Here is a 113,060-nt window from a genome sequence, read left to right on the forward strand (position 1 = left end):
GCACGCTTTTCCGAGGTACGTACGGTGACAACGCAGGAAGGTTTCAAGGTGATCGAAGCACGCGGAGTACGCGCATGAAATTGGTCAAGCTGATCGCCAATCTCGGTTATGGCAGCCGCAAGGACGTGGCACTGATGTTCCGCGAAGGACGCATCACTGATCCGGATGGCGAGGTGTTGTACGCCGATGACAAGGTCCCGCACGAGCACATCCGCGTCGACGACGAGCCACTCGATCCGCCCACGGGGCTGATCCTGATGATGAACAAGCCGCTGGGCGCCACCTGCTCGCGTAAGGATCAGGGCCGCGTGGTGTATGACTTGCTGCCGCCACGTTATCGCGTGCGCGATCCGGCGCTTTCCACGGTAGGACGGCTGGACCGCGAGACCTCTGGGCTGCTGCTGTTCACCGACGATGGCGCGCTGCTGCACCGGATTATTTCGCCGAAGGCGCAGGTGGCCAAAGTGTATGAGGCCACGCTCGCGCAGGACCTGGGTGGCGACGAAGGCGAGCTGTTCGCCAGCGGCAGCATGATGCTGGAGTCGGAAAGGGAGCCGTTGGAGCCAGCGATGCTGGAGGTGTTATCTCCGCGCCATGCGCGCCTGACCCTGACCGAGGGACGCTATCACCAGGTACGCCGCATGTTTGCCGCCGTTGGCAACCACGTGGAAACGCTCGCGCGCATTTCCGTAGGCGGTCTCACCCTGGGTGATCTTCAGGAAGGCAAGTGGCGCGCCCTGGGCGAGGGCGACGTGGCGAATATTTTTGCGGGGCCGACATCGCCCCGCTGAACCCGACTCAGTCGGAAAGATACTCGCGGCGACGCGCCAATTCGTCCTCTCGGCGCGAATGGGCTCCCGGTTGCCAGGACACCAACTGAAAATGGCTGGAATCCTGGTCTTGCGTATTCACGGCATCCTGCGTGTCCCGGTGGGGGAGCATCCCTGCTACCAGCTGCATTCCGCGCTCAAAGGCGGAACGTGCAAGAAGCATGTGCATAGTTACTACTCCCGGCTACCCCTGAGCAGCCGTCGGATATCACTCTAACCATCTTCACCGGCTGTACACAAATGCCAATCGTCACTGAACGGAAGTACTTGCTTGTTGCGGTGCGACAGCAGTCGTTCACCAAGGTGAAGACGCGATATCACGTTCATATTTGCCGGCACGTCTTGCATCAAACGCACCATAACCAAACATCGAAGCAGTCGATTCACCTCGCAGGGACCAGGTCAGCACATGCATCATTTGCGCTTCGATAACGCATTCACTCGTGAACTTCCAGGCGACCCGGAAACAGGTGTGCGTCAGCGACAGGTGCTGGGAGCGCTGTACTCGCGCGTCGAGCCAACGCCCGTCGCGTCACCGCGTGTCGTTGCCTATTCGCGTGAGATGGCGCAGACGTTGGGGCTGAGTGAGTCTGATCTCACCAGCGCCGATTTCGCGGCCGTGTTCGGTGGCAATGCATTGTTGGAAGGCATGCAGCCTTACGCTGCGAACTATGGCGGCCATCAGTTCGGCGTCTGGGCCGATCAGCTTGGCGACGGGCGCGCGATCGCGCTGGGCGAAGTGCTGGATGCGCACGGCATGCGTTGGGAACTGCAATTGAAAGGCGCCGGCCGCACGCCGTATTCACGTGGTGCCGACGGACGCGCCGTATTGAGATCCTCCATCCGCGAGTTCCTCTGCAGCGAGGCAATGCATCACCTCGGCGTGCCGACCACACGGGCTCTGAGCCTGGTCGTCACCGGCGACGCTGTCGTGCGCGACATGTTCTACGACGGCCATCCGCAGGAGGAACCTGGCGCCATCGTCTGCCGCGTGGCGCCATCGTTTATCCGCTTCGGCAACTTCGAGCTGCCTGCAGCACGCGGTGATATCGAACTGCTACGGAAACTTGTGGACTTCACCATTCGCCGTGATTTCCCCGAACTTCAAGGCAGCGGCGAAGCGCTGTATGCCGAATGGTTTGGCCAGGTATGCGAGCGCACGGCGGTAATGATGGCGCACTGGATGCGCGTGGGCTTCGTGCACGGTGTGATGAACACCGACAACATGTCCATACTCGGGCTCACCATCGATTACGGTCCCTACGGATGGATCGACAACTTCGATCCGGAATGGACGCCCAATACGACGGACGCGGGACGTCGCCGCTATCGTTTTGGCCAACAGCCGAATGTGGCGTGGTGGAACCTGAGTCGCCTCGCCATGGCGCTGGCGCCGCTGTTCGACGGCGTCGAGGCGTTGCAGGCCGGACTGGATCGTTACGCCGCGACGTACGCCGCCGCCGATCGCGAGTCGATCGCCGCAAAGCTGGGTCTGGCCGAATGCCGCGATGATGACGTGGAGCTGATGCGCGCGCTTCATGTCCTACTGAGCGAAAGCGAAGTGGATATGACGCTGTTCTTCCGCGCACTCAGTGATATCGATAGGCAAGCGCCATCGCTCCTCCCGCTACGGGATGCGTTTTACGATGAGGCAAAACGAATCGATGCGGAGCCCGCGTTTCTCGCATGGCTGACGCGTTACGTTGCCCGCCTCGGCGAAGATCCGCTGACGCTCGAACAGCGTCGTGCGCGCATGCAAGCCGCCAATCCACGCTACGTGCTGCGCAATTACCTCGCGCAGGAAGCCATTGATCGCGCCACGGAAGGCGATTACGACGGCATTCGCGAATTGCTGGATGTCATGCGTCGCCCTTATGACGATCAACCGGGACGGGAGCGCTATGCGCAGAAGCGCCCGGACTGGGCGCGTCAGAAGGCGGGCTGCTCGATGTTGTCGTGCAGCTCCTAGCGGAGTGCGCTATCCAGAAACTGACGCAACTGCGATGCGTTGAGTGCACCCGCCTGTCGCGCGATTTCGCGCCCATGGCGTAGCACCAGCAGGGTGGGAATGCTGCGTATACCGAAGCGCGTAGCCAAGGCAGGCTGCGCGTCGGTGTCCACCTTCGCCATCCGCAGCCGCGGCTCCAGACTGCGTGCCGCCTCGGCAAAGACCGGGGCGAAGCCGCGACACGGACCGCACCATGTCGCCCAGAAGTCCACGACGACAGGAAGGTCGCCACGACCGGCCACTGCATCAAAGTTGGCCGCGGTCAGCTCAAGCGGTTTGCCCTCGAACAATGGCTGCTTGCAACGGCCGCAGGTGGGGTGCTCGCCAAGCCGCTCGTCCGGAACGCGATTGAGTGCGCTGCAATGAGGGCATGGGACACTGAGTACATTGGACACGATGATCTCCAGCATCGAAACTCACTGGCACTTCAGATGGTGTTGGCACCGCGTCGAAACAAGGTGTGCATGGATGGCCCATGATGAACGTACCTGGCGAACGAAGCGGGAAACGCACGCCGATGAACGCTTCGGCCCTTCGGTGTGCGGCGGCGCTGGTGGGTGCGTGTTGGACCCTGCCCAACACGTTGCTGGGGTTGCTTGCCGGAGCGGCTTGTATCCCCTTTGGAGCGCGTATGCAGTGGCGCCGGCGCGAGCTGGCGGTGTCGTTCCGTCGCATGCCATGGCCTGGCCCCGGAGGCGCACTGACGCTCGGCAACGTAATCCTTTACACCAGTGATGAGTTGGACACTCCATGCCTGACCTACGCCCACCGCGCGGGTCAGTGCCATGAGCCACCCATTTCGCTGGCCGACCATGAGCGGGCACATGTGTATCAGTACATGGTGCTCGGGCCGCTGTTTCTCCCTGTTTATCTGTTGGGTGGCGGCGTCAGTGTGCGCAATCCGTTCGAGCGTGCCGCGGATCGCTATGCGCAGAGCGGGCGCGGGTGGTGGCCTTAGATCAGCTCAGCGTCGATGAGCTGATGGGGTAGGCGATCAACATGTTCTCGCTGGCGCGGCGCACGTGCGCTTCAAGCAAGTCATGCATGGACGACACGCCGGTCATGGTTTGACCGCGTATCTGCCGCCGCACCATGACCTGGGAAAGGGCAGGGTGGCCATGCCTTACGCCATCTCGGCGAGCTGCCCCTGCACCTCGTTGATGGAGTGGCGAATGCGCTGGCTGAAGATGGAATCTTCATGATGGATCAGTACCAGCCGCTCCGTGGCGCGGGTCATGGCGACATAGAGCAGGCGTGCCTCGTCGACCTCGTCCTTGCCGGATTTGGGGAGCGAGCCCAGGCCCGGGATGATCACCAGCGGAAATTCCAGGCCCTTGCTGGAGTGCATGGTCACCAGTTTCACCGTGTCGTCGACCACGAACAGCGAGCTCTTGCCATTGCCCTCCGCGAGTCGGCTGGGTATCCCTGCGCGCTGCAAGGCTTCGTGCAGTTTCTCGCCCTCCCAGCCATTGCGGAAAATCACCGCCATGTCGGACAGGCGACGCCCGCCTGCATGCTCGTCACGCAGGCGCTGGATGATCGCGGGAAGCTGGTCCTCCATGTGTTCCACACGGATCAGCTCGGGCAACGCACCGCGACGCCCGGCGCTTTCGGGGGAGATCAGTGGGACGCCGTCGTCTTCGTCCGCGCGCTCCAGCAACAGTTCGTTGGCAAAACCGCGCGCCACCGAGAGGATCTCCAAGGTGTTGCGATAGTTGAGCTTAAGGATCGTCGTACGGCCCTGCGCCTGCACGCCCAGGCTCTTCCAGCTGAGCTTCTTGCGACTGGCCTGGCCGTAGATGTTCTGCGCATCGTCGTACAGCACCAGCAGCGAATTGGTGTTGGGGTCGATCATCTGCACGATCAGCTTGTACCAGTCCGGCTCGAAGTCGTGGCCTTCGTCGATCAGCACGGCGCCGTACTGGAAGCGCGGAATCTGTCCGCTGTCGACGCCCGCGATCACGGCAGGCGGCAGCTCCTCGGCGTAGTGCGGCCCGTCTGCCGGCAGCGGCACGTGGTAGGCCGTGAGCATGCTGCGGCACCACTTGTGGAAGTTGTAGACCTGCACCTTGTCGCTGAGGCCGCGCTCGCCCATCAGCTGGTCCAGCCGCGCAGCCAGGGTCTTGTTGTAGCAAAGCACCAGGATCGGCTTGGACAGGGCACGCGCCAGCTGCATCGCGCGGAAGCCTAGGATCATGGTCTTGCCCGAGCCGGCCACGCCGTGAATGATCCGGTGCTCGTCGCCCAGCGAGCGCGCCAGCAGTTCCTGTTGCGCATCCATCACCTTGACCAGGTCGGGAATCTCCAGCGTCTTCGCGCTGCTGCGCTCGCCAGGGGAAAACAGGCCGAACTGGCCCTCGCCCAGCTCCACGCGGATTTCCGGAAACAGATGCCAGCGCACGCGGTCGATCTGCGGCAAGGTCAGCGCGGTGGGAAACACCTGCGGGAACATCGCCCACAAGCGCTCCTGGAAGGCCTCGGGTTCCACCGATTCGTACATCTCGTCCTGGCAGATCACCAGATGGGCGGGTATCACCGTCTCGAGCTGGCCCGCTTCGAACTGCTTGCGACTGATATTGGCCAGCACCACGCCATAACCCCAGGGCATCAGCAGCTTGCCTTCGTAGGTATGGCCGGGCGGGTGGCGTAGCGCGGGATCGCGCTGTAGCACCTTGTAGATCTCGCTGGCGTAGTCGCGCGCCTGCATCAGCGGGTTGTGTTCCTTCACGCTGCTATTGCCGGTCAGCAGGGTGAACAGCGTGCGGTCGGCTTGCTGGATGGTGCCGGGTTTCCAATCCTTCACCTCCAACACCAACAGGCCACGGCGCGGATGGAACACGATGAAGTCGGGGCGGCGCTGCCTCGGGCCAACGGGGACGTCGTACCAGAGCAGGTAATCGTCTTCGAGCTTCTGCTCCAGCCGCTCCGAAAGACGTTTCTCGCCGCTGGTCATGTGCGACAGACAGCTGTTGCGGGTTGGAATAAGCGTCGCCAATGAGAGCCTTCCTGATGCCTTTGCGTGGCCTGCGCCAGGAGATCTTCCCCTCCACCTGACGTTCCGATCCGGGCGACGTTAGCCGATCGGCGTGGGGTGTCAATCCAGGCGCCGGCCGCAGGTACGGCGCGTGGGCCATGCCGCTCGGATTTTCGCCAAGACGCCGGCAGCCTGGGGGCGTAATTTATGCGGCGTCGAGTCCACTTCAGGAGCCTAGCGATGAAAAGCCAGACCAAGCCGTCCATTCACGAAGTCTTTCCTTATCTGCGCGTGCGCAACGCCCCCGCGGCGCTTGAGTACTACCAGCAGGTGTTCGCAGCTCGCCTGCGCTTGCGGCTTGACGAGCCGGGTACGGGGCGCATCGGCCACGCGGAGCTGGAGTTCGGGGCCCGCGTGGTGATGGTATCGGATGAATATCCAGAACAAGGCATCCTCGGCCCAGAAAGTGTCGGCGGCGCCAGCACGGCCATCCATCTTCACGTGGACGATGCCGACGCACTGCTGGCACGTGCGGTTGAGGCTGGCGGCACCTTGCTACGTCCCGCCACCGACATGTTCTATGGCGAGCGTAGCGGCACCATGCGTGATCCATTCGGACATGAATGGATGATCGGCCACAGCATCGAGGACGTCGGCCCGGAAGAAATGCAGCGCCGCTACGACGCGCTCATGGCAGGTAGTGAGGGCTAGTCCCAGCGTTGCAGCGCCCCAGCGGGCAAGTGAGCGCGTGTGCAGGCGTGGCTGGCGATGCCGTCGTGCAAGGCGAGGCGAAAAATGGGGGCCACCGACCAAAGCGCTCGCGCAGCGAGCCGCGCCTGCCCGCGCTGCAACGGCGATCGCTCCAGCAACGTCTCCGCCCAGGTCGGCAACAAGGCCGCGCCCGCCTGCAGGAAAACGTCGCGCGACAAGCCGGCGATAGGCACCGGCAGACGCACGCGTGACAACACGTCGAGCACTTCGCGCGAGCGCCCGTTGAATTGCAGTTCGGATCTAACCTGCCTGAAGTAGTGGTTAACCTGCGCCTCCGACGCCGGCACATCACGCGCGCCTAGCGCTTCGGCGACACGGCGCACTTCGTCGTAGTAGCGATCGGCGGCTCCGGCCGGCAACGTGATGTGGCTGTAGCGCCGATAGCCCTGCATGAAGCTGTAGGCCTCGGTTACGTGCACCCAGGTCAGCAGGTGGGGGTCATCGGCTGAGTATGGACGTCCGTCCTCAGCGACGCCGCGCACCTGCGCATGAATGGTTTTTACGCGCTCGATCAGGGCCATGGCTTGATCTCGCGGCGCGTACGTGGTGCCGCTGACGAAGGAGGTGGTGCGGCGCAGGCGTCCGATCAGATCCTCGCGGAAATTCGAGTGGTCCCAGACGCCGGCCAGCGCCAGTGGGTGCAGGGTCTGCAACATCAGCGCGGCGAGGCCACCGGCAAGCATGCCGGGAAAATCCGCGTGGACGCGCCAGGTGGCGCTGTCCGGGCCGAACAGGCCGGGGTCGCCTAGCGGATGGTCGTAATCGACGTGACCGCCACCGCCGCGGGGAAAAGCGCTCAGCACCCAGCGACGGATCGGTTCTCGGGCAGGCAGGGCCAGCAATGTCCAGGGCGAGGGCATGGTGCAAGTCTAGTTACAAATGCACCTTTTGCACGTCGCAAAAGGCTGTGTTATCTCTACCGCTCATGACCTCCACCTCCGCCCGCCAGTATTTTTGGTATTACGGCTATCCGATGCCGCTGGCGGCGGGTTGGTCACGATTGTCGTAACGACAAGACACCATTCCCGAACATGCCGCCAGCCCACCCCTGGCGGCTTTTTTTTGGGCCGCGAGTGGGACTCCCCAGGAGAGCACCGTGAACCAGCCCACCGACGATTTGCGCATCCGCGCCATCACCACGCTCAGTACGCCTGCCGAGGTTATGCACGATTGCCCGCTGACGGGCCGCGCCGCCAGCACCGTCGCCGCTTCCCGCCAGGCCCTGCATGACATTCTCGCCGGGAATGACGACCGCCTCGCCGTGGTGATCGGGCCATGTTCGATTCACGACACGGCCGCGGCGATCGAATATGCAAGGCGCCTCGCCGCACAGCGCGAGCGCTTCGCTGGCGAACTGGAAATCGTGATGCGCGTGTATTTCGAGAAGCCGCGCACCACGGTGGGCTGGAAGGGACTGATCAACGATCCGGACCTGGATGGCAGCTTCCACATTGACAAGGGCCTGCGGCTGGCGCGTGGCCTCCTGCGCGACATCAACGAACTTGGCGTGCCGGCGGGTTGCGAGTTCCTGGACATGATCACGCCCCAGTACATCGCCGACCTGGTGGCGTGGGGCGCGATTGGCGCGCGCACCACGGAAAGCCAGGTGCACCGCGAGCTGGCCTCGGGGCTTTCCTGCCCCGTGGGCTTCAAGAACGGCACCGATGGCAACGTGAAGATCGCCGTGGATGCGGTGCAGGCGGCGTCGCAGCCGCATCATTTCATGGCGGTCACCAAGGATGGCCAGACCGCCGTTGCCGCCACCACGGGCAATGAAGATTGCCACGTCATCCTGCGCGGCGGCAGCTCGCCCAATTACGACGCCGGCAGTGTCGATGCGGCGTGTGGCGCCATGACTCGTGCGGGCCTGGGCGGACGGGTGATGATCGATGCCAGCCATGCCAACAGCGGCAAGCGGCCGGAAAACCAGCCGGCGGTGGTGGCGGATATCGCGGAGCAGCTCGCGACGGGCGAGCAGCGCATCGTCGGCGTGATGGTGGAAAGCCACCTGCTCGGTGGGCGCCAGGAACTCGTGCCCGGTCAGCCGCTGCGCTACGGGCAGAGCATCACCGATGGTTGCATCGATTGGGAAACGTCGCTCAGCGTGCTTGAGCATCTGGCGCAAGGCGTGCGTGCGCGTCGCGCCACCGCCGCACCGCGAAAGGCCGCCGTACGCGCCTGACGCGCGGCTCAGCCCCAGCCTTCGTGCGATGTGTTTTCCGGATCAATGGTAAGCGTCAGTCGCGCGACTTGCGGCTCGCCGGTAGCGGCGGGCGTCAAGGTGGCGATCGACTGTTCGCCATGCTGCGTGGTGTAGACGCTGTCTTCCCGCAGCGTGGTTCGTGTGGTGCCGCGTCGCTGGTACGGCGCGTTTTCCATCGCGGCGATGCTGGCGTGCTCTTCGAAGAACAGCTGGCCGGTGTGCACCACGTGGCCACTGCGGTAACGCCCATCCGTCAGTTGACCGCCGACATGCAATTTCATATGGATGTGGTTGCAGCGCCCCATGTAATAGCCAGGGTAGATCGTCTGGAACGTCACCTCGCCGCGCGCATCGGCAACCTGCACGCCGCGTAGGAAGGTGAGTTCGTCGGTCGCCACGCTCTTGGGCGGATGACTGCCCATACCCATAGGACCACCGACGCCTGGTGGTGGCCCCGGCGGACGACCTGACGGCGGCGGGCCCATGCCTGGGCCTCCCGGTGCACCCTGACCGGCAAACCCGGAGTACTCACCTTGCGCATCGCAATGCCACACTTCCAGCGCCGTACCACTGAGCGGGCGACAGGTGCGGCTATCGACGATCTCAAAGCGCAGCGTCAGCGGCAAGCCGGGCTTGCCCTCGGTGATGTCCTGCCGAAATTGCGCGCGATCGAGGTAGTAGGGGCCCTCCGTCTGCTCCGCACTCAGTCGGCACGCCGGGCGGCCATCGGGCAGCGCGCGCACCATGCGCGACCAGGGCAGCACGGCGATACCGCCAAGGCAGAATTGCACGAACCGGCGTCGATTCAGGACAGTCATCAGCAAAGCGCTCGCGTGAAATACATGCCATGCGGGGCACATGGCAGCATCAAACAACGCGGCATCAGTCGGAAGGGATGACAAGGCGATACGTATCCCAGCCGCCTGCGGTTGTCCCGACTGGGACTTAGCTTTCCAGTTGTGCGTCGAGCGTGATCTTTGCCTTCAATACCTTGGATACGGGGCAGCCTTCCTTGGTGGCCTTGGCGATCTTGTCGAACGTGGCGGCGTCGATACCAGGCGCCTTGGTGCGATTCGTCAGGTCGACTGTGCTGATGGCAAACCCATCGCCATCCTTGTCCAGCGTAACCACCGCCTTGGTGTCGATGCGTGTCGCCGTGAAGCCCGCCTGTTCGAGGCCCGCAGCGAGCGCCATGGTGTAGCAACCCGCATGTGCCGCACCCAACAATTCCTCGGGGTTGGTGCCGGGGCCGTCTTCGAAACGCGAACGAAAGCCGTAAGGTGCGTCGCGCAGCACGCCGGTATCGGTCGACACCGTGCCTTTGCCATCCTTCAGGCCACCCGACCAGGCGGCGGAAGCGGTTCTTTTCATGATGATGTCCTCGATGTGGGTCGCAGATGTCGCGGGAAGTTTGCCGAAAGCGCCATGCATGAAACGCGAAAGCCGAAGCTCGACGCCTTCACGCTGGGTTCGCCACGGGATGCTTTATTCTTGCGCGCCCTTGTTCCATCGACGAAGCGTTTCATGTCCGCCGAGATCAATCACAACCCGCGAGAGCACCGCTTCGAGGTCAAGGTCGACGGGATTCCCTGCGTGCTCGATTACACGCTACTGGACGGCGTCATGACGATTACCCACACCATCGTGCCGTCGGCGGTCGGTGGTCGCGGAATCGCCTCGAATCTCGTGCGTAGCGCTTTGGACAAGGCGCGTGCAGAACACTGGAAGGTCAATCCGGCGTGTTCCTATTCGGAGATATGGATGGGGCGCCACCCTGAGTACGCGGATCTTCATGTCTGAAGTACGTGGTCGCCCAGCTCCCCCGTGTTCTGAGACTGGCCAGCACGGAACACCGTTGGAGCGTGCAGCTGCCGCGAAGCTGCCCAAACGGATCTAAGATGCGCCATGCCCGATGGCCGGGTCATGGAGGGATTGTCTTGGTGATGAGCCGTTCGACCGCAGCAGGGGCAGGCGCATGAGTGTCCCGACCGACAAGCAGAAAGTGAATCAAGTCTCGGGTCGGCAGTGGCGACTCTTGCGTGACCTTCGGGTGCGTCCACGCCTAGTTATCGCCGGCGTCATTTTTCTGACGATCGGACTGGTGTTGTGGCGCGGGTTCCACCTGCCGCCCTTCACCTCGCTGCTGCTCGGCTTCGATGTCGGTGCGCTGGTTTATCTGATCGCGCTGGCCGTGCTGTTCAACCAGTGCGAGACAACCGCCGAGATGCGACATCAGGCGAAGGCCCAGGACACGGGACGCTGGGGTGTGTTGTGGAGCGGTGTGGCGCTCACCTGCATCGTGGCGCTGGCGCTGACCACAGAATTGCATGCGGCCAGAGGCGGTGGCGTTGATGCATTGTTCATCGCCGCAGCCAGCATCGTGTTGTCATGGCTGTTCATGAATTCCATGTTCGCCATGCACTACGCTCATGGTTTCTATGGTGACTATGGCAAGAAGCACGAAGGGCTGGAGTTCCCAGGCACTCAACAGCCGGACTACTGGGATTTCGCCTATTTCGCCATCGTGATCGGCATGACGTTCCAGGTTTCCGACGTGCAGATCACCAGCCGCTACCTGCGTCGCGTGGCACTGCTACACAGCGTGATCGCGTTCTTCTTCAACGTGTTCATCATCGCGATGAGCGTGAATATCGCTGCCGGCCTGGCTGCCTAGTCCGTTCTCGCCCCGGCAGCGCCGGGGCGAAAAAGCTCAAGCCATTAGTCACGGAAGTTATCGAACTGCAACGGCAGCTCGACGTCGGCTTTGCGCAGAACGGCCATCGCCGACTGCAAGTCGTCGCGCTTCTTGCCGGTGATACGCAGCTTGTCGCCATTGATCTGCGCTTCGACCTTGAGCTTCGCTTCCTTCAGGCTCGCCACCAGCTTCTTGGCCACGGCCTGTTCGATACCCTGCTTGACCGTGATCTTCTGGCGGGCGCCGCCCAGGTTGGTGTCCGGGTCGGCGACGTCCAGCGCGCGGATATCGATCTTTCGCGAGGTCAGGCGACCGCGCAGGATGTCCAGCATCTGCTCCAGCTGGAATTCGCTGGGCGCGCTCTGGGTGATCACGAACTGGTCCAGCTCGAACTTCGCGTCCGTGCCCTTGAAGTCGAAACGGCTGGCCAGTTCGCGGTTGGCCTGGTCCAGGGCGTTGGTCAGCTCGTGCTTGTCGACTTCGGAAATCACGTCAAAGGAAGGCATGATGGCGGCTCGGTGAACAGTGAAGATCACGCAGTGTAAGCCATGTGGCCCTACCTGACGGATAATGCACGGCTGGTGCGAAAGGAGCGGGCGATGAGGGCGGTAACGGCGTGAAAGTGGATGTACTGATCATTGGCGCCGGTGCGGCCGGGCTGATGTGCGCGATAGCGGCCGGCCAGCGTGGGCGGCATGTGCTGGTGGTGGATCATGCCAACAAGGTGGGCAAGAAGATCCTGATGTCCGGCGGCGGGCGCTGCAATTTCACGAATCTCGGCGTCACCCCGGCCAGCTATCTTTCGGCCAATGCGCATTTCGCCAAGTCGGCGCTGGCGCGCTATACGCCCGCGGATTTCATCGCGCTGGTCGAGAAGCATCGCATCGCGTATCACGAGAAGGAACTGGGGCAGTTGTTTTGCGACGACTCGTCCAAGCAAATCGTGCGCATGTTGCTGGACGAATGCCAACAGGCCGGTGCTCGCATCGAAACGAGCTGCGGCGTCGAGCGGGTGCGACGGACCGGGGAAGGCTTCAGCGTGATCACGGCGCGCGGTGAGGTGCATGCGCAGTCCCTGGTCGTCGCCTCCGGTGGCTTGTCGATACCCAGCATGGGCGCCAGCGGATTTGGCTACGAACTCGCACGCCAGTTTGGCCACGTCGTGTTGCCGGTAAGGGCAGGTCTGGTGCCGCTGACCCTGAGCGGCAAGCATCAGGAGCGCTATCAGGATCTCGCCGGTGTGGCCTTGCCCGTGGTTGACGCACGCGTGGGCAAGCGGTCGTTCCGCGCCGGCATGCTGTTTACCCATCGCGGCATCAGCGGGCCGGCGATCCTGCAGATTTCGTCGTACTGGCAACCCGGCGACGACTTGCGTATCGACCTGCTGCCTGAGCAGGATGCCGGCGCGTGGCTGGCATCCCAACGTGCCGCGCGCCCCGCCGCTGAGCTGAAGAATGTGCTGGCCGATCTGTTGCCCCGACGTCTGGCGCAGCGGCTGTGCGAGCTGTGGTTCGAGAGTCGCCCCATGCGCCAGTACCGCGAGGCGGAGCTGGCGAACATCGGCGCCCAGCTGCACGACTGGCCGATGGTTGCCAGCGGCACGGAGGGCTATCGCACGGCGGAGGTCACCCTGGGTGGCGTCGATACCGACGGTCTTTCTTCGTCCACCATGCAATCGAAACTCGTGCCCGGATTGTTCTTTATTGGCGAAGTGGTGGATGTCACGGGCTGGCTGGGTGGCTACAACTTCCAGTGGGCGTGGGCCTCCGGGCAGGCGGCCGGTGAAGTCGCTTGAGCACCCGTTTCGCACGACTTGAACACCGCAAATGCTTCACTCCTTCGATGTGCTGAATGCAGGAGCTCCTCATGAAAGTCGGCTTTATCGGTCTTGGTGCCATGGGCAGTGCCATGGCCAGCAACCTCCTCAAGGCGGGTCACGAGGTGACGGTATGGAACCGCTCGCCGGGAGCCACCGAGCCGCTGGCGTCACTGGGTGCCAAGGTGGTCAAGAGTGCGGATCGCGCGGCGCAGGGCGAGGTGTTGTTCAGCATGTTGGCCAACGATCAGGCGGTGCGCGACGTGATGCTTGCCGGTGGCCTGCTCGATGGCATGGATCAGGGCACGGTGCACGTCAATCACGCCACCATTTCCGTCGCGCTGGCGAAGGAGCTGGCTGATGAGCACGCCGCGCGCGGAATCGATTATGTCGCTGCGCCCGTATTCGGTCGTCCCGATGTGGCCGCGGCAGGCAAGCTGAATATCCTGGCTGCCGGCAAGCCGACGGTGATTGAACGCGTGCGCCCCTTGCTGGAAGCGATGGGTAGCCGCATCTGGCCACTCGGCGACGCGCCCGAGCGCGCGAACGTGGCGAAGATCGCGGGGAATTTCATGCTCGGCGCAGCGATCGAGAGCATGGCCGAGGCGTCGGCGCTGACGCGCGCACACGGCGTCAGCGGGGCCGATTTCCTGGAAGTGATGACCAGCACGCTGTTCGCCGCGCCGGCCTATCAGGGCTATGCCAAGCTGATTGCCGCACAAAGCTATAAGCCGGCCGGGTTTGCGCTGCCACTGGGCTACAAGGACATCGGCCTGGCCTTGACTGCCGCCGACGCCATGCGCGTGCCGCTACCGTTGGCGGGATTGCTGCGCGACAGCCTGCTCGAAGCCCTTGCCGCCGGCGACGAGGACGTCGACTGGTCGATCATGGCGGAAGTAGCCGCACGGCGCGCGAACCTGGACGAGCGCAAGCTGTAGGAGCGCACCCTGTGCGCGATCACGGGGTTACGACTACGTAGGCTTTTCACTCGGGCCATCCCTGGCCCTCGCCCTGCGGGCAGCTTGCGCTGTGCAAACCGGCACTCCTGCCGGTTTGTCACTCGGGCCATCCCTGGCCCTTGCCCGGATATCGAACCGGCGCTAGCGCGCCTGACGTCGCCGGGTAAGCCAGCGATCCAGCTGATTGGCGAATGCCTGCTTGTCGCGTGGATGAAAGGCCGCCGGACCGCCGGTATCGACGCCTGCGCCGCGCAGTTCTTCCATGAAGTTGCGCATGCCCAGGCGCTGCGCGATGGTCTCGACGGTATACAGTTCGCCGCGCGGATGGATGGCCAGGCCACCCTTGTCGATCACCAGGGCTGCGAGCGGGATGTCCTGAGTCACTACCAGGTCATCCGCGCTGACGTTTTGCACGATTTCGTTATCGGCGACGTCCAGTCCGGCGGGCACCTGGATGGATCGAATGAAGCGCGAGGACGGCGTGCGCAGCCATTGGTTGGCGACCAGGGTGACGGGAATCTGCTCGCGCTCCGCGGCGCGAAACAGGATCTCCTTGATCGCCACCGGGCAGGCGTCTGCATCCACCCAGATTTGCGCGTTGGGGTTCAATCCTGGCCGTTCCAGTGCAGGGTGCCGTCGATGATGGTGTTGGTATGCCCACCAATCCACACCGTCTTGCCATCGATCCGCACCAGCAGGCGGGCGTCGTGGCCGATCTCGCGGCCCTGGCTGACCGTGTAACCGCGAGCCAGCGGGCCCGCGGGCTCGGCATGGGCGATATAGGCGGCGATCAGGCCGTTCGCTGCGCCGGAGGCGGGATCTTCCACCAGGCCAACACCAGCGGGAAAGGCGCGCACGACCAACTGGTAGTCCGGCTGCGAGCTGCGCGCGAACACGCACAAGCCCAGGCTGTCGGTGGCCTGCGCCAGCGCGCCGATGGCCGCGTGGTCGGGCTGCCAGCGCCGCAGACTGTCCTCGTCCGCGCATTCGGCCAACCACCAGTGGCGGCCGCCGGCCACATAGGCGGGCGGTAACTTGCCCAGGGCGATGCCGGCCAGTGCGCCCTGCAGCAGCGGGTGGGCATCGCGGCCGATCTTGTCGACGGTTGCGTGGGGCGATTTCAGCAGCAACTGGCGTGAATCGCCGCTCCCCTCGACCCGGATCGGCAGCACGCCGGCGCCGCATTCCTGCCACAGCACGCCGTCGACCGGGGTGGCCAGACCGCACAGCAGCACGGCGTGTGCGCTGCCGATGCTGGGGTGACCGGCAAACGGTATTTCCTTGTGCGGCGTGAAAATACGCACGCGGTAGCTGGCATCCGGCTGCGTGGGTGGCAGCAGGAAGGTGGTTTCCACCAGGTTGGTCCAGCGGGCGAAGGCTTGCATGCGGGCATCGCTCCAGCCGCTGGCGTCGGTAACGACGCCCAGATGGTTGCCGCCGCCGGGAGCGGCGGCAAAGACGTCCAGATGCAGGTAACGGATCGACATGGATGTGGTCTGCAGGCGTCGGGGGGAACGCGTGAAAGTCGCGAATCATAGTCCGGATTGCCCCAGCGCGCGCAGAATTTCGCCCCGGGCGGAGTCGACAAGCGCTCAGCGCGCCGCCAAGATGGTGGTCTTTGTCACCGCCCACCGGCCTTTCTGGAACACCGCATGATCACCCTGATCATCATTGGCATCACCTGCGTCGTCTCGTTCATGGCGTTCAACAACGCGCGCCTCATGAACGACCTGATCCTGTGGCCGCCCGCCATCACCCGCAATCGCGAGTACCACCGGCTGGTGACCTATGGGCTGATTCATGCCGACGGCAGCCATCTGTTGTTCAACATGATCACGCTGTTCTTCTTTGGCCGCGTGATGGAAGGCCTGTACACGGCGAGCCTGGGCACCCTGGGCTTCGCGCTGTTCTATATCGTGGCGCTGGTGGTTTCGATCCTGCCCACTTACCTGAAGAACCGCCGCAACCCCAACTACCGCAGCCTGGGCGCCTCGGGCGCGGTTTCGGCGGTGCTGTTTTCCTACATCCTGATCGCGCCATGGTCACGCATCGTGGTGCTGGTGCTGCCCATGCCGGCCATCATCTACGCGGTGCTGTACGTGGCGTATTCGGTCTACATGGACCGGCGTGGCGGCGGCAATGTCAATCACAGTGCCCATTTGTGGGGAGCGGCGATCGGTGTGATCTTCACCCTGCTGATTCGCCCCGACGTGTTGCCGCACTTCCTCGGACAGCTCGCGCAGCCGCGATTCTGAGGCGCTGGCGGGCATGCTTTGGCGCGGGTAAATATTCTTCGTTCAGGTCGTCTGCATTCAGTGGGCACTTAGCCATTGGGGTCTAGCGTAGAGCTACCCACTCCTGAGGCTTCGGTCATGAAACGCATGCTTGCCGGCATCGCCCTGGTGGCCGCCACCTTGGCGATTTCCGGCTGTTACTACGACCCGGGTTACAACTACGTTCGTCCTGGCGGCGCGTATGGCGGCGATGCCTACTACGGTTCCGCTGTGGTCTATAGCGGCGGCTACCCGGGTTATTACTACCCGGGTTACTACGGCTATTACGGTTGTTGCTACGGACCGGCGGTGTCTGTGGGCATTGGTGGCTGGTACGGCGGGGGCTACTACGGCCACGGCGGGTACTACGGCCGCGGCGGGTACTACGGTCACGGCGGGTACTACGGCCATGGCGGGTCCTACGGCCATGGCGGGTACGGTCACTACGGCGGCCACGGCGGGAGTGGCGGGCACGCTGGCCACGGCGGCAACGGCCACTGAACTCAGTGCACAATGGCGGCATGAGGTTGTTCACCTTGGTGCCGCTTGCCAGACCAATACTTGGGCCCATCGTCGTTCTGGCGGTGGGCTTTGTGCTTTCCGCCTGCAGCACGATGGGCTACTACGCCCATGTGGCGGGCGGGCAGGGCGCCTTGGTGATGCACCGGGAACCGGTCGCCAAGGTGCTGGATGACCCCGCCACCGATTCGGCCGTGAAGCGGCGGCTGGAGTTGTCGCAGCAAGCGCGGCGATTCGCCTCCGAGCATCTCGGATTGCCTGATAACCGCAGCTATACCAGCTACGTCAAGCTCGATCGGCCCTATGTGGTGTGGAACGTCTTCGCCACGCCGCGCTATTCCATTGCACCGGTTCAGCATTGCTTTTTGATTGCCGGTTGCGTGGCGTACCGGGGCTATTTCGAGCGTGACAAAGCCAAGGTCGAAGCGGCGCGGCTGGAGGCGCAGGGGAACGATGTCTACGTCAGTGGCGTCAGTGCGTATTCCACCCTGGGCTGGTTTGCCGACTCGATCCTCAGCAGCATGATGCGTTGGGACGACGACGAACTGGCCGGAACGATTTTCCACGAGCTTGCGCACCAACTGCTCTATGTGAAGGATGACAGCGCGTTCAACGAATCCTTCGCCACGTTCGTGCAGGAGGAGGGTTTGCGCGAATGGCGACGTTCACGCGGACTACCGCCCCAGGACGACCATGCCAAGGCGATGGACGACGGCTTCACGCGGCTCGTACTCGATCTGCGCGAGCGCCTGAAGACGCTTTATGCGAGCGGCATCGACGAACCCGCCCTTGCGGTCGGCAAGGCGGATGAGATCGAGGTCTTTCGCATCCGCTACGCGCAATGGCGTGAACGCGAGTGGCCGAACGAGCATAGCTACGACTCGTGGGTGGCGGCGCCGATCAACAACGCGCGATTACTGCCTTTCGGGCTCTATGACCGTTGGACGCCAGCGTTCGCCGTGATGTTCGCCCAGGCCGAGCAGCAGTGGCCGGCGTTCTATGCCAGCGTGCGCGAGCTTTCGCGGCTTGCGCCGGCTCAACGCGAAAAAGTGCTGCAGCAGTGGCTCGATGCGGCGGCACCGGATAAACCTACGGTCAAGGATGATGCCGGACGCATCGTGGGCGCGCGCTTCGATGGCGCGCCGAGTTCACGGTTTATGGTCTACTTTGCGGCCGGACATGTGATGCAAGTAGGCAAGCAGCGCATCCATATCGCTATCGGACAAGGCCTGCCGGTCAAAACCGGGCATGCGGGCCTGCGGCCATTGGCGCAGCGATTGCGGATCGCGGATATAGGCGCGTAGCAGATCCCCGCGCAGGTATTCGGTCGGGTTGTGCGGAATGTTGAGGTCTGGGCCCAGCCGCGCATCCCCCTGGCCATTGAGCGTATGGCAGGCGAAACAGGTGCGCTGGAAGACCGCAAAGCCGCGTTGCACGGTGTCATCCGGCTTCAGCGCAGCATCGGGGCGAATGGCCGGGAAGCGCTCCGCCACCGGCGCGAGCCGGCGGATGGTCGCCAACTGGTAGGGCCACTGCTCGGGGCCAATCTTCATCGACGACGGATCGGTCCACACCACGTAAAACGGCCCCGCATCGCCCTTGCCTTCGGCAAGTGCCGGCCACGGATGCGTCGGTTCTTCAATGGCCAGCCACGCTTCGGCGCCACGCGCGTTGCGAATCAGTGCGGCGGGGATCTCGGCGGCAAAACCATCGGTGGCTACGAAGAGCAGGGCATCCTGCGCCGAGACGCCTTCCAGCAAGGCCTTGAGCGGAACGGCGCGATAGCGCATGGGGCGCTTGAACGCCACGTCATCCGGAATGTTGATCGCGCGCGCATCATCGCGGGCGAGCAATTGCGCGGAGTCGTAAGTCCGTACGCCGTGGCCGAGATCGATCTTCAGCTCGGCCGCATGCAAGGGCAGGGATAGGCACAAGGCTAGCAGGCACAGCCGGCGCAACAGCGAGGTCATGGAATTTCCTGTCATAGGTGCCGCGAATGGTAGAACCTGCCGAAACGCATCACCGCGGGGCCTGGATAGGTCACCGTGGCGGCCGCATTTCGACATGGCTTTGAGCCGCGTTGGCATGAAAGAAGTGATTGTGTTCAATGATTTAATCTTTTCTTCGGGCGTGCACTACCGCCGCTTTGGGCGAGCTCCCAGCGTCGCCTTCGGCCGCAGCTTGCCAGAAGCTGAACGAAACCAGGGAGGCTCTTGAACTAGATCAGGAGCGACCACACTAATGAATCGTATCGCCGTGACGGCGACAAGAAGTGGTGCAGCAAGATCGTGCCACTGGGGGGTCGGTCCTTTTCCCCTCTTTGTTTTTGAGACCGGCCTGACAGAACCTCGGTAGTCCCTCCCCTGACTACCGAGGTTTTAATTTTTCTGGCAGCCACAACGCGCTCGCTTCCCAGGTACCTGGGCGGAGATAATCAAGCTTACCGCCGCGCCGCGCGCGCCGCCTTGCCGCTTGAGCGACTCATGATTGTCACCTCTCTGCTCGACACCGACCTGTACAAGTTCTCCATGATGCAGGTGGTACTGCACCACTACCCGGCGGCGCAGGTCGAGTACAAGTTCAAGTGCCGCAATCCCGGCGTGAACCTGGTGCCGTATATCGATGAGATTCGCGCCGAGCTCGACGCGCTGTGTTCGCTTCGCTTTACCACCGACGAGTTGGACTACCTGCGCAGCTGGCGCTTTATCAAGAGCGATTTCGTCGATTTCCTCGGACTGTTCCAGCTCAACTCGAAGTATGTCGAGATCCATCCCGTGACAGCTCGTCCCGGCGAGATTGAGATTCGCCTGCGTGGCCCGTGGCTGCACACGATCCTGTTTGAAGTGCCGCTGCTGGCCATCATCAACGAAGTGTATTTCCGCAACACCCAGCCAGGGCTCGATCTCGCCGAAGGCAGGCGCCGATTGCGCGAGAAGATTTCGCTGCTGCGCGACACCGAGGGCTATCAGGCCTGCCGAATCGCCGACTACGGTACGCGCCGTCGCTTCTCCCGTCTGTGGCACGAAGAAGTGGTCACGACGCTACGTGATGGACTTGGGCAGCAACTGGCGGGTACCAGTAACGTCTTTCTGGCCCGAAAGCTTGGCTTGACGCCATTGGGCACGCTGGCCCACGAATACCTGCAGGCGCATCAGGCGCTGGGACCGCGCTTGCGCGATTCGCAGATTGCGGCACTGGAGACCTGGGCCAAGGAATATCGCGGCGACCTGGGCATCGCGCTGTCGGACGTTTACGGTCTGAGCGCCTTCCTGCGCGATTTCGACATGTACTTCTGCAAACTTTTCGATGGCACGCGGCACGACTCCGGCGAGCCATTCGCCTGGGGCGAGCGCGTGCTGGCGCACTACCGTGCCAACCGCGTCGATCCCCGCAGCAAGGTGCTGGTGTTCAGCGACGGCCTGGATATCCCGAAGGTGATGGGCCTCTTTCACCACTTCAACGGACGCTGCCAGCTGGCGTTTGGCGTGGGCACGAATCTCACCAACGACGTGGGACCGGAGGCGTTGCAGATCGTCATCAAGATGATCCGCTGCAATGGCCAGCCGGTGGCGAAATTGAGTGATTCGCCCGGAAAGAACATGTGCGAGGACAGTGCCTACGTGGCCTATCTGCGGCAGGTGTTTGAGATTCCGGCGGAGCCGGAGATCGCCGTGGCCGGGTAGGGCGTGGCGCCCTCTCACCGCCGCACATGGACCTGATGGTCCAAATGTAGGAGCGCACCCTGTGCGCGACCATCCGGCAGGACTGCCGGTTTGCACAGCGCCAGCTGCCCGCAGGGCGAGAGCCAAGGATAGCCCGAGTGACAAATCGGCAGGACTGCCGGTTTGCACAGCGCCAGCTGCCCGGAGGGCGAGGGCCAAGGATGGCCCGAGTGAAAAGCCTACGGAGCGGTGACGCCGTGATCGCGCACAGGGTGCGCTTCTACAAGAAGCCGCGTGCCAGCGAAACTCCTGCACTCAAAATGCGGGCAACACCGCCCCCTGATACTTCTGCTCGATGAACGCCTTGACCTCTGGACTATTCAGCGCCTTCGCCAACTTCTGGATACGCGGATCGTCCTTGTTGTCCTGGCGGGTGACCAGGCCGTTTACATAGGGCGAATCCTTGTCCTCGATCAGCAGGGCATCCTTGATCGGATGCAGTCCGGCAGCCAGCGCATAGTTGGTATTGATCAGCGCGAGGTCGACCTCATCCAGCGTGCGCGGCAACATGGCGGCCTCCAATTCGCGGAACTTCAGCTGCTTGGGATTGGCGATGATGTCTTTCGGAGAGGACAGGACGTTACTGGGATCTTTCAGCGTGATCAGGCCGTGCTTGGCGATCAGTAACAGGGCGCGGCCGCCATTGCTGGGGTCGTTGGGCAAGCTGACCGTGGCGCCATCAGGCAGCTGATCGATGGACTTGAACTTGCGCGAATAAGCGCCCAACGGCTCGATGTGCACGCCCGTAACCATGACTAGGTCGGTACCCCGCTGGTGATTGAAGGCGTCGAGATAAGGTTTGCTTTGGAAGTAGTTGGCATCAACCGACTTTTCCAGCACCTGGACGTTGGGCTGCACGTAGTCGGCGAACACCTTGATCTCAAGCTCCACGCCTTCCTTTGCGAGGATGGGCTTGACCTGCTTGAGGATCTCGGCGTGCGGCACTGCCGTGGCGGCTACCACCAGTTTTTGCGTGCTGGCGTCACCACCGGGTTGGGACGACGAGCAGCCTGCCAGCAGGAGCAGGGCGGCAGCGACGACGATCAGCTTCTTCATGGTGAAATGCCTTGGTGCGGTGCACAAGAATAGCCGTCCATACCGCCGGATGCAAAGCCCGGCCGGCGCTCAGTTCCTGGTGTAATGCGCCACGATGCGGTCGCCCAGCATCTGCAGCAGCTGTACCAGCACGATGAGAAGGACCACGGTGACAAACATGTAGTCCGATTTGTAGCTCAAATAACCGTAGCGATAGGCCAGATCGCCGAGGCCGCCCGCGCCGATCGCGCCGCCCATGGCGGTATAGCCCACCAGGGCGATGGCGGTGACGGTGGTGCCGGCGAGCAGGCCGGCGCGCGCTTCCGGCAGCAGCACGTGACGCACGATCTGCCAGGTGCTGGCGCCCATTGCCTGGCTCGCCTCGATCACGCCCCGCTGCACTTCGCGCAGCGCCGTTTCCACCAGTCGCGCGAAGAACGGCGCGGCGCCGATCACCAGCGGCGGAATCGCACCGCGAATGCCGAGCTTGGTGCCCACCAGCACATAGGTAAGCGGCATCAGCACGATCATCAGGATGATGAACGGAATCGATCGCAGGATATTCACCACCAGCGAAAGCACCGCGTACAACGTGGGCATGGCGCGCAGCTGGCCCTTGCCGGTGAGATACAGCAGCACGCCCAGCGGCAGGCCGATGGCGACGGTGAGCAGCAGCGAACCGCCCAGCATCAGTAAAGTATCGATGCAGGCCTGGCCGAGCTCGCTCCAGTCGTCGATGTTGGGAAACAGCTTTTGCAGCAGCGGCAGGCTCACGATTTTTGCTCCGGCGACAACGGCTTGAGTTCCTCGATCTCGATGCCTGCCTGACGCAGGATGGCGAGCGCGTCGTCGACACGCGCACCCTGCATGGCCAGCGTGAGCTGGCCATAGGGCAGATCCTTGATGCGGTCGATGCGACCGGCGAGGATGTTGAAGTCCACGCCGGTTTCGCGCGCAACGCGACCCAAGGCGGGCGTCCAGGTGGTCTCGCCGCGGAACGACAGCCGCATCACGCGCCCCGTCACATGGGCGAACGGTGCTTGTTCGCCCGCCGCTTCTTCGGGCAGTGCTTCGTTGACGAAGCGTCGTGTCGTGGGGTGCTGTGGATGCAGGAAAACATCGACCACCGAGCCAGTCTCCACGATGGTGCCGGCGTCGAGCACGGCAACGCGATCGCAGACGCGGCGGACCACATCCATCTCGTGGGTGATCAGCACGATGGTGAGCTTGAGTTCGCGGTTGATTTCCGCAAGCAGGTCAAGCACCGACGCGGTGGTCTGCGGATCGAGCGCACTGGTCGCTTCATCGCACAGCAGGATCGACGGGCGGTTGGCCAGCGCTCGCGCAATACCGACGCGCTGCTTCTGTCCGCCGGAGAGTTGCGAAGGGCGCTTGTCGGCGTGCGCATTCAGGCCGACGCGGGCCAGCAGTTCATCCACCCGCTTGCGAATGGTCGCCGTATCGCTCTCGCCCGCAAGGCGCAACGGGAACGCCACGTTCTCCGCCACCGTCTGTGAGGCGAGCAGGTTGAAGTGCTGGAAGATCATGCCGATGCCTTGGCGCTTCTGGCGCAATTCGGCTTCGGCCAAGGTCGTCATCTCCGTGTCGCCGATGAGGATGCGACCACCGCTCGGGCGCTCCAGCAGGTTGATCAGACGTATAAGTGTCGATTTACCCGCGCCGGACTGGCCAATGATGCCAAACACCTCGCCGTCGGCAATCTCGAGGTTGAGGGGCTGCAAGGCAGGGACGTCCCTGCCGTCGACGCGGTAGGACTTGTGGACGGCCTGAAATCTGATCACGGGGTACCTTGGAATAAGTGCCGGCGCTGCCGGCCGGTGACAAGCATAAGACATGTGCCGGGTGGGTTCCCTCCCCGCGGTGATCACGGAACGTTATATCGATATCGCCGTGTTGACGACCGCGGGACTAGACTTGGGCTTCTTCCACCAGGATTGCCGACATGACCTCCGTCTACGACTTTTCCGCCCGCGACATCGATGGCAACGAGCGTTCGCTCGCCGAGTGGCGCGGCAAGACCATGTTGGTCGTCAACGTGGCCTCCAAGTGCGGGTTCACCCCGCAATACACGGGGCTGGAAGCGCTCTGGCAGGCCGACCGCGACAAGGGCCTGGTGGTGCTGGGCTTTCCCTGCGACCAGTTCGGCCATCAGGAGCCGGGCAACGAGGCGGAAATCCGCAACTTCTGCTCCACTAGCTACGACGTGAGCTTCCCCCTGTTTTCCAAGATCGAGGTGAACGGCGACGGCGCGCATCCGCTCTACAAGTGGTTGAAGAGCGAGGGCAAGGGCATCCTGGGCAGCGAATCGATCAAGTGGAACTTCACCAAGTTCCTGATCGATCGCGACGGGCAGGTGGTAAGGCGCTACGCGCCCACCGACACGCCGGAGAAGATTGGCAAAGACCTGCAGTCTCAGTTGGCCGGGTGAACCGCCACGCTGGGTGAAGCCACCGACTCTCCGCGGCTGCGCAGGCCGGCCAGCATCACGGCGATGGCATCGATATCGCGACTGGCGCTGGGCGCGCCGGAAGGCGGATCGTAATTGTTGAGCATGATGGCGAACGCCAGCCTTTCACCATCGGCCGCGGTCACGTAACCGGCCAGGCAATGCACGAAGCTCATGCTGCCGGTCTTGGCATGCACGTTATTCTCAGCGGGTGTATTGCGCATGCGCCATTGCAAGGTGCCGTCCACGCCCGCGATGGGTAGCGATTCCTTCAGGGTTGCCGCATACGGCTGACCTGCCAGAAAGGCCAGCAGGCGGGCCATGGCGTTTGGCGTGGCGAGGTTGCGCCGCGACAAGCCCGTGCCTTCCTCGATGAGGCTGGCCGACGGCGTGATGCCCACGCGCTCAAGCAACTCGCGCATGGCGCGAATGCCCCAACGCTCGGTGGTGATAAAACCAGTACTGCCCTCGGTCTGTTCGGCATAGGCCTGGGCGCGGACACCGGCAAGCAGCAGCAGGTTCTGCAGGTACAGGTTCTGCGAGCGCTTCAGGCCGCGCTGCAAAATCTCCCCGACGGATGGCGACAGGACTTCGGCCAGCGTGCGCGCCTGGGCCGTGCGGGCGGTATCCCGGCGCGGCCACTGCAGGGACGTCAGTTTTCCGTCGAGTTGAATGCCATGGCGAGCCATGGCTTGCAGCAGCAGATCACCTGCGTAATGGGCGGGATCGGGCACCGCAAGCTTGTAGCTCTGCGCGGGCGAACGCGCGGCGATGTTGCCGAAGGCGTAAAGCGTGCCATCGCCCGGGGCGCGGTAAAGATTGATGTCGTTGCGCGTGCGCGCCTCGCTGGTAGTGATCTCACTGATCACATGGGGCATGGCGTCGGCGGGATCGAAGCTGACGACGGCATGGCCGCCGGCGAATGCGGCTGGTGTCACGGTGACGTCGACCTGGTTTTCCCGCACGCTCAAGGCGGTTGCCGGTACGGCAAACCAGCTCTGCAGGTCGACAGCCTCCCAGCCGGACCCCATGACGGGACCAGCGAAGTAGGTGGCGTCCGCAATCAGGTCGCCATGGACATGGCGCAGCCCCTGCGCGGCCAGTTGGCTTGCCAGTTGATCGGGCCAATCGCTGGTCGACGTGTCCGAGCCGAGGGTGGGGTCGCCCATGCCGTAGAGGATCAGCGGGCCGTCCAGGCGACCGCTGCGGATCTCGCCGCTGGCCATTACGCGGGTCGGGATGCGGTAGGCCGGATCCAGCTCGCTCAGCGCGATCGCTGCGGTAAAGAGCTTCGCGGTCGAGGCCGGCTGGAACAGTTGGTCGGCGTGGTGCGTGTAGAGGGTGCGGCCGCTGTCGAGCGAAACCACCGAAATGCCCCAGTCGGCGCCCGCGAAGCGCGGCTGGCCGATGAGCTCATTGATCTGGGTCGCCAGCGACGGCGCCGGAGCCGGGGCGGATGGCGTGGAAGCCGCTTGTGGCGTGGCCGCCTGCGCCCCGATCGAGAGGTACAAGCCCATCAATCCGGCGCATAGAGCGGCGCCAGCACGGCGGCGAAATGGGCGTCGCGGCATGAGCATGGGGCCAGTATCGCCAATCGTCCGGGTCGCTGCCTAGCCGATGCCGCTGGATTCAGTCTGTTAATATTTGCAGTTCGTGCCGGGCCTGCCGGCGCCCCTTTCCCCATACGAGAACGTCATGCAGATCGCAGAGAACACGGTTGTTTCCTTCCACTACACGCTGACCGACGACCAGGGTCAGGTGCTCGACAGCTCGCAGGGTCGGGAGCCGCTGGTGTACCTGCAAGGTGTTGGCCAGATCGTGCCGGGCCTGGAAAAGGCGATGGAAGGCCGCCAGGTCGGCGACCAGTTCAAGGTGGACGTGGTGCCGGAAGAGGGTTACGGCGTGCGTCATGCTGAACTCGTGCAGGAAGTGCCGCGCGAGGCGTTCCAGGGCGTCGAGGACATCCAGGCGGGCATGCAGTTCCAGGGTCGTGGTCCGCAGGGCGTGATCAACGTCACCGTGACCAAGGTCGAGGACGACAAGGTGCACATCGACGGCAACCATCCGTTAGCCGGCCAGGCCCTGCATTTCGACGTGGAAGTGACCGACGTGCGCGCTGCCACCGAGGAAGAGCTGTCGCACGGCCACGTGCATGGCGAAGGCGGCCATCACCACTGAGGTCCTTGGGCGGCGCTGCCATCAACGCAGCGCCGTCCCCATCAGGACATTGAGTTAGTACCAGTCGAGCAGCGACAGCCCAACGCCAAGGTAAGTGGCGTTGTGGTTGTAGTCGATCATGCTCTCGCCGTAGCCCTTGAACAGTTCCATATAGCCGCGCAGGTTGCCGACAATGGGAAACGCCCAGGTGAACTGCGCCGCGCCGTGACTCTCGCTGCCGCCGCGCAATGAGTGACGCAACATCAGGCCAAACTCCTGGCCACGCCATTCGTGGACGATCTGCATGTCGCCGCGGCCCATGTAGTTGCTGATGTCCGGGTTGTCGTTGGTCCTGCTGTTCTCGGGAATGCGCCACCAGGGCCGCAGCATCACCGTCCAGTTCTCGCGCTCGAAACCCACATAGCCCATGACGCGGTTCCAGCTTCGCGACAGCGGATCGGACTGGCCGTTGGATTCGTGGTTCAGTGCGATGCCGAGCAGCCGGCCGTTCCATCCCGCCACCTGGTAGTTCGTGTTGAAGGCGAGGATGGCCTCGGGCTCGTAATTCGTTTCGCGGAAGGGTCGCGATGTCTCTGCGTTGTAAACCTGCCAGCGCGAGGATTGGGTATAGGCCACCCACAGGTCGCCCTGGTCGCCAAACACACCCTGCCACACCTTGGTCTTCAGGCTGAGCTGGAACTTGCTTTCGATATTGTCCACGTTCTGCGGTTTCTCGACCGTGTTCGCTGGATTGGGGCTGCTCGGCTGATTGTTCTGGTTGCTGCTGGCGAAAAACGGCATCACCGTGATCGGCTTGTAAGCACGGACATTGAACGTGCCCAACTTGCTCTCGGGGGACAGTTCCCAACGAGTGTCGAGCAACGAGACGGTCGTCGCCTCGGGCGAGGGCTGCGTTTCAGCATTCGCCTTGGCCTGCTCGTGACCGAACACGACGCCCTTGGGCGCGGAAGCCTCGCTCTTTTTCTTTGCGCCGGGCAGATATTCGCGGCCGGTGGCATGGTCGTAACAGGCCAGTCGCTGCGCATCGTTTTCAAGCGCAGTACACGCACGGATATCCATCGGATCGGGCGTCTGTGCGCGTGCGGCGACTGAAAAGCCTGAGGCAATGGCCAGGGCCGCAAGTGAGATCGATCGCTTCATCGGGGGCTCCATCCATGTCTGGCAAACGATCGGTGTGATCGCTGCCTCGTGCCAGCCGCATACCATCGCCGGCATGCATTGCATGTGACGACACGGACCATCAAGCAAGATGATCCGCGCCGGAAGCCTCCATCTTACTTATTTAGTGCTGAGCCAGCGCTCGTATTGGGCCTTCGTGATGTGACCGGTTTTGCCTTTGTCGACGAACGCGAAGTCATTGGCCAGCAGTGGGTAGGCCGCGGCCTGATCCGCGGTGATATAGCGCGAGCCACCGGAAAGCTCCTCGAAGCTGGGCGCCGGGCCAGCAGCGACCGGCGGGACCGTGGACTTCACCGTCAGCTGGCCTTGCGGGGTTTGCATCTGCGCGCTGCTGGTCACGGCACCAGGCGGCGAAGCTGGCATTGTTGCGGTGGGTGCGGGCGGCGGAGAAGACATCGGTGCTGGCTGATCCTGCGCCAGCGACGAGCCGGCCAACATCATCGCGCCGGTGGTAACCAATGCAAGAAGAGGTTTGCGGTATGTCATGTCGCTACTCCATGCCAGAATGCGTGGCTTGTGGATGGACGCGCGGTGAAAGCCATCATCTCGGTATTGCGCTTTGAAGGCTTCCGCGCTACGCCCAACGCTATCAAAAGCACTATAAACACCGCCCCAATATAGGCATCGCGATCACGTGAAGTCACCGTTACCGTTGTCGATCCCTTCATCCACGTCGGCTATTTCGCTGAGCTTGTCGCAGGCGCAGCGCCTTCATCTTGGCGCACAGGGACTACTGCATTCACCGCGTGCACGACCACGGCCCGTGGATGTGATTGCTGCCATCACACGCATGCGACTGCTACAGATCGACAGCATTCATGTGGTCGCGCGCAGTCCATACCTCGTGCTTCATGCGCGGCTTGGCGACTACGACCCGCAATGGCTCGACGATGCATTGGATGCGGGGCGGCTGGCCGAGAGCTGGGCGCACGAAGCCTGTTTCGTGCCGTCGGCCGATCTGCCGCTGCATCAGGCCTGGCGCATGCAGCGATCCACGCATTGGGCACACAAGCATGCTGCGCGCATGCACAGCGAACATCGGCAGGGCATGGATGGTCTGCTTGATCGCATTCGCGAGACGGGTGCCATGCGCGCGGCGGATTTCGAAAGCGAAAAGCGCGCTGCGGGCGGCTGGTGGTCGTGGAAGCCCGAAAAGCGTTGGCTGGAGGCACTGTTCGCCATGGGCGAGTTGATGGTGACGCGCCGGGAACGGTTCCAGCGCGTTTACGATTTGAGCGAGCGCGTCGAGGCCAAGCTCGATCCACCGATGGACCCAGATCGCCTGCAGCTGGACCACGACGCCTTGCGCCAGCATTTTATGCTCGACAGCGTGCGTGCCTTGGGTGTCGCCCAGGCGCGCTGGATCGCGGACTACTACCGTTTGAAACCGGCGGTTACGGATCGCGAACTCGCACCACTGGTGGCGAGTGGAGCCCTGCTCGCCGTGCAGGTGGCGGACTGGAAGGTTCCAGCCTACGTGCACCCCGAGCATGCGGATCTGCTGGCACAGGCCGCGCAAGGCAAGCTGCGCGGCACGCACACGGCCTTGCTGTCACCGTTCGATCCTGTGGTGTGGGACCGCCCGCGAGCGCAGGCATTGTTTGGTTTCGAATACACCATCGAATGCTATGTGCCCGGACCCAAGCGCATTTATGGCTATTACGTGCTGCCGATCCTGCATCGCGGCCGCCTGATCGGTCGCCTCGACGCCAAGGCGCATCGCCGTGATGGCGTGTTCGAGATCAAGGCCTTGTTCCTGGAGCCGGGGGTCGAGCCGACGCAGGGCCTGCTTCGCGATTTGGCCAAGGCCATCGCGGCCACGGCACGATGGCATGGCACGCCTACCGTTCGCCTAACGCGCAGTCGTCCCGCAAACGTGGCGACGGCCCTGCGCATGCTTCTGCGGGAGTCCTGAGCGACGCCGTCAGCGCGGGTTGCCGGCGGGAGCAGAAGCGGTAGGGCTGACTGACGTGCAAGATTTCCCATGCAGCATCTGGCTGAGCTGCCCAGCCATCGCCGTGCAGCGCGCCCCCAAGAGCGGGCGCACCTTCGGATCCTGCGAGTCCTGTAGCAGGCTGGCGCGCATGGTCTCGAAGCGATGTTCGATCTGATCGGGCGGAAACACCGCCGCGGCGCGATGGCAGACCACGTAGCTGGCCAGGTAATCGTCACAGGCGGCAATGCCTGTCTTGATCGTGCCCTGTGAGGCTGCGCTGGTGGCGGGCGTAGTCTCAGGAGCCGTGTTGGGGCGGGTTGGCGGCTTGCTGGCGCAGCCCGCCAGCGACAGGCCGGCGGCGAGAAAAGCGGAGAATGCGAGGCGGCAATGGCGGGGCGTCATGATGCTTCTCCTGCGCAGGCAGCAGCCGATCCTGGGCGCTTGGCGTGGCGGTTTGATGTATCGGATGGGCCACGGGGGATTAGGCCCGTCTGTTAAACTGCGATGAAATGCGAAGACGGCGTGAAAATCAAATAGGCCTTTATCCGACCCAATGGCATCCATTCAGGTTCGGAAAAATGCCTATTCGCGTTGTAGACAGTAAGCAGCTATGATGCGCTCACTGTGTTTGCCGGGGTCACCAGAGTTTTGTGACCCGATGCAGCGGATCTCGATCTAGCCTCATCGCCTCACCCCTAGGGTTTCCTAGCACACCAGTAAGCCGGCCAGCGCATGTTGCGCAGGCTGAGTCTTTCAATCCTACGGAGTGATTCAATATGTCTGATCGTCAGATCGGTACCGTCAAGTGGTTCAACGACGCCAAGGGTTTCGGCTTCATCAGCCGTGACAATGGCCCGGACGTTTTCGTGCATTTCCGCGCGATCCAGGGCAATGGCTTCAAGAGCCTGCAGGAAGGCCAGAAGGTTTCCTTCAAGGTTGTGCAGGGCCAGAAGGGTCTGCAGGCCGACGAAGTGATGGCCGCTTAATTTCGGCTAACACGCAAGAATAAAAAGCCAGGCAGAAATGCCTGGCTTTTTTTTATTTTTGAAATAAATGTCTTTGAAATGTGAAGTGATTAGGGTCATTCACTTGCATTAAAGAAATCCGTTATGCTTGGTTCACTGTGGTTGCTCGGTCACGTGCGTGCCCGGTGCGCGACTCGAGAGAGTCCACATCGCTTCACCCGATCCCTGCATGCCCAGTAAGCCGTCGGCCATCGGGGAGGCTGACTTGTCTCAGTATCGAGTCAGATCGGAGTGAGTCATGTCGGATCGTGAAGTTGGCACAGTCAAATGGTTCAACGACGCTAAAGGTTTCGGCTTCATCAGTCGCGAGAGCGGTCCTGATGTCTTCGTGCATTTCCGGGCTATTAGCGGTTCGGGTTTCCGTAGTCTGAAGGAAGGGCAGAAGGTGAGCTTCAAAGTGGTGCAGGGCCAGAAAGGCCTGCAGGCCGATGAAGTTGCCCCTGCCTGACGTGTCGCACAGATGGAAATGAAGGCCGGCGCAAGCCGGCCTTTTTCGTTTGCGGCCTTTTTCGCGACGCATGGATTGGTTAGCCTGCGACACTCCCTGGCCACAGCGTGACTTAAGGATGCTCTGATTAATTCTGCGCAGGCGTCACCGGCTCTGTCTGTTCGCAGACCACAGGGGTGACGGCGAAGGCAGACTGGACGTCTGTCGAGCCGTCGCACCGAAGGGATGCGGACAGACAGAGCCGGCCCCAACATATTGAATTGAAAGCGATGGGGTGATGTCCAGAAGGCCCCCAGGTGGCGCCGCGCGGCTTGGCAATACGGCCAGTCTTCCCGGCGCCGCGCAACACACCCTGCGGGCCTTCTGGACATCATGCCGCCTGCGCAGAATTAATCAGAGCATCCTTAATGTCCGTTCCATTATCGACACTGGCGTCGCCGGCCTATATCACCTTGCCCACCGTCGCCACGGACGGAGCGAAGGCGGCGGTGCTGCTGCAAATGCCTGCGGGCGAAGTTCGCCACGTGTTGTATTGGCTACCGGCACTCGGTGTGTCTGCCCGGCAGTATGTGCCACTGGCGCGAGCGCTCGCTGAGCGCGGTGTGGCCGTGGCCATTCACGAGTGGCGTGGCATCGGTTCGAGCGATCGCCGCGCGGCTCGCCAGCACGACTGGGGCTATCGGGAGCTGCTGCAGGATGACCTGCCAGCCGGCCTTGCCGCCGTGCGATGGCATGTGCCCCGGGCGCGGTACGCCATGGGCGGACACAGCCTCGGCGGCCAACTCGCCGCGCTGTATGCCAGCCTTCACCCGCATGAGATCGCCAGGCTGCTGATCGTGGCGAGCGGATCGCCTTATTGGAAGCAGTATCGCTACGGTGCTTTCCTACGCCTGGCCTATCTCGCCGTACCCTTGATGGCGCAGATGTTTGGGCGGTTTCCCGGGCGGCGGATTGGCTTTGGCGGTAATGAAGCCCGCCGTCTAATGGCCGACTGGGCGCGCAGCGGCCACACCGGTCGCTACGCGGCGCAGGGCATGACCGAGGATTTCGAACGGCGACTTGGCGAACTCGAGCTGCCCGTGCTGGCTTTGCGACTGCAGGACGACTGGCTTGCCCCCGAGGCATCGCTGGCCTGGCTGCTGGACAAGATGCGCCGTAGCCAGCGGGAACAGCGGGTGATGACGACGACTGATCTGGATGGCAGGCCCGCCGATCACTTCAGCTGGATGCAGGCGCCCGCGCCTGTGGCGTCCCGAGTGGCGGACTGGTTTGACAGGGTCTCTGCGGGGAAGGGGGACGCAGGCACTTGAAGCCCGTCCTCGGCGTCGACATGTGTAGCAGACATCCCCACAGGCAGGACCCATGACCCTCTACGCGCCTCTGACGCAGCGCAGCCTCGTATTGCGCAACCGACTGGTGATCGCCCCGATGTGCCAATACTCGGCCGTCGATGGCATGCCCGATCACTGGCATCTGGTTCATCTGGGCAGTCGCGCGGTCGGCGGTGCTGCCGTGGTGATCGCCGAGGCGACGGCGGTGTCCGCCGAAGGACGCATTTCCCCGGGCGATGTCGGCCTGTGGAACGAGCAGCAACTGGCCGCATGGCAGCCGATCACGCGCTTCCTGGCCGCGCAGGGCGCGATTCCCGGGGTGCAGCTGGCCCATGCGGGGCGCAAGGCGAGTGCCCAACGCCCCTGGCAGGGCGGCAGGGCGCTCACGGCCGACGAAGGCCCCTGGCAAACGGTTGCACCGTCCGCACTGGCGTTCGACCACGACTGGCACGTGCCGGCAGCACTGGACGAGCAGGGCATCGCCAAGGTCATTGCCGATTTTCGCGCGGCCACCAAGCGCGCCTTGGTCGCAGGTTTCAAGCTGATCGAGATCCACGGCGCGCACGGTTATCTGCTGCACCAGTTTCTTTCGCCACTAAGCAACCATCGCACGGATGGTTACGGCGGCAGTTTCGAAAATCGCACGCGGCTCGTGCGCGAAGTGATTGCGGCGGTGCGTGAAGAGTGGCCGCAGCAGCTGCCGCTGTGGTTGCGCATTTCGGCTACCGACTGGGCAGAGGGCGGCTGGGATATCGAGCAGAGCGTGCAACTGGCCAAGGCGGTAAAGTCGCTGGGCGTCGATCTGGTCGACGTGTCCAGCGGAGGCGTGATTCCCCATGTGAAGATCCCGGTGGCCCCGGGCTACCAGGTGCCGTTCGCCGCGCGCATTCGCCGCGAGGCCGACGTCGCCACGGGTGCGGTGGGGCTCATCACCGAATCGACACAGGCGGCCAGGATCATCGACGATGGCGCAGCCGATGTGGTGCTGATCGCACGCGAAAGCCTGCGTGATCCCTACTTCCCGCGGCGTGCGGCGCAAGAGTTGGGCATCACCATCGAAGCGCCGGAACAGTATCAGCGGGCCTGGTAAACCAGCGCCCTGGCAACCAAGGAGCCGGATCATGGAACAGCAACCGATGTTGATCGAAGGTCGTGTGCACGACCTGGGTGATGGCTTCAATGTGCGACGCCTGTTGCCGGTGTTGCAGGCGCGCCATGTCGGCCCGTTCGTGTTCTTCGATTACATGGGACCGGTGACGTTCCTGTCGGACAAGGGCATGGATGTGCGGCCGCATCCGCATATCGGGCTGGCGACAGTCACCTGGTTGTTCGAGGGCGTCATTCGCCATCGCGACAGCCTTGGCAGCATTGCGGATATCCGTCCCGGCGAAGTGAACTGGATGACCTCGGGTCGCGGCATCGTGCATTCCGAGCGGACCCCGCCCGAGGCGCGTGGCGGTGGGCAGCGCACGCATGGCATCCAGGTATGGGTAGCGCTGCCGCAGAAAGACGCCGAGGTGGAGCCGGCGTTCCATCACCATGCCGCAGAGGAGTTGCCGCGCCTCAACTTGCCGGGTGCCGAACTGGTCTTGATTGCGGGCACCGCCTACGGCCAGGCGTCGCCGGTGAAGGTGTTCGCACCGATGTTCTTCATCGAGGCGAAGCTCGAGGCGGGTGCCGAACTGTCGTGGCCTGAAGAGCATGTCGAGCGTGGCGTGTGCGTGGCGGAAGGGGACGTCGAGTGGGCTGGCCTGACCGTGCCCCCCATGCAGGCGGCCGTGCAGACCGGCCCGACCGCGCCGCCACTGCGCGCCCGCACCGCCAGCCGCGTCATGCTGTTCGGTGGCGCACCACTGGATGGCGAGCGTCACCTGTGGTGGAACTTCGTATCCAGCAGTCGCGAGCGCATCGAGCAGGCCAAGGCTGACTGGGTGGCGCAGCGCATGGGTACGGTGATCGGTGATGACAAGGAATACATTCCGCTGCCCGAGTGAGCATGTTGCAGGCCCGCATGCATCGGCGTGGGTGGCGGATTAACCTGAGGGCAGTTCACCAACGGTCACCCGCATGTCCGGCTATGCCAGCTTTCGCGAGTTCTATCCGTTTTATTTGAACGAGCACAGCGACCTTCGCTGTCGGCGCATGCATTTCGCCGGCAGCACGCTGGTGTTGCTGGTGATCGTCATCGCCTTGCTCACCCGCAACGCGGCGTGGCTATGGCTGGCGCCGGTTGCCGGCTACGGCTTTGCATGGATCGGGCACTACGTGTTCGAGAAGAACCGGCCCGCCACCTTTACCCATCCGCTCTACAGTCTGATGGGTGACTGGGTGATGTATTGGCAGATTCTGCGCGGCAAGGTGTCGATCTGACGCGTCCTCTGCCGCGGCTTAACGGTACTGCTGGTGGCAGGACTGACAGACCTCGTCGACGGGCTTGATCGCCGCCGCCAAGGCGGCGCAATCGGCCGGGCTGGCCTGCAGGGCGGCCCGGGTCTTGTCGTGCAGCTTGGCCGCCTCATCGAGGAAGGGCTGGTCAACGCCAGGGAACGCCTCGCTGATATCGGCCTGGGTTTCCAGCAGTCGAGTGAGATGCTGACGCGCTTGCACGGCATCGCAACGCTGAGCTCTTACGGCGGTGTGCAGCGCGCCCGCGTGATGTGCCATCACCGACATCACGGCATGGGGTAGCGGATTGCGTTCGTGCAGCGTGTTCATGAGGGACACCGTGCCGATGATCCCGATAACGAGTCCCAGCAAGATCGAGATGGCAACACGCATGCAGAGACTTCCGGTGGCGAATGCAAAGGGGCGGCAAGCATAACCTGTCGGTCACTTCGGTGGTCGCGCCGTGGGTGAGCTGCGGTCGCCGCCGACTACGGCTAAAATGCCCTATGTTCAATATCTTGGAAGATGTCCCGTGATGCATCCTGAAGGTGCGGCCGGTTCCGCCGCCGCGCGTCATCCGCCTGATGGTGCGCCCGTAGGTGAAGTTGCCTTTCCATACGAGCGCTTCGCGGGCGTAGAGCGGCTTTATGGTGTCGGTTCGGTCAAGCAGTTGGCGCAAAGCCATGTCTGCGTGATTGGTATCGGCGGCGTCGGCTCGTGGGCGGCGGAGGCCTTGGCACGCAGTGGCGTGGGTCACCTCACCCTGATCGATGCCGACGAAGTGTGCGTGTCCAATACCAACCGTCAGCTGCATGCGCTGGATGGCCAGTACGGCAAGTCCAAGGTCGGCGTGATCGAGCAGCGTCTGCGCGCCATCAATCCGGCGATCAAGATCGATGCGATCGAACGTTTCCTGACGCCGTCGACGCTGGATGAGTTGCTCGATCGCGGCTACGACATCGTGCTCGATGCCTGCGATGCTTTCCGCGTCAAGCTGGAAGCCATCGCCTGGTGCCGCCGCCGCAAGTTGGCGATGGTGTCGGTGGGTTCGGCCGGCGGCCGTACCGACCCGACGCAGATTCGCGTGCGCGACCTGTCGCGTACCGAACACGACGCGATGTTCAGCCTGATCCGCAAGAAGCTCCGCCAGGACTTCAACTTTCCACGCAACCCGGATCGCTATTTTGGCGTGTCGGCCGTGTACTCATTGCAGAACGTGCAATATCCGCAACCGGACGGCACCGTCTGCGGCACCCGGCCGCCTGGTGTCGCGGGCGCCGATGCGCTCAATCTTGCCTGCGGTGGCGGCTTGGGTGCGGCCACGCATGTCACCGGTGCGTTTGCGTTTGCGGCGGTGGCAAAAGTGATGGAAAAGTTGCTGGGGAACTGAGGCAGCGTGGCCCCTCACCCCCCGTTCGCCCCTTGGCAGGGGCGAACCTTTGCGGAATACGGCAAGCAGGCATCCATGCGGAGCCGCCCGTTCGGCATCCATGCCTCACCTGGTAATCACGGCGCGAGATGCGCTTCAACGCATCTCGCAAGCGCCGTGATTACCAACCCATATAGTGGCCACCATTGATGGCGAGGTTGGAGCCGGTGATCCAGCCGGCGTCCTCGCCGGTGAGGAAGCACACCGCATGTGCGATCTCTTCCGGCTTGCCGAGACGGCCCACCGGGATCTGCGCAATGATCTTCTCGCGCACTTCTTCCGGTACCGACATCACCATGTCGGTGCCCACGTAGCCGGGCGATACGGTGTTCACGGTGATACCGAACTTCGCGTTTTCCTGGGCCAGCGAAATCGTGAAACCGTGCATGCCGGCCTTGGCGGCCGCGTAGTTGGCCTGGCCGTACTGGCCCTTCTGGCCATTGATCGAGCTGATCTGCACGATGCGGCCCCACTTGTGGCTGCGCATACGCTCGATCACCGGACGGGTAACGTTGAAGCAGGCATTGAGGTTGGTGTTCACCACGTCCATCCACTGCGGATAGGTCATCTTATGAAAGGTGGTGTCACGCGTGATGCCGGCATTGTTGACGAGGATCTCCACCGGTCCCAGCGAGCTTTCGATGATGGTGGCCATCGCCTCGCAGGAATCGGGATTGCAGACGTCGGCGGGAACCAGCAATACCTCGATGCCTTCCTTCGCCATCATCGCCTTCCACGCGTCCGCCTTGGCCTGATCGCGATAGTTGGTGGCGACCCGATGCCCCTGTTTGGCGAGATAGCGAACGATTGCCGTACCGATACCGCCCGTGCCGCCAGTGACCAATGCCGTGCGCTGCGTCATGCCTTGTCTCCGATTGTGCCTGATGTCATTACGACCCGGATCGTGCCGCCGGGCGTAGCCATGTTTACCTATCTAACATGGCAAAACGTCTATGGGGAGCACGCAGTTCGACCGCAAGGTGCGGCGGGTCATAACCGAGCTTCTTTATAGCGTCTTATTGGCTGGCCGTTCGCTGCAGTGCGGCAAATTTTTTGGGGTGAAGCGATCGAGTGCATACGCCAGCAGCGGAGCCGGCTCCCTGATGGCCAGCGGGGTTGGCAGATTGAGAAAGCCGAGGGCGTGTCGCAGCGCAGGCATGGGGTCGGTGGGATCTACCGGGTGGGCCTGTTCGGTCTTGGACAGCTTGCGGCCACCGGCATCCAGCGCCAGCGGCAAATGCAGGTAGTCAGGCGTGGGCAGGCCCAGGCACTGCTGCAGGTAGATCTGGCGGGGCGTGGAGTCCAGTAGATCGTTGCCGCGCACCACCTGGGTGATGCCCTGGAAGGCATCGTCCACCACGCAAGCGAGTTGGTAGGCGTAGTAGCCCTCGACGCGACGTATGACGAAATCGCCGGCCGTGCTGCGCAGGTTTTGGGTTTGGCGGCCCTGCAGGGCGTCGTCGAAACTGATCCGGAGATCCGGCACGTGCAGCCGCCACGCGGGTGTGCGGTCTTCGGCGGCTGGCGCCAGGCATTGGCCATCCAGGTGCAGGCCACCAGCCAGGTCATTGCGGCTGCACCAGCAGGGAAATACCTGGTTGGCGGCCTTTAGCTGTTCGAAGGCCTGGTCATAAGCGGCGCTGCGTTTGGACTGGAACAGTGCTGGTGCATCGGCGATCAGGCCAAAGCCGGGCAGCGCTGCCAGGATGCTTTCGGCCGAGCCCGGCATTTCCCGCGGCGGGTCGATGTCCTCCACCCGGAGTAGCCATTGCCCCCCGGCGCGACGCGCGCACAACCAGCTGCCCACGGCGGCAACCAGTGAGCCGAAATGCAGATGGCCGGTGGGCGAGGGGGCAAAGCGTCCGCGATAACTCATCAGCCCATTTTAAGGCAACGCTGAATAAGTATCGCCGTCGCCACCGGCCCTGTCTGCGCGCAGATCACAGGGGCGGCGGCGACGGCAGACTGGCTGTCTGTCGAGTCGGCGCCCCGACGAGATGCGGGCAGACAGGGCCGGCCCAACCGATGGGATTTCAAGTGTTTGGGTGATGTCTGGAAGGCCCGCAGGGTGTGCCGTACGGCTTGGCAAGACGGCCAGTCTTCCCGGCGCCGCACGGCACACCCTGCGAGCCTTCCAGACATCATGGCGACGGCGATACTTATTCAGCGTTGCCTTAAGCAGGCCAGCCGATGAACGCAGGACTCGGCCGACGCGGCATAGGCCAAAAAGCCCTTGAAACCGAGCGCTGTAGCCCCGAATCTTGATAGGCGGCCCGTAGCCGCACTCCCTTTCATGACTGCCCGAGAGACAGCCATGCGTCGCATCGCATTGTTCCTGCTTACCAATATCGCCGTCCTGTTCCTGCTCAGCATCGTCTGCCATTTGTTTGGCGTCGATACGTGGGCTGCTTCCCGTGGTTACGGTGGCATGGGCGGGTTGCTGATCTTTGCCGCCGTGTTTGGCATGGGCGGTGCCTTCATCTCGCTGGCCATGTCCAAGTGGATGGCGAAGATGTCCACCGGCGCCCGGGTAATCGAGCAGCCGCAGAACGAGACCGAACGCTGGCTGCTGGATACCGTGCGCCGCCATGCGCAGCACGCCGGCATCGGCATGCCGGAGGTGGCCATTTACGACGCGCCGGAAATGAACGCGTTCGCCACGGGCATGAACAAGAACAGCTCGCTGGTGGCGGTAAGTACCGGCTTGCTGCAGCAGATGGACCGCGAGCAGGTGGCGGCCGTGCTAGGCCATGAGATTGGCCACGTTGCCAACGGCGACATGGTCACGCTGACCTTGATCCAGGGCGTGGTGAATACGCTGGTGATCGTGGCCGCGCGCGTGGTCGGCCGTCTGATCGACAGCTGGTTGTCCGGCGGTCGCGACAGCCGCGACGGCGGCGGTATTGGTTATTTCGTTACCGTGATGGTGCTGCAGCTCGTGTTCGGCCTGTTTGCCTCGATGATCGTGATGGCTTTCTCGCGCTGGCGCGAGTTCCGTGCCGACGCCGCGGGCGCCAAGCTGGCCGGCCGTGGCGCGATGATTTCCGCCTTGCAGCGACTGCAGGTGCAGCACGGCGAGAGCACGTTGCCGCAGACCATTGCCGCGTTCGGCATTTCCGGGCACCTGGCCACGGGCCTCAAGCGGGCTTTCATGAGCCATCCGCCGCTGGAAGAGCGCATCGCTGCGCTGCAGAAAGCCTCTTCGAACGCCTGAGCATTCACCCTCTCCCGACCTGGGAGAGGGTATGTAAGGGGCCGCCTTGCCGGCCCCTTCGTAGATGCCAAACCCAACCCTATTTGATTTCTTCACGAGTCTTTCCGCATGACGACTACCGCGCCCGAAACCCGCAAGTTCGAAGCCGAAGTGGCCCAGGTGCTGCACCTGGTGACGCACTCGCTGTACTCGCACAAGGAAATCTTCCTGCGCGAGCTGATCTCCAACGCCTCGGACGCCTGCGACAAGCTGCGCTTCGAATCCATCGCCAATCCAGAGCTGCTCACGGGCGATGGCGAGCTGCATATCGACGTCAGCTGGGATCCGCAGGCGCGTACGATCACGGTGCGCGACAACGGCGTCGGCATGAGCCGCGACGAAGTGGTGGCCAATATCGGCACCATCGCCAGCTCCGGTACGCGCCGCTTCCTGGAAGCGATGAGCGCGGACCAGAAGACCGACGCGCGCCTGATCGGCCAGTTCGGCGTCGGTTTCTACTCCTCCTTCGTGGTGGCCGATCGCGTGACGGTGCTCAGCCGTCGCGCCGACCAGCCGGCTGGGGAAGGTGTGAAGTGGGAGAGCGACGGCAAGGGTGAATACCAGTTGGCGCAGGTCGAGCTGGCCGAGCGCGGCACCGCCGTGATCCTGCACCTGAAGGCCGATGAGGACGAGTTCCTCAAGAGCTGGGAACTGCGCTCGCTGATCCGCAAGTACTCCGACCATGTCGCCTTCCCGATCCGCATGCCCAAAGAACAGGACGGCAAGCCGGGCGAGGATTGGGAAACCGTCAACGATGCGTCAGCCCTGTGGGCGAAGCCGCGCAACGAGATCTCCGACGAGGACTACCAGAGCTTCTACAAGTCGTTGGGCCACGATTTCAACGACGCGCTGGCCTGGACGCATAACCGCGTCGAGGGCAGCCAGAGCTTCACTACCTTGCTGTATATCCCCGAGCAGCCGCCGTTCGACCTGATGATGGGCGGGCGTGACGAGCGCAAGGGACTCAAGCTCTACATCAAGCGCGTCTTTATCATGGATGCGGCCGAGGAGCTGCTGCCGAACTATCTGCGCTTCGTGCGCGGTGTGGTCGATGCGGATGATTTGCCGCTCAATGTCAGCCGCGAGATCCTCCAGCACAACCGCCAGCTGGAGCGCATCCGCGCGGCCTGCGTCAAGCGCGTGCTGGACCTGCTGGAGAAGCTGGCGCGCGACGAGCCCGAAAAGTTCGCCACCTTCTACAAGGCCTTCGGCAACACGCTCAAGGAAGGCATCGCCGAAGATCAGGCGAACCGCGAGCGCATCGCCAAACTGCTGCGTTTTGCCTCGACCAAGGGCGAGGGCGCCGCACAGACCGTCGCCCTGGACGACTACATCCTGCGCATGGCGGTGGGCCAGGAGACCATCTGGTACATCACGGCGGACAGCTACACGGCGGCGCTCGGCAGCCCGCAGCTGGAGGCGTTCAAGGCCAAGGGCGTCGAAGTACTGTTGATGTTCGATCGCATCGACGAGTGGATGCTGGGCAGCCTCAACGAGTACGCCGGCAAGAAGCTGAAGAACGTCGCCAAGGGCGAGCTGCCGCTGGACGAGGCCGACAAGAAGCAGCAGGAAGAAGCCAGCAAGGCTGCCGAGCCGGTACTGAAGAAGCTCAAGGAGTTGCTGGGCGATCGTGTGAGCGAAGTGCGTGTATCCGCTCGCCTCACGGACTCTCCGTCATGCCTGGCGCTGTCCGACCACGAGATGGCGCCGCATCTCGCGCGTTTGTTGCGCGAGGCCGGCCACGACGTGCCTGAGAACAAGCCGACCTTGGAGATCAACCCTCAGCATCCGCTGCTCAAGCGTGTGGAAGCCGAAAGCGACCCGGCCAAGTCCGCCGACCTGGCCAACCTGTTGCTGGACCAGGCGGAAATCTCCGCTGGCGCTCAGCTACCCGATCCGGCGTCTTTCGTGCAGCGGCTCAATCGCCTGATCGTCGGCTGAGCGTTGCCCGTCACTCCGGCGACCGCAGAGAGTCATGGCGGGGCGCATGCCGGAATGACGGGCCCGTCGCTCGGCGACAACCCCCGCCCGGTCGCGCCAAAAGACTCCTGTAGGTGCTCGCTATACTGCGTTCCTTCCGCTCGAAGGGATGTGCATGGGCACCTTGCTGTTGCTGTTCGTCTGCCTGTTGCTTGGCGCGCTGGTGGCGCGCTACGCGAAACCGCCTGCCGGCACCGTTCACGGCATCAATTGGTGGGTGATCAATATCGCGCTGCCAGCCCTGGTACTGGAGCTGGTGCCGAAGCTCAGGATCGATGCGCAGCTGTGGTTTCCCGTGGCGGCCATGTGGGTGGTGTTCTTCGGCGGCTGGCTGTTGTTCGCCACGCTGGGCCGGTGGCTGGGCTGGTCGCGCGAACGCATTGGCGCGCTGACCCTGGTCTGTGGCCTGGGCAATACGTCGTTCATGGGTTACCCCATGATGCAGGCCCTGCATGGGAAGGAAGGGTTGGCGCTGGCCGTGGTTGCCGACCAGCTGGGTTGTTTCCCGTTGCTGGCCTCGGCTGGTGTGGCCGTCGCATCGCTGTATGCGGGAAAAGTACCGCAGCCGATGGTGATCGCCCGGCGCATCCTTACCTTTCCCTCGTTCCTGGCGCTGATCCTGAGCGTGATCGTAGGCGCGCTGGGTGGTTGGCCGGCCATGTTGGACAGCGTATTCACGCCCATCGGTGCGACCCTGACGCCGCTGGCGCTGTTCTCGGTGGGCATGCAATTCAAGTTTCATCTCGGTGAGCGTCAGCTTTCCGCGCTGACGCTCGGCCTTGGCTGGAAGTTGCTGCTCGCGCCGCTGGCCTGCTGGCTGTTGGGTACGGCCGCTGGCGTCGGCGGGCTTACCCTGACTGTGGGCGTGCTGCAGGCGGGTATGGCGCCGATGATCTCGGCGGCGATCCTGGCCGATGAGTACAAGCTGGAGCCTAGCTTGGCCAACACCATACTTGGCGCGGGCATCGTTTTGTCGCTGGTCACCGTTCCGTTGGGCAATCTGTTGCTCGGCGGCTGATTCGGGGCGCGCTCTGGACGCGTTGCGCTGAGCTACGGCCGTGGTGTTCCTTCAGCGCCTGCCGCTTGAACGCGCCGGGTGGCTGCGGGCGGCCTCCCCATCGGCGACAATAAGCCCATGTCATCAGCTCAATCGCAAACCATGGGGCCGGTGCGCGCCGACGTATGGCTATGGGCCGCCCGCTTCTTCAAGACACGTAGCTTGGCCAAGCAAGCCATCGACGGCGGCAAGATCGACCTCAACGGCAGCGGCTGCAAGCCGGCCAAGACCGTGCATGTCGGCGATGTGCTCCGCATCGGCCGAGGCGTGGAGCGTCTGGAGGTCGAAGTGCTGGTGTTGTCGGAAAAACGGGGGCAGGCCAGTGTCGCGCAGGCCCTCTATCGTGAGAGCGAGGCCAGCGTGGCAGCACGCGAGGCGGCGAAGGCTCAGCGTAAGCTAGTCGGTACGATGGCGCCTCCGGGCCGGCCGGATAAGCAGGAACGTCGAGAATTGCGACGGCTTAAGGATTCCATGTGAGTCACCCATCGCAGAATCTGGCGCGAATCTGCGGGAGCATCAACACCGGCGAGAAGCCGCACAAAGGTGCGGTTTCGGATCGACGTGATGTGGAAGGGGAAGGCGATGACGGGCTTGGCATTCTTGAAGCGGCTGCTCGGTGGTGCGGCGGAGGGGCGGGCGCCGGGGGTATGGCGTAAGGCCGAACAGGGCGCACGCGTGCTGGTCGTTGATGATTCGGCCACGATCCGGGCCGTGTTGGGGCGCATGCTCGAAGTCGAGGGCTATGCCGTGACGCGAGCCGCCGATGGCGAGCGGGCCCTGGAGATGGCGCGCAGCGAGCCGCCTGACCTGATCTTTCTCGATATCGTGCTGCCGGGTATGAACGGCTTCGCGGTGCTGCGTGCGCTACGCCATGACCCGCTCACGCAACACGTGCCGATCGTGATGATCAGCGGCAATCAGCAGGCGACCGAACAGTTCTACGTTCAGCGCTTCGGCGCTGACGACTTCATCAGCAAGCCGTTCGGACAGGCCGACGTGGCGCGCAGTATCGACAGACTGGTTGGATTTGGACGCCTGTCGGCACGCCAGCCTGGTGTCGTCGTGCCGCTGTCCGTGTCCGCAGAGACGATCCCGGCGTTGCTCGCCAACGCGACGTTGGAGTCTGCGCCCGAGAAGGTCTCCAACCTCGCCGCCTGAGCGTGTAGTGAAGCGCGCGGTTGCTTAATTGACCTTGCTGAAACGTCCAAGCTGGCGACGGGTGATTTTTCCGGCACGCAGGGCGGGTTTCACATCGGCGCAACGGCCACTTGTCGACGATCAGGGTTCTGATACGAACGGGTGGAGAGTGGCCATGGCCGAGACGATTGAGGAAGGGGCTTTGGTATTCGTCGCCGATGGCGAAGACGGCATTGGTTCCGTGCGCAAGGTGATGGCCGACGAATCAACGCTGGTCGTCTACATCGAGAATGGCGGTGACTTCGTGATCCCCCGCGCGGCGGTGCGGGCGGTGCATTCCGGCAAGGTCATTCTCGACCTGGACAAACTTTCGCGGCCGGTGCTCGAAGCGATCGGCAACGCCAGGAAATCGGAGTATCCGCACTGACGGCCATGCTTTCCTACGTTGGGTAGGGACGCGCGCCGTTCCCGTTGGTCAGGCGAGCGACTTGAGCCGGTACAGCGCTTCCAGCGCTTCGCGCGGCGACATCGTGTCCGGATCGATGCCTTCGAGTGCGCGTTCGACGACGGAAGGTTGCGCAGCAAACAGGCCAAGCTGTGGGGACTCCTGCGCAGAAACCTTGGTCGTCACGGAAGACGCGTGCTGATACATGCCGCGCTCGAGCTCGGCCAGGGTGCGGCGGGCATCGGCGATCACCGACTTGGGCAGACCAGCCAGCGCGGCCACCTGGAGGCCGAAGCTGCGGTTGGCCGGTCCTTCCTTGACCGCATGCATGAAGACCAGCTGCTCACCGTATTCAACGGCGTCCAGGTGCACGTTGGCGATGGTCTGGTATTCGTTGGCCAGTTCCGTCAGCTCGAAATAGTGCGTGGCAAACAAGGTGTAGGAACGACTGCTGGCGGCCAGATGCACGGCGGCAGCGCGCGCCAGCGCCAGGCCGTCATAGGTGCTGGTGCCGCGGCCCACTTCGTCCATCAATACCAGGCTGTGTTCGGTGGCATTGTGCAGGATGTTGGCCGTCTCGCTCATCTCCACCATGAAGGTGGATTGACCGCGCGAAAGATCATCGCCCGCGCCAATGCGGGTGAACACGCGATCGATCGGGCCGATAACTGCGCGTGACGCCGGCACGTAGCTGCCGATATGCGCGAGTAACACGATTAACGCGTTCTGGCGCATATAGGTGGACTTACCACCCATGTTCGGGCCGGTGATGACCAGCATGCGGCGGCCGTCGTCGAGCACGAGATCGTTCGGCTCGAACGGTTCCTCGCGCACTTTTTCCACCACCGGATGGCGACCGCGTTCGATCGTGATACCCGGTTCGTCGGACAGTTCGGGTGCGCTCCAGTCCAGGGTCGTGGCGCGCTCGGTCAAGGTGGCGATGACGTCCAGCTCGGCCATCGCCGATGCTGCACTCTTCAGCGGTTCGAGCTGGGCAATCAACGTATCGAGCAGCGCCTCGTACAAGGCGCGCTCGCGCATCAATGAGCGCTCCTTGGCTGAGAGCACCTTGTCCTCGAACGTCTTCAGTTCTTCGGTGATGTAGCGTTCGGCGTTCTTGGTGGTCTGGCGGCGCGTGTAATGCGTGGGCGCCTTGTCCGACTGACCCTTGCTGATTTCGATGTAGTAACCATGCACGCGGTTGTAGCCCACCTTGAGGGTGGCAATGCCGCTGGCCGCTTTCTCGCGTTCTTCCAGTTCGACCAGGTACTGGTCGGCGTGGGTGGCGAGGCGGCGCAGCTCATCCAGCTCAGCATCGTAGTCGTCGGCGATCACGCCACCATCGCGCTGGAGCACCGGCGGTTGGGCGACCACCGCCTGGGCGAGCACGGCGGCGGTATCCGCGTGATCACCAATGCGTGCGACCAGCGCATGCAACAAGGGGCTGTCCAGCGACGCGATGATGGCGCGCAGCGACGGGGCCGCGGCCAAGCCGTCGCGTAGGGTGGACAGGTCGCGCGGGCGCGCCGAGCGCAAGGCGACGCGGGCGAGGATACGCTCCAGGTCGCCAATGCCACGCAGCTGCTCGCGCAAGGTTTCGAATTGACGACTGTCGATCAGCGTGCCGATGGCTTGATGGCGACTGCGCAGCAAGTCGCGCGAGCGCAGCGGCCGGTTGAGCCAGCGGCGCAGCAGGCGCGCACCCATCGGCGTCACCGTTTCGTCCAGGATGCCGAGCATGGTGTGTTCGGTGCGGCCGCTGGGATGGGTGTCGAGTTCGAGATTGCGACGGGTGGCGGCATCGAGCGCAATGGTGTCGCCCGCGCTTTCCACGGCCATGCCGGACAGATGCGGTAGTGCGCTCTTCTGGGTTTCCTCGACATAGCCGAGCAGACAGCCCGCTGCAGCGACTGCTAGCGGCAGGCGGTCCACACCGAAGCCGCCGAGGTCGCGCGTGCCGAAGAAGCGGTTGAGTTCGCGGCCTGCGGCGTCGACGTCGAAATGCCACGGCTGGCGCTTACGCAGGCCGGGGAGGCTGCTGACGAACTTGGGCCAGGCCACGTCTTCGCCTACCAAGGTTTCTGCCGGTTGCAGGCGTGCAAGTTCGGCAGCCAACGCTTCGGCGCTTGGCACTTCGCTGAGCAGGAAACGGCCGCTGCTCAAATCGACCCAGGCCAGTCCATAAGCGCCATGGGCACCCGCGGCGATGGCCATCAACAGGTTGTCGCGGCGCTCCTCCAGCAAGGCGGCATCGGTCACGGTGCCCGGCGTGACGATGCGCACCACCTTGCGTTCTACCGGACCCTTCGAGGTGGCGGGATCGCCGATCTGCTCGCAGATGGCGACGGACTCGCCCAGGCGCACCAGCCTGGCCAGATAGTTCTCGGCCGCGTGATACGGCACGCCCGCCATCGGTATCGGCTGGCCCGCTGACTGGCCGCGCTGGGTCAGCGTGATGTCCAGCAGCCGCGCGGCCTTGCGCGCGTCGTCATAGAACAGCTCGTAAAAATCGCCCATGCGGAAAAACAGCAGCACATCCGGGTGCGCCGCCTTGGCGGCCAGGTACTGGCGCATGAAGGGAGTGTGGCTTTCGAAATCCTGGGCGACCATAACTTGCTGTTCTGTCGGGCCTGACGATGGCGTTGGCCGTGGCGGGAGGGCGGTTTGTGTTTTTCAAAAAATGCCCGCCAAGATAACCGAATTGCTCAACCATGTATTCCGGCGGGCCAGTGGGCGCGCTGGCGCACGGATTTGCGGGTTCGTGGTGCCCCCTCCCTTGACCTCTGGCACGGTTGTGACGCCCAGAATCCGACCTGTAGGATCGTTCACCATGTTGACCCTCTCTCGATCTGCCTCCCTTCTGGCGGTAGCGCTGGTTTTTGCGCTCTCGGCTCCCGTCGCCTTTTCCGCAGGGAAAGAGGCGCCCAAACCATCGGCTGCCGAAGCCCTCACGCTCTACGCTGGCGCAACCGTTATCGACGGTACGGGCGCGGCGCCACGTCCCAACCAGGACATCCTGGTGCGTGGCGAACGAATTGTGGCGGTGGGTCCGCACGGTTCGCTGGCTGAATCGCAAAAGGCCGGGGTCCATACGGTCGATCTGCACGGCAATTACGTTATCCCTGGGCTGATCGACAGCCATGTGCATATGGCCACGCCCCCGAACGCAAAGCGTGCCCAGGCCGTCTTGCGACGCAACCTCTATGCCGGCGTCACCGCCGTGCGCGATATGGCGGACGATCTGCGTTCGGTTGGCGAGCTGGCTCGTGAGGCTCGCACAGGCGAGATTCCCGCACCCGATATCTATTACGCCGCGGTGATGGCAGGGCCTGAGTTCTTCGCCGATTCGCGTGTGGGCGCGGCGAGCTTCGGCGTGCAGCCGGGCAAGAGCCCGTGGATGCAGGCCATTGACGAGAAGACCGATTTGCGCGAGGCGGTCACGCTAGCGCGCGGCACCTCGGCTACCGCCATCAAGGTATATGCCGACCTGCCTGCGGATCTGGTGTCGGCGATTACCAGCGAAGCGCACAAGCAGCATTTGATGGTGTGGGCGCACAGCGCCGTGTTCCCCACGCGCCCAGCCGATGTCATCGCGGCCGGCGTTGATGTGGTCAGCCATGCCTGCTATCTGGCCTATCAGCTGGAGCCGGTGATGCTGAAGTCCTACGAGGACCACACGCCGTTTCACGACACGCTGCTGGCGCCGAACGGCGACGATCCGGTCATGGCTGGCCTCTATCGCGACATGCTCAAGCGCGGCACGATTCTGGATGCGACTGGCAGCCTGTTCGTGCGCTATGACGCCGAGCGCAAGGCACACCCCGAAAGGCATCCGTTGCGTTGCACCGGGCCAACCACGATTCGGCTGGTCCGGCAGGCCTGGCAGGCAGGCGTGCCGATCTCGACGGGCACCGACAGCGACGGTGGCGTCAAGGACTCTTGGCCGGCCGTGTTCGACGAGATCTTCTTCCTGGCGCACGACGTGGGCATGCCGTCGCTGCAGGTGATCCGCTCGGCCACCCTGGTTGGCGCCGAGGCCGCGGGCCAGGCGCAGGACATGGGTTCGATCAAGGCGGGCAAGCTGGCCAATTTCGCGGTGTTGTCGGCCGATCCGGTGAAGGACATCAACAACATCCGCAGTATCCGCATGACGGTGAAGCGCGGGCACCTGTATCCGCGTGCCGATTATCGACCAGTGACCAAAGAAGAGATGGGCAATGACGACGATTGATCGGCGGACGTTTCTGACCGGGGTGACGTGCGCGGCAGCCGCTTCGATGCTGCCTTGGGAAGCGCGTGGCGCAGTTTCGCGGGGTACGGGAATGGCCGACGGCGGCATCGTCATCAACGCATTGGGCGGCCTCGATGACCCCAACCGCGGATCCGATGGCCTGGTGCCGAAGCTGACGCCGCGCGTGCTGGCGGAAGCGCACGCATCCGGACTCACCGCGGTCAACATCACGCTCGGTTACGTGTCCGGGCCGGACGACCCGTTCGAGGCCAGCGTCCGCGACATCGCCGCCACCGATGCCCTGGTGCGCCAGCACGATCGCGACGTGATGAAAGTGCTGTCCGCCGCCGATATCCGTCGGGCCAAGGCCGAGAAAAAGGTCGGGCTGATCTACGGCTTCCAGAACGGCGCCATGATGGGCAACGACGCCAAGCGCGTCGACATCTTTGCCGACCTGGGCGTGCGGGTGTTCCAGCTCACCTATAACCCGGCCAACCAGCTGGGTGATGGCTCGATGGCAGCGCAAAACCGAGGACTGACGCCGTTCGGTCGCGAGGTCGTGGTGCGGCTCAATGCGCGCCACGTCATGGTCGATCTTTCGCATAGTGGCGAGCAGACCTGCCTGGATGCGGCGCGCGCTTCCACCGCGCCGATCTCCATCAATCACACCGGTTGCCGTGCGGTGACCGATCTGCCGAGAAACAAGACCGACGCCGAGCTAAGGCTGGTGGCGGAGCGGGGCGGCTTCATCGGCATCTACTTCATGCCGTTCCTCAACGCCAGCGGCCATGCCCATGCCGAGGATGTGGTGGCACACATCGACCATGCAGTGAATATCTGCGGCGAAGATCATGTCGGCATCGGCACCGATGGTTCAGTGACGCAGATCGACGATCTCAACGCCTACCAGGCGGCGCTGGCGAAGGAAATCGCCCAACGGAAGGCGGCGGGCATCAGCGCGGCCGGCGAACGGCCGGATACCTATCCGTTCGTGGTCGATCTGCGCGGGCCGCAGCAGTTTCAGAAGCTGGCGCAGTTGCTTGCGGCGAAGGGCTATTCCAGCGCGCGGATCGAAAAAATCCTCGGTACGAATTTCCTGCGCTATGCCCAGACCATCTGGGGCGGCTGATCTGCCGTTCGTCAAGGCCTTGGCCTGACTGGCGGAAGGGGGTAGAAGGAGCGGCTTGACTGTGGCCGCCTTGGCCAGGAGTTTCTTCATGGAGTTGTCCGTTCCTACCGATGCCGATCTGCTGGCCCTCGCCGAGCAGGTGGCCGCGAGCGTGCAGCTGCGGCGCCTGATGCTGGTGACGGCCGAGTCGTGTACCGGCGGCTGGATCGCCAAGGCCTTGACCGACCTGCCGGGTAGCTCGGCCTGGTTCGATACCGGCGTGGTTACCTATAGCTACGGGGCCAAGGAGGCCTTGCTGGGGGTCAACCCGCGCACGTTGGAGCTCACCGGGGCGGTCAGCGAGGAAACCGCACTGGAAATGGTCTCCGGCGCGCTGGCCCGCTTCGGCGCCGGCGTGGCGGTAGCGGTTACCGGCATTGCCGGCCCCAGTGGCGGCACGGCGGAGAAGCCGGTCGGCACGGTATGGATCGGCTGGAAACGCCGCGGCGGCTACGCCTTCGCCAAGCTGTTCCACTTTGCTGGTGACCGTGAGGCGGTGCGCCGCCAGACCGTGGCCGCGGCGCTCAACGGCGTGCTCAAGGCACTGACGGACTGAGTCGCCAAGGCCGCCCTGACCCGCTTGACCGTTGTGGGATACTTTGAAATCACAGATCGCAGCCCGTGAGACTAGCCACGGGCATCATGCCCTCATTCACTGCCACCCCAGGATTCAAGACGATGGATGACAACAAGCGCCGCGCGCTCACTTCCGCCCTCGGCCAGATCGAGAAGCAGTTCGGCAAGGGCGCGGTCATGCGCATGGGTGATCGCGTCGACGAAGCCATCGAGACAGTGTCCACCGGTTCGCTGGGCCTGGACATCGCGCTCGGCATCGGCGGCCTGCCGCGTGGCCGCGTGGTGGAAATCTACGGCCCGGAATCCTCGGGTAAGACCACGCTGACCCTGCAGGTCATCGCCAACTGTCAGAAGAACGGCGGCACGGCGGCCTTCGTCGACGCCGAGCACGCGCTCGACCCGAGCTACGCCGCCAAGCTGGGCGTCAACGTGGACGACCTGCTGGTGTCGCAGCCGGATACCGGCGAGCAGGCCCTGGAAATCGCCGACATGCTGGTGCGCTCGGGCGCCGTGGACGTGGTGGTGGTCGACTCGGTCGCTGCGCTCACGCCCAAGGCTGAAATCGAAGGCGAGATGGGTGACTCCCACGTCGGCCTGCACGCCCGCCTGATGAGCCAGGCGTTGCGCAAGCTCACTGCCAATATCAAGAAGTCCGGCTGCCTGGTGATCTTCATCAACCAGATCCGTATGAAGATCGGCGTGATGTTCGGCAGCCCGGAAACCACCACCGGCGGCAACGCGCTGAAGTTCTATGCCTCGGTGCGCCTGGATATCCGCCGCATCGGCGCGGTGAAGAAGGGCGACGAGGTGGTTGGCTCCGAAACCCGCGTCAAGGTGGTCAAGAACAAGGTGGCGCCGCCGTTCCGCCAGGCCGAATTCGAGATCCTGTACGGCGAGGGCACCTCCCGCGAAGGCGAGATCATCGAGCTGGGCGTGGCACAGAATCTGATCGACAAGTCTGGCGCCTGGTACAGCTACAAGGGCGACCGTATCGGCCAGGGCAAGGAGAACGTGCGCCAGTTCCTGCGTGACAACCCGGCCATCACCAATGAGGTCGACGCCGAGCTACGCAAACGCCTGCTGGCCCCCAGCGGCGGCAAGCCCGCGCCGGTCTCCGAAGAAGCGATGGAAGAGACCTGAGCATGGCCGAGCGACGTCTGCGCATCCTGCTGATCGGCGCCTCCGGCACCCTCGGCAGCGCCGTAGCGACCGAGCTGGAGCAGCGCCATGAAGTCATCACCGCCGGACGTCAGTCCGGCGACGTGCGCATGGATCTCACCGATGTGGCCAGCATCCGACAAGGCCTGGCCCAGGTCGGCGAGCTGGATGCGGTGATCAGCACCGCTGGCCGGGTGACGTTTGCGCCACTGGCGGATTTCGCCGCGGCGCCGTTCGGCGAGTCCAAGCACACGCTGGGCATTACCGACAAGCTGATGGGCCAGGTCAATCTGGCCCTGGCAGCGCGCGACCATCTGCGCGATGGCGGCTCGATCACCCTGACTACCGGCATCCTGTCCGAGCAGCCGATCGCCCAGGGCAGTTCGGCCAGCCTGGTGAACGGTGCGCTGGAAGCCTTCGTGCGGGCGGTGGCCATCGAGCTGCCGCGCGGCTTGCGCATCAACGTGGTCAGCCCGAACGTGCTGGTCGAGGCGATGGGCGATTACGCCCCGTATTTCCGCGGCTTTGAGCCGGTGACGGCAGCCCGTTCGGCGCTGGCGTTCAGCCGCAGCGTGGAAGGCCTGCAGACCGGTCAGGTCTACAAGGTCTACTGAGGCGGCGGCGCCTGGTGCCATGAAACGCCGCTCCGACGGGGAAGACAGCAAGAAACCCAAACCCAGCGCCTATAGCAAGGCGCTGGGTTTGCTGGCACGCAGGGAACACTCCCGCCGCGAGCTGAAACTCAAGCTGCGCCAGGGCGGCTACGAGGGCGAGGAGGCCGGCGCGGCACTCGATCGCCTGGGTGAGCAGCATTACCAGGACGACGATCGTTTCGCCGAAATGCTGGTGCGCAGCCGGGTGGGGCAGGGCTACGGCCCCATGCGGGTACGGGCGGAGCTGAAGAGCCATGGGCTCGCCGATGCCCGCATCCGCGAGGTGCTGGACGCGGCCGAGGTCGACTGGACCGCCGTCGCGGCCGCCCAGCTGCGACGGCGTTATGGCGCAGCGGCGACCTCCGACCACGAAGAACGGGCCCGCAGAGCGCAATTCCTCTTGCGTCGAGGCTTTCCCGCCGCCACAGTACGGAGTGTTACCCACGCCGACGTGGACGACACAGCCGACGGAGATTCCTGAAACCCTTCATCCTGGGATGATGGCGGGATGGCCGCGGCGGTGCGGCCCTGGCTGAACCCTCCTTCTGGTCCTCCCCAAGCGCATGAAAACCGCCGAAATCCGCTCGACTTTCCTCGATTATTTCCGCTCGAAAGACCACACCATCGTGCCGTCCAGTTCGCTGGTGCCGGCCAGCGACCCGACCCTGTTGTTCACCAACTCGGGCATGGTGCAATTCAAGAACGTGTTCCTGGGCAGCGAGAAGTTGCCGTATACGCGCGCGGCCGATGTGCAACGCTGCCTGCGTGCCGGCGGCAAGCACAACGATCTGGATGCGGTGGGCTACACCGCGCGCCACCACACGTTTTTCGAGATGCTCGGCAACTGGTCGTTCGGCGACTACTTCAAGCGCGAGGCCATCGCCTACGCGTGGGAGCTGTTGACCGAGGTCTTCAAGCTGCCCAAGGACAAGCTCTGGGTCACGGTGTATCACACCGACGACGAGGCCTACGATCTGTGGAACAAGGGCATGGGCGTGCCGGCCGAGCGCATCGTGCGCATTGGCGATAACAAGGGCGCACCGTTCGCTTCGGACAATTTCTGGCAGATGGCCGACACCGGCCCCTGCGGCCCGTGCACCGAGATCTTCTACGATCACGGCGCTGATATCGCTGGTGGCCCTCCGGGTTCGCCGGATGAAGACGGCGACCGTTATATCGAGATCTGGAATCTGGTGTTCATGCAGTTCGACCGCGCGCCCGACGGCACGCTGTCGCCGCTGCCGGCGCCGTGCGTGGATACGGGGATGGGCCTGGAGCGCCTCGCGGCTGTACTGCAGCACGTGCACTCCAACTACGAGATCGATCTGTTCGAACACCTGATCAAGGTGGCTTCCAAACTGACCGGCACGCCGGATCTGGCCAACAAGTCGTTGCGCGTGATCGCCGATCATATTCGCGCCTGCTCGTTCCTTATCGTCGACGGTGTGTTGCCGTCCAATGAGGGCCGCGGCTACGTGCTTCGCCGCATCATCCGTCGCGCGCTGCGTCACGGCTGGATGCTGGGTGTGCGCGGGGATTTCTTCTGGAAGATGGTGCAGCCGCTGGTCGAAGAGATGGGCGAGGCTTATCCGGAACTCGCGGCCAAGCAGTCCTTTGTCGAAGAGGCGCTGCGCACGGAAGAAAAGCGCTTTGGCGAGACGCTGGAGAACGGCATGCGCCTGTTCGACACGGTGGCAGCCAAGGCCGAGAAGACGATCCCGGGTGCCGACGCGTTCCGTCTCTACGACACCTATGGCTTCCCGGTGGACCTGACCGCCGATATCGCGCGCGAACGCGGCATGTCGGTGGACATGGACGGCTTCGAACTGGCGATGAAGGAACAACAGGAACGCAGCCGCGAGGGCGGCCGCTTCGAAGCCAAGGGCCAGATGCCGGCCGAACTCGCCAGCCAGCTGGCACCGACGGTGTTCCTCGGCTACGAAGCGCTAGCCGCTGAGGGTAAGGTCATCGGCATCGTGCGTGCAGGCAAACAGCTTGATCAGCTGGGCGATGGCGACGAAGGGCTAGTCATCCTCGACCGCACGCCGTTCTACGCCGAATCCGGTGGACAGGTGGGCGATATCGGCAGCCTGGTGAACGGCGCCGGTCGTTTCGAGGTGGGCGATGCACTCAAGATGGGTGGCGTGTTCTTCGGTCACGCCGGTCGTTGGCATGGCACGCGACCACTTCGCGTCGGCGACGTCGTCGACGCAACGGTGGATCAGGCACGCCGTCAGGCCATCGTGCTCAATCATTCGGCCACCCATTTGCTGCACGCCGCCTTGCGCAAGGTGCTGGGCGAGCACGTCACGCAGAAGGGCTCGCTGGTGGCACCGGAGCGTTTGCGCTTCGACTTCTCGCACTTCAAGCCGCTCAGCACGGACGAGTTGCGTGAGATCGAAGCCCTGGTGAATGCCGAAGTACGGCGCAACGCACCCGCCGAAGTGCACCAGATGGCCTACGACGCCGCGATCGAGTTCGGCGCCATGGCCTTGTTCGGCGAGAAGTACGGCGACGAAGTGCGCGTGCTCAAGATGGGTGAGTTCTCCACGGAACTGTGTGGTGGCACGCATGTCGGCCGCACGGGTGATATCGGCTTATTCAAGATCGTGAGCGAAGCGGGCGTCGCGTCCGGTGTGCGCCGTATCGAGGCGGTGAGCGGGGCCGGTGCCTTGGGCTACGTGGCCGATGAGGAACGTCGACTGGGCGAACTCTCGCAGCTGCTGTCCGCCCACGGCGACGACGCGGTCGAGAAGCTGCGCCAACTGTTCGACAAGCAGAAGAAACTGGAACGCGAACTGGAGTCGCTGCGTTCCAAGGCCGCCGGTTCGGCCACGGCCGATCTGGCTTCCACCGCCCACGACATCCATGGCATTAAGATCGTTGCCGCTCGCCTCGAAGGTCTGGACGCGAAGGCCTTGCGTGACAGCGTGGATCAGCTCAAGCAGCAACTTGCCGATTGCGTGATCCTGCTGGCCGGTGCCGTGGACGGCCGCGTGTCGTTGGTGGCCGGCGTGCATGGCAAGGCTTTGGGCCGCGTCAAGGCCGGCGACGTCGTTGCCCATGTGGCCGGACAGATCGAAGGCAAGGGCGGTGGTCGCCCTGACATGGCTCAGGGTGGTGGCAACGACACCAGCGAACTGCCGCGCATCCTGAGTGGACTGGCCGGCTGGATTGGCGAGCGGCTGGCCTCCTGAGGCCAGTCAACCATTAAGCTCACGGTCCCGTTTACGCATTGCGCTGCCCTCGGACGCTCGGCTAGTATCCGAACACTGCCGACACCGAAGTGTTGCGACGGTGTCGCTCGACATGGCATCTACAGAAGGATGCCTGGTCTGTGAGACCGGGGAAGGCGGTAGGGCCTTCGACGGGTAAGATCGTCGAACTACCAGACGGTGAAGCTCAGGGGTGAGGCATAACCGTCTGTTGGCCTATGACCAAAGTATTCATGGAGTGGCAAACATGTTGATTCTGACCCGCAGGGTCGGTGAAACCTTGATGATCGGTGACGAGGTGACCGTTACCGTCCTAGGCGTGAAGGGCAACCAGGTGCGTATCGGCATCAACGCGCCCAAAAACGTGGCTGTGCATCGCGAAGAGATCTATCAACGGATCAAGAACGAGCATGAGCCGGATGGCAGCGCCTCCAGTGAGTCTGGCGAGCACTGACGATCAATTAAAGCTTTACCTCAAGCGAGCCGGTTAGTATCCTTGCCGGCTCCGCAGAGATGCGGACGAAACCGGAGAGATGCCCGAGAGGCCGAAGGGGCTCCCCTGCTAAGGGAGTATAGGGTCAAAAGCCTTATCGAGGGTTCGAATCCCTCTCTCTCCGCCAGATACGCAAAAAGCCCCCTAGCGGGGCTTTTTGCGTATCTGGCGGAGAGAGAGGTGTGGACGAACCCTCTAGGTTCGACAAATTTGTCAGGAACAAATTTGGACAGCCGCAGGCTGGCCCTGGAGCGCAACGCGCGGAAGGGTGAGGCCCATGGATGGGCCGAACAATCCCGGACTCCACGCAACCGAAGGTCCGCCTGACGAAGCCCTCCCGCGGAGGCTTTTGCGTCTCTGAAAAAGGCACTGGATGAACGCCATAGAACCAGCCCCCAAGCTCCCGTACCGCCCTCCGCCCCCTCCCGCGTTACCTTAACCACCCCAACCCTCGCGGAGGGTGCGTCATGGACAAGCTCCGGCTTGATCATCCAGCCTCGCGGAAACACCGATGGCTCCTTGCCTTGGTGGCGGCCATCGTGCTGCTGGTAGGCGCCGCAACACCGCTCACCGTCAGGGCGGACGTGTCGGTCGACATGGGTGTCTCCGTGGGTTACCCACCCCCGCCGCTGCCCCTCGAACTACAGCCGCCCATTCCCGGGCCTGGGTATATATGGACACCTGGTTACTGGGAGTGGGGCAATGACGGCTATTACTGGGTGCCCGGTTTCTGGGTACTGCCGCCTTACTTTGGTGCGCTATGGACGCCTGGATATTGGTTCTGGTTTGGACGCGTCTGTGTTTTCCACAAGGGGTATTGGGGACCGCACGTAGGCTTCTACGGAGGCATCCATTACGGCTTCGGTTATCCCGGTCACGGCTATGACGGCGGTCACTGGGGGCGCGGCGGCTTCTATTACAACCGCTCGGTCAATCAGATCCATGATCCTCGTATCACCAACGTCTTTGACGGCGCGGTAGCGAACAACAACGCGGCCGATCGCACGAGTTTCAATGGCGGCCAGGGCGGCGTGGTGGCGCGCCCGTCGGCGCAGGACGCAGCCGTCGCACGCGAAGCGCATGTGGCGCCCCTGGCCGCGCAAATCCAGCGGGCGAGGACAGCAAGCCAGGATCCGTCGATGCGCGCCTCTTTCAACCATGGTGCGCCGCCGGTCGCGGCAGCGGCACGATCGGGTGAGGCTGGTGAACTGGCTGCAGCCAACACGCGCGGAGCAACCGGTCAAGCGACCGTCGCCTCGGTGAACTCGTCGCGCACTCTTCCTGCCGTGCCGAACCTTCAGCGCGGCATGGTTCTACGCTCGGCGGGTTTTGTGCCGCACGCTTCCAACGTCGCGCATCCGTCGGTAGCGCAAGCCGGGAGGGGGTTCTCGCCAGGGGCAAACAGCGCTGCGAGCCACGCGCGCACGATGCCAACCTATACGTACCATCCCATGAACAGTCAGGCCGCGTATCAAATGTCCGCTGTGCGCGCAGCACCCGTCAATCACGCGGTCCACGCTCCCGGCGGCGGACATGCCAATGCTGGTGGAGCGCATCACTGAAGATGATCGCGGGGGTTGCACTTCCTTCGGCCGTTCGCACAAGACGGACAGCCGCTGCGAAAGGTTCTCCGGTGCGGTGCTGAAGGCGAGTCATGGTCAGCTCAACAGCCCGGCTTCCACCGCGCTAGAAACACACTAGGCATTGTCCGTGGATAAAAAAAATCCGCCGTATCGAAGAGCGAGCGGCGGATTTTTTTGTCTGCGTCAACGTGATGCGCCGAAATGGTCAGAATCAGGCCAACGCCAGTCCACGCAATTGAGTGCCTTCCGGCGTGACGCGAAGCACGGAACCGTGTTCGTACCAGTCACCCAGCACGATGCGCTCGGCAGGCTGGCCGTCCAGATCGAAGCGGTGCGTTGCCGGACGATGCGTATGGCCATGAATGAGCCGGGTCACGTCAGCTTGGCGCATGCTCTCGGCCACGGCATCGGCATTGACGTCCATGATCGCTTCCATGGCGCTGCCCGTGTGTGCGCGACTTTCCGCGCGCGCCTTGCCGGCGAGGGCGCGGCGCGCTTCCAGCGGCATGGCCAGGACCTGCGCCTTCCATGCCGGCGAGCGCAGCTGCTTGCGCGCCGCCTGGTAGGCCACATCGTCCGTGCACAGCACATCGCCATGCATCAGCAGGGTGGGTCGGCCATAGAGGTTGTGCACGGTGCCATCGTCCAGCAGGGTGAAGCCGGCACGTTGCGCGAAGTCCTCGCCGAGCAGGAAGTCGCGATTGCCCACCATGAAGTACACCGGCACACCGCTTTCGCGCAGCGCACGCGTCGCGCTGGCGATGCGGGTGGGAAGCTCGGCGTCGTCGTCATCGCCTATCCAGGCTTCGACCAGGTCGCCGAGTATGTAGACGGCATCGGCGGAACGCGCTTCGTCGCCCGCGAGATAGTCCTCGAACAGGCGGGTGATGTGCGGGCGGCTATCGTCCAGATGCAGGTCGGAGATAAACAGCGTTGCCATCGGCGTGCTCAACCCTTGACCTTGCCACGCGACTTGTCGCTCTTCACGGTCTTGTCGGTGGCGGGGGCAGAAGGTTGTGCGGCTCTGTTGGCCGTAGTGGGCGCTTCCTCGCCGACCACGTTGGCGCTGTCGATCACGACCAGGGGATTAGGTACGTCACCGGAAAACGGACCAAGGCCGCGCGTGGGCAGGCCGGCGATCTTGTCGACCACCTCCATGCCCTTGGTGACCTTGCCGAAGACTGCGTAGCCCCAGGTCAGGCCGCTCTGGTTGCCGACAAAGTCGAGGCGGCGATTGTCCACCAGGTTGAAGAAGAACTGGGAGGTGCCCGAATTGGGGTCGGCGCCACGCGCCACCGCCACGGTACCGCGCAGATTGGAGAGGCCGTTGTCGGCTTCGCTGGGAATGGCCGAGCGTGTCCGCTTGGGCTGCAGGTCGCGCGTGTACAGGCCGCCTTGCACCAGGTAACCAAGGATCGCGCGATGCATCACCGTGCCGCTGTAGAAGCCGTCGCGCACGTATTGCAGGAAGTTGGCGACGCTCTTGGGCGATTTGTCGGGATAGAGCTCCAGCGTGATGTCACCCTGCGAGGTATGCAACACCACTTGTGGATGTGGCTGCGGGGCGGGCGCGGTTGCCGGCTTGGCGCTCTGCGCGTTGAGCGCGAGCGGCGAAATCAGCAGGAAGGCGGCGAGCAGGAGTCGGGGCATGGCGGCTAGGGCGGCGTGTGGCATCCGGACATCATACGCGGCGGAGACGTGGCGTGGTTCAGGACAGCGGCGGGCCGTGCTGGAATGAGTCAGGACGGATGGACTTCCAGCAGCAGGCCGAGTTCGTTCAAGGGCGCCTGTTCCTGCTCCAGGTCGGCTTCGCTGAGCGGGTGTTGGTCCAGCCAGGACGCAGGCAGGATCAAGCGCATGCGATGGCTGGTGGCGGCCAGCTGCATCTGGGGTAGCGATTCGGCGCGGCGCGCGCGACGGAACAGCACGGCCAGCCGCAGCAGGGCGGTGATGTAACGCGCCAACTGGCGATAGCGCTGCGGTAGCGCCGAGAACGTGGCCTTGTCGGGGCGGCGCCGGTGCGACTCGACGATGGCGGCCAGCAGCTGCTGCTCCTGCCGGGAGAAGCCCGCCAGGTCCGCATGCCGCAGGATATAGGCGCCGTGATGATGGTGCTGGCTGTGCGCGATGGCCAGGCCGATCTCGTGCACGCGCGACACCCAGGACAGCCACTCGCGCGCCTCGCTATCGAGCTTCCAGGAGCGCGCGATCTGGTCGAAGAACATCAGCGCAGTGGATTCGACGCGGCGTGCCTGGGCACGGTCGACGCCATAGCGATTGGCGAGCGAGTCGATGCTGGCGGTGCGCGGGTCGGTGCCGCCGGCGCGACCAATCAGGTCCCACAGCAGGCCTTCGCGCATCGAGCTTTGGCATACGCGCATGCGTTCGATGCCAAGCGCTTCGAAGGCCGCCTCGAAGATCGCCACGCCGCCAGCGATGACCGGCGCGCGGTCCTCCCCCAGCCCCGGAAGCTTCAGCGTGTCGATTTGCCCCTGCGCCAGCAAGGCGTCACGCAGTTGGGCAAGCGAGGCCGGGGTGATGCCATCGTCGGAAAACTTCATGGCCTGCACGACCGAGCCGATGGACTTGGCCGTGCCCGAGGAACCATAGGCTTCGAGCCAGCCGGATTCGCGATAGTCCTCGGCAAACTGCTGCAGCAAGACGCCGATTTCGCCGTTGGCGCGTTGCCACCGTTTGCGCGTGAGCTTGCCGCCGGGGAAGAAGCGCAGGGTGGAGGCGATGCAGCCAGCCTGCACGCTTTCCGTGTGCAACGGTGCGAAGCCGCGTCCGATGATGAACTCCGTACTGCCGCCGCCCACGTCGATGATCAGCCGATTCTCCCGCGACGCGGGCAGGTCGTGCGACGATCCGAGAAAGATCAGGCGACCTTCCTCGCGGCCGGAGACGATTTCCACTGGATGACCCAGCGCGGTTTCCGCCGCCGTCAGGAAGGATTGCGGCGAGGCTAGCCGGCGCACGCTATTGGTCGCTACGGCACGCACGCGTATCGTCGGGACGCCCGCGATGCGCTGGCCGAAACGCGCCAGGCAATTGAGCGCACGGGCGCGGTGTTCCGCGTCGAGCGTGCCGTCCGCGCGCAAGCCGGCCGCCATGCGAACCGTCTCACGTAGGCGGTCGATCACGCGCGGTTCGCCGTGCTCCACCCTGGCCACCACCATGTGGTAGCTGTTGGAACCCATGTCCACGGCGGCGATCAATTCGCCGTCCTTGATCTGGGTCTGATCGCCTTGGCTCATGCGGGGTTCGTTCCGGGCTGCTGAGCGCGGATTCTCTCATGCAGCATCGGATGCGCGAAGCGCTGCCCCTTCGTACGAGCATTCGCGAGCGTCATTTCACGGTCGGTATCAGCTGGCTCAGCAGCCATTGTTGGGCGCTGTGCGGTGCCTGATCGCCAGGCACGGCACGCGAGTAACGACCGTCGCCGTCGAGCAGCCACGCTTCGGTGTTGTCAGCCAGGTAATTCGCCAGCGTTTCGTCGTGGACACGTTGCGCCAAGGCCGGTTCAAGGATGGGAAAAGCAACCTCGATGCGACGCCTGAGGTTGCGTTCCATCCAGTCCGCGCTGGCGCAGTAGATCTCCGGCGCGCCATCGTTGGCGAACCAGTAGACGCGGCTGTGTTCCAGAAAGCGGCCGACGATCGAGCGGACGCGGATGCGCTCGGAGATGCCGGGCAGGCCGGGACGCAGGGTACAGGCGCCGCGCACGATCAGGTCGATCTCCACGCCCGCCTGTGACGCGCGGTACAGCGCCTGAATCACGTGCGCCTCGTTGAGCGCATTGAGCTTGGCCACGATGCGCGCCGGGCGCCCGGCTTCCGCATGGGCGGTCTCCCGCTCGATCTTCTCCAGCACGCTGCGGTAGAGCGTGAAGGGCGAATGCAGCAGGTGCTTCAGCTCGATGACCGGCCCCAGGCCCGACAACTGCTGAAACACCTTGTGCAGGTCTTCGCCAATACCCGGGTTGGACGTCATCAGGCCGATATCGGTGTAGGTCCGGCTGTTGGCCTGGTGATAGTTGCCGGTGGACAGGTGGACGTAGCGGCGCAGTACGTCGTCTTCACGCCGCACGATCAGCAGCATCTTCGCGTGCGTCTTGTAGCCGACCACCCCATAGACCACCTGCACGCCGGCTTCCTGCAGGCGCGTGGCGAGGCGGATGTTGGCCTCCTCGTCGAAGCGCGCGCGCAGCTCGATCACCACGGTGACGTCCTTGCCGTTGCGCGCGGCTTCCACCAGCAGATCCACCAGCGGCGTGTCGACGCCAGCGCGGTAGAGCGTTTGCTTGATCGCCAGCACGGCGGGGTCCTGCGTCGCCTGGCGCAGCAGGTCCACCACGACGGCGAAGGACTCGTAAGGGTGATGCAGCAGTACATCGCGTTGGCGCAGCACTTCAAACTTGCAACGGCTGGCGTTGAAGGCCGCCGGCAGTTGCGGAATGAAGCGCGGAAACTTCAGCTCCGGGCGATCCAGTCCATCATAGATGGTGCCGGCACGGATGATGTTGACCGGGCCGTCGTAGCGATAGACGTCCGTTTCTTCCAGCTCGAAATTGGCGATGAGCATGGCAACGATCGCCTTGGGGCAGTCGTTGTTGATCTCCAGCCGGACCGGTCGCGCATAGCCTCGGCCCACCAGCTCCTCGGTCAGTGCGCGAGCAAGGTTGTCCACCTCGGCCTCTTCCACCATCAGCTCGCTGTTGCGGGTGACGCGGAACTGATAGGAGCCAGCCACCTTGAAGCCAGGGAACATCAGGTCGACGAAGCCTTGCAGCAGCTCGGCAAGGAAGACATAACTGTCACCGCCGTCGCAGACTTCATCGGGCAGCCGAATGATGCGCGGCAGCGATCGCGGTGCCCGCACCAAGGCCATGTGGCCCTCGCGGCCAAACGCATCGCGGCCCTTCAGCACGACAGCGACGTTCAGTGTCTTGTTGAGGATGCGCGGGAACGGATGCGCCGGGTCCAACCCCAGTGGCGACAGTACCGGCAGCACCTCGTTTTCGAAGTAGCCTTGCAGCCAGCGGCGCTGGCGGGCCGTCCAGTCGTGCCGCGTCAGGAAGTGGATGCCTTCGGCATCGAGAGCCGGGCTCACCTCGTCCTGCCAGGCCACGAACTGCTCGGCCACCAGGTCAAGCACGCGCGTGCGGATGCGGCTCAACAGCTCACCCGAGGGCACGCCGTCCGGCCCAGGTGCGGCTGAGCCGAACATGTGGTGATGTTTGAGCATGGCCACGCGCACTTCGAAAAACTCATCGAGGTTGTTGGCGACGATGCTCAGATAGCGCAGGCGCTCCAACACGGGGACGCGAGCATCGCGGGCCTGCGCCAGTACGCGGAAGTTGAATTCGAGCGCGGCCAGTTCGCGACTGAAGTAAAGCTCAGGAGGGGCACGATCGGGGACAGGCAAGGTGGTGGCAGGTTTGCGGCGCATCGCCCCATTCTGGCCCAAGCGGCGACTTAGTACATGGCGCACTGCCGCGTAGTGTGATGAGCGTTCAGCCGCGACCCTGTCGCCGGACCTGAGAGCCTGTTTACGATCTCCGCGTGGCCCGCGCCGGGAGCTGTTTGCGCGCAGGCCAAGGAAGAAGGAGGGAGTGTACGTCCGTACACGACTGAGTGATGACGCCGGCCTGCGCGCAAACAGACCCGGCCCGTAGGGTTGAGCCCGTGTGCCCGCCAGGAACCGGCGCGCGGCTTGACCTGACAGCCAGTCCTCGCTCCTCAAAGCCGGCGCCATCCATGGCGCCTCTCCGCGTGCAGGCGCTTCGCCACGCACCGCTCCCTGGCGGGCACACGGGCTCAACGCGGGCTACGCGGAGATCGTAAACAGGCTCTTACTCACTCCGGATCGCCTGGTGCGAGCAGGCGCTCGTTGTTGAACCAGCAGGAGAAAGTGGAGCCCTGGCCTGGCTCGCTCTGGATGTCCAGCCGAGCCTGATGCAGGTTCAGCACGTGCTTGACGATCGACAAGCCCAGGCCCGTACCGCCGCTTTCGCGCGAGCGGCTGGAGGACACCCGATAGAAACGCTCGGTGAGACGCGCCAGGTGCGAGGCGGGAATGCCGTAGCCGGTGTCGGTGACGGAATACACCGCGCCATCCGCCGTACGCCGCCAGCGAATCATGATGCGGCCGCCGGTCGGCGTGTAGCGCACCGCGTTGCTGACCAGGTTGGAAAGGGCGCTGTGCAGATCCTTGGGCGAACCCAGCAGATCGACCTCGGCGGTGCTTTCGAGCGTGATCTGATGGCGACCCTGGCTGAGCGCTTCGGCTTCCTTGCGCAAGGTGGCCAGCAGCGGCGACATCGGTACGCGCTCGTCCTGCACGTGCTCCTGGGTTTCCAGGCGGGACAGCGTGAGCAGGTCTTCGACGATCTGCCCCATGCGCTTGGATTGCGCGCGCATTTCGTTGAGTACGGGTGCGAGCTCCGGCACATCTTCCGGATCAATCAGTTCGAGATAGCCGTGGATCACCGTGAGCGGCGTACGCAGTTCGTGGGATACGTTGGCGACGAAGTCGCGGCGAATCTGCTCCAGCCGCGTGAGGTGGCTGATGTCTCGAGCCAGGAGCAAATGTTGGCGGCGACCAAACGGCAGCAGGGTCACGTTGATGTGCCGGTTCGGATGGCCAGGCGCCGCGACGTCGTTGAGTGGCTCGCGTGCACCATCCTGCAGCCAGCTGGCAAGCTCGGTCGTGCTCAGGCGCTGTTGCAGATGCGCGCCGCGATCCTGCGGGCGACGCAGGCCGAGCAGTTCTTCGGCAGCATGATTGAACCATCGGACATGCTGCTCGTTATCGAGCAGGACGACCGCATCCGGCAGGCTGCCGGCGGCGCTGCGCAGATCGCGCAAACTGGAGGCAATGCGGCGGGAGCGCGTCATGAAGCGGTCATGTTGGAGAGAAGTCACCGTGGAGCTTGTCGTCATCATGTGCTGTGCTTGATGACGGATTCGGGTCAGTAGAAAGACGATTTCCGCGATCGCGACCAAGGCCACGCCGGTCGCTACATGGCCTCCTGCAAGCCAGCCGGCACCAGCGCCCGCGAGCAAGCCGGCCGCAAGTGCGGCCGGCAAGGTCAAGGAGCGGTCGAAGAGCTTTGGCATGGGGCGCCTAGTGCGGATGAGCCTGCTGGCGGTTACCCAGCATCGGCAAAAGCCAGCGCGCCCGCAAGGGACGCGGGCGCGTCAAACGCTGGCGGAGAAGCGATAACCTGCGCCCCGCACCGTTTGCACCATGTTGTCGAGCTTCCATGGTTCAAGCGTTTTGCGCAGACGACGGATGTGTACGTCCACCGTGCGTTCCTCCACGTATACGCTGCCGCCCCAAACATGGTCGAGCAGCTGCGCACGCGAATAAACGCGCTCCGGATGGGTCATGAAGAAGTACAGCAGGCGATATTCGGTGGGCCCGATGGTGACCGGTTCGTCACCGGCGAACACCCGGTGCGCTGGGCCGTCGATACGCAGGCCGCCGAGTTCCACCATGCCAGAGCCATCATCGCCCTGGCTGCGGCGCAGCACTGCCTTGATGCGCGCGACCAGCTCGCGGGTGGAGAACGGCTTGATCACGTAGTCGTCGACACCGGCCTCCAGGCCGTTGACGCGATCCATTTCCTCGCCGCGCGCGGTGAGCATGATGATCGGGATTTCCCGACTCAGCTCCTCCTTGCGCAGGCGACGAGCCAGATCCAGACCGCTGGTACCCGGCAACATCCAGTCGAGCAGGATGAGATCCGGCACCTGTTCGGCGATGGCCAGTTGAGCCGCTCGTGCATCAGCGGCGTGAATAGCGTCCATGCCAGCTTTGCGTAATGCAAAGGCGACCATGTCGCGGATCGAAGCTTCGTCTTCGACGATCAAGATGCGTTTATGCACGTGAGTCCGCTTGGAATGGCCTATGACGCAATTATTGCAGCGGTATTATGTTACGCCCCGATGACATTTCACACAGTCACAACGTGACGGTGTCGTCTCCAGGTCATTTAGGGAGCTAGCGGCCGGCTTCGTTGGCGCTGAAACAGAGTCGTCCCTGGCAGGCCGCACCGTTCTGCAGGGGCTGCTGGCTGCGGCCATCCGGGTTGTCGTCAGTCTGCACCCGTCGCTTGCGCAACTCCATGACCAAGGGCGTCAGCTCGCTGATGCGGGCCTGGATGCGGGCTCGGGCATAGTAGTCCAGATCCGGACGCTGCAGCATGCGCTTCAGCTGCTCCATGGCGTCAAACGGCCGCCCGGACAGGTAGGAGGCGTCGGCAAACGCTTCGCCTGCGCGGATGGAGTCGCCGGCCTTGTCGCTGGCCCGGGCAAACGTGCGGTAGAGTTCCGGTTCCTCGCTGTTGTCCAGCATGGGCAGCAACATGGTGGCCGCCTGCTTCGCCTCGTCCTGGCCGCCGCCCTCGGTGAGGGCCTTGGCGTAACTCATGGCAATGGCGCGATTGCGGGGCGACTGCGTGTTCAGCTCCGCATACAGCGACAGCGCGTCGGCCCGGCGGCCAGCCTGGTTCTTGGCGTCGGCCATGGCCAGGCGCAGGACTTGGTTATCCGGATGGGCGGTCAGCAGCGGCTGCAGCTCATCCATGGCCTTGGCGCCGCGATTGCTGCGAATGAGCGACAGGGCGTAGCCGTAGTGGTTCGATGGCGTGTTGAAGTCGCGATGCGTCTGCAGGTTCGAGGCGTAGTAGGTGGACAGCTGCAACGCATCGCCTGACAGCACGCGCACGCGCTCGCGCATCAGCAGGTAGGTATCCAGATCCCGTTGGTGGACGCCGCTGGAAAGGGTGGTGGGATCCTTCACGTAGAGGATCGGGGCCGTGCTTTTCTCCCACTGGGTCTTGTCCAAGGTGGAACCCGATGGCCGTTGCTTCTGCTGGGCGATCAGTGCGCCGGCGCGGGCCTTGGCGTCGCTGATGCGCGATTGGTTTACCGGGTGGTCCTGCAGGAAGGAGGGCACATCGCCCAGGTCGCCGCCCGAGCCTACCCGCATGGTGTCCTCCATGCGCCCGAAGAACGAGGCCATGGCGTTGGGATCGTAGCCGGCGTTGGCGAGCGTCTGGATGCCGGCGCGATCGGCTTCGGTTTCATCCTTGCGGGTGAAATTGATCTGGCGCTGCATCAGCAGGCCCTGGCCGCCCATCATGATGGCACCGGCAGCGTCGCCGGCACCTGCGCCGGCCCCTGCCACGATGGCGCCGAGCAGGACCAGCGCCATCAATGGCGTGTCCTTCTTGGAAGCCTCGAACGCTCGCTGCAGATGGTTTTGCGTGATATGCCCGATTTCATGGGCCATGACGCCGGCCAGCTCGCTTTCGCTGTCGGTGATGATGACCAGGCCGGAATTGACCACGATATAGCCACCTGGCGCCGCAAAGGCGTTGATGACCGGATCCTTGGCGATGGCGAAGGCGAAGTGGTCCTTGGGCTTCTCGCTGCCGGCGACCAGGCGATAACCCAGGTCGTTGATGTAATCGTCCAGCATGGGGTCGTCCACGATCATGTCGAGCGCGCGCATTTGCCGCAACATGGAGGCGCCGTACTCCTGCGCTTCCTGCGGTGAGATCAGGGCGTTCGCTGAACTGCCCAGATCAGGCAGGCGCACGTCCTTGTCCTGGGCGCTGGCGCTGAGCGTCAGGCCGGCACAGAGCAGCGCCGTAAGCAAACGGGAGAGCGGCAGCCTACCCATGGCCATGGGGCCGCCCGAGCGGGCGTCGCCACGCATTTTCCTGCGCTTTTCAAGCCCGGCTACCGGCGGGTCCAGGCGTGGACTCTGTCGCGTGGCTGAAGAGGCATTTGGGCTACGTGGTGACATGCGCATAGGTCAGCGACAATATCACTTGTGACCGTCACTTATGGCGTCGGTTCAGTGTTCCCTTAACTTGTTTCCAGGGCGGGATATCCCCATCTTGGAACAGCCGTATTTTTCGGTTCCGGAGTGCCCTGTGTCCAAGATCGAGATCTATTCATCCGCTGTCTGCCCCTACTGCGTCTCTGCCAAGAACCTGCTCAAGTCCAAGGGGCTGGAGTGGAGCGAAGTGCGCATCGACATCGACCCGGGCCAGCGGGACTTGATGCTGGCGCGCAGCGGTGGCCGTCGTACGGTTCCGCAGATCTTCATCAACGACCAGCACGTGGGCGGCTTTGACGATCTGGTTGCCGCCGATCGCAGCGGAAAGCTGGCCGAGTTGCTGGGGACTACCGCATGAGCAAGCCTACCGACGAGCATGGCAGCAAGGACCGCGTTGCCGAGTTCACGGCGTTCCGTCATCGCATGAACGAGCGCATCCTGTCGGAGGACAATCAGGTGGTCCGGCGCTTCTTTGCGCTGGATACGCAGACCTACAAGCCCGGTGCGCTGGACGTGAAGACCAAGGAATTGCTGGGTCTGGTGGCATCGATGGTGCTGCGATGCGACGACTGCATCAGCTATCACGTGGCGCAATGCAAGGAAGTTGGCGTCACCCGCGAAGAGTTCTTCGAGACCTTTAGCGTGGGCCTGGTGGTGGGCGGCTCGATCGTCATCCCGCATCTGCGGCGTGCGGTGGATTTCCTCGACCAGCTCGAGTCGGGTGATGCCACGGAGACGGCGGCGGACTGCGCCAGTCACGCCTGAGCAACGGGCCAGGATGGCGACTACTCCTTGTCGCCACCTTGACGCGTACGAGTTTATGCAATGCAGCATGCGAGGATTTGCAACGGCGGCGAGCTGTTTTGCACTGGCCGCGATGCATGCCATGGGCGATAATTGACAGGATTTATCATCCTGTAAGCCCCCGCTGCAGGGTGGCTCGATTCTTTTTTCAAGGAGTGTCCCCATGAGCAAGACCATTGCCGTGATTCCGGGCGACGGCATCGGCCCCGAAATCATGAACGCTACGCTGCGCGTGCTCGACGCACTGGACTGCGGTCTGTCCTACGAGTTCGTCGAGGCCGGCATGGTCGCGCTGGAGAAGCACGGTGACCTCCTGCCGCAGTCGACGCTGGACTCCATCGCCACGCACAAGGTGGCGCTGAAAGGCCCGTTGACCACGCCGGTCGGTGGTGGTTTCACATCCATCAACGTCACCCTGCGTCGTCATTTCGACCTGTATGCCAATGTGCGTCCGGCGATCAGTTTCCCGGGTACCAAGGCGCGCTTCGAGAACGTCGACATCATCACGGTGCGCGAAAACACCGAGGGCGCCTATCTGTCCGAAGGCCAGACGCTGTCCGAGGATGGCGAGACGGCGATCTCGATGATTCGCAACACCCGCAAGGGCAGCAGCCGCATCGTGCGCTACGCGTTCGAACTGGCCGTGAAGAAGGGTCGCAAGAAGGTGACGGCGGTGCACAAGGCCAACATCATCAAGACCGCCTCGGGTCTGTTCCTCAACGTCGCTCGCGAGATCGCCAAGGAATACCCGCAGATCGAGTTCAACGAGATGATCGTGGACAACGCCTGCATGCAGCTGGTGATGAAGCCGGAGCAGTTCGACGTCATCGTGACCACCAACCTGTTCGGCGACATCCTGTCGGACCTGTGTGCCGGTCTGGTCGGTGGCCTCGGGCTTGCCCCGGGCGACAACATCGGCGCCGAGGCTGCCATTTTCGAAGCTGTGCACGGTTCGGCTCCGGACATCGCAGGCAAGGGCATTGCCAATCCGTGCGCGCTATTGCTGGCGGCGGCCGACATGCTCGATCACCTGGGCATGGTGGACAAGGGCAACACGATGCGCAATGCGATTCGCGACACCATGACGCATGATCGCGACAGCGTGACGCCGGATCTCGGCGGCAAGGGCAGCACTTCCAGCTTTGGCGATGCCATCGTCAAGCGCGTGCGCGCTGCCTGAGGCTTCGTTACTCGCGCCATGGAGCCCCTCTTCGCGAGGGGCTTTTTTTTGCGACTTTGCAGCAACGTCATCGTAAAAAATCACACTTTTGCACGGTTTTCGGGTGTTTTTACCGCAGCTCATTACGCAGCGACGCTCGTAAAATCGAGTCCTGGGTTTTCGCTACCGCGCGTGTGATGCAAGCCTTTTCAAATCTGTATACGACAGCATTGAACTGGACGACCCTGCATGCCGTTCATCCCGCACTTTTGGCCTTGCATCTCTCCTGGCTGCGGGGCCAGGCACCGGATATAGCCGCCTACTTTCTGCTGACGGTCGTCCAGCTGGCGGTGATGATTTGCGTGTTGCGACCAGTGGAGAATCTATGGCCGGTGGAGCGCTGGGAGCGGCGCACCAGCACGTTCATCGATTTCCGATATACCTTGCTGAAGCTGTTCCTGGTGCTGCCGCTGTTCACGTATCTGGTGCTGTTTCCCCTGAACCAGTGGCTGGGGGGTGACAGCCATGGCGACGGTGCGGGTCTGGTCAGTCTTCAGGCGGGCGTGCCTTGGCTCGCCGATCATCCGGTCGTGCTGTTCGTCGTGTACTACGCGATCTACGACCTCGTCTATTACCTGATGCATCGGCTGCAGCACGCGATTCCCTGGTGGTGGGCGCTGCACAGTCTGCATCACAGCCAGCGCCAACTCAGCTGCTGGTCGAACGATCGCGACAATTATCTGGACGACGTGCTGGAGGCCTTGATCGTCGCTGCCGTGGCTGCGCTCATCGGCGTCTCGCCGGCCGAATATGCCCTGTTGGTGTTGCTGGGCGAGTTGTTACAGAACCTTGGGCATAGCAATATCCGCCTGCACTTCGGACCGGTGTTGGGCAAAGTGCTCGTCGATCCGCGTTATCACCGCCTGCACCACATGCGGGTAGACCCCGAACGCCCCACGCTGCACGCATGCAACTACGCATTCGTATTTCCGCTATGGGACATCCTGTTCGGCACGGCGCTCTATGGCGAGGAGCCGCGACCGACGGGTGTATGCGATCCGATGGTGGACGCGGACAATGGGCGTGGTATCGCTGGCCAACAGCTGACTTCGCTGCGTCGGTTCTGCGGCGCCATCACCTGCCGCGCTGGTTGGATACCGGGCGATGTGGCGTTTGGCGAGAACTACCGCCCCGTTTCCACGCGGCACATCGGCCTCCACGAGATGGAGCTTCGTCATCAGCCGGTGGGCGCCGCCAGCCGTAGACCCTCCCCCTATGTTGAGGAAGTGGCCGCGGGAACCCGCGAGTGTCAGTCGATGTGATTGTTCAGCGAAAGAACGGCCACGGCGCCAGGAAGATCAGCCAGATCAACACCAACATGCCAAGGTATTTGGCAGTGCGAAACAACTTGGGGTGCTTCCTCTTGAACACGCGATTGCGGTCGCGGCCGCGCTGGTTGAGCGCGAACACCCGGTTGACGAAGCCGGTTTTTTCTTCGGGCGATTCGGTATTGGGCGAGGCGGTAATCTTGCCCATGAAGGCACCCACCCGGTGATTGATCGCATTCATCCAGCGCGTGCGCAGCGGGCGCTCGACGTCGGCGAACAAAATCACCCGCGTCTGATCGGTGCGATTTTCGGCCCAATGTACGTAAGTCTCGTCAAACACCACGTCCTTGCCGTCACCCCAGCTGTGCACTTCGCCGTCGACGAAGATGCGGCAATCCTCGGAATTGGGCGTGATTAGGCCCAGGTGATAGCGCAGTGAGCCGGCAAAGGGATCGCGATGCGGATTGAGCTTGCTGCCCGGCGGAAGCAGGGCAAACATCGCGGCCTTCACGCTCGGAATCGCGTTGAGCAGGGCGACCGTCCTTGGGCACAAGGTTTCGGCGGAGGCCAGCGGTTCGCCGTACCACTTGAGATAGAAGCGCTTCCAGCCCTGCTTGAAGAAGCTGTTGAAGCTGGCGTCGTTGTTCTTTTCGGCGGCGCGGATATAGCCCTCATCGAACAGGTGCATAGCCTCTTCGCGTATCGCCTGCCAGTTGGCCTGCAGCAGATCGAGCTGGGGAAAGCCGCGGCGATCGAGGATCGGGCGCGCAGGTACGGCGGAAAACGCGTACATGAGCAGGTTGTACGGCGCGAACACGGCCGAGTGATCCACCAGCTGGCGATCGAAGCGCAGCCGGGCGCGTCCGCGCAGGTGCACCAGCAGCACACACAAGACGAACAGCGACAACAGGAGCAGCAGTAGTAGGCGCGGGGCAAGAATCATGTCGGGCCATCGAAGAGGAAGCCCGGCCATTCTACGCCGGGGTGGGCCTGCCCATCATGAGGGAAGCTTGGCCTGTTGTTGCCGGGTCAGCTCGACATGCTGTTGGGGGCTGAGCGGCGAATAACTCGGCTGTTGGGCTCGGCCCTTGTGTCGCAAGGCCGCGATCATATTCGCCGTGGGATAGCGGCCTGCCTCGATGGCGTCGGCGTCGATGGCCTGTACCCGGTCGATCACGGCACGATCCCGTTCGACATCGGGCGAGAAATTGAAGCCGATACGGCGCTCGATGAACGGCATGATGGCGCCGCCAAACGTGAAGAATAGTTCGAAGTCGAACTCGGCCAGCAGGCAGGACACGATGTCCTGGGCCCGTACACCTTCATTCGAATAGGCGGCGTGGTCGATCGGCCGATAGCGGGGCAGGCGCTCGCCGAAATGACGGTCGAACTGTTGTTCGGGAGTCAAGGCGGTCCAGACTTCCTGTATTTCAACTTCGACGTCCGGCCACAACTGGTGACCATTGCGACCAATGATGTCGGAGCTGAGCAAGACGCCATCGGCGGCAAGCGAGGCGCGTAGTGATCGGCAGAAGGTCTCCAATTCGGTCACGTGGTGAAAGAACTGGTTGACGATGATGATGTCTTGCGAGGGGTGCTCAAAAGGGCGGTTGCAGTCGAGCGTCTCGAAGCGGATCGATGGGCCAAGGCCGCGTGCGCGGGCCGATTCGTCGGCGCTGCGCATCAGCGCCGCGTTGAAATCCACGCAGGTCATCTGGAATGGCACGGAGGCGTCGCGCAATTGCTCGGCGAGCGTGATCTCCATGCTTGCGGCTCCCGTGCCAAGGCTCAGCACGCGCACCGGATGTGCAGCGGAGCGCGCCGCCTTCTGCACGTGCTCAAAATAGAAGGCCTCGGGCGAATGAATGCCATGCCGAGCAGCCTCGGGGCTGAGGTATCGCCCAGACCAGTAGTGGAAAATGGCCGGTAGCGTGTCACCCTGATACTGCGGGGTCAGGGTGAAGGCAACCCGTTCGGCGAGTGCCTTGAGGCGGCGTGCGGCGGGCGCAGGGAGTGTCTGCGATGCCCATGCGATGACGCGCTTGCCGATGATGCGGTGGCGATAGATGAAGGCCCGGAGTGTCACGCTGAGATACTTCCTCGAATGGCGCTGCGGAGTGCGCCGTTCGTCAGTGTTTCAGAACGTGAGCGGCGCCGCCACCAGGCCGGTAGCTGCGTGACAACGCGCGATGCACATAAGCCACGGCGCGGCGGACGGCGGAGCGTGGCGCATGCCCCTTGGCCAGTTCCGCGGTCACGGCGGAGGCCAGCGTACAGCCGGTGCCATGGCCTTCAATAGGCATGCGCGGATGGCGTAGTTCCATCACGCCACGGTCGTCGTAGTAGCGGTCCACGACCTCATGCCCGTCGGCATGGCCACCCTTGAGCAGGACACTGCGTGCACCCAGTGCCAGTAGCGCCTCGCCGGCCTGGTCGTAATCCTGGGCGGTACGCAGCTTGCGGCCCAGCAAGGCCTCGGCTTCGGGCAGGTTGGGCGTGAGCACGTCGGCAAGCGGAATGAGTTCGTCGACCATCGCTTGCACCGCGTCCGTATCCAGCAGGCGTGCGCCGCTGGTGGCGATCATCACCGGGTCGACCACCAGCCATGCAGGCTTGCGTGCGCGCATCTCCTTCGCCACCAGGCGGGTGATCGCTGCGCTGCCGAGCATGCCGGTCTTCACGGCGGCGATGGGGAAATCATCGAACACGGCCGCGATCTGGCTGTGGATGTGTTTGAGCGGCACGGAGTGCACCGCGGTCACGCCGCGGGTGTTCTGCGAGGTAATCGCGGCAATCACCGACAAGCCATGCACGCCGCGGGCGTGAAAGGTCTTCAAATCGGCCTGAATACCCGCACCACCGCCGGAGTCCGATCCGGCGATGGTGAGGGCGATAGGTGGTGCTTGGGGTGACATGGACTAACCGTCGACTCTTGGGACAGGCATGGGGCAGAGACTACAGCGCCTCCGACGCGAAGTCCGCCAGGCGTGAGCGCTCGCCGCGGCGCAGGGTGATGTGCGCCGAGTGATCCCAGTGCTTGAAGCGGTCCACCGCGTAGGTGAGGCCGGACGTGGTTTCGGTGAGGTAGGGCGTGTCGATCTGCTCCACGTTGCCCAGGCAGATGATCTTGGTGCCGGGGCCGGCGCGCGTAATCAGCGTTTTCATCTGCTTGGGCGTGAGGTTTTGCGCCTCGTCGATAATCAGATAGCGACTCAAAAAGGTGCGCCCGCGCATGAAATTCATCGAGCGAATCTTGATGCGCGAGGCAAGCAGGTCGTTGGTGGCCTGACGTCCCCAGCTGCCACCTTCCTGTGGGTTGGTGAGCACTTCGAGGTTGTCGGTGAGTGCGCCCATCCACGGCGTCATCTTTTCTTCCTCGGTGCCGGGCAGGAAGCCGATGTCCTCGCCTACCGATACCGTGGCGCGGGTCATGATGATCTCGCGGTAGCGCTGCTGGTCCATCACTTGGGCCAGGCCTGCAGCGAGCGCCAGCAGTGTTTTGCCGGTGCCGGCCGTGCCGAGCAAGGTGACGAAATCCACGTCCGGATCCATCAGCACATTGAGTGCGAAGTTCTGTTCGCGATTACGCGCGGCAATGCCCCATACGCTGTGATTGGCATGGCTATGGTCATCGAGCAATACCAGGGTGGCCTTGGCATCGTCCACGTGCAGAACGCGCATTTCAACACTGTTTTCGCCGGGCAGAAACAGGCACTGGTTTGGATACCACTCCTCTTCCTTGCGCCGATCCACTTTGTAATAGGTGCGCCCGCGCTCGTTCCACGACTGCACCTCCGGGTGACGCTCCCAGAAATCCTCGGTGAGTTCGGTCGAGCCGGTAAACAGCAGCGCAAAATCGTCCAGCGCGCGATCGTTTTCGTAGTCCTCCGCATGAATGCCGTAGATCTTGGCCTTGATGCGCAGATTGATGTCCTTGGTAACCAGCACCACCGCGCGGTCGGGGTTCTGGTCGCGCAGTTCAATCACCGCCGACAGAATCTGGTTGTCTGCCTTGCCGTGGCCGTTGGTGGTGCGCTGCTGAAAATAAAGCCGGCCTACCGCGGTGCCGCGCTTGAGATTGATGCCCTGCGGATTGGTCAGCTCCAGTCCATTGCTGATGCCATGGCCATTGCCGCGTTCGATCAGTTCGTTGAGAAAGCGACTGACCTGGCGACCATTGCGGGAAACTTCCGAGGCGCCTTTTTTCTTTTCGTCCAGTTCCTCCAGCACCGTCATGGGGATGAAGACGTCGTGCTCTTCGAAGCGGAACAGCGAGGTCGGATCGTGCAGCAACACATTGGTGTCGAGAGCGTAGATGCGCTTGCTTCCGGTCATACGGAAGGAACCTCTTCAGAGTGCGAGGTGAATGAACCGCGGCATGCGGCATGCCGTGGGGAGCCGGCCTGGGAGGCCGGGGTGCCGTGAACCACGCTACCGGGCTGTCCGGGTGGACATTGGGTCGCGTGGCGGGAAAGGCGGAAGGAGGTCACTTGGCGGGGATGGCGTCGAGTACGGCTTGGGCGTGCCCTGGAACTTTCAGGTTGCGCCATTCCTGCACCAGCTTGCCCTCGGGATCGATCAGGAAGCTACTTCGTACGACACCCATGTGACGTTTTCCGTACAGCACCTTCTCGTGGATCACGTCGAAGGCCTGGCACCAGGTCTCGTCCGGGTCGGAAACGAGCGGGAACGGCAGTTCCTGCTTGGTGGCGAAGTTGGCGTGAGACTTCACTGAGTCGCGCGAGACGCCGATGATCTGGGCGTGACGCTTCTGGAATGCCGGATAGAGATCGCGGAAGTCCTTCGCTTCATTGGTACATCCGGGTGTGCTGTCCTTCGGATAGAAGTACACCACCACCCACTGGCCTTTGAGGCTGTCGAGTTTCAGCTCGCCGCCGTCACCGGTGAGGCCTTTGAGCTTGGGGACTTTTTTGCCGACTTCGGGCATGGGTTCTCCGGCAAGGCCGTGGAGGGCCTCGACTGGTCGTTGGCGATAGGGAAAGGCAGGGCGGTGGAGGCTGACGCGCGGGCGGGGGCTGTGCGCCTAACGATCGGTGCTGCTCGACCCGCCTGCTGCATGCGTGTGCTCCAGTGCATCCTGGGGACAAAGACTAGCGCTTGCGGCGACGGATAACAGCTCTTGCAAGCGGCTGTCTCCGGCGGCATTCTCAAGGATCCGACGGCGACTTCAAAAATTGCGCCGTGTCAGGCATCCAGCGACTCTTAGAACTTGACCGGGTCCATGATGGCGTCCAGATTCAGCCCATCACAGAATTCCAGGAAATCATCGCGCAGCGCCGCAATATGGGTCTGTGCCGGAATGCCGATGGTGATCTGAGCCTGGAACATTTCCGCGCCGGTCTGCATGGCCTGGTAACGCAGCGAGCTGAGTTGCTCGATGACGATGTCGCGGCGATCGAAAAAATCGATGATCTTGACCAGGATGCCCGGCCGGTCAGCCGAGATCACCTCGATCAGATAAGGCAGCAGATGCGAATGATGTTCCCGTGGCCCGGTGCGGTAATGGACCATGCGCAGGTCCTCTTCGCGCGCCAGCTTGGTCAGCGCCGACTCCAGTTTGGCTACGGCGTCCCAGGCACCCGTAGCCAGCAGGGTCAACGAGGTATCCGCGCCAAGGGTGGAAACCCGTGCGTCGGCCAGGTTGCAGCCCGCCTCGGCGATACGCTTGGCCAGCGCTAGCAAAGGGGTGCGTGGAGCTGGGGTCAGCGTCTGGATCAGCAGCTGATTGTCGCTGCCGGTTCGCGCGGAGGAACGATTCAAGGAAATCCACCTGTGGCAACCCCCGAAACGCCGCGGGGTGGCGGTTGACCGTCCGAGCTTACTGGCCGCCACCGGAGCGCCGCAAGTAAGTCCCGGCGGCGTGCCTTGGACGAGCCTCTGCGAGCCGGTATTGGCATGCACGCGAGGCGAGATTCCCTGAAAATAAGGGGGCGACATACTGCACGCCATGATTCCGCAAGGTCGTATGCCGGTGGGCCATGCGAGCTGCGCTGGGCCGGTCTCCGGTCCTCACGGGACGCCGCGCGCCCTGACCATGGCCTGGCCGGCGCCGGGGCGGCCCTTGGGCGCTAAGGCCCTGTATTGGCGGAAGAAGGATTTCCGGTAACATGTGGGGCTTGGTTTTCAGCCGGAGCGGGTCTTGAACATTCGCGGGAGCATCTGTGCACTGGTCACGCCGTTTGCGGCGGACGGGGCACTCGATCTGGCGGCATTCGGGCGGTTGCTCGATTACCAGCTCGAGGGCGGCACGGAAGGCGTGGTCGTGGCCGGTTCTACCGGCGAGGCGCACATGCTCGAGCATGACGAATACGATCGTCTGCTCGCCTTTGCTGTCGATCGCGTCGCTGGCCGCATGACGGTCATCGCGGGTACCGGGGAAGCCGGCACCGCCAAGACCGTGGCGCTGACCCGCCGTGCGAAGGCCTTGGGTGCCCAGGCAGCACTCGTGGTGGCACCTTATTACGTGCGCCCGACCCAGGAAGGCCTGCGCCGGCACTATCTGGAAGTGGCGGAGCAGGGCGGCCTTCCGGTGCTGCTGTACAACGTGCCCAGCCGCACCGCGTGCGACTTGTTGCCGGAAACGGTGGCGGTCTTGCGCGAGCATCCGTCGATCGTCGGGATCAAGGAGGCCGTCAGTACCGACGAGCGCATTCGTGCCTGTGCGGAACTTGCGCGGCCGGATTTCGTCTATCTGTCCGGTGACGACGGCACGGCCGCCAAGGCCATGTTGGCCGGGGCGGCTGGTACTATCTCGGTGGTAGCCAATCTGGTGCCTCGTGCGTTTCGGATGTTGTGCGACGCGGCCACGGCGGGTGACCGACTTGAGGCCCAGCGCTGTGATGCCGTGCTGGCACCGCTGGTTGAGGCGCTCAATTGCGCGCCGAACCCGGTGGCGGTGAAGGCCGGCTTGCCGTCGTTGGGGCTGGGTATGGCGTCGCCACGTCTGCCCTTGGTTGAACTGGAAGACGGTCCTGACCGCGCGCGACTACGCGAAGCGCTGGCGGGTCTGGCATCCTTGGCGAATGCGGCCTGACGTTTTGGCCAACTGATACTCCTACGGAATTTGCTTACATGAAGAAAACCCCGCTTGTCGTGGCCTTGCCGGTTTTGGCCCTTTCCGCCTTGCTGCTCTCCGGCTGTGGCATGTTCCGTTCGCACAAGGCCTGGGAAGCGGCCAAGCAGGAGGCGCCGCTGGAAATTCCGCCGGGCCTGGACACGCCGTCCACAAGCGCTGCCTTGGTGATTCCTGAGCCGGGTGCCAACAACCCGACCGCGAACGGCGCGACCGCCCGTCTTGGCAAGAGCGGCGGCACCATCGCCGACGGCTTCGTGCTGAACGACAATATCGACAGCACCTATCGCCGCGTGGGTCAGGCGCTGGAAAAGGGCGATATTGGCGAGGTGGTTGCGCATGACGACGCGTCGCGTACCTTCACCTTGAACGTGGTCGCCTCGGACGAGCCGACTGCCAAGAAGGGCTTCTTCAGCAGCATGTTCAACGGCAAGTCGAAGCAGACGGCTGATGCGCCGGGCGCCGCCCCGCACCAGGTGCAGCTGACCATCGGTGGCAGTGGCGAAAAGGCTAGCGAGGTTCGCGCCCAGGGCGACGCCGCAGCGGTGGCCAAGGTGATCGATACGCTCAAGTCGCGCCTTGGCGGCAGCTGAGTAGCGCCCGCGTAGATACTAAAACGCCGCCCTCGGGCGGCGTTTTTCTATCTGGCTATCCGGTGTTGCGAGCGCGCCCCGGAGCGGGGGTGTATGCGTTCAGCGTTCGAGCAGGTCGAGCTTGTCGGGCTTGTTTTCCCATTCCTTGGCGTCCGCCAGGCCATCCTTGCGCACGGTGATCACCGGCCAGCTCTTGGCCAGATCCGCATTCAGCGCCACGAAGGATTCCTGCCCGGCAGGCACGTCGTCCTCGGGATAAATGGCGTTGATGGGGCATTCCGGCTCGCACAGGGTGCAATCGATGCACTCGTCCGGATTGATCACGAGGAAGTTGGGACCCTCATGGAAAGCGTCGACAGGGCAGACCTCGACGCAGTCGGTGTACTTGCACTTGATGCAGTTATCGGTGACGACAAAAGTCATGCTGTCGCGCGCCTATGCTGGAAACCGGGCCCGTGCCAGGCCGGAAGTGGTGCTCCCTACGAGGTTCGAACTCGTGTTCCCGCCTTGAGAGGGCAGTGTCCTAGGCCACTAGACGAAGGGAGCGAAATGCACCGGAGCGCGCTAGTATATCGGAATTGTTTCGCCCGGCAATGCCCTAGGACGTTTTTTGTCCCGCCGTATGGAACAGTTCCGCCTAGTCCGTGAAGCTATGGCGGCCATGGAGGCGGCGCCTGGCGCCGCGATTGATCGCTTTGAATGGCGCCACGCGCCGCAAGGATCCACACCGCTTGAATCACGACGCAAGGACCAACACCACGGCTGCATTGCGCATCATTCCGCGCGAGCAACACGTGATTTCGCGCAAGAACATCAGCAAGGCAGCGTTGCGCGTGCTGTATCGCCTCAATGAAGCCGGCTATCAGGCCTATCTGGTCGGCGGTGCCGTGCGCGATCTCCTGCTTGGCGGGCACCCCAAGGATTTCGACGTGGCCACCAGTGCCACGCCGGAAGAGGTGAAGAGGCTGTTCCGGAACTCGCGCCTTATAGGGCGTCGCTTCCGCCTCGCCCATGTGGTGTATGGGCCCGAGATTATCGAGGTGGCTACGTTCCGCGGCACCGGCGAAGAAGACGCCAGCGTAGGCGATCGGCATATCGTCGATGGCCGCATCGTGCGCGACAACGTCTGGGGCAGCGTCGAGGAAGATGCCATACGCCGCGACTTCCGCGTCAATGCGCTCTATTACGACATCAGTGATTTCTCCGTGCGTGATTATGTCGGCGGCATGCAGGATGTCGAGGATCGCGTACTGCATCTGATCGGTGACCCGGACACCCGCTACCGCGAAGACCCGGTGCGCATGCTGCGAGCGGTGCGCCTTGCCGCCAAGCTCAATTTCCGCATTGACGCCGCCGCATCGGCACCGTTCGCCGAACTGGGCCCGCTCTTGGCCGACGCCGCGCCGGCACGCCTGTTCGACGAATCGCTCAAGCTGTTCCTGGCCGGTCATGGGCTCAAGAGCTTCCATATGCTGGAGCAGACCGGGCTGCTGAAGTTCATGTTTCCGGCCACGGCGCGAGCGCTCGAGCGGGGTGACAAGGCGCTGCGCGCCTTGATCGAGGAGGGACTCGCCAATACCGACGCGCGCCTCGCCGAAGGCAAATCGGTCACCCCGGCCTTCCTGTTCGCCGTGCTGTTGTGGGGAGAAGTGCGCGATCTGGCGCACACCTGGATCACTAAGGGCATGGAAAGCACGGCAGCGTGGGACCGGGCGGCGGCACATGTCGTCGCCGAGCAGTGCCAGCGGGTAGCGATCCCTCGTCGTTTCACCCTGACCATGGAAGAAATCTGGGCGTTGCAGCCGCGTTTCGAACAGGTGCAGCGCAAGCGCGTCTTCCGGCTGATGACGCACCCGCGCTTCCGTGCAGCGTTCGATTTCCTGTTGTTGCGTGCGGCGGAGTCGCCAGCGATCAACGAGCTGGGGCAGTGGTGGGCGCATGCGCAGCAATTGCCCCATGAGACGCTTGCCGCGGCGCTGGCGGGCGTGCCGCAGGGCGCGGCGAGTGAATCCGCGGCACCAGCTGTAAAGCCGCGCAAGCGCCGCCGCCGCAAGCCTGCGGGTAAATCGGGTCACAAAACGGATTCCGTGTGACCGAGGCTTTTATTGCACTAGGCAGCAATCTGGGTGACGCGCGTGCGCAGGTGCTGCATGCCTTTGACGCGCTGGCGGGATTGCCTGGCACCCAACTGCTCTCGCGCTCGCCGCTCTATCTCACCCCTCCGTGGGGCGTGCTGGATCAACCGCCGTTCGTCAATGCCGTGGCACGTGTCGACACGACGCTGACGCCGCACGCGTTGCTGGATGCATTGCTGGGCATTGAGCGAGCCGCCGGGCGTGTGCGCGACGGTGAGCGTTGGGGTCCACGTACGCTCGATCTGGATGTGTTGCATATGGGCGCCATGGTCTTGTCGGACGAGCGCTTGAGCCTGCCGCACCCGCGCATCCACGAGCGTGCTTTTGTCCTGTTGCCGTTGCACGACCTTGCGCCAGATCTTGACTTGCCTGGGCAAGGGCGGGTGATGGATCTGCTCGCCGCGCTGGATGTCGCCGGATGCCAGCGCCTGCCTTGAGGCCTTCACGTCGAGCGCGGGATAATCGGCGTCCATGTCCGCTCTGAGGAATTGTTGTGTACGCGCAAAAAGCGAATGCCCCCACGCGCAAGCCGGTTACCGTACCGTCGTTGCGTGCGATGAAAGCGGAAGGTCGTCGCATCGTCATGCTTACCGCTTATGACGCGACGTTTGCGGCGCAGCTGGAGCTGGCGGGTATCGATATCGCTCTGGTCGGCGATTCGCTGGGCATGGTGATCCAGGGGCATTCGAGCACCTTGCCGGTGACGCTCGATCACATGGTCTATCACACCAGCATCGTGGCGCGCGGCGTTTCCTCGACCTTGCTGGTGGCCGATATGCCGTTCATGGCCGATCGCGACGTCGCGCATGCACTTGAGGCCGCCGCCCAGCTGGTGGGCGAGGGTGGTGCGGCGATGGTCAAGATCGAGGGCGCGTCCCCGCATATCCTCGAGGCCATTTCGGCCCTGGTGGAACGCGCCATCCCGGTGTGCGCCCATCTGGGCCTGACACCGCAATCCGTGCATAAGTTTGGCGGCTTCCGCATCCAGGGGCGTGAGCAGGACGCGGCCGACCACATGGTGGCGCAGGCGCAAGCGGTAGAGGCCGCAGGTGCTGCCTTGCTGGTGCTCGAAGGTATCCCGACGGGCTTGGGTGAGCGCATCACGCGAGCCGTTTCCATCCCGACCATCGGCATCGGCGCCGGCCCGCATTGCGACGGTCAGGTCCTGGTGCTTCAGGACATGCTGGGTATCACGCCGGGCAAGCGCCCGAAGTTCAGCAAGGACTTCCTCGCAGGACGCGATTCGGTGGCTGCGGCCATTGCGGCCTACGCCGAGGATGTGCGCAGCGGCGCTTTCCCGGCTCCTGAACACTGCTTCGAATGAAGCGATAGAGCAGAGCAAACATGCAGACTGTGCAAGACGCCGCGGCGCTGCGCGCCATGATCCGCGGTTGGCGCGGCCAGGGCCTGACGGTGGGTTTCGTGCCCACCATGGGTAACCTGCACGCCGGCCACCATTCCCTGATCAAGCTGGCCCGCGCCCGTGCCGACCGTGTGGTCGCCAGCGTGTTCGTGAACCCCACCCAGTTCGGCCCGAATGAGGACTTCGAGCGCTATCCGCGCAGCCTCGTGCAGGACCAGGGTGGACTGGCCGAGCATGAGTGCGATCTGCTGTTTGCGCCGGAAGTGGCCACCATGTACCCATTCGGTGCGCAGAACAGCGTGAGTATCCACGTGCCCCAGCTCACCGAGACGCTGGAGGGCGCCCATCGCCCCGGGCATTTCGATGGCGTGGCTACGGTGGTCTGCAAGCTGTTCAACCTGGTGCAGCCGGATCTGGCCGTGTTCGGCCAGAAAGACTTTCAGCAGCTCAAGGTGATCGAGCGGATGGTGCGCGACATGTCGCTGCCGGTGAAGATAATGGCGGCACCGACCCTGCGTGCCGACGACGGGTTGGCGCTCAGCTCCCGCAACCAGTACCTGTCGACCGCGGACCGCGCGCTGGCGCCGCAGGTCTATGTGACCTTGCAGCAGATGCGCGAGCTGATCGCCAAGGGGCACGCCCGTACGGTGGTCGAGCAGGCGGCGGCGTCCAAGCTGGCGCGGGCCGGCTTCGATCCGGACTATGCGGCGATCCGCCGCATCGAGGACCTCGCCGAGCCGGCCGATGGCGAGCGTGAGGGCCTGGTCGCCCTGATCGCCGCGCGCCTGGGCCAGACCCGCCTGATCGACAACTTGCCGTTCGACTGAGCGTCCCCATATTGCGATCGTCAGGCAGGGTAATGTTGCGATGCGGCGTTCCCCCGCTGGATAATATCGAGCTACGCGGGCTGTACCTGCCGGAAACGAAGTCATGAATCTGAACATGCTCAAGGCCAAGATCCACCGTGCGACGGTGACCCACGCCGAGCTCCATTACGAAGGCTCCATCGCTATCGACGGCCTGCTGCTCGATGCCTCCGGCATCCGCGAGTACGAGCAGATCCATGCGTGGAATATCAACAACGGCAAGCGCTTCGTCACTTATGCGCTGCGTGCCGAAGAGGGTTCCGGCATCATTTCGGTCAACGGCAGTGCGGCCCACCGCGCCCAGCCCGGCGACCTGGTCATCATTGCCGCCTTCGCCCAGCTGTCCGAGGCCGAAGTCGAGCAGTTCCAGCCGACCCTGGTCTACGTGGACGCCGACAACCGCATCTCGCACACCAATCGCTCGATTCCGAAGCAGATGGCCGTGGCCTGAAGGGCTGCGCCCCGCTGATGGGCGGGCTGACCGCAGTGCAACATTGGTGCTGGCATCGGGGGCTGGGAGCTGCGTAAGATCGGCGTTCCCTCCCTCCACGCATGAGAGCCCATGTCGCCCGAGCGCCGTTCGTCCTTTCTGGCAGAGCACGTTGACCGTCTTGCACGCACTCATCTGCGTGAATTGCTGAAGGACACCGCGCGCGGCAAACGCCTGCGCCAGCGGGCCGGGCCGATCCTGCTGGATCTGAGTCGCCAGAAGCTGGATGAGGCGGCCCTGGAAGCGCTGGGCGCGCATGTCGAGGCCAGTGCTTGGCAGGCCGCCCGCGACGCCATGTTCGCGGGCGAAGTGATCAACACGTCCGAACAACGTGCGGTGCTGCATACGGCGTTGCGCGCCAGTGGCTCGCAGCTCGCTTCGCCGGCGCCGCGTGAAGCGCTGGATGTCATCGAACAGGCCCTGCAGCGGATTGGCGCCCTGGTGCAAGCCGTCGGGCAAGGCGATGCTTCCGATTTCGGCATCGCGCCCGGCATCACCGATATCGTCAATATCGGCATAGGCGGCTCCGACCTGGGGCCGCGCCTGGCCGTGCGTGCGCTGGCGCCGTTCCACGTGCCGGGCCTGCGCAGTCACTTCCTTACCAATGTCGATGGCCAGTCGGCGTATGAACTGATGCATGCGCTCGATCCCAAGCGCACCCTGGTCATCATCGTCTCCAAGACCTTCACGACGCAGGAGACCCTGCTCAACGGCGGCGTACTGCGCGATTGGATCAGCCGCGCGTATGAGGGCGACGCCAAGGCCGTCTCGCGCCATTTCCTTGCCGTGAGTGCCAACGTTGCCGCCGCGGAAAGCTGGGGCGTACCGGCGGCGCAGGTGTATCCGATGTGGGATTTCGTCGGCGGGCGTTTCTCACTGTGGTCGGCCGTCGGCCTGTCCTTGGCCTTGGCCATCGGCATGTACAACTTCCGTGCCTTGCTGGCCGGCGCGGCGCACATCGATGACCACTTCCGCAGCGCGCCCTGGCACGAAAACCTGCCGGTGCTGTTGAGCCTGGTGGAGCTATGGAATCGCAATGCCCAGGGCCGCGGCAGTCGTGCCGTGGTGCCTTACGCGGATCTGCTGACCGATCTCACCTCCTACCTGCAACAGCTGGAGATGGAGAGCCTGGGCAAGCAGGTCTCGCCGCAGGGTCAGCCGGTCACCCAAGCGACCTCGGCGGTGGTGTGGGGCAGCGTCGGCACCAACGCGCAGCACGCCTATTTCCAGGCGCTGCATCAGGGTACCGATGTGGTGCCGCTGGAATTCATCGGCGTGGTGAAGCCGGCGCACGACTTGCGCGGCAATCACGATGCCTTGCTTTCGAACTTGTTGGCGCAGGCGGCGGCCTTGGCGCTGGGCAAGACCTTTGACGAAGCGTTGGCTGAAGCCAGGGACGGTGACGAGTCGGCGCGCCGCGCGCTTGCGGCACAACGAACCTTCCCTGGCGATCGTCCCAGTACGGTGATCATGCTCGATGCGCTGACGCCGGAGAGCCTGGGTGCCCTGATCGCGCTGTACGAACACAAGGTGTTCATGCTCGGTCACCTGTGGGGCATCAATGCCTTTGACCAGTGGGGCGTCGAGTTGGGCAAGTCGATTGCGCGGCAGATCTTGCCGGCATTGGATGGCGGCCTGGAGGACACAAGCGCATTCGACTCGGCGACGCGCGCGTTGCTCGAGGCGATCCACGCGCGCCGCACCGCATAGTTGTAGGAGCGCACGCTGTGCGCGACAAACCGGCAGGACTGCCGGTTTGCACAGCGCAAGCTGCCCGGAGGGCGAGGGCCAGGGATGGTCCGAGTGAAAACCTACGTAGCGATGACGCCGTGATCGCGCCCAGGGTGCGGTCCTACGACAGCGGATCGGGATGTCGTGAGAGCGCCCAGGCGACGTGTTCGCGCACGATCGGCGACGGGTGTTCGGCGCGTGCCAACAGCGCCTGCCGCACGGCTCCGGAGTCGGGCGCGTTGCCCAGCGCAACGGCGATATTGCGCAGCCAGCCCTCATAGCCGGTACGGCGTATCGCCATACCCTCCGTACGTTGCAGAAATTCCTGTTCGCTCCAGCCGAACAGCTCGACGAGTTTGGCGCCATCGAGTTGGTGGCGTGGCGCGAAGTCGGGTTCGGTAGCGTCCTGCGCAAACTTGTTCCACGGGCAGATCAGCTGACAGTCGTCGCAGCCGAAGATGCGGTTGCCCATGGGCGCTCGCAGTTCCTCGGGGATGCTGCCGCGCAGCTCGATGGTGAGATACGAAATGCAGCGGCGCGCATCGAGCTTGTACGGCCCGACGATGGCCTGGGTGGGACAGATGTCGATGCAGCGACGACAGCTGCCGCAGTGGGCGCTGGCCGGTTCGTCGATGGGCAGGGGCAGGTTGGTATACAGCTCGCCCAGGAAGAAATACGAGCCCGCCTGGCGATTGATCAAGACCGTGTGCTTGCCGATCCAGCCGAGTCCGGCATTGCGCGCGAGGGCTTTTTCCAGCACCGGAGCGGAGTCGACGAAGGCGCGGTAACCGAAATCGCCGATCGCTGCATGCATGCGTTCGGCCAGTTTCTGCAGCCGGTTGCGCATCAGCTTGTGGTAGTCGCGTCCTAGCGCGTAGCGGGCCACGTAACCGGCCTCGGGTTCGTCCAGCACGTTCCACGCGTTGCGTGTCCCTGGCGGTATGTAATCCATGCGCACCGAGACCACGCGAACCGTGCCTGGCTCCAGTTCGTGCGGGCGACTGCGCTTGTCGCCGTGACGGGCCATGTAATCCATGGCGCCGTGGTGACCGGCATCCAGCCAACGTTTGAGGTGCAACTCGTCTTCGCCCAGGTCCGTCCCGGCGATGCCGGCATCGGCAAAGCCCAGCTCACGCGCCCAGCGCTTGATATCTCGGGCAAGCGCAGCGTAGTCGGGTGCGTGCGGGGATGTGGCGGACATGCGCTTATTGTAGGTGCTGCGGGGGGCTAGGTCCTGTGGCGGGCATGCCTATAATTCACGTATGACCGCCAGTGCCCATCGCCACGAGCTTTATACCGTCGACCAGGTGCGGGCGCTCGATCGCCGCGCCATCGATTCACTGGGTATCCCAGGTTATGAGCTCATGCAACGCGCCGCGGCGGCTGCGCTGGTCTGTCTGCGGCAGCAGTGGCCGCATGCGCGGCGCATCGCGGTGTATTGCGGCCCCGGCAATAACGGTGGGGATGGTTTTCTAGTGGCTGCGCTGGCGCGCGAGGCTGGCTTGCACGCTGACGTGATCGCGCTGGGCGAGAGTCAGGGCGACGACGCCCAGCGTGCTCTCCGCGAATGCGAACAGGGCGGTGGCACGGTGCATCCGTGGCAGGGCAGCGGCGAGCTGCCCTTGGCGGATGTGCAGGTCGACGCCTTGTTCGGCACGGGACTGCGGCGTGCGTTGGCGCCCGACGTCGCACAGCTGGTGCGTCAGATCCAGGCCAGCGGCGCGCCCATCCTGGCGCTTGATGTGCCTTCGGGCCTCAATGCCGACACGGGTGAGGTGCCGGGTGAGTCCATTCGAGCCGACGTCACGGTCACCTTCATCGCCGCCAAGCGCGGCCTCTATACGGGACAGGCGCCAGGTTTTGTGGGGCGCGTGCAGCTAGAGCCCTTGGGCCTGCCCGAGGCGTTGTGGGAGGGATTCCACGCGGATGCCGAACTGTTGCAGGTGCAGACCTTGCCACCGCGTCCTCGTCAGGCGCACAAGGGCAACAACGGCCATGTGCTGGCTATTGGTGGCGAGCACGGTACGGCGGGGGCGATTCGCCTCTGTGGCGAGGCAGCCCTGCGCGGTGGTGCGGGCCTGGTCAGCGTGGCGACCCGGGGCGAGCATCTGGTGGCGCTCAATGCGGCGCGGCCTGAATTGATGGCGCACGAGGTACATGGGCCGCAAGCGTTGGCGCCGTTGCTGGAGCGTGCCACCGTGCTGGCGATAGGGCCCGGCCTGGGACAGGGCGCCTGGGGGCACGCACTCTGGCTGACCGCGCTGGAATCCGCACTGCCCCTGGTGCTCGATGCCGACGGCCTGAACCTGCTGGCGCGCGAGCCACGGCAGCTGGCCGGACGCGCGGTGCTTACGCCGCACCCGGGAGAGGCGGCGCGCTTGCTCGATTGCGATACCGCCGCCATCGGAGCCGATCGTTTCGCAGCCGCGCGCGCATTGGCACGCCGTTACGGCGCGATCGTCGTCCTGAAAGGCGCTGGCAGCCTCGTGGCCGATCCCGAGGGCCGGGTGGCGGTATGCCCCTGGGGGAATCCCGGCATGGCTTCCGGCGGTATGGGCGACCTCTTGACGGGGATCATCGCGGCCTTGCTTGCCCAGGGTTGCGAGGCGTGGCGCGCGGCCTGCCTGGGCGTAGGCCTGCATGCGCGCGCGGGTGACCTTGCGGCCCGCGAGGGCGGCGAACGCGGCTTGCTCGCCAGCGATCTGCTGGAGCCTCTGCGACTCCTGCTGAATGGAAAAGACGCATGATGGATCCGCATTGGGAGCTTGCCGACGAAGCGGCTACCGTTGCGCTGGCCCAGCAGTTGGCCGGCGCGCTCGATGAAGGGCTGGTGGTTTATCTCCACGGTGATCTGGGGGCCGGCAAGACCAGCTTCGCGCGAGCCTTGCTCGGGGCATTGGGCGTCGGCGAGCGGATCAAAAGTCCCACCTATAGCCTGGTCGAGTCCTATCGCGCGCAGGGTCGGGCGGCGTGGCATCTGGATCTCTACCGCATCGCCGATCCGGGCGAGCTCGAATGGCTGGCCCTGGATGAGCTGTCCGATCCCGCGGCGCTGGTGCTGGTGGAATGGCCTGAACGGGGTGCTGGCGCGCTACCGACACCCGATCTGATTCTGCATCTCAGCTACGCCGGCACCGGTCGGGCAGCTGCCATGGAGGCGCGCACGGAGCGAGGCTTGCGGATCGTGTCCCGGCTGTCCTGAGCGCCGCCTGCAAGCGGTTTCTCACCGTCCGTTTTAGCTAAGTATCGGTACTCCTTGAGATTTTTTCCTGGGCTTGGGTTGGCAACGAAGCCTTCAGTTTGCGTGGCTTGCGGCCGATAGCTTGAGGCGATCTGACAAAACACCTGCAGGTTATGGATATTCAAAGGAAAATCTCTTGCAATCAGCGGGCGAGTGGGCTTCAATTCCGCTCCATGAAGGGATCTAGGACACATGCTGCTTTGTTTGGTGCCATGGCCTTGATGGCTTTGGTGCCTTTTTGCGTCGCGCGCGCGGCCGACGTGAAGTCCGCGCGTGTCTGGGCCGGCCCTGAATACACCCGCGTGGTGCTCGATGTGTCCGGCCCGGTGACCTACAAGGTCAAACAGGATGGCGACCAGCTGACGGTCGACGTCAGCGACAGTTCGATCAGCAGCGACTTCAGCTCCCCCGCCGCCCAGGGCCTGTACAAGGGTCTCAGCGGTGCGCGCCAGGGCAGTAATGTCCGCCTCACCGCCAAGATCGACCCCTCCAGCAGCATCAAGAGCTTCCTGCTGAAACCGCAGGCGGACTACGGCTACCGCCTGGTCGTGGACCTTTATCCCGGTAGTGGTGTGGTGGCCAAGCCCGCCGTGCGCGGATCGGATGACGATGGCCCAGTGGCCGTCGCTGCGACGCCAGTCGTTTCCACGCCCGACCCGGTACCGACCTATACGCCAGCACCCTCGCGTAGCGGAGGCAAGTCGACTCTCAGGCCAACTCAGAGCGGCATGTCCTCCACCCGTGCGGCAGCCGCGCTGTTGAACGGCGAGCGCAAGGTGGTGATTGCTGTCGATGCCGGCCATGGCGGCGATGATCCGGGCGCCCATGGTCCCGGTGGCACGCTGGAGAAAAACGTCACGCTCGCCGTGGCGCGCCAGTTGGCGGACCAGATCAACCAGCAGCCGGGCATGCGCGCCGTGCTGACGCGCAGCACGGACTTCTTTATCCCGCTGGCGCAGCGTTACCAGATCGCGCGCAACAACTCCGCCGACCTGTTCATCTCGATCCACGCCGACGCCTTCGTCAACGGCGACGCCAGGGGCTCATCGGTGTGGGTGTTGTCGCCGCGTGGCAAGACCAATATGGCGGCCCAGTGGCTGGCGGACGGCCAGAACCGTGCCGACCTGATCGGTGGCGTCACGCTCGACGACAAGAACGACGGCCTGGCCGCCGTGCTGCTGGACCTGCAGCAGGGTTATTCCATGCAGGCCAGCGAATCGGTGGCCGGCAACGTGCTGAGCGCCCTGGGCAATCTCGGCCCGACCCATCGCGGCTATGTGGAACGCGCCAACTTCGTGGTGCTGCGTTCGCCCGACGTACCCTCGATCCTGGTCGAGACTGCCTTCATCAGCAATCCGGACGAGGAGCGCAAGTTGCGCGATCCCTCGCATCAGGCGCGCCTTGCCACGGCCGTGATGAGTGGCGTGCGCGGTTACTTCGAAGCCACGCCTCCACCCGGCAGCTGGTTCGCCGCCCAGGCGGCGCGTCGCAGCGGTGTTGCGCTGGCGTCGTCGAAGGGCAGCGATGACGACACGTCGGCCCGCGCCAACAAGGCCGTGGCCCAGGCGATGGCCGCATCGACCGGCAAGGGCTCCAGTGGCGATGCCGCTAGCGCCGACGATGGTGTGCGCGATCTGCACCGTGTCGAGGCCGGCGAGAACCTGCGCAGCATCGCGCGCCAGTACGGTGTCAGCATCGATGCGTTGAAAAACGCCAATAGCATCAACGGCGATAGCGGCGTACGTGTAGGCATGGTGTTGACCATACCGGCTGGCTGAGCCACGTCCCGACCAGAACGACCGCGCCGCTTTCGGGCGGCGCTCCGCTTTCGCCGGGGAAGGGCAGGCTTTAAGCTTGACCGATGCCCGTTATCCGTCCTCTTCCTCCCGAACTCATCAACCAGATTGCCGCTGGTGAGGTGATCGAACGCCCCTCGTCCGTGGTCAAGGAGCTGGTCGAGAACAGCCTCGACGCCGGCGCCACGCGCATCGAGGTCGACATCGAACAGGGCGGCGCGCGCTTGATTCGCGTACGGGACGATGGCTGCGGGATTTCACCGGACGAGTTGCAGCTGGCCGTGGCCTCGCATGCCACCAGCAAGATTGGCAGCTTCGACGACCTCGAGCATGTCGCCAGCATGGGATTTCGCGGCGAAGCGCTGGCCTCGGTGTCGTCGGTGGCGCGTTTCACGCTTACCTCGCGCGCGCACGGGCAGGACACCGCGTTTCGCATCGAGGTCGATGGCGGCAGGATGCAGGCAGCGCGACCGGCGCAGCATCCGCAGGGCAGTAGCGTGGAAGTGCGCGACCTGTTCTACAACGTGCCCGCGCGCCGGAAATTTCTTCGCGCCGAGCGAACGGAGTTCGCGCACATCGACGACCTGCTGAAGTCGCTCGCGCTGGCCCGCCGCTCGGTGGAATTTCGCCTGAGCCATAACGGCAAGCCCGTGCGCATACTCAAGGCGGCGCGCGATGAGGGCGCCGCCCTGCAGCGCGTGGCCGAGGTGCTGGGCGAGGATTTTCCGCAGCAGAGCCTGCGTATCGATCACGCGGCGGCGGGTCTGCATTTGTCCGGCTGGGTCGGCTTGCCCACGGCGTCTCGTTCACAGGCGGATTCGCAGTACTTCTATGTCAACGGGCGCCTGGTGCGCGACCGCATCGTGGCCCATGCCGTGCGTCAGGCGTATGCGGACGTGTTGTTCCACGGTCGCCATGCTGCGTTTGTGCTTTACCTGGAGCTCGATCCGGCCGGTGTGGACGTGAACGTGCATCCCGCCAAACACGAAGTGCGTTTCCGCGAGCAGCGGCTGGTGCACGACTTCCTGTTTCGTACCCTACATGAAGCGCTGGCGCAGACGCGCGCAGGGAAGGTGGGGCTTCCCGCACCGGAGGTCGGGCAGATGACGGCGCCTTCGTACGGCATGTCGACGCCGCCGCCGGCATGGCCCCATTCCCTCAGCCAAAGTCGGCTCAGCCTCGGTGTGCGTGAAGAGCCACTGGCTGGCTACGCAGCCTTGTTGGGAGAGCCTGCTGCTTCGCAGGCACCGTTGGCTTACGCGGCGAACTCGCCCATGCCCGAGGCGGCGGATGACGAAGCGCCACCCCTGGGCTTCGCCATCGCGCAACTCAAGAGCATCTACATCCTGGCCGAGAATGCCCATGGGCTAATCCTGGTCGACATGCATGCCGCGCACGAGCGCATCACCTACGAAAAGCTCAAGGCGGGCCGGGCCTGCAGCAACCTGCGCTCGCAGATGATGCTGGTGCCGCTGAACGTAGCCGTGAGTGCGAAGGAGGCCGCGGCTGCCGAAGAGCATGCGGATGCGTTGGCCGAATGGGGCCTGGAGTTGTCGCGTAGCGGCCCATCCGGCGTGGTCGTGCGGCGGATTCCTGCCTTGCTGGAAGGCGCCGATGTGGCCCAGCTCTGCCGCGATGTGCTTGGCGAACTGGCCCAGCACGGCAGTTCGCGGCGCCTGCAGGAGCTGGAGAACGAGCTGCTCTCCACCATGGCTTGCCATGGTTCGGTGCGGGCAGGGCGGCGCCTGACGATTCCAGAAATGAATGCCTTGTTGCGTGAGATGGAAAGCACGGAACGATCGGGACAATGCAACCATGGACGCCCGACCTGGACGCAGCTGAGCCTGTCGGAGCTGGACAAGCTGTTCCTGCGCGGTCGTTGAAGCTCCCGTTTCGCGCTTGCCACATCGCCAAATGGACGGCCATACTCGGACTCTGATTCCGGCGGGGCCTGCCATGTTGCGTACCGCTTTTTTTGCTTTCGCCTTGAGCCTTGGAGTTGCCGCCGTGCATGCCCAGAATCCCTCCGCCGCCACGCCGGCCGATGTCTCACAACAAGTCCTGCAGTGGCAGCAAAAGCGCCTGGCCAGCCTCACCGCACCCAATGGCTGGCTAAGCCTGATCGGTCTGGAGTGGCTGAATGAAGGCAGCAACCGGATCGGTAGCGCAGCCGACAACGACATCGTGCTCACGGCAGGTCCCGCACACCTGGGCGTGGTGACGCTGAGCAAGGGGGGCGCGATGCATATCGTGCTCGACCAGGACAGCGGCGCGACCATCGACGGCAAGCCGGTGCATGAGGCCAATCTGGTCGACGACCTGCACGCCAGCGATGCATCGCCGGCGACGCTGGTGGCTTTTGGCTCGGCTAATTTCTTCGTCATCGATCGTGACGGCCGTAAGGCGCTGCGTGTCAAGGACAGTCAGGCCGAGACGCGCACCCATTTCCTTGGCCTCGATTATTTCCCGATCGATCCCTCATGGCGCATCGTGGCCGACTGGGTGCCGTTCGATCCGCCGCACGAGCTGGAAGTGGGATCGGTGCTCGGTACCATCAACAAGGAAAAGGTGCCGGGCAAGGCCGTGTTCCAGCGCGACGGTCACACCTACGAGCTGCTGCCGATCCAGGAAGAGCCCGACTCGCTGTTCTTCGTGATCGCCGATCGCACCTCCGGTCATGAGACCTATGGCGCCGCGCGATTCCTTTATGCCGATCTGCCCAAGGACGGCAAGGTCGTGCTCGATTTCAACCGCGCGTATAACCCGCCGTGCGCTTTCACGCCGTATGCGACCTGTCCGCTGGCGCCGCCGGAAAATCGGATGGATCTGCGCGTGACGGCCGGCGAGAAAAACTACGCCGGCTCACTTCATTGAACGCGTGAGCGTGCCCTTGATCGGGCGCATGGCCCCGGCGCGAGCCGCCAGGGCGTGGTAAAGCTGCACTTCAAGGATGCGCTCAGCGGCCCTTGAAGTCGGCCTTGCGCTTCTCGAGGAAGGCGCTGGTGCCTTCGCGCATGTCGTCGGTGGAGAAGGCGAGGGCAAAGACCTGCGTTTCGAACTCAAGCCCTTGATCGATGGTGGTTTCACCACCCTGCAGCACGGCATCCAGGATGCCGGCGGCGGCCAAGGGCGCGGATTGGGCGAGCTGGTCGGCCAAGCTGTTCACCGTCTCATCCAGCGCTTCGGGTGCGACGACGCGGGTAACCACGCCCAGTTCGTACGCACGCTGCGCGTTGACCAGCACGCCGGTCAGGCATAGCTCCAGCGCCGCGCCACGACCGGCGAGGCGAAGCAGACGCTGGGTGCCACCAAAGCCTGGAATCAGCCCAAGGTTGATTTCCGGTTGACCGAACTTCGCTTTCTCGCTGGCCACGCGCAGATGGCAGGCCATCGCCAGTTCCATGCCGCCGCCAAGGGCGAAGCCCTGGATGCGCGCGATCACCGGTTTGCCGAGGCGTTCGATCAGGCTCATCAGGCGCTGACCCGTACGCGAAAAACCCTGGGCTTGCACCGGGCTGTAGCCATTCATCTCGGCAATGTCGGCTCCGGCCACGAACGCTTTCTCGCCCGCGCCGGCCAGCACGACCACGCGCACGGCGTCGTCCTGGGCGGCCTGGCTAAAGGCCAGGGTCAGTTCGTTGAGCGTTTCGCGGTTGAGCGCATTGAGCTTGTCCGGACGATTGACGGTGATCGTGCGAACCGCGCTGCGGTTGGCGATTTCAAGGTTTCGATAAGCCATGGGAGTTCCTGGCGGATAAAACAGGCATAGTACCAGTGGGAACCTTTGTCGCCCCCGGCGTTCTCAGCAGGGGCGCCGGATTTGCCGGCGTTCGCTGCACGATTCGCCCGGACCGCTTACGATGGTGGAGTTCCGGCTGTGATGGAGATTGGCATGGCACAACTGCGTTGGCTGGCTCTGGGCATCCTGTTATGGGGTGCGGCAGTGCATGCGCAGGACAACGCGGCGGCGCGCGATGCCGCTTCGATAAGGCTCGACAAGAGCAAGCTTTCCTATGCCATCGGATTCCAGATAGGTAGCCAGTTCGCCAATGGCGATCCGGATATCGATATCCCGACGCTCCAGCGGGCCATTCAGGACGCTTACTCGAAGAAGCATCCGACCGTGTCCATGCAAGACATGCATGATCAGCTGCAGATGCTCGATGAGCAGATGCACGCGACCGCGATAGCCGAGTTCAAGCGCATCGCCGAAAGCAATGCGCGCAAGAGTGCCGATTACCTGGAGCGCAATCGCCAGCAGGCGGGTGTGGTCCAACTGCCGTCCGGCATTCAGTACGCGGTGATCAAGAAAGGTGACGGCAGGATCAGTCCCGCCGTCACCAGTATGGTCACGGTGAACTATCGCGGCATGCTGGTCGACGGCACCGAATTCGACAGTACCTGGGCACGTGGCGCGCCGGTGCACTTCGAGGTCGACAAGGTGATCCGCGGCTGGCAGGACGTGATTCCGCGCATGCACGTGGGTGACCGCTGGAAGGTCGTGATTCCACCACAGCTCGCGTACGGAACCCATGGTGCCTTGCCACGCATCGGGCCGAACGAGGCGCTGGTCTTCGAAATCGAGCTGCTTGATATCCAGCAGTGATGTAGCCCTCTGCTGGTAGGCGCCGAATCAGCTAGCATAAGCGGGCTTATGCTCAACGATCCCGCTCCAATCATCGCCGTCTCCCTGTCGCCCTGCATCGGCATCTGCCGGCTCGACGCGCGTGGCTATTGCGTCGGCTGCCTGCGTACGGGCGACGAGATCGCCCGTTGGCGTGGCATGAACGACAGCGAGCGCTTGCGTTACATGCGAGAGGTGCTGCCTCCGCGCAAGGCGCCATGATGGGAGAGGTGCTGACCAACCTCTACTCGGCGCTACTGCCCTTGTCGGCACCGCCGACCGGTCAGGGTTGGAATCACAGCGATATGGCCGAGTTCCTGGGCAACGTGCCGCGTCGCCCAGCCGCCGTGCTGGTGGGGGTGCGTGAGGGTGTCCAGCCGCGCCTGGTGCTCACCGTGCGTACCGATCATCTGCATGATCACGCGGGACAGGTGGCGTTTCCCGGCGGACGCACCGATCCGGAGGACGCCGACGCGATTGCGACGGCGCTGCGCGAAAGCGAGGAGGAAATCGGCCTCGCACCCAAGCTGGTCACGCCGTTGGGTTTCCTCGACCGCTTCGAAACGGTGAGCGGCTATTGCATCACGCCGGTGGTGGCGCGCATCGATCCGGACGCCCGGCTTTATCCCGCACCGGATGAGGTGGCGGAAGTGTTCGAAGTGCCGCTGTCGTTCTTCCTGGAACCGGCCAATATGCGGCGCTACACCATGGAGTTTCGCGGACATCGTCGCGACATGGTGGAATTCGTGCATGGCGGCCACCGCATCTGGGGCGCTACTGCCGCCATGGTCTTTAACCTTCTGCAGAGGATGGGCCGCGCATGACACTGAAAACCACCTTGATCGAAGCAAGCGAACTCGCCGCGCTGTCGCCGCACGACGTTTTGATTGTCGATTGCCGCTTCGAGTTGATAGCGCCGGGCAATGGCGAGCGCGACGTTGCCAAGGGCGAACGTGATTATCTTGAAGGTCATATCCCTGGCGCGGTGTATGCAAGCCTCGACAAGGATCTCTCGGATCTATCGCGCCAGGTCGAAGGGCTGGGGCGTCACCCGTTGCCGCTGGAGTCGGCATTCTCCAGCGTGTTGTCGCGTTGGGGCTGGCGTCCCGGTTTACAGGTGGTGAGTTACGACGCTGCCGGTGGCTCGCTGGCTGCAGCGCGCCTGTGGTGGCTGCTGCGACTGGTCGGTGTACAGGACGTGGCCGTGCTCAATGGCGGCTATGGCGCTTGGTTGGCGGCGGGATTGCCGGTGGATGCGGGCAACGTGACGCGCACGCCCAGCAAGGTTGAGCTGCATTACGACACGAGCCGCCATCTCATCGATCACGCGCATCTGCTCGATGCACCCGAAAGGCTGTTGCTCGATGCACGGGCTGCGCCGCGTTACCGTGGCGACGTGGAACCGATCGATCGCGTCGGCGGACATGTGCCGGGTGCGCACAATCGTCCGTTCTCGGACAATCTTGGGGGCGACGGCCGCTTCAAGTCGGCCACGCTGTTACGCCAGGAATTCCTCGATGTGCTTGGCACACACGCGTCGCAAGACGTCGTACATATGTGCGGCTCCGGCGTTACCGCCTGCCACAACCTGCTGGCGATGGAGCATGCGGGATTGGCGGGCTCGCGCCTGTATGCCCCTTCATGGAGCGGTTGGGTCAGTGATCCTGGCCGCCCGATTGCCAAAGGCGATCTGCCGGGCTGAGCCTTTGGTGTAGGAGCGCACCCTGTGCGCGGCAACCCTACGGAGCGGTGACGCCGCTACGATGGGTCGCGCACAGGGTGCGCTTCTACAAATAAGGATTGCGCCTAATCCTTTTTCTTCAGACGCGCCACCAGCTGCTGTAGCACCGCCTGGGTTTCCGGGTGGAAGTACGCGTCCACGAACTGATCAATCGGCAGTGCGTCGACATCGGACCACACCGCGATGAGATCGGCGCGCGCCAGGGCGCGCGTATTCAGCATGGCATGGGAAGGCAGGGCCAGCAGTCCATTCATCCAATGCAGGGCACGGGTGGTGACCTGTTCCAGCCCGGCCAGTTCGTCCACGAAGCCGCAGGCGAGTGCCTGGGACGATTCGATCATCGCACCGGCAACGAGCAGACGTTCCGCGCGATAGGCACCCACCACGCGGCGCAGCGCCATCTGGATGCACTCGGGCACCACCAAGCCGACCTGGACTTCGTTGAGGCCGATGCGGAACGGGCCCTCGGCCATCACGCGGTAGTCGCAGAACAGTGACAGCACGGCACCGCCTGCCGGACTGTGCCCGGTGATCGAGGCGACCACGGGCACGGGCGACAATGCCAGCTTGGAACAGGTAAGAAAGAACTCGCGCCAGTATTCACGCACGCCAGCGCGATCGCGTCCCAGCAGGGCCGGAACGTCCACGCCCGCGGAGAACAGGCCCTGGGCACCGGACAGCACGATGCCGCGGGTGCCGGCATTCAACGCATCGTCGACGGCATCACGCACGGCTCGCAGCAAATCCACGTTGAGCGCGTTGACGGGTGGGCGCGCCATGTTGATTTCGGTGATGGCGTCATGGGTGGTCAGGTTGAGCATGGCTGAGCCCTGGCAGGAGTGATGAGCGGGGAGTGAGAGTAGCAAACCCGCCAGTGCGTGGCGCTTACTGCGGTTGCTCCTGGGCAGTCCACTGGTAGCGCACCGCATAGTCCAGCGTGGCCTTGCCACCGGCGGGCACACTCACCTGGAACTCCAGGCTATCGGGTGTTTGCTGGCTGGGCTTGATGCTGGATGACGCCAGCGTCCACTCGTGCCAGCGGGTTGGGTGCTCGCGCACCGTGACGGTGCGGGCGCTGTCGCCTGCGTTGGTGAGCGTAATGCGGAACGCCTCATTGAGCGTGCGGCCCGCCTTGTCCACATTGAACGCCGTGCGCTCGCGCTCGCCGCGCAAGTCGAACGCATTGCCGAGCACGATGCGCGCATCGCTGCCCTTGGGGGTGTCGTTGATGCGACCTTCGCCAATGAATTGCGGCGTGCCGTTTCGATCGGCGGCCAGCACACGCAAAAAACCGGCGGGCAGGCTGTCGAAGGCACGCAACTGCAACGTGCTGACGACCGCGTTATTGCCACCTTGGAGATAGTCACGGTTGATCATGGGGTGCGGAGGCATCCAGTTGCCGCCGTTCTCATACAGCGCCGTGCGCTCGCAGTCGATCGTGCGCGTGGCATACAGCGGCACCTGACTGACGCTGCCATCGGGCAGATCGACGGCGGCCGGTAGCGTATAGGTGCGGTAGTCGGCGAGCGTGCTTTGCTCCGGCAGCTCTGCACTGTCGGTCTTGGCGCGAACGGCATGAGCCATGGCCATGGGCCGAGGTGCCGATGGCTTGGCGAATTGAGGCTCTCCCGCCACCAGGGTAAGTTGCAGGTTTTTCCAGTCGCGGCCACTGCGGTTGGCGATGCTGGCGCGCGATTCGAATTGCAGCTTGCAGCTGTTTCCCGATTGCAGCGTGCCGACATACGCGGCGCGCCAACCGAGTCCGCCGGTGGGGTAGCTCAAGGTGGCTTGGGCGGTACCTGCGCGACTCGCATCGAGTCGCAGTTCCAGGCTGGAGCCGGTCTGGAAGCTGCCTTGCGCGCGCACCGAGGCGAACTCGCGGATCAGGCTCGTACGCCCTGAGGCATCCTGCACCAACAAACCATCGCCGGCCCGCATCAGCGTGCCACTGGCGAGCGGTTGTCCGCTATTGGCCAGCACCTCGACCTGCTGACCGATCAGGCTGCCCAAGGCCGCATTCTGGCCCTGGCCCAAGCGCAGGCGTTGGGAAATCACCGTCGCCGCGTTGCCATCGACCGTCAGCGCCAACGCTTCGGGGTCGAGATACTGCGGCAAGCCGCCGAGGCGGATGTCCTGTAGGCCGGCTTTCAGCTGAAGCTCGCGGGGTTCGCGCGCGACGGCGTAGCCCGCTTGCACATCGCCACCGTCGCCGGCGCTGAACAGCGCGGCATCATCGCTGCGATAGAGCGTGAGGCTGGTCGATGCGGAGGCTGCTGCGGCGGCCGTCGTCGTCGTGGCGACGGCAAGGGCGAGGAGGCGGAGGGGAAGCTGGCTCACGGTCGAACTCCTTTCGGGTGGTCGACGTGCATCTTACGGATGCCGTATGAAGCCTCGGCATCCGCCGGATGCAAGGGTTAACCCCTTAAGCGATATGTGCCGTTCAAGCGGCCGCGTCGGCCGCGTCGCGGATGGCCTGTGGCAGCATCACCGGCTTGCCCGTGGTCGGATTCATCCACACCATGACCACGCGCCCATCGCTGTACAGGCACGCATGGTCGTCGGCATTGATGATCCGATGGGCCAGCGTGATCGAGCTGTTGCCAAGACGTTCGCAGCTAAGCTCGACCTGTAACTGAGCCGGCCATTCGATCGGTCGGCGATAGTTGATCTCGCTCGCCGCCAGTACCGGCATCGAGTGCTCGTCGAACCAGCCGGGCACATGTTGCAGCCAATGCAGACGTGCCTCTTCCAGGTAGGTGAGGTAGTTGGCGTTGTTGACATGATTGAACGCGTCGAGATCGCGCCAACGCACGCTGATCGGTGCAACAAACAACGGCCTGGGTGGCGCGGGCGGCGCCTCGGCTTCGGGGATGATCGAGGCACTTTCGGGTGCCTCGATCTTGCGGGTGCGCGTGCGTTTCGCAGGCGCCGTATCGCTGGGACTCATGCAGTCTTCTTCCGTAATGCGGGTTTGCGCTTGCTGTTGCTTTCGACCTTGGCGGCCTTGGCCGGCTTCATGTCGAGATGGGGTGCGAGGAAGTGTCCGGTGTGCGAACCCGGTGTTGTGGCCACCGTTTCCGGCGTGCCCGTCACCAGGATGCGACCGCCACCGGCACCACCTTCCGGGCCCAGGTCGACCAGCCAGTCGGCCGTCTTGATCACATCAAGATTATGCTCGATCACCACCACGGTGTTGCCTTGCTCGACCAGTTGATGCAGCACGTCGAGCAGCTGTTCGATATCGTGGAAATGCAGGCCGGTCGTGGGCTCGTCCAGGATATAAAGCGTGCGACCGGTGTCACGCTTGGACAGTTCCTTGGAGAGCTTCACGCGCTGCGCCTCGCCGCCCGAGAGTGTCGTCGCGCTCTGGCCGAGCTTGATGTAGTCAAGGCCCACGGCGCGCAGCGTTTCGAGCTTGCGCGCGATGGTCGGCACGTTCTCGAACAGCTTCAGCGCATCTTCCACCGTCATCCCGAGCACATCGGCAATCGTGTGGCCCTTGTAGTGCACCTCGAGCGTCTCGCGGTTGTAGCGCTTGCCATGGCATACGTCGCAAGGCACGTAGACGTCAGGCAGGAAGTGCATCTCCACCTTGATCATGCCGTCGCCTTCGCAGGCTTCGCAGCGACCGCCGCGCACATTGAAGCTAAAACGTCCTGGCGTATAGCCGCGCACGCGCGCCTCAGGCACCTGCGCGAACATTTCGCGCAAGGGCGTAAACAGGCCGGTATAGGTCGCCGGGTTGGAGCGCGGCGTGCGACCGATCGGCGACTGGTCGATGTCGACCACCTTGTCGAACAGCTCCATGCCGTCGATGGACTTGTAAGGAGCCGCCTGCGCGCCAGCGCCGTTCAACTCGGTGGCGGCCAGACGGAACAAGGTGTCGTTGACAAGGGTGGATTTGCCCGAGCCCGACACGCCGGTGACGCAGGTGAACAGGCCGGCGGGAATCGCCAGGTCGACGTTCTTCAGATTGTTGCCGCTGGCACCCTTCAGGTGCAGCCACGAATCAGGATCGAGTTGTTGGCGGCGTTCCTTTGGCACCTTGATGCCGCGCTTGCCGGAAAGGAACTGGCCGGTGACCGAGCGCGGCGAGGCGAGGATGTCTTTCAGCGTGCCTTGCGCCACGATTTCGCCACCGTGCACGCCGGCACCCGGACCGATGTCGAGCACGTGATCGGCCATGCGGATGGCGTCCTCATCGTGCTCGACCACGATCACCGTGTTGCCGAGATCGCGCAGTCGGGTCAGCGTGCCAAGCAAGCGCTCGTTGTCGCGTTGATGCAGGCCGATGGATGGTTCGTCGAGCACATACATCACGCCGACCAGGCCGGCGCCGATCTGCGAGGCGAGACGGATGCGCTGCGCCTCACCACCGGAGAGCGAATCGGCCTGGCGGTCCAAGGTGAGGTAGTTGAGGCCGACGTCGTTGAGGAAGCTCAGCCGCTCACGGATCTCCTTGACGATCTTCACGGCGATCTCGCCGCGCCATCCGGTCAAGGTCAAGCCTTCGAAGAAGGCCAGCGAGTCATCGATCGAGCGCGACGTGAGCGAGGGCAGGGCATGATCGGCCACGAAGACGTTGCGCGCCGAACGGTTGAGGCGCTGACCGTGGCAATCGGGGCAGGGCTGGTCACTGATGTACTTGGCCAGTTCCTCGCGCACGGCGGGCGACTCGGTTTCCTTATAGCGCCGCTCCATGTTCGGCAGGATGCCTTCGAACGCATGTTCGCGCGTGACGCGGCCACCACGCTCGGTGATGTAACGAAACGCGATCTTGTCCTTGCCGCTGCCGTACAAGATCGCCTTCTGCACATCGCCGGACAGTTTCTGCCAGGGTGCATCGACATCGAAACCATAGTGCGCGCCCAGCGACAGGATCAGCTGGAAGTAGTGAGCATTGCGGCGATCCCAGCCGCGCACCGCGCCGCCGGAGAGCGACAGTTCGGGATGACCCACCACACGGGCTGCGTCGAATACCTGGGTGACGCCCAGGCCATCGCAGGTGGGGCAGGCGCCGACGGGTGAGTTGAACGAGAACAGGCGCGGCTCGAGCTCAGGCAGCGAGTAATCGCAGACGGGGCAGGAGTAGCGGGAAGACAGCAGCTGTTCGGGCGCCTTCGCATCATCCATGTCCACCACGATGACGAGGCCATCACCCAGGCGCAGGGCCGTCTCGAACGATTCCGCCAGACGCTGCTTGATGTCGTCACGCGGACGGAAACGGTCGATCACCGCTTCGATGGTGTGCTTCTGGCGCAGGGTCAGCGGCGGTACGGCATCGAGGTCGTAGACGGTGCCGTCGACACGGGCGCGCACAAAGCCTTGCGCGCGCAACTGGTCGAACACCTGCACATGCTCGCCCTTGCGTTCGCGGATCACCGGCGCCAGCAGCATGAAGCGTTTCTCGGGATCCAGCGCCAGCGTCGCGTCGACCATCTGGCTCACCGTCTGTGCTTCCAGCGGAATGCCGTGGTCGGGACAACGCGGCGTACCCACGCGCGCGTAGAGCAGGCGCAGGTAGTCGTACACCTCGGTGATCGTGCCCACGGTGGAGCGCGGATTGTGCGAGGTGGACTTCTGCTCGATCGAAATCGCCGGCGACAGACCTTCGATATGGTCCACGTCCGGCTTTTCCATCATCGACAAAAATTGCCGAGCGTAAGCCGATAGCGATTCGACATAGCGGCGTTGACCTTCGGCATAGATAGTGTCGAACGCCAACGACGACTTGCCGGAGCCGGACAGGCCGGTGATCACGATCAGACGGTCGCGGGGCAGGTCAAGGTCGATGTTTTTCAGGTTATGCGTGCGCGCGCCGCGTATGCGGATGGTGTCCATGACGCCCGGGGTTTGGGGAAAAGTGTACTATACCAAACTAATCAGGTTAGTTATTACCTGCCTGTTGGTTCCCCCCCTTGGGCCCGAAAATCCTCATCTTCAGGGAGGGTCGGCCCGACTATGGCTTAATAGACTTTTGGCCGATCCAGGCCTATGAATGACAGAGAGTGCGGATGAGTAAGTTGACACGATGGGGCGCCGCCCTGGCGCTGGCAATCTGCGGTGGACAGGCCATGGCTTCGACCACCCCGGCTAGCGATGCGCAGGTACGCCAGCTGATGGAGGTCGTCGGCGTGGGCAAGATGCTCAGCCAGATGAACTCGCAGGCGGTAAGCACGATGCAGCAGTCGATGCCTTGCGTGCCGGCCGATTTTTGGCAGAACTACATGGATGCCAACCAGACCCAGCAGTTCATCGGGCGCCTGGTGCCGGTCTACCAGCACCATTTCAGCGCCGATGAGCTGGACGGCATGCTGAAGTTCTACCGTTCCCCGTTGGGCCAAAAGGTCATCAACGAGATGCCCACGACCATGTCCGAGGCCAACCAGGCCGGCCAGCAGTGGAGCCACGACCGTAGCGACCAGATGATCGCCGAGCTCAAGCAGATGGGTAGCCTGGATGCCAGCGGTCGCTGCCCGGCCAAGCTCGCCTCCGCGGCAGGTGGCACAGGCGCTGGCGCGCTTTCGGGCGCTGCCATGGCGAAGGCGACGGACGATGCTGCCGAGGCCGCTCCCGCCAAGGCCTCGACCAAGGCCAAAGCCAAGCCCGCTGCCAAGAAGACGACCAAGGCACCGGCCAAGAAGCCCGTCGCCAAGACGCCGGCCAAGACGGACGCCAAAACGGACGCCAAAACGGACGCCAAGGCACCGGCAACGCCCGCCACCAAGACGGACGCCAGCGCGACGCCGGCCAAGGCTCCGGCCCAACCAGCGGCGCAGAACGGCCCGTGAACGGTGTGCCCGGGTTGGCTTAGCCTAGGTGGTCAGTAATTGACCAGCGCCGAATAGGCTCGCTATAATCCGCAGTTCGCCAGTGCGGGTTTCCGCTTGGCGAGCCCAAGAGAATAACTACAGAAGGGATAATCCCATGAGTTACGCAGTCATCAAGACCGGTGGCAAGCAGTACCGCGTTCAGCAGGGCGATGTCCTGCGCGTGGAGCTGTTGAACGCCGAAGAAGGCGCCGCCATCAACTTCGACCAGGTCCTGCTGGTCGGTGCCGGTGAGTCGATCACCGTCGGCGCGCCCACCGTGGCCGGTGCGACCGTCAGTGCCACCGTGCGCAAGCATGGCCGTGCCGACAAGATCCGCATCATCAAGTTCCGCCGCCGCAAGCACCACAAGAAGCAGCAGGGACATCGTCAGCATTTCACCGAAGTCGAGATCACGGGCATCAACGCCTAAGCAACTGGAGCACTAAGTCATGGCACATAAAAAAGGCGTAGGTTCCAGCCGCAACGGTCGCGATTCGAACCCGAAGTACCTCGGCGTGAAGATCTACGGTGGCCAGGCCATCGAAGCCGGCAACATCATCGTGCGTCAGCGTGGCACGCAGTTCCATGCCGGTACCGGCGTGGGTCTGGGTCGTGATCACACTCTGTTCGCGTTGGTCGACGGTACCGTTCAGTTCAAGGTCCGTGGCCCGCAGAACCGCAGGTTCGTCGACGTCGTCAAGGGCTAAGTCCTTTCGATGCGGCAGCGAAGGCCCCGCTTCGGCGGGGCTTTTCGTTTGTTTCACAGATAAATCGGCAAGAGTGGATAGCGCGGGTTGAGCAGGCACTGCGTGTGTTTTACCGCTGACGGGCCCGCCACGCGCCTACCCATTACCATTAACCGATCAATAATTTACGGTCCTTGATATGAAATTTGTCGACGAAGCCCTCATCAAGGTCCAGGCCGGTGACGGCGGCAACGGTTGCATCAGCTTCCGTCGCGAAAAATTCATCCCCTTCGGCGGCCCCGATGGCGGCGACGGCGGTAGCGGTGGCTCGGTCTGGCTGGTAGCCGACGAAGGCATCAATACGCTGATCGACTTCCGTCACCAGCGCGTGTTCAAGGCCGAGCGCGGCCAGAACGGCATGGGCAGCCAGATGTACGGGAAGGGTGGCGAAGACACCTATGTGCGCGTGCCCGTCGGCACCGTGATCATCAATGTCGATACCGACGAGATCATCGGCGACCTCACCCAGCATGGTCAGCGCCTGCTGGTGGGGCAGGGTGGCAAGGGTGGACTGGGCAATATCCACTTCAAGACCTCGGTGAACCGTGCGCCGCGCAAGTCCACACCGGGTACGCCGGGCGATGTGCGCGAGCTCAAGATGGAGCTCAAGCTGCTGGCCGACGTGGGCCTGCTGGGCTTCCCGAATGCCGGCAAGTCGACCTTTATCCGCGCCGTGTCAGCAGCGACGCCGCGCGTGGCCGACTACCCATTCACCACGCTGCATCCGAACCTGGGCGTGGTCAGCCTGGGTACCGACCAGAGTTTCGTTATTGCCGATATTCCCGGCCTTATCGAAGGTGCGGCGGATGGGGCGGGCCTGGGTATCCAGTTCCTGCGCCATGTATCGCGTACCCGCCTGCTGCTGCATGTGGTCGATATTGCGCCGCTGGAAGAGTCCGATCCGGTCGAGCAGGTGCGTGCCATCGAGCAGGAGCTGATCAAGTTCGATCCCGAGCTGTTCGAGCGCCCGCGCTGGCTGGTGCTGAACAAGGCGGACGTGCTGCCGGAGGACGAGCGCCAGGCCGTGGCCGAGGACATCGTCAAGCGTCTGGGCTGGACCCAGCCCTGGTTCCTGGTGTCGGCCATTGCTCGCGAAAACACCATGTCGGTGTGCCAGCAGGTGCAGCGTTTCCTCGAGGCGCAGCACATGGCGCATCAGGAGCGTAGCGATATGGTGCCGGGTGATGTGCGTCTGCGTGGGGAAGGGGCGGCGGAGTAATCGCGCCACCTACGCGCTTAATTGGAAAGGCGGCCATCGGCCGCCTTTCTTTTTGCCCGACATCTGAGCGAAAGCCATTTTCGCTCGTCATTCCAGCGAAAGCTGGAATCCAGTGACTCTGCTCTACTGGCCTCAAGCGAGGCTCCGACCCTGCAACTGCAATGGGTTGGCAAGTCCGATGCGCTGAAGGCACTGGATTCCAGCTTGACCAGCCCTTCGGCTGTTGAGAGCCGCTGGAATGACGGTGTAGGTGATTGATGCGTGAGGGAGGGGCGATCCGTTTCGTTTAGGCAACACGAAAAAGCCGGCTTTCGCCGGCCCCGCTCCTAGGCAACACAAAAAAGCCGGCTTTCGCCGGCCCCGCGTTAGGCAACACAAAAAAGCCGGCTTTCGCCGGCTTTTTCGCCAACCCAAAAAATCGCTTGAACGCTGGCTTACGCCAGCTCGTGGATCTTTGCGTTGAGGCGGCTCTTATGGCGAGCAGCCTTGTTCTTGTGGATCAGGCCACGGGCAGCATAGCGGTCCATGATCGGCTGCGCGGCGGTAAACGCCTCGACGGCAGCAGCCTTGTCCTTGTTCTCGATCGCCTTGACGACCTTCTTGAGTGCGGTGCGCACCATGGAGCGGGCGCTGACGTTGCGCAGGCGGCGCTGCTCGGACTGGCGCGCGCGCTTCTTCGCGGACTTGATGTTGGCCAAGGTAGAACTCCGGAATTGCTGGGTTGGAAAAAGACGGCGATTATGCGGCCAATGCGCCGTAACGTCAACAGCTTAGCTGTTTGTCAAGGCGCCAAGACTGGCGCAACGCCTTCTGAAAGGCGCAAGAGGGGAACAGGTGGCCTGCATTATGCCATGTTTGAGCTGTCATCTTGCCATCGCCGGCTGTCAGACTATGCGCCTTCCCGGGCAGGGGGTCGGGTCCCGCCGCAGCCTGGCTCTCATTCAAGCAAAGGCATCGTCAGAGGCATGAAGTCTCCCAGCATGTTCCGTGGGCTGCTGTCGTTCAGCAGCATGACCATGATTTCGCGCGTACTCGGTCTGGTCCGGGATATGTCCATCAACGCGGTATTCGGCGCGAATGCGGCGACAGATGCCTTCTGGGTGGCATTTCGCATTCCCAACTTCATGCGCCGGCTGTTCGCCGAGGGTTCGTTTTCCACGGCCTTTGTGCCGGTCTTCACTGAGGTGAAGGAAAAGCGCAGCCACGAGGATCTCAAGCAGCTGATGTCCCGCGTCTCCGGCACGCTGGGAGCCGTATTGCTGGTGATCACCGCGCTGGGCGTGATCTTTGCGCCGCAGGTCGCCACGCTGTTTTCACAGGGGGCGGCCGATACGCCGGAGAAGTTCACGCTAACGGCGGACCTGCTGCGGCTGACCTTCCCGTTCCTGCTGTTCGTGTCGCTAACGGCGCTGTCTGGCGGAGCGCTCAACAGCTTCCACCGTTTCGCCTTGCCGGCCTTGACGCCGGTGATCCTCAATCTGTGCATGATCGGCGGTGCGCTCTGGCTTTCCCGGCGGATCGAGCCGCCGATCATGGCGATGGGCTGGGCGATTCTCGCGGCTGGCGTCCTGCAGTTGCTGTTCCAACTGCCCGCGCTGCGTGGCTTGGACCTGCTGACCCTGCCGCGCTGGGGCTGGAGTCATCCGGACGTGCGCCGCATCCTGAAGCTGATGCTGCCGACCCTGTTCGGCTCATCGGTGGCGCAGATCAACCTGCTGCTGGACACGGTGATCGCGGCCTATCTGATGACGGGCTCGCAGAGTTGGCTGTCGCAGGCCGATCGCTTCCTGGAGTTGCCGTTAGGCCTGTTTGGCGTGGCCTTGGGTACGGTGATCCTGCCGTCGCTGTCGCGCCACCACGTCACCACGGATCGCGATGGTTTCTCCAGGGCGCTGGACTGGGGCTTGCGCACCACGCTGCTGATCGCCGTGCCCGCCATGTTCGCCCTGATGCTGCTGGCCAGGCCGCTGGTAGCGACGTTGTTCCAGCACGGGCAGTTCACCCCATTCGATACGCGCATGGCCACGCTGTCCATTACCGCGCTCAGCTTCGGCCTGCCGGCGTTCGCCCTGGTCAAGGTGGTGTTGCCGGCGTTCTATGCGCGCCAGGACACCAGGACGCCGGTGCGCGCAGGCGTCGCCTCGCTGGTGGCGAACATGGTGTTCAACCTGCTGTTTCTGCTGCTGCTGTTTAGCCTGTGGGCGACGCCGGCGCAGAAGCAGCTGCCTTGGCTGGCCGCGCTGGCGGCGGTGCCGGGCCTGCATATGGCGCTCGGCATGGCCAGTGCGCTCGCGAGCTATATCAATCTGGGCCTGCTGTGGCGCTGGCTGCGTCAGGCCGGCGTGTATCAGCGCCAGCCGGGCTGGGCTCGTCACATGGTGCGCCTGGCGCTGTCCTGCGCGGTGATGATCGCCGTGTTGCTGCTGGGCATGTGGATCTGGCCGGACTGGACCGTTGTTTCGAAATGGACCCGAGTCTGGCGTCTGGCGGTGCTGGTGGCGGCGGGTGGTGGTGCCTATGTCGTCACCCTGTTCGCAGCCGGATTCCGCATGCGTGAACTACGTGGTGTATGAGGCCTGAGAGCCTGCTTGGGATTTCCGCGTAGCCCGCGCCGGGTCTGTTTGCCCGCATGCCGGCGTCATCACTCAGTTGTGTACGGACGTACACGCCCTCGTTCTTCCTGGACCTGCGCGCAAACAGCTCCCGGCGCGGACCACGCGGAGATCCCAAACAGGCTCTGAGCAAGGCAGGGCGGGCGTCTCAACGGCTATACTCGCTCGATGATGAGACTTTCCAGGGATGTCGCCGGCACCTGTCTGGCTCCCGGCGGCAGCGTTGTCGCGGTCGGAGCGTTCGATGGCCTGCATCGGGGCCACCAGGCCTTGTTGGCGGAGGTGCGCGAGCGGGCGACCGAACTCAAGTTGACGCCGGTGGTGGTGAGCTTCGAGCCACTGCCACGGGCTTATTTTTCGCCTGAGCCGGTGCCGCGGCTTTCCAGCGTGCGCGAAAAATTGCTGGGTTTCGGCGCGGCCGGGATGGAGCAAGTGCTTTTGCTGCGCTTCAACCAGGCGTTGACGGCGATGTCGGCTGAGGATTTTGTGCGGCGGGTGCTGGTCGATCGGCTTGCTGCGCGCGAAGTCTGGGTCGGCGGCGATTTCCGCTTCGGCCACAAGCGCGGCGGTGACGTTGCCCTGCTGGAAACGATGGGCAAGACGAACGGCTTCGTCGCGCGCACCATGCCGCCGGTACTGCTGGAGGGCGCGAGGGTATCAGCCACGCGCGTGCGCATGTTGCTGGCGGCGGGCGAGTTTGCCGGCGCGGCGCCGCTGCTGGGTCGCCCCTTTGTGATCGACGGCAAGGTGGAATACGGCCACCAGTTGGGCCGCACCCTGGGTTATCCCACCGCCAATATCCATCTGCGCGAACGCACCAGTCCGGTGCACGGCATCTTTGCGGTGCGCGTGGGCTTGGGCGAAAGCGAGTGCAGTTGGCCGGGCGTGGCCAGTCTCGGCGTGCGGCCGACCATCAACGAGGTCGCCGAACCGCTGTTGGAAGTCCATCTGTTCGATTTCGATGGCGACCTTTATGGCCAGCGCATGGCGGTGGAGTTCGTGGCCAAGCTGCGCGACGAATTGAAGTTCGACCAGTTGGAGGCGCTGACCGCGCAAATGACGCACGACGCCCGCCAGGCGCGCGAGCTGCTGGGCATGAATCCGCGCCTCAGCGAGGCGTAAGCGCCTCAAATCCGGTAACGTTGGCGCTTTCGCCATCCCCATGGCGACGCTAACCGCATGAGCAACGGCGCCGGCATGTCCGCGCCAGGCATAACCCGACGGCATTCAGGCAATGACTCAGGACTATAAGAACACCATCAACCTGCCGCAGACGGAATTCTCGATGCGCGGTGACCTCCCCAAGCGCGAGCCGAAGTGGCTGGCCGATTGGGAGCAGGTGGACCGCTACGCGCAGATTCAGCAGCGCGCCGCCGGGCGCGACAAGGTATTCGTGCTCCACGACGGCCCACCCTACGCGAACGGCGCCATCCACCTGGGCCATGCGGTCAACAAGGTGTTGAAGGACGTGGTGGTGAAGTCGCGCCTGCTGGCCGGCTACCGTGCGCCGTACGTGCCGGGCTGGGACTGTCACGGCCTGCCGATCGAGATCGCCGTCGAGAAGAAATTCGGCAAGGCGGGCGATAAGCTCGATGCCGCCGCCTTCCGCCAAAAGTGCCGCGAGTATGCGCAGCAGCAGATCGACCTGCAGCGCACCGACTTCAAGCGCTTGGGTGTGTTGGGCGACTGGGATCATCCGTACCGCACGATGGATTTCAAGTACGAGGCCGACATGGTGCGTGCCTTGGCGAAGATCGTCGCCAACGGCCATGTGGTGCGTGGCGCCAAGCCGGTGTACTGGTGTTTCGATTGCGGCTCGGCGCTGGCCGAGGCGGAAATCGAATACGCCGACAAGGTTTCGCCGGCGGTCGACGTCGCTTATGACGCGATCGATCCCAAGGCTTTGGCGCAGTTGTTCGGCGTTGACGCGGGCGACGCCATCGTCGCCGTGCCGATCTGGACCACCACGCCGTGGACCTTGCCGGAAAGCCTGGCAGTGTCGCTCGGCGCGGAGCTGGAGTACGCGCTGATCGAAGTGCAGCCCCGCGACGGTCGCCGTGTCTTGCTGGTGGTCGCCAGTGCGCTGGCCGAAAAGGCCTCGCAGCGCTATGGCCTGGAGCAGGCGAGCGTGCTCGGTCATGCCGCCGGCCAGGCGCTGGAAGGCGTGCTGCTGCAGCATCCGTTTTACCCGCGCGAAGTGCCGGTGTTGTTGGGCGAGCACGTCTCCGCCGAAGACGGTACCGGCGCCGTGCATACCTCGCCTGACCACGGCGTGGAAGACTTCGTGGTATCGCGCAAGTACGGCATCGAGACGCTCAATTACATCGAAAGCCGCGGCACCTATCGTGCGGACACGCCCGCCGCGGTGGATGGCACGGTCATCGCCGGCCTGCATGTGTGGAAGGCCAACGACGCCATCGTCGAGTTGCTGCGCCGCCAAGGTGTGCTGTTGGCGTTCGCCAAGATCACACACAGTTATCCGCATTGCTGGCGCCACAAGACGCCGGTGATCTTCCGCACTACGCCGCAATGGTTTATCAGCATGACGCAGGCCGGTCTGCGCGACACGGCGATCAACGCGATCAAGAGCGTGCGTTGGGTGCCGGGCTGGGGTGAAGAACGCATCGCCGGCATGGTCAGTGATCGCCCCGACTGGTGCATCTCGCGTCAGCGCACCTGGGGCGTGCCCATTGCGCTGTTCGTGCACAAGGCGACGCAGGAACCTCATCCCGACAGCATCGCGTTGATGGAGCAGGTAGCCAAGCGTATGGAGCAGGGCGGCATCGACGCCTGGTATGCGCTGGATGCAGCCGAACTGCTCGGCGATCAGGCCAAGGACTATGAAAAGGTCCTCGACGTGCTCGACGTGTGGTTCGATTCCGGCGTCAGCCATTTCGCCGTGATTGGCCAGCGTCCCGAGCTGCAACAGGGCAACGCGGACAGCTACAAGGTGATGTATCTGGAAGGCTCGGATCAGCATCGCGGCTGGTTCCAGTCGTCGCTGCTGACGTCGGCCGCCATGTTTGCGCGCGCGCCGTATCAGGACGTGCTCACCCACGGTTTCACGGTGGATGCGCAGGGCCGCAAGATGTCCAAGTCGATGGGCAACGGCATCGAGCCGCAGGACATCATGAAGACGCTGGGCGCGGACATTCTGCGCCTGTGGATCTGCTCGACCGACTACCGCAACGAGATGTCGTTGTCGGACGAGATCTTGAAGCGCGTATCGGATACGTATCGTCGTATCCGCAACACCGCGCGCTTCCTGCTCGGCAATCTGGACGGCTTCGATCCGACCAAGCACCTGGTGCCGGTGGAGCAGAGCCTGTTGCTGGACCAGTGGGCCGTGCAGCAGGCCTATGACGTGCAGCAGGCGGTGGCGGCGGCGTACGACCGTTACGACTTCCCGGAGATCGTGCAGCGCGTGCAGAACTTCTGCACCAACGAACTCGGCGCGCTGTACCTGGACATCACCAAGGATCGTCTCTACACGATGCCGACCGACAGCCACGGTCGCCGCAGCGCGCAGAGCGCGATGTACCGCATCGCCGAAGCGCTGGTGCGCTGGTTGGCGCCGGTGCTGACGTTCACCGCAGAGGAAATCTGGCAGAACCTGCCGGGCGAACGTACAGAAAGTGTGCTGTTCGAAACCTGGTACGACGGCCTGGCCGCGACGCAGGGTTCACCAGAGCAGCGTCGCTACTGGTCCGATCTGTTGGCCATCCGCGACACCGCCTCGCGCGTGCTCGAAGGCATGCGCAAGGGCGAACAGATCGGCGCCTCGCTGGAAGCGAAGCTGGCGATTCACGCCGACCAGGCCATCGTGTCGCGTTATGCACCGGTGGCGTCCGAGCTACGCTTCTTCTTCATCACCTCGGAGCTGCGCATGGACCTGGCCGGTGGCCAGCCGGCGGACGCCGTGCTGACCGAGCTGGAAGGCGCCGACGTATGGGTCTCGGCCACGGTGAGCGACGCACTCAAGTGCGTGCGCTGCTGGCACCGTCGCGATGATGTGGGCACCCACGCCGCGCATCCGGAGTTGTGCGATCGCTGCATCAGCAATGTGGAAGGCCCCGGCGAAGATCGCCGCTGGTTCTGACCCCACACTTCTTCCTCTCCCCTCCGGGCGACCCGAAGTTAGTCCCTGTGGGAGAGAGGACCAAGGTGAGGGGCGCGTGCTCGCGGTCTCCTTCCAACGGATCTTGCTTTGCCGTCCCCCGTCGCAAGACTGGCCCCTAACCCCAACCCTCTCCCCATGGGGAGAGGGAGCTAACCGCCACAAGACTCACCTATGAAATCCAAGCCCAACGCACTCCCCTGGCTGTGGCTCTCCGTAGCCGTCATCGTGCTCGACCAGCTCAGCAAATGGTGGGCGCTGGGCGCCTTGCAGCCGGAGGGCATGCCGCATCAGGTCATTCCGGGCCTGCTGAACTGGACGCTGGCTTTCAATACCGGCGCCGCCTTCAGTTTCCTGGCTAGCAGCGCCGGCTGGCAGCGTTGGTTCTTCGTCCTGCTGGCTCTGGTGATCACCGGCGCACTGGTGGTTTGGCTGGCGCGCACGCCGCGCCGCGACTGGCGCACGGCTTTGCCGCTCGGTCTCATCATCGGTGGCGCGCTGGGTAACCTGATCGACCGCCTGCATGCGGCCCAGGTCACCGATTTCATCCAGGTGTATTACCGCGCGTGGAGCTACCCGGTGTTCAACGTGGCCGACTGCGGCATCACGGTGGGCGCGGTCATGCTGATCGCGTTTGGCCTGTTCACGGGCAAGGCCAAGACCTGATCGTTCAGGTAGGAGCGGCTTTAGCCGCGACAAGGGCTGCCAGAGTACCTGTCGCGGCTAAAGCCGCTCTCACAGCCGCGCATGCGATAATGGCCACCAGTCAGTCGACCGATTCCAGGTTCGGAGCCTCCGTGGATATCCTGCTCGCCAACCCCCGTGGATTTTGCGCCGGTGTGGACCGTGCCATCGCCATCGTCGAGCGTGCGCTCGAATCCTATGGCGCGCCGATCTACGTGCGGCACGAAGTGGTGCATAACCGCTACGTGGTCGACAAGCTGCGCGCCGATGGCGCGGTGTTCGTGGAAGAGCTGCACGAAGTACCCGATGGCGCCACCGTGATCTTCAGCGCGCATGGCGTTTCCAAGGCGGTGCGCGAAGAGGCCGACCAGCGCAAGCTCAACGTCTTCGACGCCACCTGTCCGCTGGTTACCAAGGTGCATATGGAAGTGGCCCGACTCGGGCGCCTGGGACGCAGCGTGGTGCTGATCGGCCATGCCGGCCATCCGGAAGTCGAAGGCACCATGGGGCAGTGGAATCCGGCCAATACGGGCGAAATCCTGCTGGTCGAGTCGGTGGAGTGCGTAGCCACGCTGGAACCGAAATTCCCGCATGAGCTTTCCTACGTCACCCAGACCACGCTGTCGGTGGATGACACCAAGGCCATCATTGCTGCGCTGCGCGAGAAGTTCGTGGATATCGAAGGGCCGCGCAAGGACGACATCTGCTACGCCACCCAGAATCGCCAGGATGCCGTGCGCCGCCTCGCCGACGCGGTGGACCTGATGCTGGTGGTCGGCTCGGTGAACAGCTCCAATTCCAACCGCCTGCGCGAACTAGCCGAGAAGCAGGGCGTGCGCTCGTATCTGATCGATGGCGCCGAGCATATCGAGCGCAGCTGGCTCGACGGCGTCACGCGCATTGGCCTGACGGCGGGTGC

107 protein-coding genes, 2 tRNA genes and 2 pseudogenes (2 of these 111 cut by a window edge) are annotated in these 113,060 nt (G+C 63.7%); 69 read left to right on the forward strand and 42 right to left on the reverse strand.

All coding sequences use genetic code 11. The features are described 5' to 3' along the window. The 3 genes from ACT01B_RS06685 to ACT01B_RS06695 all read left to right on the forward strand — a co-directional run. Positions 1-78, forward strand: partial view of a class I SAM-dependent methyltransferase gene (locus ACT01B_RS06685; protein WP_445146598.1) — the end only. The gene continues 990 nt to the left of window position 1, outside the view; only the last 78 of its 1,068 coding nucleotides appear in the window; its start codon lies off the left edge, out of view; the stop codon is at positions 76-78. Beyond that, the gene (locus ACT01B_RS06690) at positions 75-791 is read left to right on the forward strand and encodes a pseudouridine synthase (RefSeq protein WP_445146599.1); all 717 of its coding nucleotides are present in this window, start codon (positions 75-77) and stop codon (positions 789-791) included. The genes ACT01B_RS06685 and ACT01B_RS06690 overlap by 4 nt, the downstream gene beginning before the upstream one ends. Before the next feature lie 448 nt (positions 792-1,239). After that, positions 1,240-2,799, forward strand: coding sequence for a protein adenylyltransferase SelO (locus tag ACT01B_RS06695; protein ID WP_445146600.1), 1,560 nt, complete (start codon positions 1,240-1,242; stop codon positions 2,797-2,799). Here ACT01B_RS06695 and trxC read toward each other — a convergent pair. Then, positions 2,796-3,248, reverse strand: coding sequence for a thioredoxin TrxC (trxC, locus tag ACT01B_RS06700; protein ID WP_445146601.1), 453 nt, complete (start codon positions 3,246-3,248; stop codon positions 2,796-2,798). The two genes, ACT01B_RS06695 and trxC, sit on opposite strands and share 4 nt — an antisense overlap. A gap of 107 nt (positions 3,249-3,355) precedes the next feature. Here trxC and ACT01B_RS06705 point away from each other — a divergent pair, with 107 nt between their 5' ends. Continuing rightward, positions 3,356-3,796, forward strand: a complete 441-nt coding sequence (locus tag ACT01B_RS06705; RefSeq protein WP_445146602.1) for a hypothetical protein — start codon at positions 3,356-3,358, stop codon at positions 3,794-3,796. A 165-nt stretch (positions 3,797-3,961) separates the two neighbouring features. On the opposite strand, the gene ACT01B_RS06710 is transcribed toward ACT01B_RS06705, so the two are convergent. Continuing rightward, positions 3,962-5,791, reverse strand: coding sequence for a DEAD/DEAH box helicase (locus ACT01B_RS06710; protein WP_445147438.1), 1,830 nt, complete (start codon positions 5,789-5,791; stop codon positions 3,962-3,964). Between the two features lie 261 nt (positions 5,792-6,052). On the opposite strand from ACT01B_RS06710, the gene ACT01B_RS06715 reads away from it, so the two are divergent. Beyond that, positions 6,053-6,523 (forward strand): VOC family protein, encoded by a 471-nt coding sequence (locus tag ACT01B_RS06715; protein WP_445146603.1) that lies wholly within the window; start codon positions 6,053-6,055, stop codon positions 6,521-6,523. Here the strand turns inward: ACT01B_RS06715 and ACT01B_RS06720 are convergent. Then, positions 6,520-7,443, reverse strand: a complete 924-nt coding sequence (locus ACT01B_RS06720; RefSeq protein ID WP_445146604.1) for an oxygenase MpaB family protein — start codon at positions 7,441-7,443, stop codon at positions 6,520-6,522. The genes ACT01B_RS06715 and ACT01B_RS06720 overlap by 4 nt on opposite strands. Before the next feature lie 236 nt (positions 7,444-7,679). On the opposite strand from ACT01B_RS06720, the gene ACT01B_RS06725 reads away from it, so the two are divergent. Then, positions 7,680-8,765 carry a 3-deoxy-7-phosphoheptulonate synthase gene (locus ACT01B_RS06725; RefSeq protein WP_445146605.1) on the forward strand — a complete coding sequence of 362 codons (1,086 nt, stop codon included), beginning with the start codon at positions 7,680-7,682 and terminating at the stop codon, positions 8,763-8,765. Positions 8,766-8,773: 8 nt separating this feature from the next. Here ACT01B_RS06725 and ACT01B_RS06730 read toward each other — a convergent pair whose 3' ends face one another. Both ACT01B_RS06730 and ACT01B_RS06735 read right to left on the reverse strand, forming a co-directional pair. After that, complete coding sequence (locus ACT01B_RS06730) at positions 8,774-9,604, reverse strand: dioxygenase family protein (protein ID WP_445146606.1); 831 nt, start codon at positions 9,602-9,604, stop codon at positions 8,774-8,776. Positions 9,605-9,731: 127 nt separating this feature from the next. After that, positions 9,732-10,157, reverse strand: coding sequence for an OsmC family protein (locus tag ACT01B_RS06735; protein ID WP_445146607.1), 426 nt, complete (start codon positions 10,155-10,157; stop codon positions 9,732-9,734). Between the two features lie 153 nt (positions 10,158-10,310). Between ACT01B_RS06735 and ACT01B_RS06740 the strand changes: the two genes are divergently transcribed. After that, the gene (locus ACT01B_RS06740) at positions 10,311-10,586 is read left to right on the forward strand and encodes a GNAT family N-acetyltransferase (RefSeq protein WP_445146608.1); all 276 of its coding nucleotides are present in this window, start codon (positions 10,311-10,313) and stop codon (positions 10,584-10,586) included. Between the two features lie 175 nt (positions 10,587-10,761). Next, positions 10,762-11,460 carry a DUF1345 domain-containing protein gene (locus ACT01B_RS06745; protein WP_445146609.1) on the forward strand — a complete coding sequence of 233 codons (699 nt, stop codon included), beginning with the start codon at positions 10,762-10,764 and terminating at the stop codon, positions 11,458-11,460. Positions 11,461-11,504: 44 nt separating this feature from the next. On the opposite strand, the gene ACT01B_RS06750 is transcribed toward ACT01B_RS06745, so the two are convergent. Next, a complete protein-coding gene (locus ACT01B_RS06750) occupies positions 11,505-11,987 on the reverse strand; it encodes a YajQ family cyclic di-GMP-binding protein (RefSeq protein ID WP_445146610.1) in 483 nt (160 codons plus the stop codon). 110 nt (positions 11,988-12,097) lie between these two features. On the opposite strand from ACT01B_RS06750, the gene ACT01B_RS06755 reads away from it, so the two are divergent. Then, the gene (locus ACT01B_RS06755) at positions 12,098-13,276 is read left to right on the forward strand and encodes an NAD(P)/FAD-dependent oxidoreductase (protein ID WP_445146611.1); all 1,179 of its coding nucleotides are present in this window, start codon (positions 12,098-12,100) and stop codon (positions 13,274-13,276) included. Positions 13,277-13,347: 71 nt separating this feature from the next. Further along, on the forward strand, positions 13,348-14,235 hold the full coding sequence (locus tag ACT01B_RS06760) for an NAD(P)-dependent oxidoreductase (protein WP_445146612.1): 888 nt from the start codon (positions 13,348-13,350) through the stop codon (positions 14,233-14,235). Between the two features lie 162 nt (positions 14,236-14,397). Here the strand turns inward: ACT01B_RS06760 and ACT01B_RS06765 are convergent, their stop codons facing one another. Together ACT01B_RS06765 and ACT01B_RS06770 are read right to left on the reverse strand one after the other, a co-directional pair. Continuing rightward, positions 14,398-14,865, reverse strand: coding sequence for a YaiI/YqxD family protein (locus ACT01B_RS06765; protein ID WP_445146613.1), 468 nt, complete (start codon positions 14,863-14,865; stop codon positions 14,398-14,400). After that, on the reverse strand, positions 14,862-15,743 hold the full coding sequence (locus tag ACT01B_RS06770) for a PhzF family phenazine biosynthesis protein (protein WP_445146614.1): 882 nt from the start codon (positions 15,741-15,743) through the stop codon (positions 14,862-14,864). Before ACT01B_RS06770 ends, ACT01B_RS06765 begins: the two co-directional genes overlap by 4 nt. Positions 15,744-15,908: 165 nt before the next feature. On the opposite strand from ACT01B_RS06770, the gene ACT01B_RS06775 reads away from it, so the two are divergent. From ACT01B_RS06775 to ACT01B_RS06785, 3 genes and pseudogenes are all read left to right on the forward strand, one after another. Beyond that, positions 15,909-16,511, forward strand: a complete 603-nt coding sequence (locus ACT01B_RS06775; protein WP_445146615.1) for a rhomboid family intramembrane serine protease — start codon at positions 15,909-15,911, stop codon at positions 16,509-16,511. Between the two features lie 117 nt (positions 16,512-16,628). After that, the gene (locus tag ACT01B_RS06780; protein WP_445146616.1) at positions 16,629-17,030 is read left to right on the forward strand and encodes a hypothetical protein; all 402 of its coding nucleotides are present in this window, start codon (positions 16,629-16,631) and stop codon (positions 17,028-17,030) included. A gap of 158 nt (positions 17,031-17,188) precedes the next feature. Continuing rightward, a pseudogene (locus ACT01B_RS06785) lies at positions 17,189-18,043 on the forward strand (aminopeptidase); the annotation flags it as partial. A gap of 153 nt (positions 18,044-18,196) precedes the next feature. On the opposite strand, the gene ACT01B_RS06790 reads toward ACT01B_RS06785, so the two are convergent. Further along, positions 18,197-19,018 carry a c-type cytochrome gene (locus tag ACT01B_RS06790; RefSeq protein WP_445146617.1) on the reverse strand — a complete coding sequence of 274 codons (822 nt, stop codon included), beginning with the start codon at positions 19,016-19,018 and terminating at the stop codon, positions 18,197-18,199. Between the two features lie 513 nt (positions 19,019-19,531). Here ACT01B_RS06790 and pncB point away from each other — a divergent pair. Then, complete coding sequence (pncB, locus tag ACT01B_RS06795) at positions 19,532-20,731, forward strand: nicotinate phosphoribosyltransferase (protein ID WP_445146618.1); 1,200 nt, start codon at positions 19,532-19,534, stop codon at positions 20,729-20,731. Between the two features lie 294 nt (positions 20,732-21,025). Here the strand turns inward: pncB and ACT01B_RS06800 are convergent, their stop codons facing one another. The 3 genes from ACT01B_RS06800 to ACT01B_RS06810 all read right to left on the reverse strand — a co-directional run bounded on the left by ACT01B_RS06800 (position 21,026) and on the right by ACT01B_RS06810 (position 23,607). Beyond that, a complete protein-coding gene (locus ACT01B_RS06800) occupies positions 21,026-21,826 on the reverse strand; it encodes a MetQ/NlpA family ABC transporter substrate-binding protein (RefSeq protein ID WP_445146619.1) in 801 nt (266 codons plus the stop codon). Positions 21,827-21,895: 69 nt separating this feature from the next. After that, positions 21,896-22,579: a methionine ABC transporter permease gene (locus tag ACT01B_RS06805; protein WP_445146620.1), complete on the reverse strand. Its 684-nt coding sequence runs from the start codon at positions 22,577-22,579 to the stop codon at positions 21,896-21,898. Further along, positions 22,576-23,607 carry a methionine ABC transporter ATP-binding protein gene (locus tag ACT01B_RS06810; protein ID WP_445146621.1) on the reverse strand — a complete coding sequence of 344 codons (1,032 nt, stop codon included), beginning with the start codon at positions 23,605-23,607 and terminating at the stop codon, positions 22,576-22,578. The genes ACT01B_RS06805 and ACT01B_RS06810 overlap by 4 nt, the downstream gene beginning before the upstream one ends. Positions 23,608-23,768: 161 nt before the next feature. On the opposite strand from ACT01B_RS06810, the gene ACT01B_RS06815 reads away from it, so the two are divergent. Further along, positions 23,769-24,254: a glutathione peroxidase gene (locus ACT01B_RS06815; RefSeq protein ID WP_445146622.1), complete on the forward strand. Its 486-nt coding sequence runs from the start codon at positions 23,769-23,771 to the stop codon at positions 24,252-24,254. Here ACT01B_RS06815 and dacB read toward each other — a convergent pair. Next, a complete protein-coding gene (gene dacB, locus ACT01B_RS06820; RefSeq protein ID WP_445147439.1) occupies positions 24,239-25,789 on the reverse strand; it encodes a D-alanyl-D-alanine carboxypeptidase/D-alanyl-D-alanine endopeptidase in 1,551 nt (516 codons plus the stop codon). The two genes, ACT01B_RS06815 and dacB, sit on opposite strands and share 16 nt — an antisense overlap. A 178-nt stretch (positions 25,790-25,967) precedes the next feature. On the opposite strand from dacB, the gene ACT01B_RS06825 reads away from it, so the two are divergent. Continuing rightward, entirely contained in the window at positions 25,968-26,450 is a 483-nt protein-coding gene (locus ACT01B_RS06825; protein ID WP_445146623.1) for an FKBP-type peptidyl-prolyl cis-trans isomerase, read from the forward strand. 54 nt (positions 26,451-26,504) lie between these two features. On the opposite strand, the gene ACT01B_RS06830 is transcribed toward ACT01B_RS06825, so the two are convergent. Together ACT01B_RS06830 and ACT01B_RS06835 are read right to left on the reverse strand one after the other, a co-directional pair. Next, positions 26,505-27,590 (reverse strand): phospholipase A, encoded by a 1,086-nt coding sequence (locus ACT01B_RS06830; protein WP_445146624.1) that lies wholly within the window; start codon positions 27,588-27,590, stop codon positions 26,505-26,507. A 138-nt stretch (positions 27,591-27,728) separates the two neighbouring features. After that, complete coding sequence (locus tag ACT01B_RS06835; RefSeq protein WP_445146625.1) at positions 27,729-28,115, reverse strand: hypothetical protein; 387 nt, start codon at positions 28,113-28,115, stop codon at positions 27,729-27,731. A 277-nt stretch (positions 28,116-28,392) separates the two neighbouring features. On the opposite strand from ACT01B_RS06835, the gene ACT01B_RS06840 reads away from it, so the two are divergent. Continuing rightward, positions 28,393-29,544 carry a winged helix-turn-helix domain-containing protein gene (locus tag ACT01B_RS06840; protein WP_445146626.1) on the forward strand — a complete coding sequence of 384 codons (1,152 nt, stop codon included), beginning with the start codon at positions 28,393-28,395 and terminating at the stop codon, positions 29,542-29,544. Between the two features lie 9 nt (positions 29,545-29,553). Here the strand turns inward: ACT01B_RS06840 and ACT01B_RS06845 are convergent, their stop codons facing one another. Next, complete coding sequence (locus ACT01B_RS06845) at positions 29,554-29,967, reverse strand: hypothetical protein (protein ID WP_445146627.1); 414 nt, start codon at positions 29,965-29,967, stop codon at positions 29,554-29,556. Positions 29,968-30,341: 374 nt separating this feature from the next. Between ACT01B_RS06845 and ACT01B_RS06850 the strand changes: the two genes are divergently transcribed. The 6 genes from ACT01B_RS06850 to ACT01B_RS06875 all read left to right on the forward strand — a co-directional run bounded on the left by ACT01B_RS06850 (position 30,342) and on the right by ACT01B_RS06875 (position 34,739). Beyond that, positions 30,342-30,551 carry a cold-shock protein gene (locus ACT01B_RS06850; protein WP_114823570.1) on the forward strand — a complete coding sequence of 70 codons (210 nt, stop codon included), beginning with the start codon at positions 30,342-30,344 and terminating at the stop codon, positions 30,549-30,551. 277 nt (positions 30,552-30,828) lie between these two features. Next, positions 30,829-31,038: a cold-shock protein gene (locus tag ACT01B_RS06855; protein WP_019465668.1), complete on the forward strand. Its 210-nt coding sequence runs from the start codon at positions 30,829-30,831 to the stop codon at positions 31,036-31,038. A gap of 407 nt (positions 31,039-31,445) precedes the next feature. Beyond that, positions 31,446-32,348, forward strand: coding sequence for an alpha/beta hydrolase family protein (locus ACT01B_RS06860; protein ID WP_445146628.1), 903 nt, complete (start codon positions 31,446-31,448; stop codon positions 32,346-32,348). 52 nt (positions 32,349-32,400) lie between these two features. Continuing rightward, positions 32,401-33,459: an NADH:flavin oxidoreductase/NADH oxidase gene (locus ACT01B_RS06865; protein ID WP_445146629.1), complete on the forward strand. Its 1,059-nt coding sequence runs from the start codon at positions 32,401-32,403 to the stop codon at positions 33,457-33,459. 31 nt (positions 33,460-33,490) lie between these two features. Continuing rightward, positions 33,491-34,363, forward strand: coding sequence for a pirin family protein (locus tag ACT01B_RS06870; RefSeq protein WP_445146630.1), 873 nt, complete (start codon positions 33,491-33,493; stop codon positions 34,361-34,363). 73 nt (positions 34,364-34,436) lie between these two features. Next, complete coding sequence (locus ACT01B_RS06875) at positions 34,437-34,739, forward strand: Mpo1-like protein (RefSeq protein WP_445146631.1); 303 nt, start codon at positions 34,437-34,439, stop codon at positions 34,737-34,739. A gap of 18 nt (positions 34,740-34,757) precedes the next feature. Here the strand turns inward: ACT01B_RS06875 and ACT01B_RS06880 are convergent, their stop codons facing one another. Further along, the gene (locus ACT01B_RS06880) at positions 34,758-35,147 is read right to left on the reverse strand and encodes a cytochrome c (RefSeq protein ID WP_445146632.1); all 390 of its coding nucleotides are present in this window, start codon (positions 35,145-35,147) and stop codon (positions 34,758-34,760) included. A gap of 142 nt (positions 35,148-35,289) precedes the next feature. On the opposite strand from ACT01B_RS06880, the gene ACT01B_RS06885 reads away from it, so the two are divergent. Beyond that, positions 35,290-36,144 (forward strand): tRNA threonylcarbamoyladenosine dehydratase, encoded by an 855-nt coding sequence (locus tag ACT01B_RS06885; RefSeq protein WP_445147440.1) that lies wholly within the window; start codon positions 35,290-35,292, stop codon positions 36,142-36,144. A 160-nt stretch (positions 36,145-36,304) separates the two neighbouring features. On the opposite strand, the gene phbB is transcribed toward ACT01B_RS06885, so the two are convergent. Further along, on the reverse strand, positions 36,305-37,045 hold the full coding sequence (phbB, locus tag ACT01B_RS06890; protein ID WP_445146633.1) for an acetoacetyl-CoA reductase: 741 nt from the start codon (positions 37,043-37,045) through the stop codon (positions 36,305-36,307). A 144-nt stretch (positions 37,046-37,189) separates the two neighbouring features. Continuing rightward, entirely contained in the window at positions 37,190-38,059 is an 870-nt protein-coding gene (gene gluQRS, locus ACT01B_RS06895) for a tRNA glutamyl-Q(34) synthetase GluQRS (protein ID WP_445146634.1), read from the reverse strand. A 438-nt stretch (positions 38,060-38,497) separates the two neighbouring features. Between gluQRS and htpX the strand changes: the two genes are divergently transcribed. The 6 genes from htpX (at position 38,498) to ACT01B_RS06925 (ending at position 44,037) form a co-directional block, all read left to right on the forward strand. Continuing rightward, the gene (htpX, locus tag ACT01B_RS06900) at positions 38,498-39,397 is read left to right on the forward strand and encodes a protease HtpX (RefSeq protein WP_445146635.1); all 900 of its coding nucleotides are present in this window, start codon (positions 38,498-38,500) and stop codon (positions 39,395-39,397) included. 108 nt (positions 39,398-39,505) lie between these two features. Next, a complete protein-coding gene (htpG, locus tag ACT01B_RS06905; RefSeq protein ID WP_445146636.1) occupies positions 39,506-41,377 on the forward strand; it encodes a molecular chaperone HtpG in 1,872 nt (623 codons plus the stop codon). 154 nt (positions 41,378-41,531) lie between these two features. Continuing rightward, entirely contained in the window at positions 41,532-42,434 is a 903-nt protein-coding gene (locus ACT01B_RS06910) for an AEC family transporter (RefSeq protein WP_445146637.1), read from the forward strand. A 117-nt stretch (positions 42,435-42,551) separates the two neighbouring features. Beyond that, positions 42,552-42,950, forward strand: coding sequence for an RNA-binding S4 domain-containing protein (locus tag ACT01B_RS06915; RefSeq protein WP_445146638.1), 399 nt, complete (start codon positions 42,552-42,554; stop codon positions 42,948-42,950). Positions 42,951-43,055: 105 nt separating this feature from the next. Beyond that, positions 43,056-43,631 carry a response regulator gene (locus ACT01B_RS06920; protein ID WP_445146639.1) on the forward strand — a complete coding sequence of 192 codons (576 nt, stop codon included), beginning with the start codon at positions 43,056-43,058 and terminating at the stop codon, positions 43,629-43,631. A gap of 154 nt (positions 43,632-43,785) precedes the next feature. Then, positions 43,786-44,037 (forward strand): hypothetical protein, encoded by a 252-nt coding sequence (locus tag ACT01B_RS06925; protein ID WP_445146640.1) that lies wholly within the window; start codon positions 43,786-43,788, stop codon positions 44,035-44,037. A 48-nt stretch (positions 44,038-44,085) separates the two neighbouring features. Here the strand turns inward: ACT01B_RS06925 and mutS are convergent, their stop codons facing one another. Next, complete coding sequence (gene mutS, locus ACT01B_RS06930; protein WP_445146641.1) at positions 44,086-46,665, reverse strand: DNA mismatch repair protein MutS; 2,580 nt, start codon at positions 46,663-46,665, stop codon at positions 44,086-44,088. Between the two features lie 220 nt (positions 46,666-46,885). On the opposite strand from mutS, the gene ACT01B_RS06935 reads away from it, so the two are divergent. From ACT01B_RS06935 to ACT01B_RS06980, 10 genes are all read left to right on the forward strand, one after another. Continuing rightward, positions 46,886-48,286, forward strand: coding sequence for an amidohydrolase family protein (locus ACT01B_RS06935; RefSeq protein ID WP_445146642.1), 1,401 nt, complete (start codon positions 46,886-46,888; stop codon positions 48,284-48,286). Then, positions 48,273-49,415, forward strand: coding sequence for a dipeptidase (locus ACT01B_RS06940; RefSeq protein ID WP_445146643.1), 1,143 nt, complete (start codon positions 48,273-48,275; stop codon positions 49,413-49,415). The genes ACT01B_RS06935 and ACT01B_RS06940 overlap by 14 nt, the downstream gene beginning before the upstream one ends. 88 nt (positions 49,416-49,503) lie before the next feature. Beyond that, positions 49,504-50,010: a CinA family protein gene (locus ACT01B_RS06945; protein ID WP_445146644.1), complete on the forward strand. Its 507-nt coding sequence runs from the start codon at positions 49,504-49,506 to the stop codon at positions 50,008-50,010. 122 nt (positions 50,011-50,132) lie between these two features. Then, complete coding sequence (recA, locus tag ACT01B_RS06950; RefSeq protein WP_445146645.1) at positions 50,133-51,170, forward strand: recombinase RecA; 1,038 nt, start codon at positions 50,133-50,135, stop codon at positions 51,168-51,170. A 17-nt stretch (positions 51,171-51,187) separates the two neighbouring features. Next, positions 51,188-51,802: a short chain dehydrogenase gene (locus ACT01B_RS06955; protein WP_445147441.1), complete on the forward strand. Its 615-nt coding sequence runs from the start codon at positions 51,188-51,190 to the stop codon at positions 51,800-51,802. Positions 51,803-51,821: 19 nt separating this feature from the next. Beyond that, positions 51,822-52,322 carry a regulatory protein RecX gene (locus ACT01B_RS06960; protein ID WP_445146646.1) on the forward strand — a complete coding sequence of 167 codons (501 nt, stop codon included), beginning with the start codon at positions 51,822-51,824 and terminating at the stop codon, positions 52,320-52,322. A gap of 82 nt (positions 52,323-52,404) precedes the next feature. Next, a complete protein-coding gene (alaS, locus tag ACT01B_RS06965) occupies positions 52,405-55,038 on the forward strand; it encodes an alanine--tRNA ligase (RefSeq protein WP_445146647.1) in 2,634 nt (877 codons plus the stop codon). Positions 55,039-55,303: 265 nt separating this feature from the next. After that, on the forward strand, positions 55,304-55,510 hold the full coding sequence (csrA, locus tag ACT01B_RS06970; RefSeq protein ID WP_266150364.1) for a carbon storage regulator CsrA: 207 nt from the start codon (positions 55,304-55,306) through the stop codon (positions 55,508-55,510). A 73-nt stretch (positions 55,511-55,583) separates the two neighbouring features. Next, positions 55,584-55,676 (forward strand) — tRNA-Ser (locus tag ACT01B_RS06975). Between the two features lie 340 nt (positions 55,677-56,016). Beyond that, complete coding sequence (locus ACT01B_RS06980) at positions 56,017-57,111, forward strand: YXWGXW repeat-containing protein (RefSeq protein ID WP_445146648.1); 1,095 nt, start codon at positions 56,017-56,019, stop codon at positions 57,109-57,111. A 232-nt stretch (positions 57,112-57,343) separates the two neighbouring features. On the opposite strand, the gene ACT01B_RS06985 is transcribed toward ACT01B_RS06980, so the two are convergent. From ACT01B_RS06985 to ACT01B_RS07015, 7 genes are all read right to left on the reverse strand, one after another. Next, the gene (locus ACT01B_RS06985) at positions 57,344-58,072 is read right to left on the reverse strand and encodes a UDP-2,3-diacylglucosamine diphosphatase (protein WP_445146649.1); all 729 of its coding nucleotides are present in this window, start codon (positions 58,070-58,072) and stop codon (positions 57,344-57,346) included. A gap of 8 nt (positions 58,073-58,080) precedes the next feature. Next, positions 58,081-58,782 carry a peptidylprolyl isomerase gene (locus tag ACT01B_RS06990; protein ID WP_445147442.1) on the reverse strand — a complete coding sequence of 234 codons (702 nt, stop codon included), beginning with the start codon at positions 58,780-58,782 and terminating at the stop codon, positions 58,081-58,083. 89 nt (positions 58,783-58,871) lie between these two features. Next, positions 58,872-60,389, reverse strand: coding sequence for a Ppx/GppA phosphatase family protein (locus ACT01B_RS06995; RefSeq protein WP_445146650.1), 1,518 nt, complete (start codon positions 60,387-60,389; stop codon positions 58,872-58,874). Positions 60,390-60,480: 91 nt separating this feature from the next. Then, positions 60,481-62,583, reverse strand: coding sequence for a polyphosphate kinase 1 (gene ppk1, locus ACT01B_RS07000; protein WP_445146651.1), 2,103 nt, complete (start codon positions 62,581-62,583; stop codon positions 60,481-60,483). A 407-nt stretch (positions 62,584-62,990) separates the two neighbouring features. Further along, positions 62,991-64,253 (reverse strand): phosphate regulon sensor histidine kinase PhoR, encoded by a 1,263-nt coding sequence (gene phoR / locus ACT01B_RS07005; protein WP_445146652.1) that lies wholly within the window; start codon positions 64,251-64,253, stop codon positions 62,991-62,993. Positions 64,254-64,334: 81 nt separating this feature from the next. Next, on the reverse strand, positions 64,335-65,024 hold the full coding sequence (phoB, locus tag ACT01B_RS07010) for a phosphate regulon transcriptional regulator PhoB (RefSeq protein WP_445146653.1): 690 nt from the start codon (positions 65,022-65,024) through the stop codon (positions 64,335-64,337). 115 nt (positions 65,025-65,139) lie between these two features. Next, a complete protein-coding gene (locus ACT01B_RS07015; protein ID WP_445146654.1) occupies positions 65,140-66,831 on the reverse strand; it encodes a M48 family metalloprotease in 1,692 nt (563 codons plus the stop codon). Positions 66,832-67,081: 250 nt separating this feature from the next. On the opposite strand from ACT01B_RS07015, the gene grxC reads away from it, so the two are divergent. From grxC to ACT01B_RS07035, 4 genes are all read left to right on the forward strand, one after another. Then, complete coding sequence (gene grxC / locus ACT01B_RS07020) at positions 67,082-67,345, forward strand: glutaredoxin 3 (RefSeq protein ID WP_445146655.1); 264 nt, start codon at positions 67,082-67,084, stop codon at positions 67,343-67,345. Next, positions 67,342-67,752 carry a carboxymuconolactone decarboxylase family protein gene (locus ACT01B_RS07025; RefSeq protein ID WP_445146656.1) on the forward strand — a complete coding sequence of 137 codons (411 nt, stop codon included), beginning with the start codon at positions 67,342-67,344 and terminating at the stop codon, positions 67,750-67,752. The genes grxC and ACT01B_RS07025 overlap by 4 nt, the downstream gene beginning before the upstream one ends. A 202-nt stretch (positions 67,753-67,954) precedes the next feature. Next, positions 67,955-68,971, forward strand: coding sequence for an isocitrate dehydrogenase (locus tag ACT01B_RS07030; RefSeq protein ID WP_445146657.1), 1,017 nt, complete (start codon positions 67,955-67,957; stop codon positions 68,969-68,971). Positions 68,972-69,147: 176 nt separating this feature from the next. Continuing rightward, complete coding sequence (locus tag ACT01B_RS07035) at positions 69,148-70,272, forward strand: sterol desaturase family protein (protein WP_445146658.1); 1,125 nt, start codon at positions 69,148-69,150, stop codon at positions 70,270-70,272. Between the two features lie 4 nt (positions 70,273-70,276). Here the strand turns inward: ACT01B_RS07035 and ACT01B_RS07040 are convergent, their stop codons facing one another. The 6 genes from ACT01B_RS07040 to ACT01B_RS07065 form a co-directional block, all read right to left on the reverse strand. Next, positions 70,277-71,221, reverse strand: a complete 945-nt coding sequence (locus ACT01B_RS07040; RefSeq protein WP_445146659.1) for an aspartyl/asparaginyl beta-hydroxylase domain-containing protein — start codon at positions 71,219-71,221, stop codon at positions 70,277-70,279. Positions 71,222-71,275: 54 nt separating this feature from the next. Further along, positions 71,276-72,364 (reverse strand): class I SAM-dependent methyltransferase, encoded by a 1,089-nt coding sequence (locus tag ACT01B_RS07045; protein ID WP_445146660.1) that lies wholly within the window; start codon positions 72,362-72,364, stop codon positions 71,276-71,278. A 43-nt stretch (positions 72,365-72,407) separates the two neighbouring features. Further along, entirely contained in the window at positions 72,408-73,193 is a 786-nt protein-coding gene (thiD, locus tag ACT01B_RS07050) for a bifunctional hydroxymethylpyrimidine kinase/phosphomethylpyrimidine kinase (protein ID WP_445146661.1), read from the reverse strand. A gap of 40 nt (positions 73,194-73,233) precedes the next feature. Next, complete coding sequence (locus ACT01B_RS07055; RefSeq protein WP_445146662.1) at positions 73,234-74,613, reverse strand: PhoH family protein; 1,380 nt, start codon at positions 74,611-74,613, stop codon at positions 73,234-73,236. 151 nt (positions 74,614-74,764) lie between these two features. Further along, on the reverse strand, positions 74,765-75,226 hold the full coding sequence (locus ACT01B_RS07060) for a peroxiredoxin (protein ID WP_445146663.1): 462 nt from the start codon (positions 75,224-75,226) through the stop codon (positions 74,765-74,767). A gap of 275 nt (positions 75,227-75,501) precedes the next feature. Next, positions 75,502-76,065, reverse strand: a complete 564-nt coding sequence (locus ACT01B_RS07065; RefSeq protein ID WP_445147443.1) for a glycine cleavage system protein R — start codon at positions 76,063-76,065, stop codon at positions 75,502-75,504. Between the two features lie 373 nt (positions 76,066-76,438). On the opposite strand from ACT01B_RS07065, the gene dapA reads away from it, so the two are divergent. Both dapA and ACT01B_RS07075 read left to right on the forward strand, forming a co-directional pair. Beyond that, positions 76,439-77,332 (forward strand): 4-hydroxy-tetrahydrodipicolinate synthase, encoded by an 894-nt coding sequence (dapA, locus tag ACT01B_RS07070; RefSeq protein WP_445146664.1) that lies wholly within the window; start codon positions 76,439-76,441, stop codon positions 77,330-77,332. A 38-nt stretch (positions 77,333-77,370) separates the two neighbouring features. Next, a complete protein-coding gene (locus tag ACT01B_RS07075) occupies positions 77,371-77,964 on the forward strand; it encodes a hypothetical protein (protein WP_445146665.1) in 594 nt (197 codons plus the stop codon). 99 nt (positions 77,965-78,063) lie between these two features. On the opposite strand, the gene fdxA is transcribed toward ACT01B_RS07075, so the two are convergent. Both fdxA and ACT01B_RS07085 read right to left on the reverse strand, forming a co-directional pair. Beyond that, complete coding sequence (fdxA, locus tag ACT01B_RS07080; protein WP_445146666.1) at positions 78,064-78,387, reverse strand: ferredoxin FdxA; 324 nt, start codon at positions 78,385-78,387, stop codon at positions 78,064-78,066. 47 nt (positions 78,388-78,434) lie between these two features. Beyond that, positions 78,435-78,510: transfer RNA gene (locus tag ACT01B_RS07085), tRNA-Glu, on the reverse strand. A 185-nt stretch (positions 78,511-78,695) separates the two neighbouring features. On the opposite strand from ACT01B_RS07085, the gene pcnB reads away from it, so the two are divergent. The 6 genes from pcnB to pgi all read left to right on the forward strand — a co-directional run bounded on the left by pcnB (position 78,696) and on the right by pgi (position 84,528). Further along, the gene (gene pcnB, locus ACT01B_RS07090) at positions 78,696-80,057 is read left to right on the forward strand and encodes a polynucleotide adenylyltransferase PcnB (protein WP_445146667.1); all 1,362 of its coding nucleotides are present in this window, start codon (positions 78,696-78,698) and stop codon (positions 80,055-80,057) included. After that, positions 80,054-80,536 carry a 2-amino-4-hydroxy-6-hydroxymethyldihydropteridine diphosphokinase gene (gene folK, locus ACT01B_RS07095; protein ID WP_445146668.1) on the forward strand — a complete coding sequence of 161 codons (483 nt, stop codon included), beginning with the start codon at positions 80,054-80,056 and terminating at the stop codon, positions 80,534-80,536. Before pcnB ends, folK begins: the two co-directional genes overlap by 4 nt. A gap of 56 nt (positions 80,537-80,592) precedes the next feature. Further along, positions 80,593-81,423: a 3-methyl-2-oxobutanoate hydroxymethyltransferase gene (gene panB, locus ACT01B_RS07100; RefSeq protein ID WP_445146669.1), complete on the forward strand. Its 831-nt coding sequence runs from the start codon at positions 80,593-80,595 to the stop codon at positions 81,421-81,423. A 20-nt stretch (positions 81,424-81,443) separates the two neighbouring features. Continuing rightward, positions 81,444-82,289: a pantoate--beta-alanine ligase gene (gene panC / locus ACT01B_RS07105; RefSeq protein ID WP_445146670.1), complete on the forward strand. Its 846-nt coding sequence runs from the start codon at positions 81,444-81,446 to the stop codon at positions 82,287-82,289. A gap of 103 nt (positions 82,290-82,392) precedes the next feature. Continuing rightward, entirely contained in the window at positions 82,393-82,779 is a 387-nt protein-coding gene (panD, locus tag ACT01B_RS07110) for an aspartate 1-decarboxylase (protein ID WP_445146671.1), read from the forward strand. Positions 82,780-82,890: 111 nt separating this feature from the next. After that, the gene (gene pgi / locus ACT01B_RS07115; protein ID WP_445146672.1) at positions 82,891-84,528 is read left to right on the forward strand and encodes a glucose-6-phosphate isomerase; all 1,638 of its coding nucleotides are present in this window, start codon (positions 82,891-82,893) and stop codon (positions 84,526-84,528) included. Positions 84,529-84,670: 142 nt separating this feature from the next. Here pgi and queG read toward each other — a convergent pair whose 3' ends face one another. Then, complete coding sequence (gene queG, locus ACT01B_RS07120; protein WP_445146673.1) at positions 84,671-85,750, reverse strand: tRNA epoxyqueuosine(34) reductase QueG; 1,080 nt, start codon at positions 85,748-85,750, stop codon at positions 84,671-84,673. A 61-nt stretch (positions 85,751-85,811) separates the two neighbouring features. Here queG and ACT01B_RS07125 point away from each other — a divergent pair, with 61 nt between their 5' ends. From ACT01B_RS07125 to ACT01B_RS07145, 5 genes are all read left to right on the forward strand, one after another. Further along, on the forward strand, positions 85,812-87,296 hold the full coding sequence (locus ACT01B_RS07125; RefSeq protein ID WP_445146674.1) for an NAD(P)H-hydrate dehydratase: 1,485 nt from the start codon (positions 85,812-85,814) through the stop codon (positions 87,294-87,296). Then, positions 87,293-87,751, forward strand: coding sequence for a tRNA (adenosine(37)-N6)-threonylcarbamoyltransferase complex ATPase subunit type 1 TsaE (gene tsaE, locus ACT01B_RS07130; protein ID WP_445146675.1), 459 nt, complete (start codon positions 87,293-87,295; stop codon positions 87,749-87,751). Before ACT01B_RS07125 ends, tsaE begins: the two co-directional genes overlap by 4 nt. 251 nt (positions 87,752-88,002) lie before the next feature. Beyond that, entirely contained in the window at positions 88,003-89,568 is a 1,566-nt protein-coding gene (locus ACT01B_RS07135; protein ID WP_445146676.1) for an N-acetylmuramoyl-L-alanine amidase, read from the forward strand. Between the two features lie 83 nt (positions 89,569-89,651). Next, positions 89,652-91,469, forward strand: coding sequence for a DNA mismatch repair endonuclease MutL (gene mutL, locus ACT01B_RS07140; protein WP_445146677.1), 1,818 nt, complete (start codon positions 89,652-89,654; stop codon positions 91,467-91,469). A gap of 73 nt (positions 91,470-91,542) precedes the next feature. After that, positions 91,543-92,460 carry a DUF1684 domain-containing protein gene (locus ACT01B_RS07145; RefSeq protein WP_445146678.1) on the forward strand — a complete coding sequence of 306 codons (918 nt, stop codon included), beginning with the start codon at positions 91,543-91,545 and terminating at the stop codon, positions 92,458-92,460. A gap of 82 nt (positions 92,461-92,542) precedes the next feature. Here ACT01B_RS07145 and ACT01B_RS07150 read toward each other — a convergent pair whose 3' ends face one another. Continuing rightward, positions 92,543-93,325 (reverse strand): enoyl-CoA hydratase/isomerase family protein, encoded by a 783-nt coding sequence (locus ACT01B_RS07150; protein WP_445146679.1) that lies wholly within the window; start codon positions 93,323-93,325, stop codon positions 92,543-92,545. Between the two features lie 153 nt (positions 93,326-93,478). Between ACT01B_RS07150 and ACT01B_RS07155 the strand changes: the two genes are divergently transcribed. From ACT01B_RS07155 to ACT01B_RS07165, 3 genes and pseudogenes are all read left to right on the forward strand, one after another. Further along, entirely contained in the window at positions 93,479-94,192 is a 714-nt protein-coding gene (locus tag ACT01B_RS07155; protein ID WP_445146680.1) for an FKBP-type peptidyl-prolyl cis-trans isomerase, read from the forward strand. 48 nt (positions 94,193-94,240) lie between these two features. Then, positions 94,241-95,034, forward strand: a pseudogene (locus tag ACT01B_RS07160) (CoA pyrophosphatase). Further along, positions 95,031-95,912, forward strand: coding sequence for a sulfurtransferase (locus ACT01B_RS07165; protein WP_445146681.1), 882 nt, complete (start codon positions 95,031-95,033; stop codon positions 95,910-95,912). Before ACT01B_RS07160 ends, ACT01B_RS07165 begins: the two are co-directional and overlap by 4 nt. Before the next feature lie 104 nt (positions 95,913-96,016). Here the strand turns inward: ACT01B_RS07165 and ACT01B_RS07170 are convergent, their stop codons facing one another. The 4 genes from ACT01B_RS07170 to uvrA form a co-directional block, all read right to left on the reverse strand. Then, complete coding sequence (locus tag ACT01B_RS07170) at positions 96,017-96,772, reverse strand: enoyl-CoA hydratase/isomerase family protein (RefSeq protein ID WP_445146682.1); 756 nt, start codon at positions 96,770-96,772, stop codon at positions 96,017-96,019. A 64-nt stretch (positions 96,773-96,836) separates the two neighbouring features. Beyond that, on the reverse strand, positions 96,837-98,288 hold the full coding sequence (locus ACT01B_RS07175; RefSeq protein ID WP_445146683.1) for a DUF4139 domain-containing protein: 1,452 nt from the start codon (positions 98,286-98,288) through the stop codon (positions 96,837-96,839). 103 nt (positions 98,289-98,391) lie between these two features. Then, complete coding sequence (locus ACT01B_RS07180) at positions 98,392-98,898, reverse strand: acyl-CoA thioesterase (protein WP_445146684.1); 507 nt, start codon at positions 98,896-98,898, stop codon at positions 98,392-98,394. Further along, positions 98,895-101,792 (reverse strand): excinuclease ABC subunit UvrA, encoded by a 2,898-nt coding sequence (gene uvrA, locus ACT01B_RS07185; protein WP_445146685.1) that lies wholly within the window; start codon positions 101,790-101,792, stop codon positions 98,895-98,897. The genes ACT01B_RS07180 and uvrA overlap by 4 nt, the downstream gene beginning before the upstream one ends. 173 nt (positions 101,793-101,965) lie before the next feature. Between uvrA and ACT01B_RS07190 the strand changes: the two genes are divergently transcribed. The 4 genes from ACT01B_RS07190 to cgtA all read left to right on the forward strand — a co-directional run bounded on the left by ACT01B_RS07190 (position 101,966) and on the right by cgtA (position 104,728). Further along, positions 101,966-102,742 carry a DUF2059 domain-containing protein gene (locus tag ACT01B_RS07190; protein ID WP_445146686.1) on the forward strand — a complete coding sequence of 259 codons (777 nt, stop codon included), beginning with the start codon at positions 101,966-101,968 and terminating at the stop codon, positions 102,740-102,742. Between the two features lie 136 nt (positions 102,743-102,878). After that, entirely contained in the window at positions 102,879-103,193 is a 315-nt protein-coding gene (rplU, locus tag ACT01B_RS07195) for a 50S ribosomal protein L21 (RefSeq protein WP_266150323.1), read from the forward strand. Between the two features lie 19 nt (positions 103,194-103,212). Then, the gene (gene rpmA / locus ACT01B_RS07200; protein WP_445146687.1) at positions 103,213-103,470 is read left to right on the forward strand and encodes a 50S ribosomal protein L27; all 258 of its coding nucleotides are present in this window, start codon (positions 103,213-103,215) and stop codon (positions 103,468-103,470) included. A gap of 178 nt (positions 103,471-103,648) precedes the next feature. After that, positions 103,649-104,728, forward strand: coding sequence for an Obg family GTPase CgtA (gene cgtA, locus ACT01B_RS07205; protein ID WP_445146688.1), 1,080 nt, complete (start codon positions 103,649-103,651; stop codon positions 104,726-104,728). Between the two features lie 434 nt (positions 104,729-105,162). On the opposite strand, the gene rpsT is transcribed toward cgtA, so the two are convergent. Further along, positions 105,163-105,426 (reverse strand): 30S ribosomal protein S20, encoded by a 264-nt coding sequence (rpsT, locus tag ACT01B_RS07210; protein WP_445146689.1) that lies wholly within the window; start codon positions 105,424-105,426, stop codon positions 105,163-105,165. Positions 105,427-105,693: 267 nt separating this feature from the next. Between rpsT and murJ the strand changes: the two genes are divergently transcribed. From murJ to ispH, 5 genes are all read left to right on the forward strand, one after another. After that, positions 105,694-107,301 carry a murein biosynthesis integral membrane protein MurJ gene (gene murJ / locus ACT01B_RS07215; protein WP_445146690.1) on the forward strand — a complete coding sequence of 536 codons (1,608 nt, stop codon included), beginning with the start codon at positions 105,694-105,696 and terminating at the stop codon, positions 107,299-107,301. A gap of 207 nt (positions 107,302-107,508) precedes the next feature. Beyond that, positions 107,509-108,462 carry a bifunctional riboflavin kinase/FAD synthetase gene (locus ACT01B_RS07220; RefSeq protein WP_445146691.1) on the forward strand — a complete coding sequence of 318 codons (954 nt, stop codon included), beginning with the start codon at positions 107,509-107,511 and terminating at the stop codon, positions 108,460-108,462. 112 nt (positions 108,463-108,574) lie between these two features. After that, positions 108,575-111,439, forward strand: a complete 2,865-nt coding sequence (gene ileS / locus ACT01B_RS07225; protein WP_445146692.1) for an isoleucine--tRNA ligase — start codon at positions 108,575-108,577, stop codon at positions 111,437-111,439. 192 nt (positions 111,440-111,631) lie between these two features. Beyond that, a complete protein-coding gene (gene lspA / locus ACT01B_RS07230; RefSeq protein ID WP_445146693.1) occupies positions 111,632-112,123 on the forward strand; it encodes a signal peptidase II in 492 nt (163 codons plus the stop codon). A gap of 131 nt (positions 112,124-112,254) precedes the next feature. After that, positions 112,255-113,060 carry the 5' portion of a 4-hydroxy-3-methylbut-2-enyl diphosphate reductase gene (gene ispH / locus ACT01B_RS07235; RefSeq protein WP_445146694.1) on the forward strand. The gene runs 154 nt beyond the window's last position, so 806 of the gene's 960 nt are visible here — the first part of the coding sequence; its start codon is at positions 112,255-112,257; its stop codon lies beyond the right edge, outside the window.

The sequence above is a fragment of the Dyella sp. Tek66A03 genome (assembly GCF_052567735.1).

Bases quoted from the DNA above. Each gene is read 5' to 3' on its own strand.
- ACT01B_RS06690 (WP_445146599.1), top strand. From the start codon at position 75: ATGAAATTGGTCAAGCTGATCGCCAATCTCGGTTATGGCAGCCGCAAG.
- ACT01B_RS06695 (WP_445146600.1), top strand. From the start codon at position 1,240: ATGCATCATTTGCGCTTCGATAACGCATTCACTCGTGAACTTCCAGGC.
- trxC (WP_445146601.1), bottom strand. From the start codon at position 3,248: ATGCTGGAGATCATCGTGTCCAATGTACTCAGTGTCCCATGCCCTCAT.
- ACT01B_RS06705 (WP_445146602.1), top strand. From the start codon at position 3,356: ATGAACGCTTCGGCCCTTCGGTGTGCGGCGGCGCTGGTGGGTGCGTGT.
- ACT01B_RS06710 (WP_445147438.1), bottom strand. From the start codon at position 5,791: ATGACCAGCGGCGAGAAACGTCTTTCGGAGCGGCTGGAGCAGAAGCTC.
- ACT01B_RS06715 (WP_445146603.1), top strand. From the start codon at position 6,053: ATGAAAAGCCAGACCAAGCCGTCCATTCACGAAGTCTTTCCTTATCTG.
- ACT01B_RS06720 (WP_445146604.1), bottom strand. From the start codon at position 7,443: ATGCCCTCGCCCTGGACATTGCTGGCCCTGCCTGCCCGAGAACCGATC.
- ACT01B_RS06730 (WP_445146606.1), bottom strand. From the start codon at position 9,604: ATGACTGTCCTGAATCGACGCCGGTTCGTGCAATTCTGCCTTGGCGGT.
- ACT01B_RS06735 (WP_445146607.1), bottom strand. From the start codon at position 10,157: ATGAAAAGAACCGCTTCCGCCGCCTGGTCGGGTGGCCTGAAGGATGGC.
- ACT01B_RS06740 (WP_445146608.1), top strand. From the start codon at position 10,311: ATGTCCGCCGAGATCAATCACAACCCGCGAGAGCACCGCTTCGAGGTC.
- ACT01B_RS06745 (WP_445146609.1), top strand. From the start codon at position 10,762: ATGAGTGTCCCGACCGACAAGCAGAAAGTGAATCAAGTCTCGGGTCGG.
- ACT01B_RS06750 (WP_445146610.1), bottom strand. From the start codon at position 11,987: ATGCCTTCCTTTGACGTGATTTCCGAAGTCGACAAGCACGAGCTGACC.
- ACT01B_RS06760 (WP_445146612.1), top strand. From the start codon at position 13,348: ATGAAAGTCGGCTTTATCGGTCTTGGTGCCATGGGCAGTGCCATGGCC.
- ACT01B_RS06770 (WP_445146614.1), bottom strand. From the start codon at position 15,743: ATGTCGATCCGTTACCTGCATCTGGACGTCTTTGCCGCCGCTCCCGGC.
- ACT01B_RS06775 (WP_445146615.1), top strand. From the start codon at position 15,909: ATGATCACCCTGATCATCATTGGCATCACCTGCGTCGTCTCGTTCATG.
- ACT01B_RS06780 (WP_445146616.1), top strand. From the start codon at position 16,629: ATGAAACGCATGCTTGCCGGCATCGCCCTGGTGGCCGCCACCTTGGCG.
- ACT01B_RS06790 (WP_445146617.1), bottom strand. From the start codon at position 19,018: ATGACCTCGCTGTTGCGCCGGCTGTGCCTGCTAGCCTTGTGCCTATCC.
- pncB (WP_445146618.1), top strand. From the start codon at position 19,532: ATGATTGTCACCTCTCTGCTCGACACCGACCTGTACAAGTTCTCCATG.
- ACT01B_RS06800 (WP_445146619.1), bottom strand. From the start codon at position 21,826: ATGAAGAAGCTGATCGTCGTCGCTGCCGCCCTGCTCCTGCTGGCAGGC.
- ACT01B_RS06815 (WP_445146622.1), top strand. From the start codon at position 23,769: ATGACCTCCGTCTACGACTTTTCCGCCCGCGACATCGATGGCAACGAG.
- dacB (WP_445147439.1), bottom strand. From the start codon at position 25,789: ATGGGCTTGTACCTCTCGATCGGGGCGCAGGCGGCCACGCCACAAGCG.
- ACT01B_RS06825 (WP_445146623.1), top strand. From the start codon at position 25,968: ATGCAGATCGCAGAGAACACGGTTGTTTCCTTCCACTACACGCTGACC.
- ACT01B_RS06830 (WP_445146624.1), bottom strand. From the start codon at position 27,590: ATGAAGCGATCGATCTCACTTGCGGCCCTGGCCATTGCCTCAGGCTTT.
- ACT01B_RS06835 (WP_445146625.1), bottom strand. From the start codon at position 28,115: ATGACATACCGCAAACCTCTTCTTGCATTGGTTACCACCGGCGCGATG.
- ACT01B_RS06845 (WP_445146627.1), bottom strand. From the start codon at position 29,967: ATGACGCCCCGCCATTGCCGCCTCGCATTCTCCGCTTTTCTCGCCGCC.
- ACT01B_RS06850 (WP_114823570.1), top strand. From the start codon at position 30,342: ATGTCTGATCGTCAGATCGGTACCGTCAAGTGGTTCAACGACGCCAAG.
- ACT01B_RS06855 (WP_019465668.1), top strand. From the start codon at position 30,829: ATGTCGGATCGTGAAGTTGGCACAGTCAAATGGTTCAACGACGCTAAA.
- ACT01B_RS06860 (WP_445146628.1), top strand. From the start codon at position 31,446: ATGTCCGTTCCATTATCGACACTGGCGTCGCCGGCCTATATCACCTTG.
- ACT01B_RS06865 (WP_445146629.1), top strand. From the start codon at position 32,401: ATGACCCTCTACGCGCCTCTGACGCAGCGCAGCCTCGTATTGCGCAAC.
- ACT01B_RS06870 (WP_445146630.1), top strand. From the start codon at position 33,491: ATGGAACAGCAACCGATGTTGATCGAAGGTCGTGTGCACGACCTGGGT.
- ACT01B_RS06875 (WP_445146631.1), top strand. From the start codon at position 34,437: ATGTCCGGCTATGCCAGCTTTCGCGAGTTCTATCCGTTTTATTTGAAC.
- ACT01B_RS06880 (WP_445146632.1), bottom strand. From the start codon at position 35,147: ATGCGTGTTGCCATCTCGATCTTGCTGGGACTCGTTATCGGGATCATC.
- ACT01B_RS06885 (WP_445147440.1), top strand. From the start codon at position 35,290: ATGCATCCTGAAGGTGCGGCCGGTTCCGCCGCCGCGCGTCATCCGCCT.
- phbB (WP_445146633.1), bottom strand. From the start codon at position 37,045: ATGACGCAGCGCACGGCATTGGTCACTGGCGGCACGGGCGGTATCGGT.
- gluQRS (WP_445146634.1), bottom strand. From the start codon at position 38,059: ATGAGTTATCGCGGACGCTTTGCCCCCTCGCCCACCGGCCATCTGCAT.
- htpX (WP_445146635.1), top strand. From the start codon at position 38,498: ATGCGTCGCATCGCATTGTTCCTGCTTACCAATATCGCCGTCCTGTTC.
- htpG (WP_445146636.1), top strand. From the start codon at position 39,506: ATGACGACTACCGCGCCCGAAACCCGCAAGTTCGAAGCCGAAGTGGCC.
- ACT01B_RS06910 (WP_445146637.1), top strand. From the start codon at position 41,532: ATGGGCACCTTGCTGTTGCTGTTCGTCTGCCTGTTGCTTGGCGCGCTG.
- ACT01B_RS06915 (WP_445146638.1), top strand. From the start codon at position 42,552: ATGTCATCAGCTCAATCGCAAACCATGGGGCCGGTGCGCGCCGACGTA.
- ACT01B_RS06920 (WP_445146639.1), top strand. From the start codon at position 43,056: ATGACGGGCTTGGCATTCTTGAAGCGGCTGCTCGGTGGTGCGGCGGAG.
- ACT01B_RS06925 (WP_445146640.1), top strand. From the start codon at position 43,786: ATGGCCGAGACGATTGAGGAAGGGGCTTTGGTATTCGTCGCCGATGGC.
- mutS (WP_445146641.1), bottom strand. From the start codon at position 46,665: ATGGTCGCCCAGGATTTCGAAAGCCACACTCCCTTCATGCGCCAGTAC.
- ACT01B_RS06935 (WP_445146642.1), top strand. From the start codon at position 46,886: ATGTTGACCCTCTCTCGATCTGCCTCCCTTCTGGCGGTAGCGCTGGTT.
- ACT01B_RS06940 (WP_445146643.1), top strand. From the start codon at position 48,273: ATGACGACGATTGATCGGCGGACGTTTCTGACCGGGGTGACGTGCGCG.
- ACT01B_RS06945 (WP_445146644.1), top strand. From the start codon at position 49,504: ATGGAGTTGTCCGTTCCTACCGATGCCGATCTGCTGGCCCTCGCCGAG.
- recA (WP_445146645.1), top strand. From the start codon at position 50,133: ATGGATGACAACAAGCGCCGCGCGCTCACTTCCGCCCTCGGCCAGATC.
- ACT01B_RS06960 (WP_445146646.1), top strand. From the start codon at position 51,822: ATGAAACGCCGCTCCGACGGGGAAGACAGCAAGAAACCCAAACCCAGC.
- alaS (WP_445146647.1), top strand. From the start codon at position 52,405: ATGAAAACCGCCGAAATCCGCTCGACTTTCCTCGATTATTTCCGCTCG.
- csrA (WP_266150364.1), top strand. From the start codon at position 55,304: ATGTTGATTCTGACCCGCAGGGTCGGTGAAACCTTGATGATCGGTGAC.
- ACT01B_RS06980 (WP_445146648.1), top strand. From the start codon at position 56,017: ATGGACAAGCTCCGGCTTGATCATCCAGCCTCGCGGAAACACCGATGG.
- ACT01B_RS06985 (WP_445146649.1), bottom strand. From the start codon at position 58,072: ATGGCAACGCTGTTTATCTCCGACCTGCATCTGGACGATAGCCGCCCG.
- ACT01B_RS06990 (WP_445147442.1), bottom strand. From the start codon at position 58,782: ATGCCCCGACTCCTGCTCGCCGCCTTCCTGCTGATTTCGCCGCTCGCG.
- ACT01B_RS06995 (WP_445146650.1), bottom strand. From the start codon at position 60,389: ATGAGCCAAGGCGATCAGACCCAGATCAAGGACGGCGAATTGATCGCC.
- ppk1 (WP_445146651.1), bottom strand. From the start codon at position 62,583: ATGCGCCGCAAACCTGCCACCACCTTGCCTGTCCCCGATCGTGCCCCT.
- phoR (WP_445146652.1), bottom strand. From the start codon at position 64,253: ATGCCAAAGCTCTTCGACCGCTCCTTGACCTTGCCGGCCGCACTTGCG.
- ACT01B_RS07015 (WP_445146654.1), bottom strand. From the start codon at position 66,831: ATGGCCATGGGTAGGCTGCCGCTCTCCCGTTTGCTTACGGCGCTGCTC.
- ACT01B_RS07025 (WP_445146656.1), top strand. From the start codon at position 67,342: ATGAGCAAGCCTACCGACGAGCATGGCAGCAAGGACCGCGTTGCCGAG.
- ACT01B_RS07030 (WP_445146657.1), top strand. From the start codon at position 67,955: ATGAGCAAGACCATTGCCGTGATTCCGGGCGACGGCATCGGCCCCGAA.
- ACT01B_RS07035 (WP_445146658.1), top strand. From the start codon at position 69,148: ATGCAAGCCTTTTCAAATCTGTATACGACAGCATTGAACTGGACGACC.
- ACT01B_RS07040 (WP_445146659.1), bottom strand. From the start codon at position 71,221: ATGATTCTTGCCCCGCGCCTACTACTGCTGCTCCTGTTGTCGCTGTTC.
- thiD (WP_445146661.1), bottom strand. From the start codon at position 73,193: ATGTCACCCCAAGCACCACCTATCGCCCTCACCATCGCCGGATCGGAC.
- ACT01B_RS07055 (WP_445146662.1), bottom strand. From the start codon at position 74,613: ATGACCGGAAGCAAGCGCATCTACGCTCTCGACACCAATGTGTTGCTG.
- ACT01B_RS07060 (WP_445146663.1), bottom strand. From the start codon at position 75,226: ATGCCCGAAGTCGGCAAAAAAGTCCCCAAGCTCAAAGGCCTCACCGGT.
- ACT01B_RS07075 (WP_445146665.1), top strand. From the start codon at position 77,371: ATGAAGAAAACCCCGCTTGTCGTGGCCTTGCCGGTTTTGGCCCTTTCC.
- fdxA (WP_445146666.1), bottom strand. From the start codon at position 78,387: ATGACTTTTGTCGTCACCGATAACTGCATCAAGTGCAAGTACACCGAC.
- panC (WP_445146670.1), top strand. From the start codon at position 81,444: ATGCAGACTGTGCAAGACGCCGCGGCGCTGCGCGCCATGATCCGCGGT.
- panD (WP_445146671.1), top strand. From the start codon at position 82,393: ATGAATCTGAACATGCTCAAGGCCAAGATCCACCGTGCGACGGTGACC.
- pgi (WP_445146672.1), top strand. From the start codon at position 82,891: ATGTCGCCCGAGCGCCGTTCGTCCTTTCTGGCAGAGCACGTTGACCGT.
- queG (WP_445146673.1), bottom strand. From the start codon at position 85,750: ATGTCCGCCACATCCCCGCACGCACCCGACTACGCTGCGCTTGCCCGA.
- ACT01B_RS07125 (WP_445146674.1), top strand. From the start codon at position 85,812: ATGACCGCCAGTGCCCATCGCCACGAGCTTTATACCGTCGACCAGGTG.
- tsaE (WP_445146675.1), top strand. From the start codon at position 87,293: ATGATGGATCCGCATTGGGAGCTTGCCGACGAAGCGGCTACCGTTGCG.
- ACT01B_RS07135 (WP_445146676.1), top strand. From the start codon at position 88,003: ATGGCCTTGATGGCTTTGGTGCCTTTTTGCGTCGCGCGCGCGGCCGAC.
- mutL (WP_445146677.1), top strand. From the start codon at position 89,652: ATGCCCGTTATCCGTCCTCTTCCTCCCGAACTCATCAACCAGATTGCC.
- ACT01B_RS07145 (WP_445146678.1), top strand. From the start codon at position 91,543: ATGTTGCGTACCGCTTTTTTTGCTTTCGCCTTGAGCCTTGGAGTTGCC.
- ACT01B_RS07150 (WP_445146679.1), bottom strand. From the start codon at position 93,325: ATGGCTTATCGAAACCTTGAAATCGCCAACCGCAGCGCGGTTCGCACG.
- ACT01B_RS07155 (WP_445146680.1), top strand. From the start codon at position 93,479: ATGGCACAACTGCGTTGGCTGGCTCTGGGCATCCTGTTATGGGGTGCG.
- ACT01B_RS07165 (WP_445146681.1), top strand. From the start codon at position 95,031: ATGACACTGAAAACCACCTTGATCGAAGCAAGCGAACTCGCCGCGCTG.
- ACT01B_RS07170 (WP_445146682.1), bottom strand. From the start codon at position 96,772: ATGCTCAACCTGACCACCCATGACGCCATCACCGAAATCAACATGGCG.
- ACT01B_RS07180 (WP_445146684.1), bottom strand. From the start codon at position 98,898: ATGAGTCCCAGCGATACGGCGCCTGCGAAACGCACGCGCACCCGCAAG.
- uvrA (WP_445146685.1), bottom strand. From the start codon at position 101,792: ATGGACACCATCCGCATACGCGGCGCGCGCACGCATAACCTGAAAAAC.
- ACT01B_RS07190 (WP_445146686.1), top strand. From the start codon at position 101,966: ATGAGTAAGTTGACACGATGGGGCGCCGCCCTGGCGCTGGCAATCTGC.
- rplU (WP_266150323.1), top strand. From the start codon at position 102,879: ATGAGTTACGCAGTCATCAAGACCGGTGGCAAGCAGTACCGCGTTCAG.
- rpmA (WP_445146687.1), top strand. From the start codon at position 103,213: ATGGCACATAAAAAAGGCGTAGGTTCCAGCCGCAACGGTCGCGATTCG.
- cgtA (WP_445146688.1), top strand. From the start codon at position 103,649: ATGAAATTTGTCGACGAAGCCCTCATCAAGGTCCAGGCCGGTGACGGC.
- murJ (WP_445146690.1), top strand. From the start codon at position 105,694: ATGAAGTCTCCCAGCATGTTCCGTGGGCTGCTGTCGTTCAGCAGCATG.
- ACT01B_RS07220 (WP_445146691.1), top strand. From the start codon at position 107,509: ATGATGAGACTTTCCAGGGATGTCGCCGGCACCTGTCTGGCTCCCGGC.
- ileS (WP_445146692.1), top strand. From the start codon at position 108,575: ATGACTCAGGACTATAAGAACACCATCAACCTGCCGCAGACGGAATTC.
- lspA (WP_445146693.1), top strand. From the start codon at position 111,632: ATGAAATCCAAGCCCAACGCACTCCCCTGGCTGTGGCTCTCCGTAGCC.